Source organism: Pseudoclavibacter chungangensis, from assembly GCF_013410545.1.
In the GTDB taxonomy this organism is placed as follows: Bacteria; Actinomycetota; Actinomycetes; order Actinomycetales; family Microbacteriaceae; genus Pseudoclavibacter; species Pseudoclavibacter chungangensis.
Map to the genome: position 1 here is coordinate 173015 of NZ_JACCFV010000001.1, position 115343 is coordinate 288357.

The 115343-nt window shown below is 72.1% G+C and carries 97 protein-coding genes (2 of these 97 running past the window's edge); 53 read left to right on the top strand and 44 right to left on the bottom strand.

The genetic code is table 11. The features are described from left to right. On the bottom strand, positions 1-994 hold the 5' portion of the coding sequence (locus HNR16_RS00730; protein ID WP_179558346.1) for a primary-amine oxidase. It extends 989 nt beyond the left edge of the window; 994 of the gene's 1983 nt are visible here — the first part of the coding sequence; its start codon is at positions 992-994; the stop codon falls past the left edge of the window. Positions 995-1349: 355 nt separating this feature from the next. On the opposite strand from HNR16_RS00730, the gene HNR16_RS00735 reads away from it, so the two are divergent. The 7 genes from HNR16_RS00735 to HNR16_RS00765 all read left to right on the top strand — a co-directional run bounded on the left by HNR16_RS00735 (position 1350) and on the right by HNR16_RS00765 (position 8803). After that, positions 1350-2837, top strand: coding sequence for an APC family permease (locus tag HNR16_RS00735; RefSeq protein ID WP_158039102.1), 1488 nt, complete (start codon positions 1350-1352; stop codon positions 2835-2837). 199 nt (positions 2838-3036) lie between these two features. Then, positions 3037-4569 (top strand): GMC family oxidoreductase, encoded by a 1533-nt coding sequence (locus tag HNR16_RS00740; protein WP_158039103.1) that lies wholly within the window; start codon positions 3037-3039, stop codon positions 4567-4569. A gap of 556 nt (positions 4570-5125) precedes the next feature. Further along, positions 5126-5575, top strand: a complete 450-nt coding sequence (locus HNR16_RS00745; protein ID WP_158039104.1) for a DUF4870 domain-containing protein — start codon at positions 5126-5128, stop codon at positions 5573-5575. 163 nt (positions 5576-5738) lie between these two features. Then, on the top strand, positions 5739-6389 hold the full coding sequence (locus tag HNR16_RS00750) for a magnetosome magnetite crystal formation protein family (RefSeq protein ID WP_158039106.1): 651 nt from the start codon (positions 5739-5741) through the stop codon (positions 6387-6389). 124 nt (positions 6390-6513) lie between these two features. Next, positions 6514-7017, top strand: a complete 504-nt coding sequence (locus HNR16_RS00755) for a magnetosome magnetite crystal formation protein family (protein ID WP_158039108.1) — start codon at positions 6514-6516, stop codon at positions 7015-7017. Positions 7018-7099: 82 nt separating this feature from the next. Further along, positions 7100-8140 carry an LLM class flavin-dependent oxidoreductase gene (locus HNR16_RS00760; RefSeq protein WP_158039109.1) on the top strand — a complete coding sequence of 347 codons (1041 nt, stop codon included), beginning with the start codon at positions 7100-7102 and terminating at the stop codon, positions 8138-8140. Positions 8141-8212: 72 nt separating this feature from the next. Continuing rightward, the gene (locus HNR16_RS00765) at positions 8213-8803 is read left to right on the top strand and encodes a TetR/AcrR family transcriptional regulator (protein ID WP_158039111.1); all 591 of its coding nucleotides are present in this window, start codon (positions 8213-8215) and stop codon (positions 8801-8803) included. A gap of 10 nt (positions 8804-8813) precedes the next feature. Here the strand turns inward: HNR16_RS00765 and HNR16_RS00770 are convergent, their stop codons facing one another. The 3 genes from HNR16_RS00770 to HNR16_RS00780 all read right to left on the bottom strand — a co-directional run bounded on the left by HNR16_RS00770 (position 8814) and on the right by HNR16_RS00780 (position 11679). Next, a complete protein-coding gene (locus HNR16_RS00770; RefSeq protein WP_158039113.1) occupies positions 8814-9563 on the bottom strand; it encodes an IclR family transcriptional regulator in 750 nt (249 codons plus the stop codon). A 109-nt stretch (positions 9564-9672) separates the two neighbouring features. Then, the gene (locus tag HNR16_RS00775; protein ID WP_179558033.1) at positions 9673-10173 is read right to left on the bottom strand and encodes a septum formation family protein; all 501 of its coding nucleotides are present in this window, start codon (positions 10171-10173) and stop codon (positions 9673-9675) included. Between the two features lie 267 nt (positions 10174-10440). Continuing rightward, a complete protein-coding gene (locus HNR16_RS00780; protein WP_179558034.1) occupies positions 10441-11679 on the bottom strand; it encodes an exonuclease domain-containing protein in 1239 nt (412 codons plus the stop codon). Positions 11680-12056: 377 nt separating this feature from the next. On the opposite strand from HNR16_RS00780, the gene HNR16_RS00785 reads away from it, so the two are divergent. Next, positions 12057-13526 (top strand): NAD-dependent succinate-semialdehyde dehydrogenase, encoded by a 1470-nt coding sequence (locus tag HNR16_RS00785; protein WP_158039117.1) that lies wholly within the window; start codon positions 12057-12059, stop codon positions 13524-13526. A 167-nt stretch (positions 13527-13693) separates the two neighbouring features. Here the strand turns inward: HNR16_RS00785 and HNR16_RS00790 are convergent, their stop codons facing one another. Next, positions 13694-14110 carry a MarR family winged helix-turn-helix transcriptional regulator gene (locus tag HNR16_RS00790; RefSeq protein WP_158039118.1) on the bottom strand — a complete coding sequence of 139 codons (417 nt, stop codon included), beginning with the start codon at positions 14108-14110 and terminating at the stop codon, positions 13694-13696. A gap of 72 nt (positions 14111-14182) precedes the next feature. On the opposite strand from HNR16_RS00790, the gene HNR16_RS00795 reads away from it, so the two are divergent. Continuing rightward, positions 14183-15118 (top strand): quinone oxidoreductase family protein, encoded by a 936-nt coding sequence (locus HNR16_RS00795; protein WP_158039119.1) that lies wholly within the window; start codon positions 14183-14185, stop codon positions 15116-15118. 44 nt (positions 15119-15162) lie between these two features. On the opposite strand, the gene HNR16_RS00800 is transcribed toward HNR16_RS00795, so the two are convergent. Beyond that, entirely contained in the window at positions 15163-15990 is an 828-nt protein-coding gene (locus HNR16_RS00800; RefSeq protein ID WP_158039121.1) for a DNA-formamidopyrimidine glycosylase family protein, read from the bottom strand. A 127-nt stretch (positions 15991-16117) separates the two neighbouring features. Here HNR16_RS00800 and HNR16_RS00805 point away from each other — a divergent pair, with 127 nt between their 5' ends. Next, positions 16118-17326 (top strand): MFS transporter, encoded by a 1209-nt coding sequence (locus tag HNR16_RS00805; RefSeq protein ID WP_158039122.1) that lies wholly within the window; start codon positions 16118-16120, stop codon positions 17324-17326. Here the strand turns inward: HNR16_RS00805 and HNR16_RS00810 are convergent. After that, positions 17319-22547: an Lhr family ATP-dependent helicase gene (locus HNR16_RS00810; RefSeq protein ID WP_225737728.1), complete on the bottom strand. Its 5229-nt coding sequence runs from the start codon at positions 22545-22547 to the stop codon at positions 17319-17321. The genes HNR16_RS00805 and HNR16_RS00810 overlap by 8 nt on opposite strands. Before the next feature lie 528 nt (positions 22548-23075). Between HNR16_RS00810 and HNR16_RS00815 the strand changes: the two genes are divergently transcribed. Then, positions 23076-23261 carry a PspC domain-containing protein gene (locus HNR16_RS00815; RefSeq protein ID WP_158039123.1) on the top strand — a complete coding sequence of 62 codons (186 nt, stop codon included), beginning with the start codon at positions 23076-23078 and terminating at the stop codon, positions 23259-23261. A gap of 597 nt (positions 23262-23858) precedes the next feature. Here the strand turns inward: HNR16_RS00815 and nikE are convergent. Genes nikE through HNR16_RS00835 form a run of 4 tightly spaced genes read right to left on the bottom strand, consistent with a single transcriptional unit; the run spans position 23859 to position 29611 of the window. Continuing rightward, positions 23859-25979 carry an ABC transporter ATP-binding protein gene (nikE, locus tag HNR16_RS19100; protein ID WP_158039125.1) on the bottom strand — a complete coding sequence of 707 codons (2121 nt, stop codon included), beginning with the start codon at positions 25977-25979 and terminating at the stop codon, positions 23859-23861. After that, positions 25976-26836, bottom strand: coding sequence for an ABC transporter permease (locus HNR16_RS00825; RefSeq protein ID WP_158039126.1), 861 nt, complete (start codon positions 26834-26836; stop codon positions 25976-25978). Before HNR16_RS00825 ends, nikE begins: the two co-directional genes overlap by 4 nt. Beyond that, the gene (locus tag HNR16_RS00830; protein WP_179558035.1) at positions 26833-27954 is read right to left on the bottom strand and encodes an ABC transporter permease; all 1122 of its coding nucleotides are present in this window, start codon (positions 27952-27954) and stop codon (positions 26833-26835) included. The genes HNR16_RS00825 and HNR16_RS00830 overlap by 4 nt, the downstream gene beginning before the upstream one ends. Position 27955: 1 nt before the next feature. Continuing rightward, positions 27956-29611 (bottom strand): ABC transporter substrate-binding protein, encoded by a 1656-nt coding sequence (locus HNR16_RS00835; protein ID WP_158039127.1) that lies wholly within the window; start codon positions 29609-29611, stop codon positions 27956-27958. Between the two features lie 257 nt (positions 29612-29868). Between HNR16_RS00835 and HNR16_RS00840 the strand changes: the two genes are divergently transcribed. Then, positions 29869-31101: a dipeptidase gene (locus HNR16_RS00840; protein WP_158039129.1), complete on the top strand. Its 1233-nt coding sequence runs from the start codon at positions 29869-29871 to the stop codon at positions 31099-31101. A 300-nt stretch (positions 31102-31401) separates the two neighbouring features. On the opposite strand, the gene HNR16_RS00845 is transcribed toward HNR16_RS00840, so the two are convergent. The 6 genes from HNR16_RS00845 to HNR16_RS00860 all read right to left on the bottom strand — a co-directional run bounded on the left by HNR16_RS00845 (position 31402) and on the right by HNR16_RS00860 (position 36864). Continuing rightward, positions 31402-32247, bottom strand: coding sequence for an SDR family NAD(P)-dependent oxidoreductase (locus HNR16_RS00845; protein WP_218868353.1), 846 nt, complete (start codon positions 32245-32247; stop codon positions 31402-31404). A gap of 426 nt (positions 32248-32673) precedes the next feature. Further along, positions 32674-33069, bottom strand: a complete 396-nt coding sequence (locus tag HNR16_RS17740; RefSeq protein ID WP_218868354.1) for an MFS transporter — start codon at positions 33067-33069, stop codon at positions 32674-32676. Beyond that, the gene (locus tag HNR16_RS00850; RefSeq protein WP_218868355.1) at positions 33033-34106 is read right to left on the bottom strand and encodes an MFS transporter; all 1074 of its coding nucleotides are present in this window, start codon (positions 34104-34106) and stop codon (positions 33033-33035) included. The genes HNR16_RS17740 and HNR16_RS00850 overlap by 37 nt, the downstream gene beginning before the upstream one ends. Continuing rightward, positions 34103-35266: a M20 family metallopeptidase gene (locus tag HNR16_RS17945; protein ID WP_225737729.1), complete on the bottom strand. Its 1164-nt coding sequence runs from the start codon at positions 35264-35266 to the stop codon at positions 34103-34105. The genes HNR16_RS00850 and HNR16_RS17945 overlap by 4 nt, the downstream gene beginning before the upstream one ends. Positions 35267-35293: 27 nt before the next feature. Beyond that, a complete protein-coding gene (locus HNR16_RS17950) occupies positions 35294-35638 on the bottom strand; it encodes a hypothetical protein (RefSeq protein WP_225737730.1) in 345 nt (114 codons plus the stop codon). Beyond that, positions 35635-36864: an aminotransferase-like domain-containing protein gene (locus tag HNR16_RS00860; protein ID WP_225737731.1), complete on the bottom strand. Its 1230-nt coding sequence runs from the start codon at positions 36862-36864 to the stop codon at positions 35635-35637. Before HNR16_RS00860 ends, HNR16_RS17950 begins: the two co-directional genes overlap by 4 nt. Positions 36865-37155: 291 nt before the next feature. On the opposite strand from HNR16_RS00860, the gene HNR16_RS00865 reads away from it, so the two are divergent. Next, on the top strand, positions 37156-38055 hold the full coding sequence (locus tag HNR16_RS00865; protein WP_158039131.1) for a LysR family transcriptional regulator: 900 nt from the start codon (positions 37156-37158) through the stop codon (positions 38053-38055). 94 nt (positions 38056-38149) lie between these two features. On the opposite strand, the gene HNR16_RS00870 is transcribed toward HNR16_RS00865, so the two are convergent. After that, positions 38150-38854: an alpha/beta hydrolase gene (locus HNR16_RS00870; RefSeq protein WP_158039133.1), complete on the bottom strand. Its 705-nt coding sequence runs from the start codon at positions 38852-38854 to the stop codon at positions 38150-38152. A 72-nt stretch (positions 38855-38926) separates the two neighbouring features. Here HNR16_RS00870 and HNR16_RS00875 point away from each other — a divergent pair, with 72 nt between their 5' ends. Further along, entirely contained in the window at positions 38927-39469 is a 543-nt protein-coding gene (locus HNR16_RS00875; RefSeq protein WP_158039135.1) for a DUF4916 domain-containing protein, read from the top strand. Positions 39470-39866: 397 nt separating this feature from the next. On the opposite strand, the gene ald is transcribed toward HNR16_RS00875, so the two are convergent. The 4 genes from ald to HNR16_RS00900 all read right to left on the bottom strand — a co-directional run bounded on the left by ald (position 39867) and on the right by HNR16_RS00900 (position 44829). Next, positions 39867-40964, bottom strand: a complete 1098-nt coding sequence (gene ald / locus HNR16_RS00885) for an alanine dehydrogenase (RefSeq protein WP_158039137.1) — start codon at positions 40962-40964, stop codon at positions 39867-39869. Between the two features lie 42 nt (positions 40965-41006). Further along, positions 41007-42485: an NAD-dependent succinate-semialdehyde dehydrogenase gene (locus HNR16_RS00890; RefSeq protein WP_158039139.1), complete on the bottom strand. Its 1479-nt coding sequence runs from the start codon at positions 42483-42485 to the stop codon at positions 41007-41009. After that, on the bottom strand, positions 42482-43777 hold the full coding sequence (locus HNR16_RS00895; protein WP_158039140.1) for an aminotransferase family protein: 1296 nt from the start codon (positions 43775-43777) through the stop codon (positions 42482-42484). The genes HNR16_RS00890 and HNR16_RS00895 overlap by 4 nt, the downstream gene beginning before the upstream one ends. 167 nt (positions 43778-43944) lie before the next feature. Further along, positions 43945-44829 carry a LysR family transcriptional regulator gene (locus HNR16_RS00900; RefSeq protein ID WP_158039141.1) on the bottom strand — a complete coding sequence of 295 codons (885 nt, stop codon included), beginning with the start codon at positions 44827-44829 and terminating at the stop codon, positions 43945-43947. Between the two features lie 65 nt (positions 44830-44894). On the opposite strand from HNR16_RS00900, the gene HNR16_RS00905 reads away from it, so the two are divergent. The 3 genes from HNR16_RS00905 to HNR16_RS00915 all read left to right on the top strand — a co-directional run bounded on the left by HNR16_RS00905 (position 44895) and on the right by HNR16_RS00915 (position 49649). Further along, a complete protein-coding gene (locus tag HNR16_RS00905; RefSeq protein WP_218868356.1) occupies positions 44895-46109 on the top strand; it encodes a pirin family protein in 1215 nt (404 codons plus the stop codon). Between the two features lie 48 nt (positions 46110-46157). Then, positions 46158-47483, top strand: coding sequence for a uracil-xanthine permease family protein (locus HNR16_RS00910; protein WP_158039143.1), 1326 nt, complete (start codon positions 46158-46160; stop codon positions 47481-47483). A 114-nt stretch (positions 47484-47597) separates the two neighbouring features. After that, on the top strand, positions 47598-49649 hold the full coding sequence (locus tag HNR16_RS00915) for a thioredoxin domain-containing protein (protein WP_158039145.1): 2052 nt from the start codon (positions 47598-47600) through the stop codon (positions 49647-49649). A gap of 260 nt (positions 49650-49909) precedes the next feature. Here HNR16_RS00915 and HNR16_RS00920 read toward each other — a convergent pair whose 3' ends face one another. Next, positions 49910-50500 carry an HdeD family acid-resistance protein gene (locus tag HNR16_RS00920; protein ID WP_158039146.1) on the bottom strand — a complete coding sequence of 197 codons (591 nt, stop codon included), beginning with the start codon at positions 50498-50500 and terminating at the stop codon, positions 49910-49912. A 415-nt stretch (positions 50501-50915) separates the two neighbouring features. Between HNR16_RS00920 and HNR16_RS00925 the strand changes: the two genes are divergently transcribed. The 3 genes from HNR16_RS00925 to HNR16_RS00935 all read left to right on the top strand — a co-directional run bounded on the left by HNR16_RS00925 (position 50916) and on the right by HNR16_RS00935 (position 53293). Then, the gene (locus tag HNR16_RS00925) at positions 50916-51446 is read left to right on the top strand and encodes an EVE domain-containing protein (protein WP_158039147.1); all 531 of its coding nucleotides are present in this window, start codon (positions 50916-50918) and stop codon (positions 51444-51446) included. Positions 51447-51711: 265 nt separating this feature from the next. After that, complete coding sequence (locus tag HNR16_RS00930; RefSeq protein WP_225737732.1) at positions 51712-52359, top strand: phosphoribosylanthranilate isomerase; 648 nt, start codon at positions 51712-51714, stop codon at positions 52357-52359. A 466-nt stretch (positions 52360-52825) separates the two neighbouring features. Continuing rightward, positions 52826-53293, top strand: a complete 468-nt coding sequence (locus HNR16_RS00935; protein ID WP_158039148.1) for a GNAT family N-acetyltransferase — start codon at positions 52826-52828, stop codon at positions 53291-53293. A 302-nt stretch (positions 53294-53595) separates the two neighbouring features. Here HNR16_RS00935 and HNR16_RS00940 read toward each other — a convergent pair whose 3' ends face one another. Both HNR16_RS00940 and HNR16_RS00945 read right to left on the bottom strand, forming a co-directional pair. After that, positions 53596-54600 carry an ornithine cyclodeaminase family protein gene (locus HNR16_RS00940; protein WP_158039149.1) on the bottom strand — a complete coding sequence of 335 codons (1005 nt, stop codon included), beginning with the start codon at positions 54598-54600 and terminating at the stop codon, positions 53596-53598. Further along, positions 54597-55643, bottom strand: coding sequence for a proline racemase family protein (locus HNR16_RS00945; RefSeq protein WP_158039150.1), 1047 nt, complete (start codon positions 55641-55643; stop codon positions 54597-54599). The genes HNR16_RS00940 and HNR16_RS00945 overlap by 4 nt, the downstream gene beginning before the upstream one ends. 182 nt (positions 55644-55825) lie before the next feature. Here HNR16_RS00945 and HNR16_RS00950 point away from each other — a divergent pair, with 182 nt between their 5' ends. From HNR16_RS00950 to HNR16_RS01005, 13 genes are all read left to right on the top strand, one after another. Continuing rightward, positions 55826-56500: a GntR family transcriptional regulator gene (locus HNR16_RS00950; RefSeq protein WP_158039151.1), complete on the top strand. Its 675-nt coding sequence runs from the start codon at positions 55826-55828 to the stop codon at positions 56498-56500. 145 nt (positions 56501-56645) lie between these two features. Next, positions 56646-57176: an SRPBCC domain-containing protein gene (locus HNR16_RS00955; protein ID WP_158039152.1), complete on the top strand. Its 531-nt coding sequence runs from the start codon at positions 56646-56648 to the stop codon at positions 57174-57176. A 265-nt stretch (positions 57177-57441) separates the two neighbouring features. Then, positions 57442-58629, top strand: coding sequence for a branched-chain amino acid ABC transporter substrate-binding protein (locus HNR16_RS00960; RefSeq protein ID WP_158039153.1), 1188 nt, complete (start codon positions 57442-57444; stop codon positions 58627-58629). 68 nt (positions 58630-58697) lie between these two features. Then, positions 58698-59588 carry a branched-chain amino acid ABC transporter permease gene (locus HNR16_RS00965; RefSeq protein WP_158039154.1) on the top strand — a complete coding sequence of 297 codons (891 nt, stop codon included), beginning with the start codon at positions 58698-58700 and terminating at the stop codon, positions 59586-59588. Between the two features lie 4 nt (positions 59589-59592). Beyond that, complete coding sequence (locus tag HNR16_RS00970) at positions 59593-60750, top strand: branched-chain amino acid ABC transporter permease (RefSeq protein WP_158039155.1); 1158 nt, start codon at positions 59593-59595, stop codon at positions 60748-60750. Beyond that, complete coding sequence (locus tag HNR16_RS00975) at positions 60747-61898, top strand: ABC transporter ATP-binding protein (RefSeq protein ID WP_225737733.1); 1152 nt, start codon at positions 60747-60749, stop codon at positions 61896-61898. Before HNR16_RS00970 ends, HNR16_RS00975 begins: the two co-directional genes overlap by 4 nt. Beyond that, positions 61895-62605: an ABC transporter ATP-binding protein gene (locus HNR16_RS00980; RefSeq protein ID WP_158039156.1), complete on the top strand. Its 711-nt coding sequence runs from the start codon at positions 61895-61897 to the stop codon at positions 62603-62605. Before HNR16_RS00975 ends, HNR16_RS00980 begins: the two co-directional genes overlap by 4 nt. A gap of 250 nt (positions 62606-62855) precedes the next feature. After that, on the top strand, positions 62856-64163 hold the full coding sequence (locus tag HNR16_RS00985; protein WP_225737734.1) for an NAD(P)/FAD-dependent oxidoreductase: 1308 nt from the start codon (positions 62856-62858) through the stop codon (positions 64161-64163). Then, positions 64160-64612, top strand: a complete 453-nt coding sequence (locus tag HNR16_RS18690) for a 2Fe-2S iron-sulfur cluster-binding protein (protein WP_192498231.1) — start codon at positions 64160-64162, stop codon at positions 64610-64612. The genes HNR16_RS00985 and HNR16_RS18690 overlap by 4 nt, the downstream gene beginning before the upstream one ends. Next, positions 64609-66186 (top strand): FAD/NAD(P)-dependent oxidoreductase, encoded by a 1578-nt coding sequence (locus tag HNR16_RS18525; protein WP_192498232.1) that lies wholly within the window; start codon positions 64609-64611, stop codon positions 66184-66186. The genes HNR16_RS18690 and HNR16_RS18525 overlap by 4 nt, the downstream gene beginning before the upstream one ends. A gap of 76 nt (positions 66187-66262) precedes the next feature. Next, positions 66263-67204, top strand: coding sequence for a dihydrodipicolinate synthase family protein (locus HNR16_RS00995; RefSeq protein ID WP_158039158.1), 942 nt, complete (start codon positions 66263-66265; stop codon positions 67202-67204). Between the two features lie 10 nt (positions 67205-67214). Continuing rightward, entirely contained in the window at positions 67215-68216 is a 1002-nt protein-coding gene (locus HNR16_RS01000; protein WP_158039159.1) for a proline racemase family protein, read from the top strand. 127 nt (positions 68217-68343) lie between these two features. Continuing rightward, on the top strand, positions 68344-69867 hold the full coding sequence (locus HNR16_RS01005; RefSeq protein ID WP_158039160.1) for an aldehyde dehydrogenase family protein: 1524 nt from the start codon (positions 68344-68346) through the stop codon (positions 69865-69867). 87 nt (positions 69868-69954) lie between these two features. On the opposite strand, the gene HNR16_RS01010 is transcribed toward HNR16_RS01005, so the two are convergent. Further along, positions 69955-70731, bottom strand: a complete 777-nt coding sequence (locus tag HNR16_RS01010; RefSeq protein ID WP_179558036.1) for an alpha/beta fold hydrolase — start codon at positions 70729-70731, stop codon at positions 69955-69957. A gap of 170 nt (positions 70732-70901) precedes the next feature. Here HNR16_RS01010 and HNR16_RS01015 point away from each other — a divergent pair, with 170 nt between their 5' ends. Beyond that, complete coding sequence (locus HNR16_RS01015) at positions 70902-73892, top strand: PEP/pyruvate-binding domain-containing protein (RefSeq protein WP_158039162.1); 2991 nt, start codon at positions 70902-70904, stop codon at positions 73890-73892. A 26-nt stretch (positions 73893-73918) separates the two neighbouring features. On the opposite strand, the gene HNR16_RS01020 is transcribed toward HNR16_RS01015, so the two are convergent. Continuing rightward, positions 73919-75139 carry a helix-turn-helix domain-containing protein gene (locus HNR16_RS01020; RefSeq protein WP_158039163.1) on the bottom strand — a complete coding sequence of 407 codons (1221 nt, stop codon included), beginning with the start codon at positions 75137-75139 and terminating at the stop codon, positions 73919-73921. A gap of 242 nt (positions 75140-75381) precedes the next feature. On the opposite strand from HNR16_RS01020, the gene HNR16_RS01025 reads away from it, so the two are divergent. Then, complete coding sequence (locus HNR16_RS01025) at positions 75382-76164, top strand: acetoin reductase (protein ID WP_158039164.1); 783 nt, start codon at positions 75382-75384, stop codon at positions 76162-76164. An 87-nt stretch (positions 76165-76251) separates the two neighbouring features. Here HNR16_RS01025 and HNR16_RS01030 read toward each other — a convergent pair whose 3' ends face one another. The 3 genes from HNR16_RS01030 to HNR16_RS18530 are packed head-to-tail and all read right to left on the bottom strand — an operon-like array spanning position 76252 to position 78426. Then, positions 76252-77310, bottom strand: coding sequence for a threonine aldolase family protein (locus HNR16_RS01030; RefSeq protein WP_179558037.1), 1059 nt, complete (start codon positions 77308-77310; stop codon positions 76252-76254). A gap of 42 nt (positions 77311-77352) precedes the next feature. Continuing rightward, positions 77353-77826, bottom strand: coding sequence for a SprT-like domain-containing protein (locus HNR16_RS01035; RefSeq protein WP_158039165.1), 474 nt, complete (start codon positions 77824-77826; stop codon positions 77353-77355). Between the two features lie 9 nt (positions 77827-77835). Beyond that, positions 77836-78426: a tetratricopeptide repeat protein gene (locus HNR16_RS18530; RefSeq protein WP_158039166.1), complete on the bottom strand. Its 591-nt coding sequence runs from the start codon at positions 78424-78426 to the stop codon at positions 77836-77838. Positions 78427-78696: 270 nt separating this feature from the next. Between HNR16_RS18530 and HNR16_RS01045 the strand changes: the two genes are divergently transcribed. Then, complete coding sequence (locus tag HNR16_RS01045; protein WP_225737735.1) at positions 78697-79296, top strand: pentapeptide repeat-containing protein; 600 nt, start codon at positions 78697-78699, stop codon at positions 79294-79296. 129 nt (positions 79297-79425) lie between these two features. Here HNR16_RS01045 and HNR16_RS01050 read toward each other — a convergent pair whose 3' ends face one another. Continuing rightward, positions 79426-80334, bottom strand: coding sequence for a spermidine synthase (locus HNR16_RS01050; protein ID WP_179558038.1), 909 nt, complete (start codon positions 80332-80334; stop codon positions 79426-79428). 195 nt (positions 80335-80529) lie between these two features. Between HNR16_RS01050 and HNR16_RS01055 the strand changes: the two genes are divergently transcribed. The 4 genes from HNR16_RS01055 to HNR16_RS01070 all read left to right on the top strand — a co-directional run bounded on the left by HNR16_RS01055 (position 80530) and on the right by HNR16_RS01070 (position 85883). Continuing rightward, a complete protein-coding gene (locus tag HNR16_RS01055; protein ID WP_158039168.1) occupies positions 80530-81006 on the top strand; it encodes a Fur family transcriptional regulator in 477 nt (158 codons plus the stop codon). Between the two features lie 216 nt (positions 81007-81222). Beyond that, a complete protein-coding gene (locus HNR16_RS01060; protein WP_158039169.1) occupies positions 81223-82734 on the top strand; it encodes a catalase in 1512 nt (503 codons plus the stop codon). A 245-nt stretch (positions 82735-82979) separates the two neighbouring features. Further along, complete coding sequence (locus tag HNR16_RS01065) at positions 82980-84029, top strand: asparaginase domain-containing protein (protein WP_158039170.1); 1050 nt, start codon at positions 82980-82982, stop codon at positions 84027-84029. Between the two features lie 393 nt (positions 84030-84422). Next, a complete protein-coding gene (locus HNR16_RS01070; RefSeq protein ID WP_158039171.1) occupies positions 84423-85883 on the top strand; it encodes a GntP family permease in 1461 nt (486 codons plus the stop codon). Positions 85884-85949: 66 nt separating this feature from the next. On the opposite strand, the gene HNR16_RS01075 is transcribed toward HNR16_RS01070, so the two are convergent. Then, positions 85950-87533 carry an AMP-binding protein gene (locus HNR16_RS01075; protein ID WP_158039172.1) on the bottom strand — a complete coding sequence of 528 codons (1584 nt, stop codon included), beginning with the start codon at positions 87531-87533 and terminating at the stop codon, positions 85950-85952. Positions 87534-87805: 272 nt separating this feature from the next. Between HNR16_RS01075 and HNR16_RS01080 the strand changes: the two genes are divergently transcribed. Both HNR16_RS01080 and HNR16_RS01085 read left to right on the top strand, forming a co-directional pair. Next, positions 87806-88420: a ClpP family protease gene (locus tag HNR16_RS01080; RefSeq protein ID WP_158039173.1), complete on the top strand. Its 615-nt coding sequence runs from the start codon at positions 87806-87808 to the stop codon at positions 88418-88420. A gap of 1 nt (position 88421) precedes the next feature. After that, complete coding sequence (locus HNR16_RS01085; protein WP_158039174.1) at positions 88422-89027, top strand: ClpP family protease; 606 nt, start codon at positions 88422-88424, stop codon at positions 89025-89027. 77 nt (positions 89028-89104) lie between these two features. Here the strand turns inward: HNR16_RS01085 and HNR16_RS01090 are convergent, their stop codons facing one another. From HNR16_RS01090 to HNR16_RS01115, 6 genes are all read right to left on the bottom strand, one after another. Beyond that, positions 89105-89659 carry a helix-turn-helix domain-containing protein gene (locus HNR16_RS01090; protein WP_158039175.1) on the bottom strand — a complete coding sequence of 185 codons (555 nt, stop codon included), beginning with the start codon at positions 89657-89659 and terminating at the stop codon, positions 89105-89107. Between the two features lie 86 nt (positions 89660-89745). Next, the gene (locus HNR16_RS01095; protein WP_218868357.1) at positions 89746-91107 is read right to left on the bottom strand and encodes an AI-2E family transporter; all 1362 of its coding nucleotides are present in this window, start codon (positions 91105-91107) and stop codon (positions 89746-89748) included. A gap of 193 nt (positions 91108-91300) precedes the next feature. Then, positions 91301-92296, bottom strand: a complete 996-nt coding sequence (locus HNR16_RS01100) for an SDR family oxidoreductase (protein WP_225737736.1) — start codon at positions 92294-92296, stop codon at positions 91301-91303. Then, positions 92293-92967, bottom strand: a complete 675-nt coding sequence (locus HNR16_RS01105) for an MBL fold metallo-hydrolase (RefSeq protein WP_158039176.1) — start codon at positions 92965-92967, stop codon at positions 92293-92295. The genes HNR16_RS01100 and HNR16_RS01105 overlap by 4 nt, the downstream gene beginning before the upstream one ends. Positions 92968-93011: 44 nt before the next feature. After that, a complete protein-coding gene (locus tag HNR16_RS01110) occupies positions 93012-94328 on the bottom strand; it encodes a hypothetical protein (protein ID WP_158039177.1) in 1317 nt (438 codons plus the stop codon). Continuing rightward, entirely contained in the window at positions 94325-95950 is a 1626-nt protein-coding gene (locus HNR16_RS01115; protein WP_179558039.1) for a serine/threonine-protein kinase, read from the bottom strand. Before HNR16_RS01115 ends, HNR16_RS01110 begins: the two co-directional genes overlap by 4 nt. 357 nt (positions 95951-96307) lie before the next feature. Here HNR16_RS01115 and HNR16_RS01120 point away from each other — a divergent pair, with 357 nt between their 5' ends. From HNR16_RS01120 to HNR16_RS01160, 9 genes are read left to right on the top strand one after another with little or no spacing between them, the layout of a single operon-like run. Further along, positions 96308-97255, top strand: a complete 948-nt coding sequence (locus tag HNR16_RS01120) for an aldo/keto reductase (protein WP_179558040.1) — start codon at positions 96308-96310, stop codon at positions 97253-97255. Next, a complete protein-coding gene (locus tag HNR16_RS01125; protein WP_158039180.1) occupies positions 97252-98604 on the top strand; it encodes a M20 family metallopeptidase in 1353 nt (450 codons plus the stop codon). The genes HNR16_RS01120 and HNR16_RS01125 overlap by 4 nt, the downstream gene beginning before the upstream one ends. Beyond that, positions 98601-99671, top strand: a complete 1071-nt coding sequence (locus tag HNR16_RS01130; RefSeq protein WP_158039181.1) for an ABC transporter permease — start codon at positions 98601-98603, stop codon at positions 99669-99671. Before HNR16_RS01125 ends, HNR16_RS01130 begins: the two co-directional genes overlap by 4 nt. Next, positions 99668-100564 carry an ABC transporter permease gene (locus tag HNR16_RS01135; RefSeq protein WP_158039182.1) on the top strand — a complete coding sequence of 299 codons (897 nt, stop codon included), beginning with the start codon at positions 99668-99670 and terminating at the stop codon, positions 100562-100564. Before HNR16_RS01130 ends, HNR16_RS01135 begins: the two co-directional genes overlap by 4 nt. After that, positions 100561-102252 (top strand): dipeptide ABC transporter ATP-binding protein, encoded by a 1692-nt coding sequence (locus tag HNR16_RS01140; RefSeq protein ID WP_158039183.1) that lies wholly within the window; start codon positions 100561-100563, stop codon positions 102250-102252. Before HNR16_RS01135 ends, HNR16_RS01140 begins: the two co-directional genes overlap by 4 nt. Next, positions 102249-103895 (top strand): ABC transporter substrate-binding protein, encoded by a 1647-nt coding sequence (locus tag HNR16_RS01145; RefSeq protein ID WP_158039184.1) that lies wholly within the window; start codon positions 102249-102251, stop codon positions 103893-103895. The genes HNR16_RS01140 and HNR16_RS01145 overlap by 4 nt, the downstream gene beginning before the upstream one ends. A 20-nt stretch (positions 103896-103915) precedes the next feature. Continuing rightward, entirely contained in the window at positions 103916-105001 is a 1086-nt protein-coding gene (locus HNR16_RS01150; protein WP_158039185.1) for an LLM class flavin-dependent oxidoreductase, read from the top strand. Further along, on the top strand, positions 104998-106119 hold the full coding sequence (locus HNR16_RS01155) for an LLM class flavin-dependent oxidoreductase (RefSeq protein ID WP_158039186.1): 1122 nt from the start codon (positions 104998-105000) through the stop codon (positions 106117-106119). Before HNR16_RS01150 ends, HNR16_RS01155 begins: the two co-directional genes overlap by 4 nt. Beyond that, positions 106116-106913 (top strand): DUF1684 domain-containing protein, encoded by a 798-nt coding sequence (locus HNR16_RS01160; RefSeq protein ID WP_158039187.1) that lies wholly within the window; start codon positions 106116-106118, stop codon positions 106911-106913. Before HNR16_RS01155 ends, HNR16_RS01160 begins: the two co-directional genes overlap by 4 nt. Before the next feature lie 94 nt (positions 106914-107007). Here the strand turns inward: HNR16_RS01160 and HNR16_RS01165 are convergent, their stop codons facing one another. The 5 genes from HNR16_RS01165 to HNR16_RS01185 form a co-directional block, all read right to left on the bottom strand. After that, complete coding sequence (locus tag HNR16_RS01165; RefSeq protein ID WP_158039188.1) at positions 107008-108159, bottom strand: hypothetical protein; 1152 nt, start codon at positions 108157-108159, stop codon at positions 107008-107010. 140 nt (positions 108160-108299) lie between these two features. After that, a complete protein-coding gene (locus tag HNR16_RS01170) occupies positions 108300-108842 on the bottom strand; it encodes a hypothetical protein (protein ID WP_158039189.1) in 543 nt (180 codons plus the stop codon). Between the two features lie 159 nt (positions 108843-109001). Continuing rightward, positions 109002-110306: a hypothetical protein gene (locus tag HNR16_RS01175; protein ID WP_158039190.1), complete on the bottom strand. Its 1305-nt coding sequence runs from the start codon at positions 110304-110306 to the stop codon at positions 109002-109004. Continuing rightward, positions 110282-110821 carry a hypothetical protein gene (locus tag HNR16_RS01180; protein WP_158039191.1) on the bottom strand — a complete coding sequence of 180 codons (540 nt, stop codon included), beginning with the start codon at positions 110819-110821 and terminating at the stop codon, positions 110282-110284. The genes HNR16_RS01175 and HNR16_RS01180 overlap by 25 nt, the downstream gene beginning before the upstream one ends. 266 nt (positions 110822-111087) lie before the next feature. Further along, on the bottom strand, positions 111088-111549 hold the full coding sequence (locus tag HNR16_RS01185) for a DoxX family protein (RefSeq protein ID WP_158039192.1): 462 nt from the start codon (positions 111547-111549) through the stop codon (positions 111088-111090). Between the two features lie 477 nt (positions 111550-112026). Here HNR16_RS01185 and HNR16_RS01190 point away from each other — a divergent pair, with 477 nt between their 5' ends. Continuing rightward, positions 112027-112881: a DUF1444 domain-containing protein gene (locus HNR16_RS01190; RefSeq protein WP_158039193.1), complete on the top strand. Its 855-nt coding sequence runs from the start codon at positions 112027-112029 to the stop codon at positions 112879-112881. A gap of 35 nt (positions 112882-112916) precedes the next feature. On the opposite strand, the gene HNR16_RS01195 is transcribed toward HNR16_RS01190, so the two are convergent. Continuing rightward, the gene (locus tag HNR16_RS01195) at positions 112917-114311 is read right to left on the bottom strand and encodes a pyridoxal phosphate-dependent decarboxylase family protein (protein WP_179558041.1); all 1395 of its coding nucleotides are present in this window, start codon (positions 114309-114311) and stop codon (positions 112917-112919) included. A gap of 462 nt (positions 114312-114773) precedes the next feature. On the opposite strand from HNR16_RS01195, the gene HNR16_RS01200 reads away from it, so the two are divergent. After that, a protein-coding gene (locus HNR16_RS01200) for a TetR/AcrR family transcriptional regulator (RefSeq protein ID WP_158039194.1) crosses the window boundary here: on the top strand, positions 114774-115343 show its 5' portion. The gene runs 27 nt beyond the window's last position; 570 of the gene's 597 nt are visible here — the first part of the coding sequence; the start codon lies at positions 114774-114776; its stop codon lies off the right edge, out of view.

Sequence of the window (115343 nt, forward strand, 5' to 3'; positions counted from 1 at the left end):
AGTAGTGGATGACCCCGAGGCAGTCGCACCCGAGCGCGAGCGAGTTCGCGTTCTTGCCGAGGTTGTACTCGCCCGCATCGAAGTAGCTGATCCAGTAGCGGTTGCGCGAGTTGTCGCCGTACGGCACGACCATCTCGGGGATACTCGCCCGATACAGCACGGGGCGGTCCTCGTCACCGTCGCGGTACGTCACCTGGTTGAGCACGAGCCCCTCGCGGGAGCTGAAGCCGACGCGGAACCGCCACCCCTGCCAGGAGACCTCGCCGCCGTCGACCGAGAAGCTCGGCCCCTCGGGCTGCGTGATCTCGATCGGCTTCAGATCGGTGCGCGCGGGGCCGACCGCCTCGGTGTCGTAGCGGCCCGAGATCTCGGCCGTCGCGACGTCGCCCTCGTCGAAGATCGAGACGACCTTCCCGCTCGTGAGATCGAGCGTCACGAGCAGCCCCTCGACCGGATGGCTCCACGCGACGTCGCCGGGCGACTCGCGCAGGAACGTGAGCGAGCGCACCATGCGTCGACCGATCTCGTCCTCGTAGCCGAAGTAGCCGGGCGCGAGCGGCCCGCAGAACGCGTGCTCCATGCGGTCCTCGAGCCCGCGGCGCCGCATCGCGGCCTGCCACTCCGGGCTCGCCTTCACGAGTCTCTCGACGGCATCGAACTCTTCCCACGCGTACGGCGGCTGGCCGTAGGGGAACTCGCCGGAGGGGACGGTCGTCGTGCGCTCGATCGCGTCGTCGGCGAGCGAGACGACCGTCTCGGTCGAGACGCCCGTGTCCCGCTCGAGACTCACGAACAGGATCTTGCGGTCGAGCGCATCGCCCGGCCTGAACGCGCGAACCGCGTCCTTGTCGGGCTCGACGAGCAGGACGTTCGGGAAGAGCGTGTGCTCGGTGATGCGCCCCTCGCGGGCCAGGATCGCGCGCCCTCGCGCGATCTCGTCGGCCGTGAGCATGTCGAGCGGGTGGGTCGGCTCGGTGATGGTCGACACGCGCATTCCGTGCGTGTGGGTGGTGTCTGCCACGGTGGCTGCCTTTCGTCGGACGAGTCGCTGCGCCGTTCGGCGCTTCGCTTCGCTTCGCTGCGCTTCGGTGCGGTGCGGGCGACGCGGTCGGCCGAGTCTGACACGGAATCCCGTCATTTTTCTACAAGCGTCGGTAAACACTGTGTTTCGATGCATCGAGGTCCACCGAGGGGCGTCCGCGACCCGCGGGGGACTGATCCTCTCCATCGGTCGAAGAATGCGGTGCACGACAACACGGCTGCGTCGACGTCCAAGTGCGCCGACGACCCGCGGCACAGGATTGGCCATGGCGCGCGAACGGACCCGCGCCCCCGAGGTTTGGAGAAACATGACCGAATCGTCAGCGGAACCCGGAACAGCGACCGGCGGCGCACTCGACCGCCGCCGCCTCGGCGTGTCGTCCATCACGCTCATGATCATCGCGGCATCGGCGCCGCTGACGGTCATCGCGGGTGGCGTGCCCACGAGCCTCGCGGTGAGCGGATCGCTCGGTGTGCCCTTCGGTTACATCGTGCTCGCCGTGATCCTGCTCGTGTTCGCGGTCGGCTACGCCGCCATGAGCCGCTTCGTCACCAATGCGGGCGCGTTCTACGCCTACATCGCGCAGGGCATCTCCCGCATCGCGGGTGTCGGCTCCTCGCTCGTCGCCCTCGTCTGTTACAACGCCATGCAGGTCGGCATCTTCGCGCTCTTCGGCTTCACGATCAGCGATTGGCTCGGTACGCGATTCGGCATCACGACGCCCTGGTGGCTGTGGGTCGGGCTCGGGATCATCGCCGTCGGCATCCTCGGTGTGAACCGGGTCGACCTCTCCGCGAAGGTGCTCGGCGTGCTCGTCGCGCTCGAGTTCGTCGCCGTGATCGTGTTCGACGTCGTGAGCTTCGTCGCCCAGCCCGAGGGGGTCACGATCGCGCCGCTCGCCCCGAGCTCGTTGTTCGCGCCCGGCATCGGCGTCGTGCTCGCGTTCGGCGTCGCCGCCTTCATGGGCTTCGAGTCCGCCGCCATCTACGCCGAGGAGGCGAAGGATCCGGCGCGGACGATCCCGCGAGCCACCTATCTCGCGGTCGTGGTCGCGGGGGTCTTCTACGCGCTCAGCTCGTGGGCCATGATCGTCGGGGTCGGGCCGAGCGCCGCGGTCGCGCAGAGCCAGGAGCTCGGTCCGGGCCTGCTGTTCGCGTTCCTCGGCGAGCACGTCGGCGTCGTCGTGACGGACATCGTGCACATCCTGTTCATCACGAGCCTCTTCGCGGCCCTCCAGTCGTTCCACAACGCGGTCGCGCGCTACTTCTTCTCGCTCGGTCGCGAGGGCGTGCTGCCCCGCTGGCTCGGTTCGGTTCGCGCCTCCTCGCATGCGCCGTGGGCCGGTTCGGTGACGCAGACGGTCATCGCGATCGTCGTCACCCTCGGCTTCGTGATCGCCGGAGCGTCGAGCGACGACCCGCTGTTCCCCGTCCTCACGATGTTCACCTGGCTCACGAACACGGGCGCGATGGGACTCGTCCTGCTCATGGCGATCGTCGGGATCGCGGTCATCGGGTTCTTCCGTCGCGATGCCCGTGGCGTCTCGGTGTGGGTGCGGCTCGTCGCCCCCGTCGTGGGGACGGTGCTCCTGACGGTGCTCCTCGTCCTGATCCTCGCGAACTTCGACATGATGCTCGGCCAGGAGGAATCGAACCTGCTCACATGGGTGCTGCCGGCGATCGTCGTCCTCCCCGGCGTGGCGGGCATGATCTGGGCCGTGGTCCTGCGCCGACGGGATCCGGCGACGTACGCGCGCATCGGCCACAGCGTGGAGGATCCCGACCGGGTCGCGTGATCGCCGACGTCCGGACGGCGGGGCCGCGGCGCCGCCCGGACGTCGGCACGCATCGGCACGTGCCGTGCACGCATCGTCAAGTGACCGATCGGTCAGTCGGATGTGATGAGCGTGCGTGATGCGACGACGTGGTCGAACCGCCCCGAGGAAGGTCGACGACGACCGCGCGCGCTCCATGTGCTCCGAGGAAGGAACAGACATGACCGATGTCATCGTGATCGATGCGGGCTCCGCCGGCTCCGTCATCACCCGCAGGCTGCTCGACGCGGGAGCGGAGGTGACACTCCTCGAGGCCGGCGGCAGCGACGTCGACCCGAGCATCCAGGACCTCGGTCGCCTCGGCGAACTCTGGGGTGGTCCGAACGACTGGAACTACTTCACGACGCCGCAGCGCAACGCGTTCGACCGCCGCATCCACTGGCCGCGCGGCCGCGTCCTCGGCGGATCGCACTCGCTCAACGCATCGATCTACGTGCGTGGCGCGCACGGCGACTACGACCGGTGGGTGCGCGAGGGGGCGACGGGATGGTCCTGGGACGAGGTCCTGCCGGTCTTCCGGCGCATCGAGCACTTCGACGGCGGCGCGTCCGAGTACCGCGGCGAGGCTGGGCTCCTCGACGTCACGACCGACTACCCGCACAATCCCGTGTTCGAGGCGCTCCACGACGCCGCGGTAGCGGCCGGTGTCCCCGCGAATCCCGACTACAACGGGGCGACGATCGAGGGCGTCTCGTGGATGCAGCTCAATCTGCGCGACGGCGAGCGGTTCTCGTCGTATCGCGCCTACCTCCGCCCCGTGCAGGACGACCCGCGGCTCACGCTCCGGACGGGAGCCTGGGTGCACCGTCTGCTGTTCGACGGGGGCCGGGTCACGGGCGTCGAGGTCGAGATCGACGGCACGCTCGAGCGCCTCCACGCCGACGAGGTCGTCCTCGCGGCGGGCGCGCTCGACAGTCCGCGCGTCCTGCTGCATTCCGGGATCGGGCCCGCGGGTCACCTGCGCGACGTCGGGATCGACGTCGTCGTGGACCGCAGCGGTGTCGGCGAGAACCTGCACGATCACCTGCTCGTCCCGTTCCTCGTGCAGCTCGACCGGGCGTGGCCCGAGCGGCAGGTCAACGAGCCGGTCGCACAGGTGCACAGCTTCACGACGTTCCGCGAGGGCAGCGACGTGCCCGACACGCAGCCGATCTACTTCGACGTGCCCATGATCGCGCCCGACGGAGTCGACCTCGCGAACGTCCTCACGCTGCAGGCCGGCCTCGTGCGCCCCGAGAGCCGGGGCACGTTCCGGCTCGCGAGCGCCGACCCCCGCGAACGGCCGCTCATGGACCCGAACATCCTCGACGAGCAGGCCGACGTCGAGAGTCTGCGACGCTCCATGGCGCAGATCATCGACATCGCCGGGCAGTCGCCGCTCGCGGAGGCGTGGGGCGCGCGCATCGTGTTCCCGACGCCGGACGCCCTCGACGACGCGTCGCTCGATCGACACATGCGCGAGTGGGTGACGACGTACCACCACCAGGTCGGCACGTGCCGGATGGGCACGGACGACGGTGCCGTCGTCGACCCGACCACGTTCCGCGTGCACGGTGTCGACGGACTGCGCGTGGCGGACGCGTCGATCATGCCGAGCGTCCCCTCGGGCAACACGAACGCGCCGTCGATCCTCATCGGCGAGCGCGCGTCCGACGCGATCATCGCCGACGGCGCATTCGGTCGCGATGCCTGATCGGAGCCCGGCCCGCGGGGTGGGACGGTCGTCGGATCGAGACGTTCTGTCACGTTCGTTGGTGGAGTTCGCCCACGGCGCTTGTGGGGAGCGTGCTATCGGCTATCGCTGGAGGCCCTGACGGTGTGATACTGAGACATCCCGGTCCTGCGGAGTCCGCCAGGGCCGTCCGATCGCCAACGAGTCGTCGACGACGAGGGGGTGGTCGGAGAACGGAGTGAGTTTTCCGAGCCGCGCCGCCCCGGGGATGCCGTGTTCCCCCGGGGCGGCGCTTTTTCCCGTCCGATCGTGCGTCCGCGGGAAGAGGCCGAAATGTCCGATTCTCGGCCGGAACGGGTGAATCGGTTCAGGCGTGTGTGGGGGAGATGGGGCTCTCGGAGCGCAGTCACCCATTCCCGCCGATATCCCGTCGTCGCGCCACAACCACCAGACGGACCACCCGAGAACGTCGAGGGGATGATTTCGAACGGGAGCTCGCGCCCACCCCTAGGGTTCGAGGATCCGATGCGATAACGTCCCAGAGTACTACTGGTGCTCGACGCGACAGGAGCCGCATATGACCTCGTACGACCAGCCCCAGGGTGGGGTTCCCGCAACTCAGTCAACCGGCGCGTTCAGCTGGTGGTCCTACTTCTTCTCGTTCGTCCCGTTCGTCGGGGGACTCGCGTACATCATCATCGTGATCGTGCTGTTCTCGCAGAGCCGTGAGCGGGGCGAGCTCGCGCGCGGCAACGCACGCAACGCGCTGAACTGGATGCTCACGTTCGTTCTCGGTGGGATCGTCATCAGCGTCATCGCGATCATCATCGTCTTCGCGACCGCATCCACCACCACGACGTCGACCGGCGTCTCCGCGGACTCGACGTCGCCGCTGCTGTTCATCCCGTGGCTCCTCGGGGCGATCTGGGGCATCGTGGCCATCGTGTTCGCGATCATGGGCGGCCTCGCTGCAGGTAGGGGCCAGGTCTACCGCGCCCCCGCGGCGATCAACTTCATCAAGGGCTGACCCGGGCCCCGACGCCCCCGTTCGACCCGCTCCTCGGGTCGAACGGGGGCGTTCGTGCGTCCGCGCGGACACGTGTCGACGAATCACGGGGCCTCCGAGCGGCAGCGGCGCACCGTAGGCTCGCACGGACGGGACGCGCACGGTGACCGCGGAGGGGGAACACATGGGGACCGAACACGACGGCATCGACGATTCCGCCGGGCAGACGGACGGTTCGGGGACGAGCACGTGGGTGACGGGCGAACCCGCATCGACGTCGCTCGACAAAGCGTTGCCGGACCCCGCTGGGCCGGCGGCGGTGCAGACACCTGCGCCGGCAGCCGCGCCGACACCGGGCGGTGCCGGGGCCACGTCCGCCTGGCCGCATTCGGGAGCATCCGGTGTGGCGCCGGGCGGCGGGGTTCCCGCGCCGATGCCCGTCACCTCGACCGGTGCGATGGCCTGGTGGTGCATGTTCTTCAGCTACATCCCCTTCGTCGGCGGACTCGCGTGGCTCGTCGTCGCGCTCGTCACCTATCTCCGCGAACGCAGCAACCCCTTCGAGCCCGCGCGCCTCAATGCGCGCAACGGGCTGAACTGGATGCTGACCTACACGGCCGTGCAGGTGGTGATCTTCGTACTCATCGCACTCGTCGTGGTGTTCGCGAGCGCGAACGGCAGCGACGAGGGGACCGTGGGGCTGTTCGTGATTCCGCTGTACCTGCTCGCCTGCATCTGGGGCATCACGGCGATCGTGACGGCGATCAAGGGTGGCATCGCGGCCGGGCGCGGCGAAGTCCACGCGCCGTCCTACCTGATCACGTTCGTCCGATAGGCAGGATCGCCGACGCACCGGTCCGGGGCGCGAGCCCGCGGATCTCGGGGCGGGCGGGGGCACATCGCGACGCATACGCTCGTGCGGTCGGGTCGCAGGGGCGACCGTCATGGAGGGGGAGCACATGGACGACGCGCGCGCGACCACGCCCGGGAGCTATGTCACGTCGCAGGGGCCGGGTCGGTCGCGAACGAGTGAGGACGGGACGACGTCGCACGCCGACGCCGCTCCCGTGACGGGCGCGCTCGCGTGGTGGTCGGCGTTCTACCTCTTCATTCCCGTGCTCGGGTTCCTGGTCTGGGTGCTCGTCGTGATCTCCACGTATCGGGAGGAGCGGAAGAACCCGGTCGAGGCCGTCCGGGTCAACGTGCGCAACGGCCTGAACTGGATGCTCACGTACATCGCCGTGCAGCTCGTCCTGTTCGCGCTCGTCGTGGCCCTCGTCGCCGTGGGCGTGGAGAGCCGCGACGGCGGGGCCTGGGCGGGGCTCGCCGCATCCGCGGTGCTCCTCGGGGTCGCGAGCTGGGGCACGCTCGCCCTCATCACCGCGATCATGGGCGGCCAGGCCGCCGATCGGGGCGTCGGGTTCCGGACCGTGTTCGCGATCCCGTTCGTCCGGTCCTCGTGACATGCGCGCATGGTCGGGAATACTCGATGATCCAGGACGTTCACATTCATGTAAACGCATGAATCTCTGATCGGAGCGCAGCATGGGCAGCACCGTCGAACTCGGCCTCGACACCTTCGGCGACGTCACCGTGGGACTCGACGGCGAACGGCTCGAGGACGCGCAGGTCATCCGCGACGTGGTGGCGCAGGGCGTCCTCGCCGATCGCGTCGGTGTCGACTTCTTCGGCGTCGGTGAACACCACCGCGACGACTTCGCCGTCTCGTCGCCCGAGACCGTGCTCGCGGCGATCGCGGCGAGCACGGAGCGGATCCGACTCGGCAGCGCCGTGACCGTGCTCTCCTCGGACGACCCCGTGCGCGCCTTCCAGCGGTTCTCGACCGTCGACGCGATCTCGAACGGTCGCGCCGAGGCCATCGTCGGGCGCGGCTCGTTCACGGAATCGTTCCCGCTGTTCGGCTTCGACCTCGCCGACTACGAGGTCCTGTTCGACGAGAAGCTCGACCTGTTCGCGAAGCTCGCGAGCGGCCAGGCCGTCACGTGGTCCGGCACGAAGCGCTCGGCGCTCCACGGCGCCGTCGTGCACCCCCGCCTCGAGCGGGCGCCGCTCACCACCTGGGTGGCCGTCGGCGGCAGTCCCGAATCGGTCATCCGCGCCGCGCACCACGGCCTGCCGCTCATGCTCGCCATCATCGGCGGCGAGCCCGCGCGCTTCGAGCCGTTCGTGCGCCTCTATCGCCAGGCGCTCGAGAAGTTCGGCAAGCCGCTCGACACGCCCGTCGGAGTGCACTCGCCCGGCCACATCGCCGACACCGACGAGGATGCCGTCGAACAGTACTGGCCGCACTACCGTGCGATGAGCGACCGCATCGGCCGCGATCGGGGCTGGCCGCCCCTCACGCGCGAGGCGTTCGAGGACGGCGTGGCACACGGGGCACTCCACGTCGGCTCGCCCGAGACCGTGGCGCGCAAGATCGCCGACACCGTCCGCGCGGTCGGTGCCGACCGCTTCGACCTGAAGTACTCGGCCGGCACGCTGCCGCACGATCGGTCGATGCGTGCGATCCAGCTCTACGGAACCGTCGTCGTTCCCCGAGTGCGGGAACTCCTCGCCGACGGCTGAGGATAGGCTCGAGCGTGCCCGATGTCGCAACGGGCCGAATGCACCCACGCGACGCCGACGAGGGGAGGGGCGATGCCACGCATCACCGCCTCGACCGTGCTGGAACACCGCGCCCAACAGGAACGGGCCATTCTGGACGCCGCCCGTTCGCTTCTCGCCGAGGGAGCGACCGAGGCGCCGACGCTCGCGGCGGTCGCCGCGCGCACCGGGCTCGCGCGCTCGAGCGTGTACCAGTACTTCGACTCCAAGGAGGACCTCCTCCGCGCCGTGATCCAGGATGCCGTTCCGCGCTGGTCGGCCCACGTCGACGCACGCATGCGCGCCGCGGGCACACCGGCGGCACGCATCCTGGCCTACGTCGAAGCGAACGTCGAACTCGTGGCGAGCGGCGAGCATGCCGTGTTCCGGGGCATCGCCGCGGCTACGGCCGGTGACATCGCGGTGATCACGCCGTCGGAGATGCACCGTGAGCAGCAGCGCCCGCTCGTCGCCGCCCTCGTCGACCTCGGGGACCCCGAGGCCGAAGCGACGGCCGACCTCGTGCAGGCCGTTCTCTACCGCGCCTCGCGCGACGTCGAGGGCGGCGGGGACGCGGAAACGGCGCTCGGGCCGGTGCGTCGCCTGCTCTCGCCCTACCTCGAATCGTTCGACGGAGCCCGCTGAGTCCGCGCGGTCAGCGAAGTCGCTCGGTGATCGTCTCGGCGGCGCGGACGAGTCGGGCGGGTACCGCGCTCGCGTCGGTCGAGGCCGTGACGTAGACGGCAGCGAGGGTCGCGAGGGTCGGATCGTCGGGAAGTCGCAGCGGGACGGCGACGGCGGACAGGCCCGGGATGACCTCGTCGGTGCTCGTCGCGTAGCCGACCTCGAGGGCCGCCGCGAGATCGGCGGCCTCGCCCGGGTCCGCCGACTCCGCCGCGTGCGACTCCGCCGCCCGCGATGTGCGAGTCGCGCCGAGCTGCATGCGGATCGCCGTCCCGGGGGCGCCACGCTCGAGCGGGTGTCGCGTGCCCGGCCGCTGGCTCACCGAGGTGCGCGCGTGATGCGGTTCGACGCTCACGAGCGTCACGACCTCGTCGCGGTCGAGCAGGGCGACGAGTGCGGTGACGCCGAGGTCGTTCGCGAGGGCGCTGAGCTCGGGCAGTGCGACCGATTGCAGATCACGTGACACACCGCGAGCCAGCGCGGCCATGCGCGTCCCGAGTCGCACGCGGCCCGCGAGATCGCGATCCACGAGACCGTGATCCTCGAGCGTGCGCAGGATCCGGTAGGCGACGGAACGGTGCACCGCCAGCTGCGACGCGAGCTCCGCGATCGTGAGCGGTTCGCTCGCCTCCGCGAGCACCTCGAGCGCGCGGATCCCACGGCTGAGCGTCTGTGAGCGGGAGGAACTCGTCTCACGTCCCGAGGTCGATTCATCAGACACGGGGTCAAGTGTGCCAGAGGCGTCCCCGCTTCCCGGAACGACGACGCGGCCCCGACCCGCACGCGTGTGCACGTCGGGGCCGCACCGTCGAGCGGGGTGCGTCCGCTGGTCAGCGAGCGGCGCCCGCGAGGCTTCCCGTCGTCTGCCCGGCCGGGTCGAGCACGATGCACGTGATGAGCTTGTCACCCGACGACCAGCTCTGCTCGGACGGCACGAACCACGTGACCTCGAGCGCCGAGGAGTTGTAGTCGAGCCCGACGAACGACTCGAACTGGGGAACGCAGTAGTTCTCCGCCTGCGTGTCGATGTCGGCGGGCAGCTCCGAGCCCTCGACCTCCGTCTCGGCGTACACCTCCCAGTCGTGCGGCTCCCCGCACGGGACGAACTCGACGTCCGAGATCATCGATCCCGAGGCTTCGTTCAGGCAGTCGCCGACCTTGAGCGAGAAGACGTCGGCCTCCTCCGTCGCGGCGACGGCGCCGTCCTCGTCGCGGTCCGGGCCGCCGCCCGAGGTCAGGTCGGACAGGATCGAGCAGCCGCTCAGCGAGAGCGCGAGCACCACCGCAGAGAGGCCGGCAAGGGCGGCGCGGGCCGGGGTGAGCGTTGACATGTGGGTCCTCCGTGGTGTCGTGCCGATGGCCGCGGGACATCGTCCTCCCGCGCGCCGTCCCGACATCGCCCGGCAGCTCCTGACGGATCGAGTCGAACAGGCGGCACTCGGACCCTATTGGGTGCGTGCGACTCCACTCATACGCCTTGAGGTGTATCTCCGGACGATTCATTGCGACCGTTCGCAACGTTCGACCGACATCACGCCCTCGTCGTGTCGCAGGGGCGCTGTGCTCAGGCCCCCGTGCGGCTCAGGCCCCCATGCGGCTCAGGCCCCCATGCGCAGTTCGGCGGGCAGGCCGTGGTCGCGGAGGAGGCGCTCGAACGTCGCCTCGGAGACGATCGGTACACCGAACTCCCGAGCCTTCATGCACTTGCCCGAGCGGGAGTCGGGATCGGTCGTCACCACGAACCGTGTGGTCTTCGTGACACCGCCCGTCGTGAGGCCGAGGGCCGCGATCCGCCGGGCCCACACGTCGCGATCCGTGTCCAGCTCACCGGAGAACACGATCCGGTCGCCCGGGCGCAGCGCGATCACGGTGGGACGCGTCGCCGTCGGCGCCTCGGCCGCCCGATCGAGGGCGCCGCGGACCGAACTCTCGCCGAGCCCGAGCGCGATCGCCGCGCGTTCGAGGCGACGGCGACTGCGCCGCGATCCGAACCCGTGCTCCAGCTCCTCGCCCGCGAGGGCCACGAGGTGGTCGGCGTGGACGGCGAGGACCACCCGACGGGCGAGACCGTGTTCCGTCGCGGTCGCGACGAGCGCGTTCGTGTCGTGTACTGCGAGCGAACCGTCGACGAGCGTGCGGTCGAGCAGTGCGAGGTACGCGGTGGTCGCGTCCTCGTGAGCGACTTCGTCGTGGTCGGGGATGCGAGAAACCCAATCGCCGGGCGAGATCGCGACCGCGAGCTCGCGCGGATGGGGGGCGGCGCCGGGCACGGTCACGTCCGGCCAGGGGTAGTCGGCCGAGCGGCGCAGCGTCTCCCGCCACGGGACCTCGTCGCTCGACGCGATGTAGTGCGCGAGCAGGTGCGCGGTCGCGACCGCGTCGCCGAGGGCGGAGTGCGCGTCCTGCAGCTCGATCCCGGCAGCGGCACAGCAGTCGGCGAGCTTGCGGGACGGCGCCGTCAGGAATCGGTTCGCCCACTGCATCGTGCAGACCGCCGGGAGCGCGTGTCCCGCCTCGACGAGTCCCGCGCGCTCGAGTTCGGCCACGAGGAAGCCGGTGTCGAATCCGGCGTTGTGGGCGACGAGCGTCCGGCCGCGCACGCGCTCCAGCACGGCCGGGGCGAGCGCCTCGAAGGTCGGCGCCTCCTCGACGTCGCGCGGTGAGATGCGATGCACCCCGACCGGGCCGAGATCGCGGAGCGGGTTCACGAGCGACGACCAGGTGTCTTCGACTCGACCGTCGGCGCTGACGTGGACAAGTGCGATCTCGACGATCCGGTCGTTGCGGTGTGGCGCGACGCCGGTGGTTTCGAGGTCGATGACGGTGTAGCCGGTCATGTTCGCCTTTCCGGGGGGAGGTCTGCTGCGAACTGCTCCGACCATCATGTCGCGGCGTGTCGCGCCGTGGGTCCACTTCGAGGCCCTAGGGTGCCCCGAGGTTCAGGGGCATCCGGGCTGTGGCGACGAGGTGGTCGGTGGTCGCCCGGGACCCGGTGGTGTTGTGCACGTGCCCGAATCGATCGGCAACAACTGTTCTTCTCGCCAGGCGGTCATCCGGTCCGGTGGGTGTAGATTGAGGACCGGCGACCTCACGGCGCATCGTGCGACATCATCCGTCGCGCGCCCGTGGCGCACCGCGTCGTCGCGGGACACCGCGACGGTCGGCATCGGCACGGTCGCCGGACGCATCCGGCCCATTCCACGAGGAGTTCCGCATGACCTATCCCTCCGAAGCCGACCTTCTCGCGCAGGTCCCGACGCAGCTGTTCATCGGCGGCGAGTGGGTCGACGGCGACGGTGAGCCGTTCGCCGTCAACGACCCCTCGACGAACACCGAGCTCGTGCGCATCGCGAACGCCTCGCCCGAACAGGGCATCGCGGCGCTCGACGCCGCGGTCGCCGTGCAGGCCGAGTGGGCCGCGACCGCGCCGCGAGAGCGCGGCGAGATCCTCCGTCGCACCTTCGACCTCATGATGGAGCGCCGCGACGAGCTCGCCCTCATCATGACGCTCGAGATGGGCAAGCCGCTCGCCGAGGCGCAGGGCGAGGTCACCTACGGCAGCGAGTTCGTCCGCTGGTTCAGCGAGGAGGCCGTGCGCATCCACGGCCGCTACGGCACGCAGCCCGAGGGCACCGGGCGCATGATCGTCACGAAGCACCCCGTCGGGCCGGCGTTCCTCATCACCCCGTGGAACTTCCCGCTGGCCATGGCGACCCGCAAGATCGCGCCCGCGATCGCCGCCGGCTGCACGTCCATCGTGAAGCCCGCGTCGCTCACGCCCCTCACGACGCTCTACTTCGTCAAGCTGCTCGAGGAGGCGGGCCTCCCGAAGGGCGTCGTCAACGTCATCACGACGCGCAACACCGGCGGCGTCTCGTCGCCCATCATCGCCGACCCGCGCCTGCGCAAGCTCTCGTTCACGGGCTCGACGCCCGTCGGCATCCAGCTCATGAACGAGGCGAACCAGCACGTGCTGCGCACCTCGATGGAGCTCGGCGGCAACGCGCCGTTCGTCGTCTTCGAGGACGCCGACCTCGACGCGGCCGTCGAGGGCGTCATCGCCGCGAAGTTCCGCAACATCGGCCAGGCCTGCACGGCCGCGAACCGCATCCTCGTCCACCAGGACGTCGCCGAGGAGTTCGGCCGGCGCGTCGCCGACCGCGTGAACGGCTTCACGATCGGCCGCGGCACCGAGGAGGGCGTCACGATCGGCCCGCTCGTCGAGGACAAGGCGGTCGACAAGGTCGCCGAGCTCGTCGACGACGCCGTCGCGAACGGTGCGACGCTCGTGACCGGCGGCAAGCGCGTCGAAGGACCGGGCTCGTTCTTCGAGGCCACCGTGCTCTCGAATGTCACCGACGCGACGAAGATCTTCAGCGAGGAGATCTTCGGCCCCGTGCTGCCCATCATCACGTTCGCCGACGAGGACGAGGCGGTGCGGCTCGCGAACGAGACCGAATACGGCCTCGTGTCGTACGTCTTCACGCAGGACTTCAAGCGCGGTCAGCGCATGATCGACCGCCTCGAGACCGGCATGATGGGCCTCAACGTCGGCGTCCTCTCGAACGCCGCCGCCCCGTTCGGCGGCGTCAAGATGTCGGGCATCGGCCGCGAGGGCGGCTTCGAGGGCATCGAGGAGTACCTCTACACGAAGTACACGCTCACCCCGAACCCCTACGCGTGACCCGCGCCGCCGCATGACGCGGCGAGCCCACGAGTGCCCCGGACGAATCGTCCGGGGCACTCGTCGTCGCGGCACGCGTCCGCGCGGCGCGGCTCGACTCGGCTTGGTTCGGCGCGGCGCGGCTCGGCTCGATCGGGCCCGCGGCCCGGCCGCCTCGAGCGATCCGGTCACGGGAGCATGCGGACGAGCAGCTCGGCGAGCGTGCGCCGGTCACCGGGCGGTAGGGTCTCGATGACCGGTCGGAGCGTCTCGTGGAGGGACGCCTCGAGTTTCGCGGCGAGCTCGTGCCCCTGCGGCGTGAGCAGCACGTCGATCGCGCGCGCGTCGTCCTCGTTGGGTGTGCGCCGCAGCAGCCCGCGCCGTTCCCCGCGCGTCACGAGCCCCGACATGGTCGAGCGCTGCAGGCCGAGATAGCGGGCGAGATCGCTCATGCGCAGGCGTCGGTCGCGGAGGATCGCGACGACGCGGAGCTGGGTGAGCGAGATGCCCGCCTCGGCGGCCAGATCGCTCAGCGTGCCCATCGTCGTGAACGCCGCCTGGCCGAGCGCGTCGACGAGTCGTTCGTCGTCGCTCGTGCTGGGCATACGCCGACAGTACGGCGGAGTGGGACGGCGCGCGAGCTAAAGTGATTCGTAATACGAACTAATGGAGGCGTCATGCAGGCAATCGTGGTCACGGCGTTCGATCGGCCCCCCGAGTGGCAGGACATCGAGGACCCCCGGCCGAATGAGGGGGAGGTCGTCGTCCGGATGATCGCCGCCGCGCTCCATCCGCGCGTCCGGTCCCAGGCGAGCGGCTCGCACTACACGAGCGAGGGCGTCCTGCCGCTCGTCCCGGGCGTCGACGGCGTCGCCCGGTTCCCCGACGGCACGACGAGGTACGTCGCCATCGGCTCGGACGTCCGCGGCTCGTTCGCCGAGCGGGTGGCCGTCGACCCGCGCGCGAGCGTCGTCCTGCCCGACGGTGCCGATCCCGCCGAGGTCGCCGCCGCCGTCAATCCCGTCATGTCGTCCTGGGTCGCGCTCCGTCGGCGCATCACGATGCCGGCGGATGCGACCGTCCTCGTCCTCGGGGCGACCGGCATCGCCGGCGGCAGCGCGGTGCGCGTCGCGAAGCGGCTCGGCGCCGCGCACGTCGTCGCGAGCGGCCGGAACCCGGAACGCCTCGCGGCACTCGCCGGGTACGGCGCGGACGAGACGATCCCGCTCGCGGACACGGCCCGGATCGGCGAGACGGCCGCCGAGGCGGACGTCGTGCTCGACTACCTCTGGGGCGTGCCCGCGGCCGACACGATGCGCGCGATCGTCACCGCTCGACGCGACCGCGCCGCGCGCCTCGACTGGGTCTCGATCGGCTCGAGCGCCGGAGCCGAGTCACCGATCCCCTCCGCAGCCCTGCGCGCCTCCGGACTCACGGTCGTCGGCAGCGGCCAGGGCTCGGTGGGACGCTCGGCGTTCGTCGCCGAACTGCCCTCGATCGTCGAGGCGATCGCGGACGGGCTCACGGTGCCGGTGCGCACCGTCGGCGCCGAGGACGTCGCGAGCGCGTGGACCGACGCCGATGCGGCGACGCGTACCGTGTTCACGTTCTGAGGTCGCGTCCTGCGTGACGGGCCGGCCCTGCGTGGTCGGCCGGATCACGGCCCCGGTGGCGGCTGGCACACGGGACAGCGGTAGCTCACTCGTGACTCGTCCGAGCCACGGCTCGTCGATCCGGCTCCCAGGCCGGACCCGACGCCCCCGTGCCGGTCCCGCACGATGCGGGTCCCGCAGCGCAGGCACGCGAGCCCCTCGCGGTCGTACACGAACGAGCGCCGCCCACGGCGCAGATCGCCGGTCGTCGTCCGCTCCACCCGATCGCGGTTCGCGACGATGAGCCGGTGCGCGAGATCGACGAGCGCCGCCAGATCTCCCGAGCGCGCGACCGGCGTACGCGGATCGAGGCCACGCAGGAAGCACAGCTCGTTGACGTACTCGTTGCCGAGCCCCGCGAGGGTGCGCTGATCGAGCAGCGCATCGGCGATCTCCCGCTCGGGCGCGGCCGCGAGCCGACGAACGGCCTCGTCGGCGTTCCACGAGGGCCCGAGCAGATCCGGGCCGAGATACCCGACGAGTTCCCCCTCGCGCTCCCGCGGCACGAGCTCGACGACGGGTAGGTCGAACCCCACGGTCTCGACCCGCTCGTTCGCGAGCACGACCCGCGCCCGGTGCGCCGGGCTCGGCCAGCGCGCCCCGGGGCGCAGCACCTGCCACTCGCCGTCCATACCGAGGTGGGTGTGCAGCGTGAACGGTCCGATGCGGTGCAGCAGGTGCTTGCCGACCGCGACCACTTCGTCCACCCGCTCGCCCGCGAGCTGCACCGCGGCGAGCTTCGGCACACGCAGGTCCGCGCGCGTCAGCACGCGGCCCGCGAGCGCACGATGCAGGTGCGCCGCGACGCGGTGGACGGTGTCGCCCTCGGGCATCGATCGTGTTCCCTTCCTGGGACGGGGAGCTACCTGGTGCGCGCGGGTCCGCGCCCGGCGGGCGGCGACGCGCCACGGCCATTGTGCACGCCGTCCGGAGCCCCGAGCCGGACGTAGGCTGGCGGTCGTGTCCCGATCGAAGCGCCACGACGTCGCGCTCCTCACGCTCATCACGAGCGCGATGGGCGCCGGACCGCTCTTCAACTTCGGGCTCGCCGCGACGAGCGCCCTCGTCATCACGACCTTCGGCATCTCCTCGGCCGCGTTCGGCGCGATCCTCACGGTCGTGTTCGCCTCTGCCGCCGTCGCGAGCATCGCGTTCGGCTGGCTCGCCGACCGGCTCTCCCTGCGGGTGCAGTTCGTGATCCTCTTCGGCGGCGCGGCGCTCGCGCTCGTCGTATCGGGGTTCGCTCCCGACTACACCTTCCTCCTCGCGACCGCCGTGCTCGCGGGACTCTCGCAGGCCATGTCGAACCCGACGACGAACCGCACGATCCGCACCCTCGCGACCCCCGAGCAGCGCACCGGCTGGATCGGCGTCAAGCAGTCCGGCGTGCAGGCGAGCCAGCTCGTCGCGGGCATCCTCTTCCCGCCGCTCGCGCTCGTGTTCGGATGGCACGGCGCCGCGCTGTGCGTCTCGCTGCTGTGCGTCGGGCTGCTCGTCGCCACGTTCCTCGTCATCCCGGCGGCGAAGGACGAGCCGCCGACGATCGTGCCGCTGCGGACGGGCGAGGTGCGCGTCGGCGAACTCGAACGGGCACCGTGGGGCGTCATCGTGCTCCTCAGTGCGGTGTCGTTCCTCTCCGGTTTCGGCGTGCAGGCGACGAACGCCTACCTCGCGCTGTTCGCCGTGCACGACTTCGGGTACGGCCTCGTGCTCGGCGGGGCGCTCGTCGCGACGAGCGGTCTCATCGGCGTCGCGAGCCGCGTGTGGTGGGGGCGACGGCTCGCGCGCGGTGCGCGAGCGGGTGCCCTGCTCATGCTGCTCTCGACGGGAGCGATCTGTGCCGCCGCGCTCCTCCTCCTCGCGGGGCTCCTGCACGCCTCCGTCCTGTTGTGGATCGCCGTCGCGCTCCACGGCATCTCGGTGCTCGGCGCGAACGTCGTCGTCAACGCGACCGTCATGGCGCTCGTCGGTCCCGGCCGACTCGGACGCGCCACCGGTGTGACGGCGAGCGGCATGTACGCGGGGTTCGCGACGGGCCCGTTCGTCGTCGGGGCGCTCGTCGACTCCACGGCGGGATTCACGGGCGGCTGGCTCGCCGTCGGCGCCGCCTACGTCCTGTGCCTCGCGGCCTCCGCGATCGTGCTGCGGGCGACGCGGGACCTCACCTGACGCGCAGGCGCAGGCCACGCGGCGTCGCCGAGAATCCCGCCTCCTGCAGCCACGTCCCGAGGTCGTGGCCCAGCACGAACTCGCCGTCGGCCTTCTCGATCACGAAGTTCGGGATGCGCGCCCGCCCGACCGTCTCGGCGAGCGACGCCGCGGCGGCGCGGAGCACGTCGTCGTCCCGCTCGAACGTCAGCAGTGTCTTCCCGCCGCGTTCCACGTAGAGCACGAGCGCGCCGTCGACGATCGTCACGAGCCCGCCCGCGCGTCGCGCCGGCCGATGGCGCGTGCCGTCGCTCTCGGGTGGTTCGGGCCACGCGAGCGCCGCGCCGAACGGGGTCGCCGGGTCGGTCGATGCGAGCGTCACGGCCTCCAGCGCGCGCCGCTCGTCGCCGGGCTCGCGCGTGAACGTGCGCAGCCGGTCGACCGCGCCGGCCGTCGAGAACTGGGCCGCGCCGAGGCGCTCGACGAAATACCCGCGTCGCGCGCGTCCGGACTCCTCGAAGCGCGAGAGCACGCGATAGGCGAGCGCGAACCCGCCCGGCAGCTCCTCGGCCATGACCGCGCCGCGCGTGACGACCCCGTACCGGTCGAGCAGCAGATCGCCCGCCGCGTGGGCGCGGGCGGTCGCGTCGTGCTCGCCCGTGGGGACGAGCGACCAGCGGCCCGACACGCGCGGTGGCCCCAGGCGGGACGGGGCCTGCTGCGCGGGTGTCCCGACGCGGCCCCGGTACAGGCGCCCGCGGGCGGCGCGGCTCGCGGTCCGGTGGGCCGACTTCGACGCCGTCCCGGCACCACCGCTCAGGAGCGCGCGCAACGGTGCGAGCGTGTCGTTCGTCAGGCGCCCCTGCCACACGAGCTCCCAGATCGCGTCGGCGAGCACGCCGTCGTCGCTGTGACCGAGCGCATCGGCGAGCTGCCGGAAGAACATCGCACCACCGCCCGCGAGGAGTTCGACGATGCGCTCACCCAGGGCGTCCGGCTCGCCCTCCGGCTCGGCGGGGAGCGTGAGCGGCGCCGTGTCGGACAGGTGCAGGCTCACCCATCCGTCGCCGCCCGCGATCGAGCCGTGCCCGCGCCACACGAGCTCGCCCGAGGCGGTCAACTCGTCGAGCAGGACGGGCGAGTAGTCCGTGACCCGCGCGGGCAGCACGAGGCTCTCCCACGCCGATGCCGGGACGGGTACACCGGCAAGCTGGTCGACGACCGTCACGACGCCGTCGACGCCCCGCAGCGTGCCGCCGACGTGCTGCCAGGTGGGAAGGAAGCGCGCGTAGGCGGACTGTTCGACGGGCTCGATCTCACTGCGCAGTGCCGCGAGCGAGCGGGCGCGGATGCGGCGCAGCACCTCGGCGTCGACCCACTCGGTGCCCGTCCCGTCGGGACGGAACTCGCCCTGCACGACGCGGCGCGCGAGTTCGAGCCGCGTGAGGGTCTCGCGCACGACCGCACGGCCGAGCGCGAGGCGATCGGCCGCGGCATCGATCGTGAAGGGCCCGTGCGTGCGCGCATAGCGGGAGACGAGATCGCCGACGGGGTCGGCGACGGGCTCGACGAAGGCGACGGGCACGCCGATCGGCAGCGCGACGCCGACCGCGTCGCGCAGCCGGGACGCGTCCTCGATCGCGGCGAACCGCCACTCGCCCCCGATGCGCACCCGCAGGGCGCGGCGCGCCGACACGAGGTCCTGCGCGATCGACTCGGCGCGCGCCAGGTGCTCGGCCGACGGGGGCTGCGGTGTCGCTGCAGCGGAGCGTGCCGAGGCGGGTTCCGGTCCGGCATCGTCCGCGAGAACGGTGTGGTCCGCATCGATCGTGTCGGTGTCGGTGTCGGTGTGCGTGTCGGTGTCGGGCTCGTGGGACTCCGCGTGCGGGCACTCCGCCGCCGCGTTCTCGGTGCTGGGGGCCTCCGCGTCCGGGTCCTCGAGCCGTGCCGCGATCTCGTTCGCGGAGAGTGGGCCGATGACGCGCAGCAGGTCGGCGACCCCCTCGAGGTCGCGCGCCTGACGACCCGGTGCGAGTCGCTGGAGTTCGAGCTCGACGCGCGCGATGACGTCCGCATCGAGCAGCTCGCGCAGCTCGACGCGTCCGAGCAGATCCGCGAGCAGCGCCGGGTCGAGCGCGAGGGCCGCGGCCCGCCGCTCCGCGAGCGGCGAGTCGCCCTCGTACATGAACGCGCCGACGTACCCGAACAGGATCGTGCGCGCGAACGGCGAGGCCTGCTCGGTCTGCACGTCGACGATGCGCACCTCGCGCCGCGCGATGCGGCTGGTGAGGCGCTGCAGCGCGTCGAGGTCGTACACGTCGTGCAACACCTCGCGCACCGTCTCGAGGATGATCGGGAACGTCGGGTGCGTGCGCGCGACGTCGAGCAATTGCGCCGCCTTCTGCCGCTGCTGCCACAGCGGTGAACGCTTGCCCGGGTGGAGTCGGGGCAGGAGCAGGGCCCGCGCCGCGGCCTCGCGAAAACGCGAGGCGAACAGCGCCGAGCCGCCGACCTCGCGCGACACGATCGCCTCGACCTCGTCGGGCTCGAACACGAACAGCTCCGCGCCGGGCGGCTCCGCATCGCCCTCGGGAATGCGCACGACGATGCCGTCGTCGTTCGCGACCGCGGCACCGTCGAGCCCGAAGCGCTCGTTCACGCGTGCCGAGACCATGAGCGCCCACGGCGCGTGCACGGGCGTGCCGTACGGCGAGTGCAGCACGAGCCGCCAATCGCCGAGTTCGTCGCGGAACCGCTCGACGACGAGGGTCGTGTCGCTCGGCACCTGGCCCGTCGCGTCGCGCTGCTCGCGGACGTATTCGACGAGGTTCCCGGCGGCCCGGTCGTCCGTGATCGCGGCGAGGTCGTCCGGAAGGAAGCCGACCCGTGGATCGCGTCCGTCGTCGCGCGACGGCGGGCCGCCCTGCCCGGCGGCCTGGATCGCGCGATCGATGCCGCGCGTGATCGCGCCGATCGCCTCACCGAGCTCGGCGGGCCGGCCGAGCGCGTCGCCCACCCAGAACGGCAGCCGGCCGGGCTCGCCGAACGCGGGTGTCACGAGCACGCGATCGTGCGTGATCTCGGCGATGCGCCAGCTCGTCGTCCCGAGCGCGAACACGTCGCCCACACGCGACTCGTAGACCATCTCCTCGTCGAGCTCGCCCACGCGCATGCCACCGCGGCGTGCCGCGGGCGTCGAGGCGCCCTCGTCGGTGACGCCCGGCGCGTCGCCGTCGCTCGAGGCGAGCAGGAAGACGCCGAACAGGCCACGATCGGGGATCGTGCCCCCCGAGGTCACGGCGAGGCGCTGCGCGCCCTGCCGCCCCTGGAGCACGCCGCGGTCGCGGTCCCACACGATGCGCGGCCGCAGCTCCGAGAACTGGTCGGACGGGTAGCGGCCGGCGAGCAGGTCGAGGGTCGCGTCGAACACGGGCCGCGAGAGCGAGGCGAACGGCGCCGAGCGGCGCACGAGATCGAACCACTCCTCGACGTCGAGTTCATCCACCGAGGCCGCCGCGACCGTCTGCTGCGCGAGCACGTCGAGCGGATTCGCGATGATCGACATGCGCTCGATGCGGCCCGCGACCATGCGGGCCGCGGCGACCGAGGAGTGCAGGACGTCGGCGCGGTGCTTGGGGTAGAACACGCCCTCCGACACGACGCCGACCTGGTGGCCGGCGCGCCCGACGCGCTGCAGCCCGGACGACACCGACGGCGGCGACTCGACCTGGATGACGAGCTCGACGTCACCCATGTCGATGCCGAGCTCGAGGCTCGACGTCGCGACGACACAGCGCAGGCGGCCCGACTTGAGCGCCTCCTCCACCTCGGCGCGCGCCTCCTTCGAGACCGAGCCGTGGTGGGCCCGGGCGAGCACGGGGTCGGCGCCGCCGGACTGCCCGGAGCCGCCGATGAGCATCGCCGGGGGGTGCCGGGGCGTCGGACGGTCGGGGTCGCGCGGCGCGGGGCGCCCGGGCCCGAACCCCGCGGACCAGTTGACGGGGCCGCCGAGCGGTGCGTCCCCGGCGTCGTCGATCGTGATCGGCGGGTCGGCAGTCGGGACGTCGGTCGTGAACGGGGCGGCGGCGGGGTCGCTCGTCCCGTGCTCGCCGCGTCCAGCCCGCGCGTTCTCGTCCTCGACCTCGTCCTCGACGACGGTGAGGTCGCCGAGGTCCTCGGCAGCTTGCAGCCGTTCCTCGTAGATCTCGTTCAGCCGTGCCGTGAGGCGTTCGGCGAGCCGGCGGGAGTTGACGAACACGATCGTCGAGCGGTGGTCGAGCACGCGGTCGACGATCGATTCCTCGATGTGCGGCCAGATCGACCCGGCGGGGGTGTCGTCCGGGTCGCGAAGCGATTGCGCCGCCGAACCGAAGACGGGATCGTCGTCGTCGCTCGGGCCGCCGCGCCTCGGCGTCGCCGAGCCGATGTCGCTCAGGTCGTCGACCGGCACCTCGACGAGCAGGTCGAATCGCTTCTCGCTCCCGGGCGCGACGATCTCGACGGGCGCATCACCCGCGAGGAAGCGGGCGATCTCGTCGAGCGGCCGCACCGTCGCCGAGAGGCCGATGCGCTGCGCTGGACGCTCGAGCAGCGCGTCGAGCCGTTCGAGCGTCAACGCGAGGTGCGAGCCGCGTTTCGTCGACGCGACCGCGTGTACCTCGTCGAGGATGACGGTCGCGACCTCGCTGAGCGTCGAGCGCGCCTGCGAGGTGAGCATGAGGTAGAGCGACTCGGGGGTGGTGATGAGGATGTCGGGCGGCTCGCGCAACAGCGCCCGGCGGTCGCTCGCCGACGTGTCGCCGGAGCGGACACCGACCGTCACGGCCGGCGCGTCGACGCCCATGCGGCGGGCCGTCTGCGTGATGCCGACGAGGGGGGAGCGGAGGTTGCGTTCGACGTCGACGCCGAGCGCCTTGAGTGGGGAGAGGTAGACGACGCTCGTCGCGCGGTGTCGCTTCGAGGGCCCCACGTCACGGGGGATGGGCGGGATGAGTGCGCCGTCGTCCTCGGCGGCGGCGAGCCGGTCGATGGCCCAGAGGAACGCCGCGAGGGTCTTGCCCGAGCCGGTCGGCGCGACGACGAGGGTGTGGTTGCCGGCCGAGATCGCGTTCCACGCACCGCGCTGCACCGCCGTCGGGCGGTCGAACGCACCGCGGAACCACTCGCGGGTCGCGGGCGCGAACCGCTCGAGGCCGTCGCCCTCGGGGCTCACGCCGCTCGTCGTCTCGTCGGATTCGTGCACCGTCTCAGCCAACCACAGCCCACCGACACGGAGCCGACGTCGCCGTGACCCGTGTGCCTGCGCCCGCGGATGCCGGGCCCGTGACCGTGTATCCGGCAGCGTGGGACGTGGCCCGCCTCGTGCTCCGGCCGCGGGACGCGGGTGATCGGCCGCGGGGGCCACGGCCGTGATTGTCGTCGGCGTCGCGGGGTGGTCGTTCGAGGGCTGGGGGCGTTGGCGTCGCGGGCGTCGGCCTCGCGGTCGATCGTGTGGAGCGGCCGTCGACGGTGTCGCCGGATGCTCGTTCGAGGCGACTGGGGGCGTGGTGATTCGGGGGCCGGAGCAGTGAGCGGGGCAGCGGTCGTCGGCGTCGCGGGGTGGGCGTTCGAGGGCCGGAGCAGTGAGCAGAACGTCCGTCGTCGGCGTCGTGGGGCGAGCCACGGGGCGCGCCCAGCACCGCTCCAGCGGGGGACGGCAGCATGGAGGCGACGTCCGGCCCCGGCACCCGGCCGCAGGGGTCTGGTGCCGGAGTCCATCGAAGGAGCACGCATGTCGAACAACCGCCTCGTCCGCCCCCGCCACGGCCGCATCATCGCGGGTGTCTGCCTCGGTATCGCGGAGCGCTTCAACCTGTCGCCGGGGCTCGTGCGGGTGCTCGCGGTGCTGTCGTTCCTGCTGCCCGGCCCGCAGATCCTCGTCTACATCGTGCTCTGGTTCCTGATGCCCTCGGAGTAGCCCCCTTGGTTCCGATCCCCTCACGGGGATGACTGCCCCCGCTCCTGCCCGGCTCTCGAAGTAGCAGCCCTCGTTCCTGCCCGCCTCTCGGGGTGGCTGCTGCGGATCTCGGCTCCCTCCGAAACCCCGAACCTCTTCCGCGTCCTCGTCGCGCCGAAAAAGCCGGGTTGTTGCTACCGGGCCCGGGGCCCGGTAGCAACAACCCGGCTTTTTCGAGCCGCCTCGCAGCCCGTCGAGCAGGCGACGCTTTCGCCTCGGTCGGCCGGGCGGATCCGGCTCCCCGCGGTGTTGAATCCAGCCGGGTGGATCCGGCTCGGTGCGGTGTTGAATGCGGCCGGGTGGATCCGGCTCGGTGCGGTGTTGAATGCGGCCGGGTGGATCCGGCTCGGTGCGGTGTTGAATGCGGCCGGGCGGATCCGGCTCGGTGCGGCGTTGAATGCGGCCGGGCGGATCCGGCTCGGTGCGGCGTCGAATCCAGCCGGGTTGTTGCTTCTCGGCCCGGGGCCCGGTAGCAACAACCCGGCTGGATTCGAGTTGCGATCGTGTCGGCGGCCGATGGCGGTGCCGGCTCGGAGTCCGCGCCGGACTCCGCGGCGCTCAGGTCGCCGGGCTCGGGCGGGTGCCGATGCGGGGGACCGCGTCGAACAGCTCGACCGTGTAGGGGTGTCGCGGCCGATCGAAGACCTCGTCGACCGGCCCCGTCTCGACGATCCGCCCGTCCTTCATGACCGCGATGCGATGGGTCAGGTGCTGCACGACACCCAGGTCGTGGGAGATGAACAGCATCGCGAGTCCCACCCGGGCCTGCAGCTCGACCAGCAGATCGAGCACCTGCGCCTGCGTCAGCACGTCGAGCGCCGAGACCGGTTCGTCGGCGACGAGGAGCTCGGGATCGCTCGCGAGCGCCTGCGCGATCGACACGCGCTGGCGCTGCCCACCCGACAGTCGACCCGGCCGCTCGCCGAGCAGATCCCCGTCGAGGTCGACGAGCCCGAGCAGGCGCACGGCCTCCGCGCGTCGTTCGGCCGCCGCACGTCGCGGCCCGAGCCGAAGCGGCTGATCGATCAACTGCCCGACGGTCAGGCGCGGATCGAAGCTGCCGAGCGGGTCCTGCGAGATGACCTGCACGCGTCGGCGCAACGGCCGTCGACGTCGCTCCGGGAGCGCGCTCCACGGGGCACCGAACAGCTCGACGGAGCCGGCATCGAGTCGCTGGAGGCCGAGGACGGCACGCCCGAGCGTGCTCTTTCCCGAACCGGATTCGCCCACGACCCCGAGCGTCTCGCCCGGCGCGATCCGGATGCTCACCCCGTCGAGCGCGCGGCGCCGCGAGCCGCGCGGGCCAGGGAAGACGACGGTGGCGTCGTCGACGACGAGGAGCGGCGCGAGATCGCCAGTCGTGCCGGACGGCTTCGCGAGCGCCGCGGGAGCGGTGGTGTCGCCGCCCGAAGCGTCGGCCGCGCCATCTGAAGATCCGGCGTTCGCGCGCGCCGATGCGACTGAGCCCTTCCGAGTGTCCGACGCCTCCGGCGCACCCGCCGTTGCCGGTGCCTCCGCAGGCGCATCCGCCGTGGCCGGTGCGACCGACCCCTCTCCTCCGGTCGACCTCGTCGGTGTCTGCGCGGAAGCCGGCGCGCCCGACTCGCCGGGTACGTCCGTCGGCCGGGGGACGTTCGGCCCCTCCGCCGCGTCGATCTCCGCCGCGTCGATCTCCGCCGCGTCGATCTCCGCCGCGTCGATCTCTGCCGAGTCGATCTCCGCAGCGTCGATCTCATCCGGCGCGACCGACAACCGCCGGCCGCGATTGTGCTCGGACGGGATCGCCGCGAGCAGCCGACGCGTGTAGGCGTCGCTCGGATTCGCGAGCACGTCCTCGACGGTGCCGGACTCCCCGACCCGTCCGTTCTGCATCACGAGCACGCGTGACGCGAACTGCGCGACGACCGCGAGGTCGTGGGTGATGAGCAGTACGCCGCGCCCCTCGGCCGCGAGCCCGCGGAGCAGTTCGAGCACGTGGCGCTGCACCGTGACGTCGAGCGCCGTCGTCGGCTCGTCGGCGACGAGCAGGCGCGGGTCGTTCACGATCGCCGAGGCGATGAGTGCGCGCTGGCGCAGACCACCCGACAGCTGGTGCGCGTACTGCCGTGAACGGACCTCCGGATCGACGATGCCCGCGCGGCGCAGTGCCGCCTCGACGCGGTCGCGGCGGTCGTTCGCGGGGAGTCGTCCGAGTGCCTCGCCGACCTCGTCACCGATGCGGCGGAGCGGGTCGAGGGACGTGAGCGCGTCCTGCAGCACGAACCCCACCCGCCGTCCGCGGACGGACCGCCACGCGCCCTCGTCGAGAGCGAGGACGTGTTCGCCCTCGAGGTCGAGGCGGTCCGCGGTCACGACGGCGCCGCTCCCCGCGAGCCCGATGAGCGAGCGGGCCGTGACCGACTTGCCGGAGCCCGAGCGCCCGACGATCGCGACGATCTCACCGGGGTGCACGTCGAACGAGACGTCGTCGACGACCAGCCGGTCGCTGCGCTCGGGGAACGTGACGGTCAGGCCGCGCACCGACACGACGGGTGCCTGCTCGTGCGCCTCGGCGCTCGTGCGCTCGTCGGCGGGAACAGCGGTCGGGTCGGCCTGCCGGTGCCCGTCCGTCACCTTCGTCGCGGCGGCCTCGGCCGTCGCTGCCGTCGCTGTCGTCGAGCTCGTCGTTCGCGTGCTCATGCGCCCGTTCCCTTCGTGAGTCGTGCCTGGAGCGAGCGTCCGAGCACGGTGATCGAGACGACCGACAGCGCGATCGCCGTCGCGGGGAACACACTCGCCCACGGCGCCGTGCTCAGGTAACTGCGGCCCTCGGAGAGGAGCGCGCCCCACTCGGGCGTCGGCGGTGCGACGCCGAGCCCGAGGAAGCTGAGGCCCGAGGCGGACAGGATCGACGTGCCGACGCCGATCGTCGCGAGCACGACGATCGGCCGCGCGATGTTCGGGAGCACGCGGCTCGCGACGACCCGCAGCGGGGACTCGCCGAGCACCTTCGCCTGCTCCGCGTACCCGGAGAGCCGCGCGCTCAGCACCTGGGAGCGTACGAGACGGGCATAGCCCGCGGCCCCCGCGAGGCCGACGGCGATGAGCGTGTTGACGGGGCCGCGCCCCAGCACGGCGATGATGAGCAGCGCGAGCAGCAGTTCGGGGAACGCGAGCAGGATGTCCACGCCGCGCTGCACGAGCCGGTCGAGCCCGAACGGCAGGTACACGGACAGCAGTCCGAGGAGCGTGCCGATCAGGAGCGACAGCAGTGCCGCGCCGACGCCGATGAGCAGCGAGTAGCGTGCGCCGTGGACGACGCGCGAGGCGACGTCGCGCCCGAGGTGGTCGGTGCCGAACGGGTGTGCCGCGCTCGGCGGCTGGAACACGGAGCCGAGGACCGCCTCCTCCGGGTCGAGGTGCGTGAACAGTCCGGGCACGAGTGCCGCGGCGATGACGGCCGCGACGACGATCCCGGCGAGGATCGTCCCGACGGGGACGTTCCCGCGCAGACGCTTCGCGCGCGGAACGGCGAGCAGCGTGTCGGCGGCGCTCATGCGGGCACCCCGTCCCGGATGCGCGGATCGATGAGCGCGTAGCCGAGGTCGATCACGAGGTTGATGAGGGAGTAGAGCAGCGCCGAGAGGACGACGAGCCCGAGGATGAGCGGCATGTCGCGCGAGGAGATGCCGAGCAGCGTGATCTGCCCGATGCCGGGCCGCCCGAACACCGTCTCCGTGAGGATCGATCCCGTGAGGACGCCGCCGAGCATCGTGCCCGCGATCGTCGACACCGCGAGTAGCGAGTGGCGCAGCGCGTGCCGCACGCGCAGGCCGATCTCGCCGACGCCGCGCGAGCGCACGGTGAGCGCGAACGGCTGGTCGAGCGCGTGCTCGATGCCGTCGCGCATGACCTGCGAGATGATCGCCGCGAGCGGGAGCGAGAGGGCGAGCGCGGGCAGCACGAGCGACCCCGGCCCGTCCGCACCGACGACGGGGAACCAGCCCAGCCAGAAGCTGAACACGAGCAGCAGGATGATGCCGATCCAGTAGACGGGCGTGCTGAGCAGCACGAGCTCGGTGCCGGACGCGAGGAACCGGACGCCGGGCCGTGCCCCCGAAGTGAGGAGCGCCGTCACGGTCGCGATGAGGATCGCGAGCACGAAGCCCGTGAGCGCGAGCTGCAGGGTCGGCACGATCGCCTCCCCGATCACCTCGACCACGGGGGAGCGGAACGCGTAGCTCTCGCCGATGTCGCCCGTGAACGCGCGCCCGAGATAGCGCAGGTACTGCACGATGAGCGGCTGGTCGAGCCCGTACGCGGCCGTCACGACCGCACGCTGCTCCGCGTCGACGATGTTCTCGCCGCCCGAGATGATCGCGACGGGGTCGCCCGGGATCGACTTCACGGCGATGAACGTGATCGTCGCGGCGCCCCACAGCACGAGCACGAGCTCGAGCAGTCGGCGACCGACCTGGCGCAGCACGACACCGGCGGGGGACCGGCGGCGCGCGTCGTCGGACGACGCCGTCGCCTTCCCCGTCCCCGCGGTCGGCCCGTCGGGTGACGGTCCCGGGGCCGCGGCCGTCCGTCGGGGGTCACCCGTCGTGGCGCCCGCGGCGCTCGCGGTGGGATCACCCGCCCTGGCGTCCGCACCGATATCGTGCTGCGTCATATCAGCTCCCGTTCGTCAGCCAGGCGTTGTAGAACAGCGGCTTGGCGTTCGTCGCCCACGCGAGCCCCTGCAGCTCGGACGTGTGCGCGACCTGGTAGTTCGGCACGTACAGCGGCACCGAGTACGCCTGGTCGATGACCTCGCGCTGCACCTGCGTGTACAGCTCGGCGCGGCGCTCCGGCGTCGCACCGACGGCCTCGTCGAGGAGCGGGTCGAGCGTCGTGACGCGCGAACCGTTGCCCGTGCCGACGCTCGCCGAGCCGTACACGGTGCGCAGGATGTCGGCCTCGGCACGCACGAAGAAGTACGCGATCGCGTCGTAGTCACCGGCCTCCGTGCGGGCCGACTGCGTGCCCGCGTCGACCGAGTCGAGCACGAGGTCGATGCCGATCTTGCGGTACTCCGACTGCAGCGCCTGCAGCAGGTTCGCGTTCGTTTGCCCCGTGTAGCCCTCGTCGTAGCTGAGGGTCACGGTGAGCGGCGAGCCGTTCTTCGTGCGGATGCCGTCCGCGTTGCGCTCGGTCCAGCCGGCCTCGTCGAGCAGCGTGTTCGCGCGGTCGGGCTGGTTCTTCCACGAACCGTCGGCGTCGGCGTCCGCGAACTCGGTGTGCGAGCTGAGCGGGCCGGTCGCGGTCTCGACCGTGCCGAAGAGCGTGGCCTCGATGGCCGCGTCGATGTCGACGCCCGTCTGGAACGCCTGGCGCACCTTCACGTCGTCGAACGGTGCCCGCGTCGTGTTGAGCTGCAGCGAGTAGGGCACGCCGGGGTTCTGGTACACGTCGACCGTGATCTTCTCGTTCGAGCCGAGCGTCGCGGCGTCGGCGGGCGGCACGGAGTCGATCGCCTGCACCTGGCCGCTCTGGAGCGCGCCGAGGCGCGTCGACGACTCGGGCAGGTAGCGGTACTCGATGCCGTCGAGGTGCGCCGGGCCCGTGTGGGCGAGGTGACCGGGGCCCCAGTTGTAGTCGTCACGCTTCGTGAGCTTCGAGCCCTGTCCCGGCGCGAACGATTCGAGCGTGAAGGGGCCGGAGCCGACCGCGTTCGTGCTGAGGTCGCCGCCGCTCGTGAGGAACGCGGGCGACTGGATGCCGAGGTAGGAGAGGCTGAGCCCCTGCAGGAGCGGGGCGAACGACTCGTCGTAGCGGATGACGACCGTCGTCGCGTCGGGCGCCTCGACGGCGGCGACGGGGCCGAGGAGCGAGCGCGCGTACGTCGAGTTGTTGGCGGGGTCGAGGACGAAGTCGAAGTTCTGCTTGACCGCGGCCGCGTCGAGCTTCTCGCCGTCCGAGAAGGTGACGTCGTCGCGCAGCGTGAACGTGTACTCGGTGTTCGCCTCGTTCACGTCCCACTCGGTCGCGAGCCACGGGTGGATCGAATTGTCGACGTCCTGCGACACGAGCGAGTCGACGACGTCGCGCGTGATCGTCGCGGTCACCGAGCTGCCGGTCAGGTGCGGGTTGATGATGTTCGTGTCGTTGCCGAGGGCGACCTGCAGGACGCCTCCCTCGACGGGCTGGCCGGCGGCCGCGTCCTCGCCTGTGGCCGTGCCGCTCGCGCAACCGGTGAGGGCGACGAGTGCGGCGAGCGCGAGCGCGGAGAACGCGACGGGGCGGGGCGGACGGTGTGATCGCCGGGCGCGATCGTGGAGCGAGGTCACCGGGACTGGCCTTTCGTTGGACGGACATCGGCGGCGACGGTCCGCGTCCCGGATCACGCCGTGCGGCTGTCGACCGGAGCGGGCGGCCCGCCGGGTCCCGCAACGATAGGGACGGGCGGGGACGCGACGGTGGCGTGCGTCGCCCCCTGAAGGCCGGTGACGGTGGCGGTCACCCGATGACGTCGCGTGACGCGGGACGCGCGCGGGCGTCCGGTGCCGCACGGCGGCGCCCGCGAGCGACGTCCTAGGCTCCCGGCATGACGCAAGCGGACGAACACGACAGGATCGCGGCCGAGGTACTCGCGCGCTCACCCGTCGTCGACGGGCACAACGACCTGCCGCTCGGCCTCCGTGCGCTCGCGCGCGGGCGGGTCGACGGGCTCGACGGTCCGCGACCCGAGTTCCAGACCGACCTCCCGCGGCTCCGGGCCGGCGGGGTCGGGGCGCAGTTCTGGTCGGCCTACGTGTCGTCGTCGCTCCCGGAACCCGAGGCGGTCGTCGCGACGCTCGAGGAGCTCGACCTCATCGCGCGGCTCGTCGCCGCCTACCCTGACAGGCTCGCGCCGGCGTGGACGGCGGCGCAGGCACACGCGGCGATCGCGTCGGGTCGCATCGCCTCGCTCATCGGCGTCGAGGGCGGGCACAGCATCGCCGGGTCCACGGGCGTTCTCCGATCGTTCGCGCGCCTCGGGGTGCGGTACCTGACGCTCACGCACGTCACGAACACGGCGTGGGCCGATGCTGGGACGGACGAGCCCGCGCACGGCGGCCTGACCGACGACGGTCGCGCGCTCGTCCGCGAGCTCGGGCGCATCGGGGTCCTCGCCGATCTCTCGCACACGTCCCGCGACACGCAGCTCGCGGCGCTCGACGTCGCGACGGCGCCCGTCCTGTTCAGTCATTCGTCGTCCTTCGCCGTGACGCCGCACCCGCGGAACGTCGACGACGAGGTCGCGGCCCGCGCTGCCGCGGCCAGTGGCGTCATCCAGGTGACGTTCGTGCCCGCGTTCGTCTCGACGGCGCTGTGGCGCTGGCAGCGGGATCGCGACGCGTTCCTCGCCGAGCGCGGTGCCTCGCCGTCGTTCGACTGGCCCGCCGCACCGACGCCCGCGGAGGAGGAACGAGAGCGCACGGAGCCGCGCGCTGCCGCCGCGCGACCGGAACCGCCCGCCGCGCTCGCCGAGTGGGAAGAACGGCACCCGCGGCCGGAGGTGACGGTCGCGGATGTCGCCGATCACGTCGACCACCTGCGCGAGGTCGCAGGCGTCCGCGGCGTGGGCCTCGGCGGCGACTACGACGGGATCGACCGCCTGCCGCGCGGCCTCGAGGACGTCTCGGGCTATCCGCGACTGATCGCCGAACTCTCGCGGCGCGGCTGGAGCGCGGGTGACCTCGAACTCCTGACGGGGAAGAACGTGCTGCGCCTGCTCGGCGACGCGGAGGACGCGGCGAGCGAACCGCTGTGGCCGACACCCCCGGCGACGCGCTGATCGGAGAGCGTCTGCCCGGGGAGCGTTCGCGAGAGGAGCGTCTGCGCGACGGCGAATTTGCGAGAGGGAGCGTCTGCGTGAGCGTCGAATCCCAATCCATCCGAGTTGTTGCTACTCGGCCCGCGGCTCGGTAGCAACAACCCGGCTTTCTGTGCGCGTCGGGGCATCGGAACGGCAGCGCAGGGGGTGCTCGTGCGTGACCCTGAGTTCCGGAGCGACGCCGATTCATCCGGGTTGTTGCTACCGGGCCCGCGGCCCGGTAGCAACAACCCGGCTTTTTCAGGGCGGGTGGTGTGAGGGCTACTTCGCGAGGTAGCCGCCGTCGACCGGGATCGACACCCCGGTGAGATAGGTCGCCGCGGGACTCGCGAGGTACGAGACCGCCCCCGCGACGTCCTGCGGCGTCGCGATGCGGCCGAGCGGGATCGCGCCCGCGACATGCGCCTCGGTCGCGGCCGGATCGGGCTGCGCGGCGACCCACTCCTCGTAGAGCGGCGTGCGGGTCATCCCCGGCGCGACCGCGTTGACACGGATGTCGTGCGGCGCGAGCTCCACCGCCATCGCTCGCGTGAACGCCAGCATGGCACCCTTCGAGGCGCTGTACACGCCCATGGTCACGACCCCGATCTCGGCGAGACGTGAGGTGACGTTGATGATCGCCCCACCCTGTCCGCGAGCGTGCATCGCGCGGGCGGCGGCCTGGAGGCAGAGCATCGCGGCGAAGGTGTTGAGCTCGAACGTCTCGCGGATCTCGTGCTCGGGCACCTCGAGGAACGGAACCGTGTGGTCGATACCCGCGTTGTTGACGAGCACATCGAGGTGACCGTGCCGACGGACGACCTCCTCGACGAGCTCCTGCGGACCGCCCTTCGCGGCGAGATCGGCTCGGACGAACTCGACCGCCGGCCCGAGCGCCTCGGCGACGGCCGCGCCGCGGGCCTCGCTCCGTCCCGACACGACGACCGTGAATCCGTCGTCGCGCAATCGGCGGGCGATCTCGACGCCGATGCCGGACGTCGCCCCGGTGACGAGCGCGATCCGCTGCGTGGACGCGACCGAGGCGGCAGGAACGCCGACCGGCTCGGCGCCCGGTTGTTCCGGAGCCCCGTTCGTCGCGGTGTCGAGTGCGTCGTCGTTTCGGTTCACGGTTGGTCCTCGATCGTCGTGGTGCGTGGTGCGTGGTGCGTGGTGCGTGGTGCGTGGTGCGTGGTGCCTTGTGCGTGGTGCGTGGTGCGTGGTGCGTGGTGCGTGGGGAGTGGTGGTGCGTGGTCGCGAGTTGTGGTGCCGGGCGTCGCGGTCCGTCCCCTGTGATTCGACCTTACGGATCGTCCGGGCCCGCCGCTCTCGACCGATTCGTCGGGGCACCGCTCGCGTCGGCCGGTATCGCCGCGCGAAGACCCCTCGACCTCTCGTGCCGGGGCAGCTGATCCGGCCGGGTTGTTGCTACCGGGCCCGGGGCTCGGTAGCAACAACCCGGCTTTTTGCGCAGTCGGAGCCGCAGTCGGAGCCGGAGCCGGAGCCGGAGCCGCAGCCGCAGCCTCGTCGGCGTCCGGTCGGCCCCGCGTCGGCCGGTCAGGGCTTGTTGGGCTTGCCGATCAGGGTTTCGCCGTTCGCGATGCGCAGGTGGTCGTCGCTGCCCGGGATCACGTTGCCGCGCAACGAACGGCCCGCCGTCTCCTTGAACGTGAGCACCGAGACGAGCCCGAGCACGCCAGCGACCATGAGATAGAAACCGGGGACGAGCACGTTGCCCGTCGCGTCGATGAGCCACTCGTTCACCATGCCCGAGGTACCACCGAATACCGCCGTCGAGATGTTGTAGCCGATCGCGAAGCCCGAGTAGCGCACGGCCGTCGGGAACAGCGCAGGCAGCGTCGACGAGATCGTCGCGAGCACCATGACGAGGAAGATGCCGAGGATCCCGATGCCGATCACCTGCGACCAGAGGGCGTCGATCTGGATGAGCATGACCGCGGCAGTGACAGCACGATGAACCCGATGCTCGCGACGATGAGCTGCGGCTTCCGGCCGATCCGGTCGCTCAACACGCCGAACGGCACGATCACCGCCATCATGAGCAGCTGGATGATGACGAGCGAGAAGTTCGCCTCGGCGGCCCCGTGCCCGAGCGTCGACGAGAGGTACGTCGGCATGTACGTGAGCACGATGTAGAACGCCACGTTGACGAGGATCACGAAGCCGATGAGCTTGAGTACCTGGAACGGGTACGTGACGATGAGTGTGCCGAGCGCCTTGAACGCGGACTCGTTCGTCGTGGTGTGCGCCGAGTCCTCGGTGAAGGTCTCGGATTCGGTGAGGTGGCGGCGCATCCACAGCGCGACGCCGCCGAGCAGGAGCGTGAGGAGGAACGGCGCGCGCCACCAGCCGGCGAGCATGCCGTCCTCGCCGAGGACGAGCGTCATGGTCGTGCACAGGATCGCGGCGGCGCTGAAACCTGCGAGCGTGCCGAACTCGAGGAACGAGCCGTACTGGCCGCGCTTGTTGTCGGGCGCGTGCTCCGACATGAACACCGCGGCGCCCGCGTACTCGCCGCCCGCCGAGAAACCCTGCACCATGCGCAGGAACACGAGCAGGATCGGCGCGAGGTAGCCGACCTGGTCGAATGTCGGGAGCACGCCGATGAGTGCCGTCGAGAGGCTGATGACGACGATCGTGAACACGAGCACCTTGCGGCGTCCGATGCGGTCGCCGAGCGGCCCGAGGATGATCTCGCCGAAGGGCCGGACGAGGAACGAGATCGCGAAGCCGCCGAGCGCGAGGATCGTGGGCAGCGCGCCCGACTCGTCGCCGAACGTGAAGATCAGTTGCGCGATGTAGACGACGCGGTAGCCGTACACGCCGTAGTCGAACCACTCGATCGCGTTCCCGATCGCCGAGCCGGCGACCGACTTGCGTGCGGTGCGTCGCTGCACCGGTGAGAGGTCGATGTCGCGCGTGATGGGCGGCGGCTCGTACGTGCCGGCCGAGATGTCCTTCTGACTCATGGTGTTGCTCCTGTCAGGGTGGCGGTCGACGCGCGCATCGGTGCGGCCGCGTCGTCGTGATGGTGGTGGGCGCTTCGGAGCGCGATGAGGGCGTAGGCGCGGGCGGCGGTGAGGAGGTCGCTCACGGCCACACGCTCGTCGGGTTGGTGTGCCTGTCCGATGACGTCGCCCGGACCCAGCACGAGGGTCGGCACCTCGTGGTGGGCGGCGAGGAATCCGCCCTCGCACGCCGCCGTCCAGACGCCGACGTCGCCCGTCCCGCCGACCGATCGGACGACGTCGCGGACGGTCGTCACGAGGGCGGAGTCGGGGTCGGTGACGAAGCCGGGCATCGTCATCTCGACGGCGCCGGCGAGCGCGATGCGGTCCGTGCCGGGGCGGGCTCGCTCGCCGATGCGCGCCCTCGCGTCGGCGAGGAGGTCGGCGAGGATCGTCCCGGGCTCCTCACCGGGAAGATTTCGGCGGTCGACCGACAGGGTGCAGCGATCGGGCACGATCGACGTGCCGTGGCCGCCCTCGATCGTTCCGACGCTCCACGTCGCCGCACCGAGCACCTCGTGGGGTGTTCCCGCGAGGCGGGCGTGATCGGCCTCGATCGCGGCGACGACGTCGGTCGCGGCGAGGATCGCGCTCGCGCCGGACGCGGGACGCCCCGCGTGCGCGCTCGCTCCCGCGACGTCGATGCGGAGGTTCGTGGCGCCGCGACAGCCCGTGATCGTGACGAGCCCCGTGGGTTCGGCGACGAGGCACGCGCTGAAGCGGTGGCGTGGCGCGTGCGCGATGTGGTGGAGCGCGCCGGTCGCGTCGACCTCCTCGTCGACGGTGCACACGAGCGTCATGGCGAGCTCGGGGGCACAGGCGTGCACGGCCCGCATCGCGTGCACGACAGCGGCGAGGCCGCCGCGCATGTCGGTCGTGCCGCGCCCGATGATGGTGTCGCCGTCCCGTCGCGGCTCGAACGGGTCGCCGGTCCAGCCCGGCCCGGCGGGCACGACGTCGCTGTGGCCGAGGAAGAGGACCCCGCCTGGCTCGGCGCGCGCGTCCGGCGGTTCGTCCGGGCGGGGCGCACGGCCGAAGCGCGCGACGAGGTTGGGGCGGCCGGGTGCGACCTCGTCGCGTTCGACGTCGGCGCCGGCCGCGAGGAGCGCCTCGGCGAGCACGTCGACGCACGCCGCCTCGGTGCCGCCCTAGTTCTCGCCGCCCGTGCGCACGAGCCGTTCGGTGAGTTCGGTGACGGACTCGGCGTCGATCAGGCCGAGCACGCGCGCTTCGAGCGCCTCGTCGACGACGACGGGATCGGCGGGGCGAGGCAGGTCGTCGGCCGAGGCGGGAGCGACCGCGGTCGTCGCGACGCGCGTCGCGGGCGAGGCGATGAGCGCACGCACGGCCGCACCCGCGATCTGGCGCTGCTTGGCGGGCGCCGCGTCGGGCAGCCAGACGGCGCCCGTGACCGGCGGCGTCGCCCGTGGCCGATCGCGCTCGGCGTCGGCGGACGTCCTCGGGTCGGGCGCGGGGCGCTCGGCGGTCGTCATCGGACACCCCCGCGGGCGCGCTGCTCGTCGAGCGCCGTCCGCAGCCGGCGCACGCCCTCCACGATCCGCTCCGGCGTCGAGGTCGCGAACGACACACGGAGCGCGTCGCGGAACGCACCCGAGTTCGAGAAGGCGGGGCCGGGGATGAACGCGACACCGTGCCGCAGCGCGGTCGGGAACAGCTCCTCGGTGTCGATCACCGCGTCCTCGCCGAGCAGTGTGAGCCACAGGAAGAACCCGTCCTGCGGGTCGGTCGTCGTCACGCGGTCGCCGAGCAGTTCGCGGACGGCGCGGACGAGCGCCTCCTTGCGTTCGCGGTACACGCGGCGGAGGCGTTCGACGTGCGCGTCGAGGTCGCCCTCGGCGAGGTAGTCGGCGACGACGTGCTGCATGGGCACGCTCGTGCACGTGTCCATGGCCTGTTTCGCGTTGATCGCGAGGCGGCGCAGTTCGGGCGCGAGCTGCATCCAACCGATCCGCAGCCCGGGGGCGAGGACCTTCGAGAACGTGCGCACCCGGATGATCCGCGCGTCGTCGGGGCGCAGCTCGGCGAATCCGGGCACGTGCTCGCCGTCGAAGCGGAGCGCGCCGTAGGGATCGTCGTCGATGATGACGGCGTTCCACTCGTCCGCGAGTTCGAGCAGGCGACGACGGCGTGCCTCGCTCAGCGTCGTCCCCGACGGGTTCTGGAAGTTCGGGATCGTGTAGATCGCCTTCGGCACCTGTCCCGTGCGGGCGACGAGCTCGGGGAGGGCCTCGACGACGAGCCCGTCGGCGTCGATCGGCGCCTCGAGCACGCGTGCCTGGTAGCTGAGCGCCGTCCCGATGCCGTTCGTGTAGGTCGGCGACTCGACGACGACGAGGTCGCCCGGATCGACGACGAGCTTGAACGCGATGTCGAGCCCCTGCATGCCGCCGGTCGTGATGAGCAGGCGATCCGGGTCGGCGTGCTCGCCGTGCCGTTCGAGGTAGGCGGCGAGCTGGGCGAGCAGTTCGGGTTCGCCCTCGGTCGCGCCGTAGTCGAATCGACCTGCGGCGGGTGCCTGGAACAGGCGCGCGAAGTCGGCCTCGGGGATGAGTTCGGCGTTCGGAGCGCCCATCGCGAAGCGCACGATGTCGTGCCGCTGGCTCGCGAGGAGCGAGGTCGACGAATCGATGACGGAGCCGTTCAGCTGCGTCGTGCGGTCGGCGAGGCGGGCGCGCTGCCCGGAAGCGGCGGTGAGCACGGTGGACCTCCTGGGGTCGAGGGCGATCGGATCGCGGCGTCGGGGCGTGCACGGACGACCGTGTCCGCGCACACCCGTGCGCCTCCCGTCGATGCGCGGCGCGGAGGCCGGATCGGACTCGAACCCGGTCGACATGTCACTCCCTCGTGATGTCCCGCCGGGCGACCCGGCGTGTGATCAGGCTACGAAGACATACTCTTTCGACCAACGGGGTGCGACTGATCTGTATTCATTAGCCCAACTTCACGGTCGGATCGATCCCGATCCGATCGGACTCGAGGGGAGCGGCGCATGCTCGACGTCAGGCGACTCGCGCTGCTGCGCGAACTTGACGCCCGTGGCAGCCTCGCCGAGGTGTCCCGCGCACTCGGCATCTCGTCGTCCGCGATCACGCAGCAGCTCGGGAAGCCCGAGGCCGAGGCGGGCCTGCAACTGCTCGAGCCCGTCGGGAGGACGGTGCAGCTCACGCCCGCCGCGAAGCTCCTTGCGCGCCGCGCGGACGAGATCGCCGAGGTACTCGAACGCGCCGAGGCCGAGCTCGAGCACCGCCGCAGCCGCGTCCAGGGCGTCGTGCGATTCGCCGCGTTCAGCACCTTCGCGCTGCGCTACCTTCCCGAGGTGCTGCGCCGCACGGCCGCATCGCACCCCGACGTCGTCGTCGAGTTCACGCAGGTCGAGCCGTTCGAGGAGCTCGCGGCGGTCGCGGGACGGCGCGCGGACATCGCGGTGACCGACGAGTATCCGCGCATCCCGCGACGCGTCGAGGGTGGGATGACGCGGATCCGCCTGCTCGAGGACCCGCTGGCCGTCTACACGCCGGGTCCCGTCGACTCGATCGAGGCACTGCAGGAGCTGCAGTGGGTGCTCGAGCCCGAGGGGAGCGACGCGTGCACGTGGGCGCACCGCGTGTGCCGTGAGGCGGGCTTCGAGCCGCGGCTCCGATTCGAGTCGCCCGACCTGCGCGTGCACCACGCGCTCGTCGCGGCGGGCGAGGCGGCCGCGTTCCTGCCCTCGATGGTGTTCAGCGGACCGTGGGCATCGCTCGCGGAGCCCGCCCATCGATTCGCGTGGCCGATCGAGGACGACGGCGAACTGCATCGCGACGTCTACGCCGTCACGCGTCGGGGTGGCGAGTTGCGTCCCGCGGTCGGCGCCGTGCTGCAGCACCTGCGTGACGTCACGGGCGACTGATCACGGCCAGGTGTCGCACGCCCCGTGCGACATGTTCCGTGACCTGTCGTCGAGACGCGCCGCTCGGCCGGGCGTCGAGATGCGCGCGGCGCGATCAGACGCAGACGGCGTCGAGCAGCTCGGCGGCGGCCGCGAGCTCGGCGTTCGTCAGCTCGTGACCGATCGCGGGCTCGACGATCACCTCGGGCGTCGTGTGGGCCTCGAGCCACTGCTCCGTGAATTCGACGGCCGCGGCCGGGATGACGGGGTCGAGCGCGCCGCGCCCCCACAGGATGCGCGGACGCCGCTCCGCGAGCACGGCATCACCCGGCAGCGGCGCGGGCACGACGAGGCCCGAGAAGAGGACGGTGGTCGCCACCCGCTCGGGTGCGAGTCGGAGGGCCTGCATCGCCACGATGCCGCCCTGCGAGAAGCCGACGAACGCGAGGCTCGACGGCGTGACGCCCTCGGCCGCGAGGATCCCGTCGATGCGCGCGAGCACGTCGGTCGCGGCCTGTGTCGCTCCTTCGTCGACGTCGGCGCGGGCCGCGTCGTGCTCGGCGCCCGCACCGGCCCCGAGCACCGTTCCGTCGCTCGCGAAGCGCAGCGGGAACCACGCGGCACCCGGGATCGGCTCCGGTGCGGCCAGCGGCGCCCGCAGCGACAGGAACACGGGGCGCGTCCCGAGCCGGTCGGTGATCGCGTGCACATCGGCGTCGTCCGAGCCGAATCCGTGCAGGACGACGACGAGCGGTCGACCGTCGACGGCGGAAAGGGGCTCGGAGCTCCGCTGCAGCGCGGTCGCGGGCGTGTCAGGCATTGCGCCACTGTATCGGGCGCAGCTTGCCCGGTTCCCGCCCCGTGTTCATGCGGGGTACGACAGAATGAGCGCATGACGGTGCGTACCCCCGATCCGGATTCCAGTTGGCTCGGCGACGACGAGCTCGAACTCATCCGTCGGCGTGTGCCGATGCTCTACGTGGAGGCGGTGCCGCTGCGCGTCGACGGCGAGGGCCGCGTCGAGCACATCGGCACGCTGCTGCGCGCCGATCCGACGGGCGTGCTCACGCGCACGTTCGTGACGGGGCGCGTCAACTACGGCGAGGGGGTGCGCGATGCACTCATGCGCCACCTCGAGAAGGACCTCGGCGCGATGGTGTTCCCGCAGCTCCCGCCGTCGCTCACGCCGTTCACGATCGCGGAGTACTCGCCGTTTCCCGGCTCCCCGCTCCACGACGACCGGCAGCACGCGGTGGCGCTCGTGTACGCGGTGCCCGTGTCGGGGGACTGCAATCCGCGTCAGGACGCGCTCGAGGTGTCGTGGCTGACGCCGAAGGAGGCGCTCGACCCCGACCTGCTCGACGAGATGGAGGGCGGCCGCGGGGCGCTCATGCGTGCCGCGATCAGCCACCTGGGTGCCTACCCGCGCACGTGAGGCACGTCCGCCGCGCGTGAGGCCCACCGGACGCGAGGGCCGGGCCCCGAAGCGACGCGCGGCTCCGGCGTCGAGGAGACGCATGGCTCCGGCGTCGAGGAGACGCACGGCTCGGCGTCGACGAGACGCATGGCTCCGGCGTCGAGGAGACGCATGGCTTCGGCGTCGAGGAGACGCATGGCTCCGGCGTCGACGAGACGCACGGCTCGGCGTCGAGCATTACCTGAGCCCGGTGCATCCAGCCGGGTTGTTGCTACCCGGCCCGGGGCCCGGTAGCAACAACCCGGCTGAATGCGGCTCGGCTCCGCGCAAGACCGGCGTCAGACCGGCTTCGGGCCGGCGTCAGACCGGCTTCGGGCCGGGTCCGGACCGGCTCCGGACCGGTTCCGGACCGGCGTCAGACCGGCGTCGACGCGAGGTCGTCGAACGCCGCCGCGACACCCGCGTGCACGATCCGGCCGTCGCGCACGTTGACGCCCTGCGCGATCGCCCCGTCCGCGTCGATCGCCGCCTCGGGCCCGAGATCGGCGAGCCGCAGCACGTACGGCAGCGTCGCGTTCGTGAGCGCCCGCGTCGACGTCTGCGGCACGGCGCCGGGCATGTTCGCGACGCAGTAGTGCCGGATGCCGTCGACCTCGAACGTCGGCTCCTCGTAGGTCGTCGGGTGCGAGGTCTCGAACGCCCCACCCTGATCGATCGCGACGTCGATGAGCAGCGCATCGGGCTTGAGGAGTCCGAGCTGCGCGCGGCGCACGACCTTCGGGGCCGCGCGACCAGGCACGAGCACGGCGCCGACGATGACGTCCGCCTGGCGCATTTCCGATTCGAGCGTGAGCGCATCGGAGACGAGCACGCGCGCACGTCCCTCGAAGATGCCGTCGAGCTGACGGATGCGCTGCGCGGAGGTGTCGAGGATCGTCACCTCGGCCTGCATGCCGAGCGCGAGGAGCGCGGCCTGCGTCCCCACCGCGCCGCCACCGATGACGAGTACGCGGCTCGGCGCGACACCCGGCGCGCCGCCGATGAGCACGCCCTGCCCGCCCGCGGGCCGCATGAGGTGGGCGGCCGCCGCGTGCGCCGCGAGACGGCCGGCGATCTCGCTCATGGGGGTGAGGAGTGGGAGTCCGGTCTGGTCCTGCACGGTCTCGTAGGCGATCGCGAGCGTGCCCGCCGCGAGCAGCGCCTCGGTGAGCGGCCGGTCCGCCGCGAGGTGCAGGTAGGTGAACAGCGTGAGGTCGTCGCGCAGGAACCCGTACTCCGACTCGATCGGCTCCTTCACCTTCACGAGCAGCTCGGCGCGCGCCCACGCCGTGGCCTGGTCGGCGAGTTCGGCGCCCGCATCGACGTACCTGTCGTCGGTGAAACCGGCGCCGTCGCCGGCTCCGGCCTCGACGAACACGGTGTGGCCGTGGGCCACGAGCTCGTGGACGCCGGCGGGGGTGAGGCCCACGCGGGCCTCCTGGGGTTTGATCTCCTTGACGACGGAGATGCGCATGGTCGTGCCTTTCGTGTGCGTGGGGTGGGTGGTCGGACGGGATCAGGCCGATGGTCTGCGGGCGATGTTGTAGAAGCGGATCGACTCGTACTCCTCGACCCCCTCGGCGCCGCCCTCGCGGCCGAGGCCCGATTGCTTGACGCCGCCGAACGGCGCGGCCGCGTTGGAGGGGACGCCCTGGTTGATGCCGACGAGTCCGGTCTCGAGGCGGTCGGCGACGTCGAGTGCGCGGTCGAGGGACTCGGTGAACACGTAGCCCGCGAGGCCGAACTCGGTCGCGTTCGCGCGTTCGATCGCCTCCTGCTCGCTCGTGAACTTCTGGATCGCGGCGACGGGACCGAAGATCTCCTCGTTCGCGACGTCGGCGTCCGCGGGCACGCCCTCGATGAGCGTCGGGGCGAAGAAGTGCCCGGGCCCGTCGACCGCCACGCCGCCCGTCCGGAGGCGCGCACCGCGCTCGACGGCGTCCGCGGTGAGGGCCGTCATGTGTTCGACCGCGCGCGCGTCGATGAGCGGACCGAGGCCGATGCCCTCGGCGAGCCCCGCGCCGACGGCGACGCCCGCGAGGCGTTCGGTGAGTGCATCGGTGAAGTCGCGCGCGATGCCCGACTGCACGTAGATGCGGTTCGCGGCGATGCAGGACTGGCCGCCGTTGCGCATCTTCGCGGCGAACGCGCCGTCGACGGCACGTTCGAGGTCGGCGTCGTCGAACACGATGAGGGGCGCGTTGCCACCGAGCTCCATCGAGGTGCGCAGGACGCGGTCGGCGGCGATGCCGAGGAGCGTGCGGCCGACGGGCGTCGATCCCGTGAACGACACCTTCCGGACGCGCTCGTCGCGCAGCACGGCCTCGCTGAACGCGCTCGACGAGGACGTCGTGACGACCTGCACGAGCTCGGCAGGGACGCCCGCGCGGCGTGCGAGGTCGACGGCGAGGTACGTCGTGAGCGGGGTCGCGGTCGCGGGCTTCACGAGCGCGGCGCAGCCCGCCGCGATCGCGGGCGCGATCTTGCGCGTCGCCATCGCGAGCGGGAAGTTCCAGGGCGTGATGAGCACGGCGAGCCCGACCGGGGCGCGGCGGGTGAGGATGCGCGCATCGCCCTTGGGGGCGTCGCGGTAGCCGCCGCCGGGGCGGACGGCCTCCTCCGCGTACCAGCGCACGAAGTCGCTGCCGTACGCCACCTCGGCGCGCGCCTCCGCGAGCGGCTTACCCATCTCGCGGGTGATGAGGTGCGCGAGGTCCTCGCCGTACGCGACGAGCAGCTCGTACCAGGCGTGCAGCACGTCGGCGCGCTCGCGGGGGGAGGTGCGCGCCCACGCGGTGCCGGCGCGATCGGCGGTGCCGAGCACGTCGAGCGTCGCGGGCACGTCGAGGTCGGGGACGGTCGCGATGCGCTCGCCCGTCGCGGGGTCGTCGACGGGGATGCCGTCGGCACCGAGCCCGAGGTCGGCGACGACACGGTCGGCGCGCGCGAGGCTCCCGGCGTCGTGCGCGGTGGGCGTGGTCGTCGTCGAGCTCATCGCTGCTCCTCCGACGCGACGACCTCGTCGATGGCGCGGACGAAGGCGCGCACCTCGTCGTCGCTCGTGACGAACGGCGGGCTGATCTGCAGGGTGTTGCCGCGCAGGGGGCGCGTGATGTAGCCGAGGTCGACGAGCGCGTCGGTCACGCGGTCGTTCGCGATCTCGGGGACGAGCTGGACGCCGCCGAGGAACCCCGCGACGCGGACCTCGGCGACCCCGGGTCGACGTGCGGCGAGCGTGTCGAGCTCGTCGCGCAGCAGCGCCTCGAGTTCGACGACGCGCGGCAGCAGGCGTTCCTCGTCGAGCAGGTCGAGGTGCCGGAGGGCGACCGCGGCGGCCGTCGCGTGCCCCGCGTAGGTGGAGCCGAAGCGCAGCACGGGCGTGTCTGGGGAGTCGACGTAGAACGGCTGCCAGATGCGCGGGTGCACGAAGACGCCCCCGAGGGGCAGGTAGCCGGACGTGACGCCCTTCGCGAAGGTCACGAGATCCGGCTCGAGGCCGTAGCGCTCGGAGGCGAACATCGTCCCGGTGCGCCCGAAACCGGTGATGACCTCGTCGACGATCAGGAGGATGTCGTTCTCGCGGCAGATGGTCGAGATCGCCTCGAGGTAGCCGGGGGCCGGCGGATTCATGCCGCCCGTGCCCTGGATCGGCTCGGTGACGATCGCGGCGATCCGCTCGGGGCCGATCTCCGCGATCTGCCTGGCGAGGAGCTCGGGGTCGTCGGCGCTGACGAGCGCCGTCTCGGGCACGAGCGACTCGGTGCCGAGCCCCTCGCGGTTGAACGGGAGGCCCGCGATCGACGTCCCGAAGGCGTGCAGCCCGTGGTAGGCGTGCTCGCGGCTCACGATGATCGTCTTCTCGGGGCGTCCCTCGCGCTGCCAGTGGCGGCGCGCGAGCTTGCAGGCGACGTCGATCGCGTCCGATCCGCCCGAGCCGAAGATGACCTTCGGGTCGTCGATCGGGGCGATGTCGGCGAGCCGTTCGGCGAGGGCGAGTGCCTTGTCGTTCGCGAAGCGCGCGAACACGTGGTACTGCTCGAGGCGGTTCATCTGCTCGAACGCGGCCTGCGCGAGTGCGGGGTGCGCGTGTCCGACGTTCGCGTGCCAGAGGCCCGCCGTTCCGTCGTAGAGGCGCTGCCCGTCGACGGTCGTGACGAACGAGCCATCGCCGCGGTCGATCACGATCTGGCGGCCGAGGACGCTCGGCACGTGGGCCTGGGCGGGCCAGAGCGCGGGACCCGTGAGGATCTCGGGCTGCGCGGTCGCGGTGGAGAGGGGAGACGTCATCGGCTTGCTCCTTCCGGGCGGTCCGGTCGCGGTGCGGCCGGGGGCGTGCGTCGGTGCACGGCCAGCACCCTCACGCTACGACGCATCCATGCGTGAGGAGAAGTGACACTTCCTGACCATGATCTGTCACTCGAACTGACGTGTCGTTGGTGCCTCGCGCGCGCCGGTCAGCGAGCGAGCTGCGCCGCGATCGCCTCCCGCACGGCGACGAGGCCCGGCGCGTGCTCGGCGCCGGAACGCGCGAGGAACAGGATGCTGCGGTGCTGATCGCGCGGCAGCAACCTGCTCGGGCGGAGCTCGGCGGCCGCCTCGCGGAGCACCATCTCCGGCAGGAAGGCGGCGGCGAGCCCACGCTGCACGAGCCGGAGGTGGAAGAGCATGTCGCTCGACTCGTAGGCGACGATCGGCTCGAAGCCGAGCCCGCGGCACGTCCGGATCGCCCACTCGGCGGACCCCGTCGTCCGCGGCTCGAGCACCCAGCGGACGTCGCGGAGCCGTTCGACGTCGCCGTCGAGATCCGGGTCGGGAAGGTAGCCGCGCACCGGGTCGCGTCCGATGACGGTCGTGTGCAGTCCGAGCGCGGTCGCGCTCGGCGAGCCGGGGTACGCGTCCGCGACGACCGCGTCGACCTGCCGCGCGAGGAGCTGCGTCGGGCTGTCGTCGGGCTCGACGAGGCGCACGCGCACGTCGAGGTCGGGGTAGTCGATCGCGAGCGCGGCGAGCGCCTCGGGCAGGACGCTGCGGCTGACCGACGCGAACGCCCCGAGCTGGACGCGTCCGCGTGCCCGCTCGTGCGACGAGACGAGATCGGCCTCGGCGCGTTCGACGGCGGCGAGGATCGTCTCGGTGTTGCGCACGAGCTCCTCGCCCGCGGCCGTGAGTCGGACGCCGCGCCCGACGCGTTCGAAGAGCGTCACGCCGGTCTCGCGTTCGAGTTGCGCGAGCTGCTGGGACACGGCGGAGTGCGTGTAGTTGCGCTCGCGCGCGGCGGCCGACATGCTCCCGCGCAGCTTCAGCTCGCGCAGGAGCATGAGCCGGTGGAGGTCGAGCACGTCCGCAGCCTATCCGGGGCGGTCCGGCGCAGGATGCGCGCGGGCCTGGGCCCTACGCTTGCGACATGAGCGACCTCGACGTGCACCCCGTCGAGCAGGTCATCGATCCTGCCGACGCTCGGCCGTGCGAGGGGCCCGAACTGCTCGCGCCCCGCGAGGTGCCGCTCGGCGGGCCGCGCGCGATGCCCGTGCTGCGGGCGCTGCCGAATCGGCCGCGGCACCTCATCGGTGCGTGGTGCTTCGTCGACGTGTACGGGCCGGTCGACGTCGGCGCGGGGCCAGGCATGGTCGTGCCACCGCACCCGCACACCGGCCTGCAGACCGTGTCGTGGATCGTGCGCGGCGAGGTCGAGCACCGCGATTCCATCGGCTCGCACGCGACGGTGCGGCCGGGCGGGGTCGGGCTCATGACGGCGGGTCGCGGCATCGCGCACTCGGAGTCGACACCCGACGAGCACGGGCCGGTGCTCCACGGGGCCCAATTGTGGATCGCGCTCCCGCGCCACGTGTGGCGCGGGGCACCCGACTTCGAGGCACCGCACCCGCTGCCGCGCGCGACGTTCGCGGCGTCGTCCGCACCGAGGGCGGACGACTCGGCGACGGTGAGCGCGGCGTCCATGGCGAGCGACGAACCGGGCGTGCGCGCCGTCGCGGGCGAGGACGGTGTCTCGCTCGTCGCGACGGTTCTCGTCGGACGGTTCGCCGGGGTCGTGGCCCCCACGACCGTCCATTCGCCGCTCGTCGGGGTCGGCCTGCACGCGGACGGTTGCCTCGACGCCGAGCTGCGCCTCGACACGGCGTTCGAGCACGGCGTCGTCGCGCTCGGCGAGGGGGTCCGCGTCGACAACCTCGACGTGCCCGTCGGCGGTATCGCGTACCTGCCGGCCGGCACCGGCTCGGTGCTGCTGACGACGCGGGGAGCCGCCGACGCGATGCTCATCGGCGGCGAACCCTTCGACGAACGCGTCGTCATGTTCTGGAACTTCGTCGCACCCTCGCACGATGACGTCCTCGAGGCGCGCCGCCCGGGAGCACGAGCGTTCCGCGCAGCGCAGCGCCGACGCGCGCCCGCGATTCGGCGTCGTCGACGACGAACGCGCCGCGTTGCCCGCGCCCGCCCTCCCCATCGTGCGGCTGCGCCCGCGCGGCCGACTCGCCGACGACCACGGCCCGTCGACCGGCTGAACGCGGCACACGGTGCCGCACCGCTCCGGGACATTCCGGAATCCGATGCCGCTCGTCGTCCGCGCCCGCGACGGGCCCCGCGCTCGGTACGCTGATCGGCGGTCCTCCGCGCGGGCGGTCGACCTTCGAGCGCGGAGGAACGCATGCCCATCTGGACCCTGCACGGCGACGGTCGCACCGTCGCACCCGGCGCCGTCGTCGCACCCGGTGAGCGGCTCTCGTGGCCCGCGACCATCGCGATGGGCGTGCAGCACGTCGTCGCGATGTTCGGCGCCACGTTCCTCGTGCCCGTCCTCACCGGGTTCCCCGTCGCGACGACGCTGCTGTTCTCGGGCGTCGGCACGCTCCTGTTCCTCCTCATCACGCGCAACCGCCTGCCCAGCTATCTCGGCTCGAGCTTCGCGTTCATCGCGCCCATCACGGCGGCGACGGCGCAGGCGGGCACCGGTTCCGCCCTCCTCGGTGTCGTCGCGGTCGGTGTGCTGCTCGCGATCGTCGGCTTCGTCGTCCAGTTCGCGGGCCTGCGCTGGGTCGACGCGCTCATGCCGCCCGTCGTGGCGGGTGCGATCGTCGCGCTCATCGGCTTCAACCTCGCCCCCACGGCCTGGACGAACTTCCAGCGGGCACCCGTCACGGCGACGGTCACGCTCGCGTCGATCATCCTCGCGAGCGTCGTGTTCCGCGGCTTCCTCGGCCGCATCTCGATCTTCGTCGGCGTCGTCATCGGCTACGTCGTCGCGCTCCTGCGCGGTGAGATCGACTACTCGAGCGTCGCGGACGCCGCGTGGTTCGGGCTGCCGCAGTTCCACCTGCCGGATGTCACGACGCCCGGCACGTGGGGTGCGGTCGCGATGTTCCTGCCCGTCGTGCTCGTGCTCGTCGCCGAGAACGTCGGACACGTGCGGGGCGTCGCGACGATGACGGATCCGAAGGTCAACGAGACGACGGGGCGTGCGCTCATCGCCGACGGCGCGGCGACGACGCTCGCGGGCATGTTCGGTGGTTCGGGCACGACGACGTACGGCGAGAACATCGGCGTCATGGCCGCGACGCGCGTGTACTCGACCGCGGTGTATTGGGTCGCGGGTATCGCGGCGATCCTCCTCAGCCTCTCGCCGAAGATCGGTGCGATCTTCAACTCGATCCCGCTCGGCGTGCTGGGTGGCGCGACCACCGCGCTGTACGGGCTCATCGGCATCATCGGCATCAAGATCTGGGTCGACAACCGAGTGGACTTCTCGCGCCCCGTGAACCAGTACACGGGGGCCGTGGCGCTCGTCATCGGTATCGCTGGCTTCTCGATGCAGCTCCCCGGTTTCGAGCTCGGCGGCATCGTCCTCGGCTCGGCCGCGGCCCTGCTCATCTACCACCTCGGCAACCTCATCGCGCGCGCCCGCCGCACGGGTGCCGACGACGGCGGCGAGATCGCGCCGGTCGGCCAGCTCGGCGGCGACCACCAGGAGGACTGAGTCGAGGGCCGCGACGGGGATCGGTCCCGCGTCCGGTCCCGCGCCGAGGGGATCGGTCTCGCGACGCGGAAACGGATTCAGGCGCAGCGCGGCCGCGCGGGCGAGACTGCGGGCATGAGCAACCGTCTCGCGAACGCGACCTCGCCGTACCTGCGTCAGCACGCCGACAATCCGGTCGACTGGCTGCCGTGGGGTGAGGAGGCGTTCGAGCGGGCGCGTGAACGCGATGTGCCGCTGTTCGTGAGCATCGGCTACTCGGCCTGTCACTGGTGCCACGTCATGGCGCATGAGTCGTTCGAGGATCCGGGGGTCGCCGCCTATCTGAACGAGCACTTCGTCCCCGTGAAGGTCGACCGCGAGGAGCGCCCCGACGTCGACGCCGTCTACCTCCAGGCGACGCAGGCGCTCACGGGGCAGGCGGGCTGGCCGATGAGCGTCTTCACGACGCCCGACGGCGCACCGATCTTCGCGGGCACCTACTTCCCGCCGAGGCGCCAGGGGCGCGTCCCCTCGTTCGGCGAGGTGTGCACGGCGATCGCCGGCGCCTGGCGGAACGATCGTGGCGACACCGCACGGCGGGCCGAGGCGATCGCGCAGGCGCTCGCGGCCGCGACGGGGCCGCTCCCGCCCGCCGAGATCGACGCCGCGGCGGCGATCGCCGAGATCCGCACGAACACCGACCCCGTCCACGGCGGATTCGGCGGCGCACCCAAGTTCCCGCAGGCCACCGCCCTCGACGCGCTCCTCGCGGCGGGCGACGCGGCCTCGGTCGAGCTCGCGTTCGAGGCGCTCGGCGCGATGGCGCGCGGCGGGATCCACGACCAGCTCGGTGGCGGTTTCGCGCGCTACGCGGTCGACGACGCGTGGATCGTGCCCCACTTCGAGAAGATGCTCGTCGACAACGCGCTCCTGCTCGCGAGCGCCACGCGCGCGTGGGCGCTCGCCCGAGCGGGCGGGGACCCGCGCGCACACGTCTTCGAACGGGCCGCCCGCGGCATCGTCACCTGGCTCGAGACCGTCGCGCGCACCGCCGAGGGCGCGTTCGCGGCGAGCACCGATGCCGACTCGCGCGACGCCGACGGTGCGCTCCGCGAGGGCGCGTTCTTCGTGTGGCGCAGGGTGCAACTCGACGATGTGCTCGGCGAGGATGCCGCGGACGCGGCCGCCGTCTTCGGCGTGACCGACGCGGGCACCTTCGAACGCGGTGCCTCGACCCTGCGCCGACTCGACCCCGCCGACGATCCCGTCGACCCGGCCTGGTTCGAGTCCGTGCGCGCGAGGCTCGCGGCGTCACGCGCGGAGCGCACACCGCCCGCCCGCGACGACAAGGTCGTCACGGCCTGGAACGGCCACACCATCGACGCGCTCGTGCAGGCCGGCCTCGCGTTCGGCGAGCCGACGTGGATCGACGCGGCCGCGACCGCCGCGCGATTCCTGCGTGACGTGCACCTCGTCGACGGCCTCCCGCGCCGCGTCTCGATCGACGGCGTCGTGGGCGACGCCCCCGGGGTCGCGGAGGACGCCGGAGCCCTCGCGGCCGGATTCGCACGGCTCGGCGCCGCGACGGGCGATGCCGCGTGGCTCGAGCTCGCCCGCGAGCTGCTCGCCCGAGCCGACGGGGCGTTCGGCCTCGAGGACGGCGGCTACGCCGACGCGCGAGCGGATGCCTCGCCCATCGCCGCGCGCGCACGCGAGCTGAGCGACGATCCCGCTCCGAGCGGCACGTCGACCCTCATCGATGCCGCCCGACTCGTCGCGGCGCTCACCGACGACCGCGCCCTCGCGGATCGCGCCGCGCTCGCCGCCGAGACGCGCAGCGGCCTCGTCGCGCGTGCGCCGATGGCCGTCGGCCGCGCGGTTCGAGACGCACTCGAGGACGCCCGCGAGGAGGGCGCGCTGCCCGGCCCGCCGCCCGCCCAGCTCGTCGTCGTCCACTCGCCGGGCGACCGCGCCGCCGCGCTCGCGCTCGCCGCGGTCGGTGCGCGCAGTGCGCCTCCGGGCTCCGCCGTCGTCGTCGCGAGCGACGGGACGACCCGGTTCGGCACCCTCCTGGCAGGCAGACACCCGCTCGACGGGCGTCCGACGGCGTTCGTGTGCCGGGGGACGACGTGCTCGCTCCCCGTCACGAGCGAGGTCGAGCTCGCGGCACTGCTCGCGGCGGAGTGATGCGCCTCGCGGAGTCAGCGGCGGAATCGGACGTGGCGGTGTCGAGTCGGGTTCCGGCCTCGGTTCCCGCGTCCGCGTCCGCGTCGAGGAAGCACGGGCCACGCGACTCTGGCGACCGGCGCGCTGTGAGGGATCGAGCGATCCGTTCCCGGAGCGCGATCCACGAGCCGGTGTCGACCGGCACGGACGCCGAGGGGCCGACCACGGTGGTGGGTGGTCGGCCCCTCGGGTGCGATGTCGCCTCGCGGCGTGCGGTGACGTCAGCTCGCGGTGCGGATGCGGATCGCGCGCACGACGTTCAGCACACCGAGGACGATGAGTGCGATCGCGAAGAACCACCAGAGCGCGACCGCGCCCCACAGCGGGCTGCTGACGAGCGAGAACCCGGCGAGGATCGACACGATCGCGTAGACGACCGTGAACACCTTGGACGGGGACTCGCCGATCGAGAAGAGCGTGACGAATCCCTCGACGAGCCAGAGCACGCCGACGAGGATCGCCACGAACACCGTGAGGAACGCCGCCGTCTGCTGCAGGGACGTGAACGCGTAGATGCCGGCGACGAGGAACAGCACGCCCAGCAGCACCGTCGCGACGCGGCCGCCCGTGCCGAGATGCTTCGAGATGAGGCCGAGGACGATGTAGACGATTCCGGCGACCACGGCGTACGCCGCGATGATCGCGGTGACCGCGACGATCGCTTTCTCGGGCCATGCGAGCAGCACGATGCCGCCGATGATCGCGACGATGCCGGAGATCAGCAGTGTGTTGCGGACGCCCTTCGCGAGCGCCTCGAGCGGTCGTGCGAACGGTGAGGTTTCGGAGGTGGTGGGAAGTTCGGTGTCGGACATGATGCGGCCCTTCGTCGTGTCGATGGTCCTTGGGGGAGTGCCGATTCGAGCGTATTCAGCACGTGGGCCGGACGGTGACGAGGTTGCGTCGCGTATCCGGGCGTGACGTCCCCTAGGGTACCGCTCGGACGGTTTTGGTGGCTCGGGGTGGGCTCCGAATCCGCGGGGCCACGGTGATCGTCGAGGCGCGTGCGGCCCGTCCGGCGACGCCGTTCTGTGCGTCGAGTGCGTCGGGTCCAGTTCCGGTCGCGTGTGCGTCGCGCGCATCGGTTCCGTCCTGGCCGCCCCGTTCATCCCGTGCGTCGTGTTCGTGCTGGCCGTCCGGTGCTTCGATTCAGGCCGAATCGCGTCCGCACCGGCCGTGTCCGTCCGGTGGGTGGCGCACGATGTCGCGGCGTGGGGGCACAATCGACGCATGGCCATCCGGTACTGGCTCGTCGTGCAGCCGCTCGATCGTGCCCGCGAGCTCGTCGCGGGCGGATTCGTGCAGGTGCCGTGGGGGCTCCGCGAGGGGGTCGCCGACATGGGCGAGTCCGACGGTGTCGTGCTCTACAGCCCGCGCGAGCACAATCCCGACGGTGAGCCGCTGCGCGCGTTCGTACAGGCCGGGCGGGTTCTCGACACCGAGCCGGTGCAGTGGGGCGGGCGCGGGAGCTCGCCGTGGCGCCGTCGCGTCGAATGGATGCGCGATGCCCGCGTCGCACCCGTGCGGCCGCTGCGCGAGCTGCTCGACCTCACGCGCGACGACCGATACTGGGGCGAGCGACTGCGCAACGGGTGGCTCGAGATCACGCGACGCGACTTCATCGTCGTCGAGGACGCCGTGCGACGCCCGGCCCCCGAGCCCAGCGCGCTCGGCATGGGGTTCCTGCGCGAGACGGGATTCGGGTCCACGGCGCTCGAGTACGGCGACCTCGACGCGCTGGACGGCGACGAGTTCCGTTGACGGGTGGTCCTGCCGACGTGGTCCGGAGGTGGTTCCGGCGAGGCGCCGTCGCGGCGGAAGGTGGGGCCTGAGACGGACGGTGGTCGTGCCTCGGACAGACGAGCGGCCGGGGCGGGCGAAAGCCGGGCCGGGCGAGGGCACAGGCCGGACGAGGGGCATGCCTTGGGCGGATGAGGGCGTGCCGGGGTGCGGGTACGCTCGGCGTGCCGGAGCACGGACCGCGCTCCCGCACGAGGACGCGCGGCGACCAACGATCCGCGCGCGCGTGACCCATGCGATCGGGAGGACAGCGACGATGTACGTCAAGGTGTGCGGGCTCGACACGGTCGAGAACGCGCGCGTCGCGATCGAGGCCGGGGCGGACGCGATCGGGGTCGTCATGAACACGGGCAGCCCCCGGGCGCGCACGTACGACGAGGCGCTCGCGATCGTCGACAAGGCACGGGGGCGAGCGGAGACGGTGCTCGTCGTGAACGACCTGCCCGCGGACGAGGCGGCCGCGATCGCGACGCGTCTCGGGGTCGACATCCTCCAGTTGCACGGGCCCGCGTACGGGCCCGCCGAGTTCGCTGCCGCGCGCGGGATCGCGCCGCGCGTGTGGCGCGCGACGTCGCTTGCGGACGAGCCCGACCTCCACGTCGGCGCGCTGGGGGAGGAGGCGATCCTGCTGGATGCCCCGAGCCCGGGTTCGGGTGCACGCTGGGACGTCGCGGCGCTCGACGCAAACCGTCCCGACGGCCGTTGGCTTCTTGCGGGCGGGCTCGACCCCGACACCGTCGGCGACGCGATCGCGGCGGCGGCGCCGTGGGGCGTGGACGTCTCGAGCGGCGTCGAGTCGGCGAAGGGCGTGAAGGACCCGCACCGGATCCGCGTATTCGTCGAAGCGGCACGAGCCGCCGCGAACCCCAAGTAGATCGACCCCGCCCCCACATCGATGGGCCGGACGTGCACCGACGGCCCCTGCGCCGACGGCCCCTGCGCCGACGGCCCCTGCGCCGACGGTCTCCACGCCGACGGCCCGGCACCGACGGTCCCCACACCGACGGCCCCCGCACCGCGCGGTGTCCTCCCGGTGATGTCGCACTGGGGTGCCGGCCGCAGCCATCACCTCCCGCTCGAGAGCACCTTGCGGCGCCGCCGGTCGCGCGCGACCGGTGCGGCCCGATCGAGCGCTCCCTGGCCGACAAAAAGCCGGGTTGTTGCTACCGGGCCGCGGGCCCGGTAGCAACAACCCGGCTTTCTTCGGACGTCCCGTTCGCCTCCGGCCGGACGGCCGTCGTCACCACTCGATGTCCGCTCGATGTCTGCTGGTACGGGAAAGCGGACCGGGGACGATGGAGGTGGGTAGGACGATGGCGGCGGGAAGGGATGATGGAGGCATGATCGAACTTCGCGCCGTTCGTCCCGCCGATGCCCAGGACCTGGTCGACGTGCAGAACGCGATCCATCGCGCGGGACTCCGTCCGAGCCCGGTCGACCTGTCGCTCGTCCACGAGCGGTACCTCGATGGGGAGCACGCGATCGCCTGCACCGTCGCAGTTCGTGACGGGCGGGTCATCGGGTTCCAGTCGCTCAAGCGCGCCTGGTCCGGCAATCCGCACGGCGCACCCGAGGGCTGGGGCATCATCGGGACGCACATCCGTCCCGAATCCGGCCGGACGGGCATCGGTCGGCGGCTCTTCGCCGTCACGAGGGCGGCCGCGGAATCCGCCGGGCTGGCGCACATCGAGGCGGCCATCGGTGCCGACAACGAGCCCGCCCTCGCCTACTACGCGGCCATGGGATTCGTTCCCGACCGACACGACGACCTCAGCCGCTATCGCCTCGATCTCCGGGGTCGCCGCTGAGAGTTTCGGCCCGGCATCGGCGACGCGCACCGAAAAAGCCGGGTTGTTGCTACCGGGCCCCGGGCCCGGTAGCAACAACCCGGCTTTTTCGCGGTGTCGCGTGCCGCGCAGCACGCGTGCAACCGTGCCGCGTGCGGAACCCTGCCGCGTTCGTCGCGTGCGCCGCCTTCAGCGCTTGCGCCGCTTTCGTCGCGTGCGCCGTCTTCGTCGCGTGTGTTGCCTTCAGCGCGTGCGCCGTCTTCGTCGCGTGCGCCGCTTTCGTCGGGTGGGCTGCGTTCAGCGCCTTCGCCGCGCTGTGGCCGTCAGCGGTCCGCGGCGAAGGCTCGACGGCCCGAGCGGCCGATCCCGCCCGTCGACGCGACACGTGCACGGTCGCCGGGGCGCTGGAACGCCTCGACCGCGATCACGAGGTCCTCCCACGCCATGCCGACCGACTTGAACACGATCGGTCGGTCCGCTGCGGGCGTCACCTCGCCGCGCACGAGCTCGCGAAGACCGATGAGCGCGTCCGGATCGAGCGAGCCCTCCGCGACCGCCTGCACGACGTCGCCCGCCTCCCGAAGCGCCGCCTCGCGCTCCTCGACGATCACCGTCGATCGGCCGAGCAGGGTGCCGTCGAGTTCGCGGACATCCGGCTCGTGCGAGCCGATCGCGAGTACGAGCGCGCCCGGGCGGACGAGCGAGCCGTCGAAGAGCGGCTCGTCGGCGCTCGTCGCGGTGACGACGATGTCGGCTTCGGGCAGCGCCGAGCCGATCGCCATCGCCTGGCTGATGCGCGCCTGCATGCCCTGCTCGACGACCCACGCCGCGAGGCCCTCGGACTTGTACGGATCACGTGCCGCGACGACGACGTGCTCGATCGGTCGCAGTGCGCGGATCGTCTCGATGTGGGCCTTCGCCTGCGGGCCCGAGCCGAACACGAGGAGGCGCGCCGCGTGGCGTGGTGCGAGCGCGTCGACGGCGGCACCGGATACGGCGGCCGTGCGCCTCGTCGTGAGCGCCGAACCGTCGAGCAGTGCGACGGGCGCGAGCGTCGCCGCGTCCATGAGCAGGTAGCTCGCCTGGATGCGTGGCAGGCTGCGAGTCGGGTTGTTCGGCGCGACGGACGCGATCTTCGTCCCCACGAAGCCGAGGCCCTCCGAGGGCATGATGAGCAGGTGTCCGTGTTCGACGGGCACGACGCCGCGGGGTGCGTCGCCGGCGGGGTCGAGGCCGTCGCGCAGGGCGCGCTGGATCGCCTCCACCGCGATGGCCGGCGTGATCGCGCGGAAGATCTGTTCGCTCGTGATGTAGGGCAGAGTGGTCATCGCAGTGTGAATCCTGTTCCGAGTTCGTCGTTGGTGCGGAGGAGGAAGAGGTGCTCGCCGGTCCGGTGCGCGGTGCCGCGCACGATCGGGAGCACGGTGCCCGGTTCCGGGCCATCCGCGGCGGTCGCCGTGAACGTCGAACCGACGATGGAGTCGTGCCGCAGCACGCCTCCGGGCGCGAGGACACCGCGTTCACGCAGGACGGCCGTGCGGGCCGCGGTGCCGGAGCCGCACGGGGAGCGGTCGGCCTGCCCGTCGGCGAACACCACGAGATTGCGCTGGTGCGGGTTGCCCGGCGTGCCGCCGAGGTCGTCGACGAGGATCGTGCCGTACACGCCCGACAGACGGTCGTCGCTCGCGAAGCGCGCCGCCGGGTGCGAGTCGAGTGCCCACTTGATCTCGCGCCCGATCGCGACGAGATCGGCGTAGTGCTCGGGGGTGACCGCGAGGCCGAGGTCGCCCGCCGAGACCTGCGCGTAGATCGCGCCGCCGTACGACAGGTCGGCGAGCACGCGTCCGCGCGACGTCTCGACGGGGACGTCGAGCGCGAGCACCGAGGAGGCGACGTTGACGAAGCCGATGCCGACCGTCTCGCCCCCGCGACGCTCGACGCGGGCGACCACGCGCCCGGAGGGCACATCGATCGTCACGTCGAACTCGCCGTCGTCGGGCGCCGCGACGACGCCCTCCTCGACCGCCCACGCGCCGAGCGCGATCGTGCCGTGCCCGCACGCGGTCGAGTAGCCGTCCTTGTGCCAGAACACGACACCGAAGTCGGCCCCGTCGTCGTCGGGGGGGACGAGGAACCCGCCGTACATGTCGGCGTGGCCGCGGGGCTCCTGCACGAGCAGGCGACGGAAGCGGTCGATGCCGTGGCCGCCCGCCTCGAGGTCGGCGATCGCGGTCATGCGCCGGTCGGCGACGCTCGTCCCGTCGATGGCCGGGACGCCCGAGCCCTCGCCCGTCCGGACGATCCGGAACGGTTCACCGCCCGTGTGGAAGTCCACGGTGCTCACGCGAACGGCGTCCTCGGGCTGCGTCACGTCGACTCCTCGTGGTCGGTGGGTGCCCCAACCGTACCGTCGAGTGCTGCGACGCGTCTCACCGGCGTCGCGCCGTGACCCGCGGCGGATCCGCAGCTTCCCGCGCACGGGCGGGCCGATAAGATGTGGCACGCTTCTCGGCGGCCCCCGGCGCCGAGCCGATCGCGACCCGCGGAGGAGACATGTCGAGTGATCCGGCGTTCGGCCCGGCAGCTCCGGCGATGAGCCTCCGGGAATCCATCGAGCGCTCCGTCTCCGCCGCGATCGTCGCGGGCACCGTCCCGCCGGGCGAGCTGTTGAGCGTGCCCACGCTCGCGGTCCAGTTCCAGGTGTCCGCGACGCCCGTGCGCGAGGCCATGCTCAACCTGCAGAAGCTCGGCTTCGTCGAGCCGGTGCGCAACAAGGGCTTCCGGGTCACTGCGGTCTCGATGCCCGAACTCGCGGACATCGTCGAGGTGCGTCGCATGCTCGAGGTACCCGTCGTCGGGGAGCTCGCCGACGACTATCCGATCGAGGACGACGCGCGCCTGCGCGAGCTCGCCGACCGCATCGTGGACGCGGCCGAGCGCGCCGACCTCCCGGCGTACCTCGAGGCGGACATCGAGTTCCACACCCTGCTGCTGAGTCGGCACGGGAACGCGCGGCTCGTCGCGATCGTCGTGGGGCTGCGTCGGCAGACGCGCCTCACGGGGCTCAGCGGCATGCAGGGATCGGCCGAGCTGCAGGAGTCGGCGGAGGAGCACGGCCGCCTGCTCGACCTGCTCGCGGCGGGTGATCGCGCGGGTGCCGAGGCGCTCGTGCACCGGCACATCGGGCACGTGCTCGGCTGGTGGGCGGGGAATCCCGAGGTGCACTGAGCCCGGATGGTGTGGTCGGAACGGTGGGCGCGAATGCGGCCGCCCGGTGCCCTCGCGGGCGCTCGAAGTCCGACCCGCTTCTCGTACACGCATCCCACAGGACCGTGGGGCATGCTCTGCGCGACCATGCTCGACGGAGGTGCTCATGCACGCAACGACCGGTCGCCCGCTCCTCCCCGGTGAGCCGGGCGCCCCGGGACCGGGTCGCCGCGCGATCGTCCTCACGCGGACGCTGCCGCTCGGCCCCGGCCGACTCTGGACGTATCTCGCGACGCCCGACGGGCTCGAGGAGTGGATCGGCACGTACGAGGGGGACCCCACGAGCGGGCAGGTCCGCTTCCGCATGACGGCGGAGGGCCCCGAGGCCGACTGGACCCCGCTGCACATCAACGTGTGCCGGCCCGAGGCGCTGCTCGACGTCGCGTTCGCGATCGGTGACGACCGGTGGGACATCGGCCTCGCGCTCGACGGCGACGACGACGGCACCGAGCTGCACTTCTCGCACTGCAGCGACGACGTCGCGGGCCTCGCCGAGGTCGGTGCGGGGTGGGAGTTCTACCTCGACCGGCTCGATGCGGTGACGAGCGGCGCACCGGTCGAGGACCTCGATTTCGGCGACTACGACGTGCTCGTCGCCGCCTACGATCGCCTCCTCGACGGCATGACCGTGCGGTAGTCCGCGGGTCGACATCCGGCCGAGCGGGTGCGTCATCGCAGTGGGTCGTCGGCCGCTGCGCCGCGTCGGGCCGCGGAGACGGCCCGCGTCGGCTTCGCTCGATTCGATTCGATTCGATTCGACACGCACGGTTGCCGCCGCCACGGGTTACGAACGTGTTGCGGCTCGCCGACGGTCTTCCCCGAGCACCCGACGATCAGTAATGTGTGACACCTCAACGCTGACGACGATGTCGGCACCAACCTCATCGTTGGAGGAATGGCACATGTCCACACGTTCCACGCGCCGCTCGAGCTGGCGCACCGTCTTCGCCCCGATCGCCCTCGCGGCGACCGCGGTCCTCACGCTCGCGGGGTGCTCCGGCGGCCTCGCGGGAGGCGGCGACGCCGCGTCCGAGGACGGCCCGATCAAGCTCGGCATGGCCGCGCCGTTCTCGGGCTCCGAGTCGGCGTTCGGCCCGTACATGCAGAACGGCGCGCAGCTCGCGATCGACGAGATCAACGCGGCCGGCGGTGTGCTCGGTCGGCAGCTCGAACTCGTCACGGCGGACGACGCGTGCGACGCGACGAGCGCCACGGCCGCTGCGAACAAGCTCGTGACCGACGGCATCGTCGCCTCGGTCGGCGGCTACTGCTCCGGCGCGACGCTCCCGACGCTCCCGATCTTCGAGGCAGCGAACATCCCCATGGTCATCCCCGCCGCGAACTCGAACGAGCTCGTCAAGGCCGGCCTGAACAACGTGTTCCTCATCAACGGCACGGGCACGCAGCAGGCCGAGGCGGCCATCAAGTACGCCGCGAAGGAGGGCCTGACCAACATCGCCCTCCTCGACGACAACACCGACTACGCGAAGGACCTCGCGAACTCGGTCGCCTCGCAGGCCGCCGACGGCGGTGTCACGGTGGTCCTGCAGGACTCCGTCAACGCGGGTGAGTCGGACTACGCCGCGGCCGTCAACAAGATCGTCTCCTCGGGAGCGCAGCTCCTCTACTGGACGGGCTACTACCAGGAGGGCGGCCTCATCGTCTCGCAGCTCAAGGCGGCGGGCTACACCGGCCAGATCATGGTCGGCGACGGCTCGGTCGACGCGAAGTTCGCCGAGATCGCGGGCCCGGCTGCCGACGGCGTGCTCGGCACGTTCACCCAGACGCCCGACATGCTCGAGGGCGCCGAGACGTGGATCAGCGACTACACGGAGAAGTTCGGTGCCGCGCCCGGCCCGTACTCGACCCAGAGCTACGACGCCGTGCGCGTCGTCGCCGAGGCCATCACGAACGCCGGGACGACCGACGGTGAGGCGGTCATCACCGCGCTCGAGGGGCTGAAGGACTTCCCGATCTTCTCCGGCTCGCTCACGTTCTCGCCCGAGCACACGCTCACCGAGGGCGGCTTCGCGATCGTGACGGTCGGCCCCGACGGCACGTTCGTGCTCAAGGACGACCTCAAGAGCTAGCGGCGCAGGGGCGGGCGGCACACGCCTCCCGCCCCTCGCACGCGGCACGGCGCCCCGAAGGGAAGCGGATGCTCCAACTCGTCATCGACGGCCTGTTCGTCGGATCGTTCTACGCACTCGTCGCGCTCGGCTACAGCATGGTGTACGGCATCATCAAGCTGCTCAACTTCGCGCACGGCGACATCTACATGGTCGGTGCGTTCACCGGCCTCGTGGTCTTCTCGACCGTCTCCGGACTCGCGGGCGGCGGCATCCTGTCGATCCTGCTCGTCATGCTCATCGCGATGATCTTCACGGGTCTGCTCGGGGTCGGCATCGAACGCATCGCCTACCGGCCGCTGCGGAAGTCGCCGCGGCTCGCGGTGCTCATCACGGCGGTCGGCATGTCGTTCATCCTCGAATACGGCGTGCGCCAGATCTTCGGCCCCAACCCGCAGGTCTACGGCGCGCGGCTCGAGGGCGCGACGCTCTCGTTCCTCGACGCCCGCATCACGCTGCCGCAGATCGTGCTCATGGTCGTCGCGGCGGCGCTCATGGTCGTCCTCAACCTCTACATCATGCGCTCGCGGGACGGACGCGCCATGCGCGCGATCGCCCTCGACCCACAGGGTGCGCAGCTCATGGGCGTCAACGTCGACAAGGTCATCTCGCGCACCTTCTTCATCGGCTCCGCGCTCGCGGGCGCGGCCGGCGTCATGGCGGGCGCCTACTACGGCTCGATCGACTTCCTCATGGGCTTCGTGATCGGCCTGAAGGCGTTCACCGCGGCCGTCATCGGCGGCATCGGCAACCTCTACGGTGCGATGCTCGGCGGCATCGTGCTCGGCCTGCTCGAGGCGTTCGGTACGCACTGGCTCGGTGGCCAGTGGCGCGACGTGTTCTCGTTCGCGTGCCTCATCCTGTTCCTGTCCTTCCGGCCCACCGGCATCCTCGGTGCGCGCGTCGTCGAGCGGATGTGATCGCATGACCAGCACAACGGGCGACCGCATCCAGGCGCCGCGTCCCATCCACCCACGGCCCGAGCCGCGCTCGGGGCTCCTCTACCCACCGCGCTTCATGGCGCTGCTCGGGCTCGTCGTGTTCCTCGTCGCGCTCGTGCTGCCGTTCGTGAACGCATCGCAGTACATGATGTCGATCGGCACGCAGGCACTCATCTACATCATGCTCGCGATGGGCCTCAACATCGTCGTCGGCTACGCCGGCCTGCTCGACCTCGGGTACTACGCGTTCTTCGCCGTCGGTGCGTACACGGCGGGCGTGTTCAACACGGCCCTGCACGTGCCACTCATCTGGACCGTCCCGATGGTGATCATCGCGTGCATCGCGGCGGGGCTCATCATCGGCGGCCCGACGCTGCGATTGCGCAGCGACTACCTCGCGATCGTGACGCTCGGGTTCGGCGAGATCATCCGCCTCACGGCGAACAACCTCGAGGTCACGGGCGGCCCGTCGGGGATCTCCGGCATCTCGACGTTCGAGTTCTTCGGGTGGTCGTTCCGCGACGGGCTGGAGATCGCGGGCATCGAGTTCCCCGGCTACGTGCTCCTCTACTACTTCTGCCTCGTCGTCGGTGGTGTGCTCGCGGTCGTGGCGGCCTCGCGCCTCGGTCGCGGCAAGCTCGGCCGTGCGTGGCGGGCGATCAAGGACGACGAGGACGCCGCCGAGGCGATGGGCATCAACACCTATACGACGAAGCTCAAGGCGTACGTGCTTGGTGCCGTGTTCGGTGGCCTCGCGGGCATCCTCATGGGGGCGCACCAGACGGCCGTCAGCCCGACGTCGTTCGTGTTCCTCAACTCGGCGCTCCTGCTCATGGCGGTCGTGCTCGGCGGGATGGGGTCGATCCCCGGCGTCATCATCGGCGCGCTCGTCATCTCGCTCCTGCCGGAGCTCCTGCGCGAGGTCGCCGAGTGGCGGTTCCTCGTGTTCGGTGTGCTGCTCGTCGTCATGATGATCTTCCGCCCGGCGGGCGTGTGGCCCTCGACCGCGGTCCTGCCGTTCCTGAAGTTCCGCGCGCCCGGCCAGAAGCCGTCGCCGCGTGACGGGTTCGGTGACCACGACGAGGATCCGGCGACCGCGCCGGCCGACGAGAACATCGACAAGTCGAAGGAGCAGGCATGAGCGACACGACGTCCGCCACCCCGGGCGCCCCGCTTTCGGGCACCTCGCCGATCGACGTCCCGGGCACCGAGACGATCGCGATCAACGCGGCCCGGTTCCGGGAGGGGCGCGGTGGGCAGCTGCCGCTGCTGTCGGTCAAGGACCTCCGCCTGCACTTCGGCGGCGTGAAGGCCGTCGACGGGCTCACCTTCGATGCGTACGCGGGCGAGATCATCTCGGTCATCGGCCCGAACGGCGCGGGCAAGACGAGCGCCTTCAACTGCATCACCGGGTTCTACCGTCCGACCTCGGGCAGCATCGAGTTCGACGGCGAGAGCATCATGCGCAAGCTGCCGTCCACGATCACGCGTCGTGGCCTCGCGCGCACGTTCCAGAACGTGCGCATGTTCAAGGAGATGACGGTCATCGACAACGTGAAGACCGGCATGCACGGGCACGTCGGGCAGAACGTGTTCGACGCGATGCTCCACACGCCGAGGTACCGGCGCGCCGAGCGTCAGTGCCTCGACGACGCGCGCGGCTGGCTCGACTTCACGGGGTACTCGCTCGACGACGATCTGCTCGCCTCGCAATTGCCCTACGGCGAGCAGCGTCGCGTCGAGATCGCCCGCGCGCTCGCGAGCCGGCCGAAGCTCCTGCTGCTCGACGAGCCGGCGGCGGGCCTCAACCACAACGAGAAGCAGGACCTCATCGCGCTCATCCGGCGCATCCGCGATCTCGGCGTGGGGGTCGTGCTCATCGAGCACGACATGGGCCTCGTCATGGACATCTCGGAGCGCATCGTCGTGCTCAACTTCGGTCGCGAGATCGCGGACGGCACGCCCGAGGAGGTGCGCGACGACCCGCGGGTCATCGAGGCCTATCTCGGCGCCGAGGACGACGAGGACGACGAGGCGGTGGACGGGACGGCCGGTTCGGCGGCGCCGGCGGTCGAGGAGGTCGTGGTCATCGAGAAGGCGGTCGTGCCCGTGGTCGACGCGGACGGGACGCCCGTGGACGTCGTCGTCGAGGAGGTCGTCGTCGAGGACGTCGTCGTGACGGACGAGAAGCTGCCGGGCGACGACCCGGGGGCCGTGCCCCCGACCGTCGACGGCGCGGACACCGTCGACGAGGTCGACGGGAACGGGAACGGGGAGGCGCGCGCATGAGCATCGAACTGGAACTCACGGACGTCGACCTGTTCTACGGTCGCGTGCACGCGCTCCAGGGGCTGTCGTTCAGCGTCGGTGAGGGCGAGGTCGTCTCGCTCCTCGGCAACAACGGTGCGGGCAAGACGTCGACGCTGTCGATGCTGTCGGGCCTGTACCGCGCGAAGTCGGGCTCGATCACGTGGCGCGGGGCCGACATCACGCAGGCGAAACCGTGGGATCTCGTCGAGAAGGGGCTCATCCACGTGCCCGAGGGACGGCGCATCTTCTCGACCATGACGGTGCACGAGAACCTGCAGCTCGGCGGCTACCAGGTGAAGGACAAGGCGCTCATCGCGAAGCGCATCGAGGAGTCGTACGAGCTCATGCCTCGGCTCTTCGAGCGGCGCAATCAGCAGGGCGGCACCCTCTCGGGTGGTGAGCAGCAGATGGTCGCGATCGCTCGTGCCTACGTCGGGGGGCCGCAGCTCCTGTTGCTCGACGAACCGTCGATGGGGCTCGCGCCGCTCGTCGTGAAGCAGGTGATGGAGCTCATCTCGTCGATCAGCGCGCAGGGCACGACGATCCTGCTCGTCGAGCAGAACGCGCGGGCCGCGCTCAAGGTCGCGGACCGTGCGTACGTGATCGAGTCGGGCAAGGTGACGATCTCGGGGACGGCGGCCGAGCTGTCGAAGGACCGAGCGATCATCGAGGCCTACCTCGGCTGAGCTCGAGCCGAGGTGCGGTCCGGACCTGCCCGTCCGGGCCGAGCTCGATCCCCGGCCGGGTTGACCGGCGACGGTCAGCGGCCACGAAAAAGCCGGGTTGTTGCTACCGGGCCCGCGGCCCGGTAGCAACAACCCGGCTTTTTGTGCGGAGGGCCCGCGAGGGTTGAGGCGTGCGGGGCCCGATTGATAGTGTGTGACATATTACTTGGCTCGAGGGTTGGGACGGAGGTCGATCGTGGACGTTGCGGGCATGAATCCGGCGTCGGTGAACGCAGCCTCGGCGAACGCGGTCTCGGTGGGTGCGGCATCGGCGAGTGATGCCTCGGTGGGCGCGGCGTCGGTGAACGCGGCCTCGATGCATGGCGCATCGATGGACGGCGCCGACGTGATCGTCGTCGGTGCCGGCATCGTCGGTGCCGCGTGCGCGCTCGCACTTGCCGATCGCGGCGTCCGCGTCACCCTCCTCGACCGCGGCACCGCGGGCGGTGGCACCACGTCGCACGGCGAGGGCAACCTCCTCGTGTCCGACAAGGGGCCCGGCGCCGAGCTCGTCCTCGCCCAGCGCTCCGCCGAGCTGTGGCCGGACCTCGGGGCACGCGCGGCCGACGAACTCGGCCCCGACTTCCCGAGCATCGAGTACGACCCGAAGGGCGGCCTCGTCGTCGCGACGACGCGGGCCGGGCACGAGGCACTCGAGCGCTTCGCGGCGGGACAGCGCGGCGCGGGCGTCGACGCGAGGCCCGTCGACCACGCCCGCATCCGCGCGCTCGAACCGTGGCTCACCCCCGAGGTGACGGGCGCGGTCTGGTACCCCGAGGACGCACAGGTGCAGCCGGCGATCGCGACCGACGCCCTCGTCGCGCTCGCCCGCCGCGCGGGCGTCCGACTCGTCGAGGGATGCGAGGTGCAGGGCGCGATCGTCCGCACGGACGGCCGCCTCGGCGGCGTCCGCACCTCGCGCGGTGGATTCCGCGCCGATGCCGTCGTCGTCGCGGCCGGACCCTGGTCGGGCACCGTCGCCGCATCGCTCGGCGCGCCGATCCCCGTCGCACCGCGGCGCGGGGTCGTGCTCGTCACCGCGCGCATGCCGAAGCGCGTGCACCACAAGGTCTACGACGCCGACTACGTCGGCGCGGTCGGTTCGGGCGACGCCACGCTGCAGACGTCGAGCGTCGTCGAATCGACCGAGTCGGGCACCGTGCTCATCGGCTCGAGCCGCGAGCAGATCGGCTTCGACGACCGCATGCGCCCCGCCGTCCTCAGCCAGGTCGCCGCGAAGGCACTTCGCCTGTTCCCGTTCCTCGCCACGACGGCCGTCATGCGCAGCTACTCGGGGTTCCGCCCGTTCATGCCCGATCACCTGCCCGTCATCGGGCCGGATCCGCGCCTCGACGGGCTGTGGCACGCGACCGGCCACGAGGGCGCCGGCATCGGCCTGTGCCTCGCCACGGGCGAACTGCTCGCGGAACGCATGACCGGGACGACGCCCACGACGGACCCCGCGCCGTTCGATCTCGACCGCCCGACACTCGCGGACCGCCTCGGGATCGCGGCATGACCGCCCGCATGCTCCCCGCGGAGGCCGACGGCATCGGCCGTGGCCACGAGCGGCCCGTGCGCATCGTCGTCGACGGCGAGGAGGTCGTGGGCACGCTCGGCCAGTCGGTCGCGGGCGTCCTGCTCGCGAACGACCGCATCGCGTGGCGCACGACCGCGCGCGACGGCTCTCCGCGCGGGCTCTTCTGCGGCATCGGCGTGTGTTTCGACTGCCTCGTCGAGGTCGACGGTGTCCCCGACGTGCGCGCCTGCCAGCGTCGGGCGCGCGAGGGGGCCCGGGTGCGGACGACCCCCGCGGACGCCGAGCCGCCCGGGGACGCCGAGCTGCCCGCGGACGCCGAGCCGCTCGCGGACGCCGAGCCGCTCGCGGCCGCGGCGAGCGAGTGCCCGAACGTCCCCGACGCGCCCGCCGGCGCAACCGAGGAGTCCGGAACGGAGGCGAGCTCGTGACCGGCGCCGAACGCACGACGGGCCGCAGGGTCGCCGTCGTCGGGGGCGGCCCGGCCGGACTCGCGGCGGCCGTCGCCGCGGCGAACGCCGGGGCGCACGTCACGCTCGTCGAGTCGAGCGACGTCCTCGGCGGCCAGTACTGGCGCCATCTGCCGGCTGAGCGCCCGAGCGCGAGCGAGGGCCGCCTGCACCACGACTTCGACACGTTCCGCGCGCTCGAACGGCGCGTGCGCGGCGACGAGCGCATCCGCGTGCTCGACGAGGCGAGCGTCTGGACCGTCGAGCCGGGTGATGCGGCACCCGTCCTGCACGTCGTCCGGGGCCCCGTCGACGGCGCCGATCGACCGCGGCTCGTGATCGGCGCCGATGCCGTCGTCGTCGCGACCGGCGCACACGATCGCACCCTTCCCTTCCCCGGCTGGGAGCTGCCGGGCGTCACGACGGGGGGTGCCGCGCAGGCCTTCGCGAAGGGCGAGCGCCTCGCGCTCGGCGACCGCGTCGTCGTCGCTGGGGCGGGGCCGTTCCTGCTCGCCGTCGCCTCCTCGCTCGCCGCCGTCGGATCGACCGTGCTCGGCGTGCACGAGGCGAGTCGCGTGCCGAGGCTCGCGGCGGGCTGGCTCCCGGAGCCGTGGCAGCTCGTCGGCGCCCCGACGAAGCTCCTCGAGCTCGTCGGCTACGTCGCCGGGCAGGTGCGCCACCGGATCCCCTACGAAACCGGCAGCGCCGTCGTCGCCGCCCACGGCGAGGGCCGCGTCGAACGGGTGACGATCGCGAAGGTCGACGCGCGCTGGCGGCCCGTCCCAGGCACGGAACGCGACGTCGCGTGCGACGCCGTGTGCGTCTCGCACGGATTCACCCCGCGGCTCGAGGTGGCCCTCGCGGCGGGCTGTCGCGTCGGCTCCGCGGGCGGCATCGACGCCGACGCGCGCCAGGCCGCCGCGCCCGGCGTGTTCGTCGCGGGCGAGGCGACGGGCGTCGGCGGTGTCGACCTCGCGCTCGCCGAGGGCCGCATCGCGGGGCACTGCGCCGCGGGCGGCGGCATCGACGACGACGCGCTCGCCCGCGCGGTCGCGGCACGTGCGACCTTCGGCCGCTTCGCCCGCCGCATCGAGGCCGCCCACGGCATCCCCGCCCTCCGTCCGGAGGATGCGGCCGCCACCGCACGATCCGATGCCGCCCCCGCTGCCGCACGATCCGAGGACGGGGCCGCCACCGCACGATCCGGGGCCGCCGACGATGCGCGCGAGAACACGTGCGCCGGGACGGCGCCCGACGGCTGGGCACAGTGGCTGCACGACGACACGATCGTGTGCCGATGCGAGGAGGTCCGCTACGGCGAACTGCGCAGGACGGCCCGCGCGAGCGGCGCGAGCGGCCTGCGCGCCCTCAAGCTCTCGACGCGCGCCGGGCTGGGCATCTGCCAGGGCCGCATCTGCGGTCGAAGCGTCGAACAACTGCTCGACGCATCCGTCCCGGGCGGACTCCGCGACGGCGTCACGACCGACCGGCGCCCGCTGCAGACCCCGATCCGGCTCGGCGAACTCGCAGAGCCACCCGTCACCGACCCCGGCTGAGGACACGGACCGTCCGCGGCCCCGACCACCCACGACACAACCCACCGCGCCATGCGCACCCACCGGAAGGACCACCATGACCGAGCACCTCGACCTCGGCGGCGTCGTCGTCGCCACCGCCCTGCCCTACCGTGAGGACTCCGGCGCCCCCGCGGGCCTCGCGGTCGACTACGAGCGCTACGCCGAGCACTGCCGCTGGCTCATCGACAACGGCTGCCGTGGCGTCGGCCCCAACGGCTCGCTCGGCGAGTACTCGTCGCTCACGGACGAGGAGCGCCGCCGCGTCGTGCAGGTCGCGGTCGAGGCGGTCGGCGACCGCGGCATCGTCATCGCGGGCGTCCACGCGCCCGGGTGGCACCAGGCCCAGCACTGGGCGCGGCTCGCGAAGGAGGACGGCGCCGACGGCGTGCTCTGCCTTCCCCCGACGATGTACCGCTCGGCACCGGACGACATCGTGACGCACTACGAGAAGGTCGCCGAGATCGGCCTCCCGATCATGATCTACAACAACCCCTTCGACACGAAGGTCGATCTGACGCCGGACCTCGTCGCGCGGATCGCCCGGATCCCCAAGGTCGTCGCGGTCAAGGAGTTCTCCGGCGACGTGCGCCGTGCGTTCGAGATCGAGGAGCAGTGCGCCGCGGCCGGGACGACGATCGACGTCATCGCGGGCGCCGACGACGTCCTGTTCGAGCTCATGGTGGACGGCGCGACCGGCTGGTTCGCGGGCTACCCGAACGTGTTCCCGCGCGAGGCCGTCGCGATCTACGACGCGATGGTCGAGGGTCGCTACGACGAGGCGCGCGACATCTACCGTCGCCTCATCGGTGCGTTCCGCTGGGATTCGCGCCCCGAGTTCGTGCAGGCCATCAAGCTCGGTATGGACATGGCGGGACGCTACGGCGGCCCGTGCCGTCCGCCGCGCGCCGCGCTGTCGGAGCCCATGGCTGCGCAGATCCGCGAGGAGACGCAGCGCGCGCTCGACGCGGTCGCCGAGCTGTCCGTCCGCAGCGTCTGACGCTCCCACCATGCAGTCCAGCAGGGCGATCCACGCGTTCGACTCGCACACCGAGGGGATGCCGACGCGCGTCGTGACCGGCGGCGTCGGCGTCGTCCCCGGCGCGACGATGAACGAGCGACGCCTGTACGCGATCGAGCACCTCGACGAGCTGCGGCGCTTCCTCGTGACCGAACCGCGCGGCCACGCCGCGATGTCGGGCACGATCCTGCAACCGCCGACGCGTCCCGACGCCGATTGGGGCGTGCTCTACATCGAGGTGTCCGGATTCCTGCCGATGTGCGGCCACGGCACGATCGGCACGGCGACGGTGCTCGTCGAGACGGGCATGGTCGAGGTGCACGAGCCCGAGACCGTGATCCGGCTCGACACGCCCGCGGGGCTCGTCGTCGCGCGCGTCGCGGTCGAGGGCGGCCGTGCGACGAGCGTGACGATCGAGAACGTGCCCTCGTTCTGCGAGCGACTCGACGCGGTCGTCGAGGTGCCCGGCCTCGGCACCGTGCCCTACGCGCTCGCGTTCGGCGGCAACTACTACGCGATGGTCGAGCTCGACGACGTGGGGTTGCCGTTCGACCGGGCCCGCAAGGACGACATCCTCGCCGCGGGGCTCGCGATCATGGCCGCGATCAACGAGCAGGACCCGCCGCACCACCCCGTCATCGACGGCGTCGACCACGTGCACCACGTCGAGTTCATCGCACCGGGCTCGACGGCACGCCACTCGAGGCACGCGATGGCGATCCACCCGGGCTGGTTCGACCGCTCGCCGTGCGGGACGGGCACCTCGGCGCGCATGGCCGAACTGCACGCGCGCGGCAAGCTGCCGCTCGACACCGACTTCGTGAACGAGTCGTTCATCGGCACCTCGTTCACGGGTCGGCTCGTCGCCGAGACCACTGTCGGCGACATCGCGGCGGTGCTCCCCACCATCACGGGGCGTGCCTGGATCACCGCGGACGCGACGTACCTGCTCGACCCGAGCGATCCGTTCCCGGCGGGGTTCGAGTTCTAGGCCGGGCCACGGCGCGGCCTGGCAGGCTGGTCGGGAGGCGCATCGCGCGTCCCGACCGCCACCGGCCCCGCACACCGAACCGGGCCCGGACACCGGCCCGCCAAGACCACCGAAGGAGACACATCACGTGACCGACACCGCACCGGCCCCCGAGCGCACGAGCCCCGAGGAGGTCGAGCGCATCCTCGCGGCCGCAGCGGCCGCCGCCCCGGCATGGGGCGCGACCTCGCCCACCGAACGCGCCGAGGCGCTCATCCGCATCGCCGACCGACTCGACGAGCACGCCGGTGAACTCGTCCCGATCGCCCAGCTCGAGACGGGGCTCTCCGAGGCGCGCCTCACGGGCGAGCTCAAGCGCACGAGCGTGCAATTGCGGTTGTTCGCCGAGGTCGTTCGCGACGGCGCCTACCTCGACGCGCGGCTCGACGCGGCCGACCCCGACTTCGTGCTCGGGCCGCGGCCCGACGTGCGTCGCGTGCTCGAGCCGGTCGGTGTCGCCGTGAACTTCGCCGCCTCGAACTTCCCGTTCGCGTTCTCCGTCGCGGGCGGCGACTCGGCCGCGGCACTCGCGGCCGGGTGCCCCGTGATCCTCAAGGGCCACTCCGGACACCCGCGGCTCTCGGTCGCGACGACGCGCGTCGTGCGCGAGGCGCTCGCCGAGGTCGGTGCGCCCGACGGCGTGTTCGAGCTCGTGCTCGGGCAGGAGGCCGGGACGACGGTGCTCGACGACGACCGCGTCGACGTCGGCACGTTCACCGGCTCGATCCACGTCGGCCGCCTGCTCGCCGATCGAGCCGCCGCCCGCCCGCGGCCGATCAACTTCTTCGGCGAGCTCGGCAGCGTCAACCCCGTGTTCGTGACCGCCGCGGCGATCGAGGAGCGCGCGGAGGCGCTGGCGGAGGGCTTCGTGACCTCCGTCTCGGGCTCGGCGGGGCAGCTCTGCACGAAGCCCGGCTTCCTCTGGGTGCCCGCGGGCGCGCCCGCCGAGGAGCTGCTCGGTCGCGTCGCGGCCGCGGCCGCGGGCGTCGACGAGCACCGGCTGCTCAACCCGTCGATCGGACGCTCGTACCGGCAGCGTCGCCTCGACGTGATCGGCGACGAGGGCGTGCGGATCGTGTTCGAGGGCGAGGTCCGCGTCGACGACGACGAGCAGACATGGGCGACCCCGACGATCGTGCGCACGACGCCCGAGGCACTCGAACGCGCGGGGGAGCGACTGCTCGACGAGGTGTTCGGGCCGCTCTCGATCGTCGTCGAGTACGAGCCGGGGACGGACCTCGCGGCCCGACTCGAGGCGCTCTACGTGGGCAACCTGACGGGCACGATCCAGGCCGCGGACGGTGAGGAGACGCCCGAGCTCGCGGCGCTCGTCACCGCCCTCGCGCGCAAGACGGGGCGCGTGCTGTTCGGTGGCTGGCCGACGGGCGTGGCCGTGACGCCCGCGATGCAGCACGGTGGCCCCTACCCGGCGACCTCGAACGACTCGTCGACCTCGGTCGGCACGTCGTCGATCGCGCGCTTCCTGCGCGGTGTCGCCTACCAGAACGCCCCGCAGTGGGCGCTGCCCGCACCGCTCCAGGACGCGAACCCGTGGGGCGTGCCGCAGCACGTCGCGCCCGCGGGCGAGTCGGCGGGCTGGGGGCGCGACTGATCGAAGCCGCCTCGGTGGGTGTTCGGGTGACGGGCTGGGCGGCGGATGCCGCCCCGCCCGTCGCGTCGTCGAGCGGTCGTCCCGGCGTCAGCCAGGATTCCCGAGGCGCTCGCTCGCGAACGACTCGATCGCCTGCGCGATCGCCGCGGGGTGCGTCACGTGGCCCGTGTGGGCAGCGCCCTCGATGACGGTGCCGGTCGCGTCGGGCAGCACCTCGAGCCACCGCGGCGCGCCGAGCCGGTGGCGCCCCGCGGTCTCCGAGCCGTGCAGCACGAGGACGGGGACGGTCACATCTGCGGGATCGAACGGCCACCGCAGCGCGGGGTCGTCCGGCCGGAACGTCAGCTCGCCGAGTTCGCGTTCGAGTGCCGCGCTCCAGTCGTGGAAGCGCTCGCGCTGCGATGCGCTCAGCCGTTCCCAGGCGCCCTCACCCATCGCGTGGCGGACGAAGCGTTCGCCCGCCGCGCGCACGAGCGCGGGGTCGTCGCTGCGCGCGAGGGGCGCATCGGGCCACTCCTCGAGCCACGGCAGCGGTGCCTCGTAGACGACGACGGCACGCACGAGCTCGGGGTCGAGCGCCGTCGCCATGAGCGCGAGCACACCGCCCATGCTGTGGCCGAGGAGGACGGTGGGTCCGTCGAGGAGCGACCGCAGATCGGCCACGTGCTCGCCGATCGAGGCGGGCGCCTCCGCGGGGTCGAACGAGCGGCCGTAACCGCGCCGGTCGTAGGCGACCGTCCGCCAGTTCGGCAGCGCGTCGCGCAGACGACGGAAGCTGCGCCCAGTGTCCATCGAGCCGTGGGCGATGAGGATCGTGCCGCGCGCGGGCGATGCGCTCGGGTCGCGGACATCGGCGTCGGGCACGGGTCCCTCCGTTCGTGGTGTGGGTCGGCGTCGAGGATATCGCCGACCCGCCGGAACACTCATCGATCGGTCGGCTCCCACTCGTGCGGACGACCGGAAGCGGGTCTATCGTGGTGCGGCATCGGGCGAGCCGCGCGCGGAGCCACGCGGTCCGTCGGTGAGGAGGAACGATGCACGAGGAGTCGGCGACACCCGGGCGGGCGACGGCGAGCGGACCCACGGACGTGGCTGGCTCGGTGCCCCCGAGACCAGGGTTCGTTCGAGATCTGCGCACCTGTCGGACCTGGGACCTCGCCGAGGTCGGTGGCAAGGCCGTCGGCCTTGGCGAACTCGCCGCCGCGGGGGCACCGGTCGCGGAGGGGGTCGTCGTGACGACCGCGGCCTACCGAGCGGCGATCGAGCCCGTTCGGTCTCGGCTCGAGGCCCTCCTGTCCGAACTCGAGCGGACCGAGGCGCAGACGCCCGGCCCGGCGCGGCCCGAGGCGAAGCGGCCCGAGCCGGAAACGCCCGAACCGGCGCGGCCCGAGGCGAACCGGCCCGACTGCGATGCACACGGGGGCGGCCCGCCCGCAGATCGCACGCGACGAACGACCGGACCGACGGTCGGGGCGACGAGCCCCGCGTCCGCGACAGCGGATCGCATCCGACACCTCGTCCTCGACGCCGCCGTCCCACCCGCGCTGACCGCCGAGCTCTCGGTCGCGGTGGAGCGGCTCGGCGGCCCCTTCGCCGTCCGCTCCTCGGCCACGGCCGAGGACCTCGCCGACGCGAGCTTCGCCGGGCAGCAGGACACGTTCCTGGGCGTGGACGCGGCCGACGTGCCGAACGCGGTCCGGCGCTGCTGGGCGTCCCTGTGGACCGACCGGGCGATCGACTACCGGCGCCGACACGGCATCGACCCGAACGACGTGTCGCTCGCCGTGGTCGTCCAACGCCTCGTGCCCGCGGTGGCCGCCGGCGTCGTGTTCACCGCCGATCCGTCGACGGGACGACGCGACCGCAGTGTCGTCTCGGCGGCGTGGGGGCTCGGGGAGGCCGTCGTCTCGGCACAGGTGCAGACCGACGACCTCGTGGTCGGTGACGGCCGCGTCCTCGACCGCCGGACGGGCGACAAGGTCGTCCGGACGGTTCGCACCGGCGACGGCACGGCGCTCGAACCGGTGCCGGACGACCGGCGACGGGCTCCGGTGCTGAGCGATGCCCGGGCACTCGAACTGGTGGCCCTGGCCGAGCGCGTCGCCCGCGACCGCGGCCGACCCCAGGACATCGAATGGGCACTCGACGGCTCGGGCCGCATCGTGCTCGTGCAGGCACGCCCCATCACCGCGCTCCCACCCGCACCCGGCCCCGTCCCGACGACGTGGCCCGTGCACGAGCGTGGCACGATGTACGTTCGCGCATCGATCGTCGAGCAGATGCCCACGCCCCTGAGCCCGCTCTTCGCCGACCTCGTCGCGACGGCCGTCCCCGAGGGCCTGCGACGCATGATCGCCGATTCCACGGGACGCCTCGACGTCATCGAACCCGACGGGATGACGTTCCCCACCGTGAACGGCTACGCCTACTACGCCTACACGGCCGCCCAGCTGTGGCGCATGATGGCGCTGCTCCCCGCCGTGCTGCGAACCACACGATCCGCGCGGACGACGCCCGACCCGCCGGGTGTCGAGCGCTGGCGGACGGTCGCGCACCCCGCCTATGCGGCCGTCGCCGCGCGCGCGAACGAGACCGATCCCGCGACGCAGGACGCCCGCGCGCTCGTGGCGCTCGTCGACGAGCTCGTGCTCGCCTGCTGCGAGTACTACGCCTCGGTGCAGGAGGTGCTGCCCTCGGTCGCCATGGCCGAGAACCTGTTCACGTGGTTCGTGCGGGCGGTCGGGAGGCCCGGTGACCCCGCGCCCGACGTCTTCCTGCTCGGCGGGGACTCGGCACCGATCCGGGCGGAGCGCGACCTCTTCGAACTCGCCCGCTGGGTGCGCGGCCACGACGACCTCCGCCGGGTCGTCGCGGCGGGCGACGCGCTCCCGCCTGACGGCGCCCGACCCGAGGGGGTGAGCGCCGAGGACTGGGCGGCCTTCACGGAACGCTTCCGGGCCCACCTCGCGCGCTACGGGCACGCGGTGTTCGACCTCGACCTCATGAACCCGGTCGCGGCGGACGATCCCGCGCCCGTCCTCGACTCGCTCCGGTACTCCGTGCGCGGTGGGGGACAGGACCCACGCGAGCGTCGCGAACACCTGCGATCCGTCGCCGACGAGGCCGCCGAGACCGTCCGACGGCGGTTGCGGCCGATGCTGCGGCGACCCTTCGATCGGTACCTCGAACGCGCGCGACGACTCGGCCCGGTGCGTGAGGACGCACTGGCCGACGTCGGACTCGCCTGGCTCGCCGCCCGCCGCGCGCTGCGGACCCTCGGGCAGCGACTCACCGAGGCGGGAGCGATCGTGGAGCCCGACGACGTGTACTGGCTCCGCCGCGACGAACTCGCGCGGGCGGCGGCCGATCTCGATGCGGGCCGCACCCCACCCGAACGGCACGCACTCGTCGCGGAGCGTCGGACCGTCTGGCGCGGCCAGGCGCTCGCGACGCCGCCGGGGATCCTGCCCGACCACTCGATCTGGCACGTGTTCGATCGCGTGATGCCCACGGTCGGTACCGATGACGGCGCGACACTGCGCGGCACGGCGTCGAGCGGTGGTATCGTGACCGCGACCGCCCGGGTCGTGCACGGTCCCGCCGACTTCGCCGCGCTCCTGCCCGGAGAGGTGCTCGTCGCCGCCATCACGACACCCGCCTGGACGCCGCTGTTCGCGCGCGCGGCGGGCGTCGTGACCGATGTCGGCGGGCCGCTCAGCCACTCCTCGATCGTCGCTCGCGAGTACGGTGTCCCCGCCGTCCTCGGGACGGGAACGGCCACCTCACGGATCCGGACGGGGGACCGCATCACCGTCGACGGGCGGAGCGGGTCGGTGTCGTGGGCGTCGGACGAGGAGTCCGTTCCGGCATCGTCCGAGGAACGTGTCGGTGACGCGGCGGCGACGTCCGTCGATCCGACCACGCGACGTCGACGTGCGGTGCTCGTGGTCGCCGGTGGCGTGCTCGCGGCGGGGGCCCTCATCGGGATCGTCGCCGCCGTGCGTTCCGCGTCGCGGCCGCGCTGACGGAAGCGCGGCCGAACCGCGCACGGTCATCGGCCGAGCAGGTCCTCGTCGCTCGTGCGCACGTCGACACCCGGCGCGAACCGGTACGGCGCCGCGACGATGAGCTCACCGAGGTGACGCCGCAGGCGGCTGATCTCGGCCCGCACCGTGACGTCGTGCTCCGGTGTGCCGTACATGATCGCGCTCAACTCCGGCGCCGTGAGGCCCGCCGGGTGCTGCGCGAGCAGCACGAGGATCTCGCCCTGCCGCGGCGTCACGAACGCGCGACGCCGGTGCCCCGCCGAATCGAGCACGATCGTCGTGCCCTGCGGTCCCGGGCGCAGGGCCACGCTCGCGAGGCCGGGCGTCCCGAGCCCCGCCGTACCGGACACCGCGACCGCGAGCCAGCCGTCGCCGAGCCGCTCGACCTCGACGTCGCCGAGCGGGGGAAGCCACGTCGGCCCGGGCGTGAGACCGTCGGGCAGGGTGATGCGTGCGCGGACGTCGACCTCGTTCGCCTCGGCGACCCAACCGGCCTCGTCGACGACGGCCCAGGGACCCGCGACACCGCGGGTCGCCGCGAAGGCGGCCGCCCGCAGCGCACCCAGGTGGGTCCGGTGCGCGAGGCCGAGTTCGAGCCCGGCCGTACGCGCGAGGGAGGACACGAGCGACAGGAGCGCCGGGTGGCCGTGGTCGAGTTCGGCCGACAGGTCGATCGCCCCGAGCACCGCGCCCGTGCGCGGATCCCGGACAGGCGCGGCCGCACAGCTCCACCCGTGCTGTTCGACGAGGAAGTGCTCGGCACCGTGCACCTGCACGGGGCGACGCGTCGCGAGCGCCGTGCCGATCGCGTTCGTCCCCATGTGCGTCTCGTTCCACAGCGCACCGGAGCGGAAGCCGATACCGTCCGCGAGCGTGCGCAGGCGACCCGCCGACTCCCGCGCGAGCACGCGACCCTCCGCGTCGCTCACGACGACGAGCGCGTCGAAGCCCTCGACGAGCGGCTCGACGTGCGGCATGAGGCGGGGCAGCAGCTCGACGAGCTCGGACGGGTCGGACTTCCGCACGCGCGATTGTGCGACGGGGCCGCGGCGGTCGGGCCGCAGGCCGCGCGTGCGAAGGCGCTGCCACGACTCGGCGATGATCGGTCGCGGATGCGCGGGCGCCTGCCGACCCGCGAACGTCGCCTCGTGGATCCGCTCGAGGAGCGACTCGTACGCCGAACGCCCGTCGCCCACGACGAGCGCGGGCTCGACGTCATCGCTCACGTGCAACCTCCGGAGTGCGTTCGGTTCGCCGACACCAGTCAAGCACTGCGCGGCCCCGCCCGCGAGTCCCGCGTGCAAGACGTTGCGGAGGGTTGCTCGCGCCGCGCGCCCCGCCGTTCCGGGCCGCGTCCGGGCCGTCGGGTCACGTCGCCGCCACGGGCCCCGGATCGGACTACCGTCGGCAACGTCCGGCGCTCCACGAGGGCGCCGTGAACACGACAGCAACGAAGCAAGGAGCAGGAATGTCGGACACACGCGTCGCACTCGTCACCGGATCGGGTCAGGGTATCGGCCGGGGCATCGCCCTCAAGCTGGCGTCGGACGGATTCGACATCGCCGTCGCCGACCTCCCCTTCCAGGAGGAGAAGGCCGCGGGCGTCGTGAAGGAGATCGAGGCGCTCGGCCGCAAGGCGTTCTTCACGCCCGTCGACGTGAGCGACAAGACCCAGATCGAGGCAGCCGTCGCGGCGACCGTCGACACGCTCGGTGGCTTCGACGTCATCGTCAACAACGCCGGCATCGCGCAGATCAAGCCGTTCCTCGACATCACCGAGGAGGACCTCGACAAGATCTTCAAGATCAACGTCAACTCGGTCGTCTTCGGCACGCAGGCCGCCGCGAAGTCGTTCATCGAGCGTGGCGTCAAGGGCCGCATCATCTCGGCCGCGTCGATCGCGTCCATCAAGGGCTTCCCCATCCTCGGCGCCTACTCGGCCTCGAAGTTCGCGGTGCGCGGCTTCACGCAGGTCGCGGCGCAGGAGCTCGCGCCCAAGGGCATCACGGTCAACGCCTACGCCCCCGGCATCGTCGGTACGGGCATGTGGGACCTCATCGACAAGGAGCTCTCGAAGATCAACGGCAAGCCCGTCGGTCAGAACCTCAAGGAGAACGTGGACTCGATCGCGCTCGGTCGCATCGAGACGCCGGACGACGTCGCGGGTGTCGTGTCGTTCTTCGCGAGCGAGAACGCCGACTACGTCACGGGCCAGGTGCTGCTCGTCGACGGCGGCATGCTTTACAACTGATCGTCGCGCCCGGCACGACCCGGGCACGCACACGACGGCGGCCCACCCGAAGCTGAGCGGGTGGCCCGCCGTCGTCGTGTCGAAGGCTCAGGCGGGCTGCGATGCCGCGTCGCGGGCGGCCGCCACGAGTTCGTCGACGAACGCGGGCGTCGTGTCCCACGCGCACAGGAACCGGGCCATGCCCTCGGCCCCCGGCCAGTCGTGGAACGCGAAGCGCTCGTGCAGCGCGAGCCGGACGGCGTCGGGCAGCACGGGGAAGACGCCGTTCGCCTGCACCGCGAGCGGGAGCGCCACGCCGGGGATCGTCGCGAGGCCCGCAGCGAGCCGCTGCGCCATCGCGTTCGCGTCACCCGCGCAGCGCAGCCAGAGGTCGTCGTCGAGGAGCGCGAGCAACTGGGCCGAGAGGTAGCGGGCCTTCGAGGCGAGCTGCAGGTCGATCTTCTGCAGGTACTCGATCCCGGGTGCCGCATCCGGATCGAGCACGACGATCGCCTCCGCGCCGAGCGCACCGTTCTTCGTGCCACCGAGGCTCAGGACGTCGACGCCGACGTCGCGCGTGAGTGCCGCGAGCGGCACGTCGAAGAACGCGGCCGCGTTCGCGAGCCGTGAGCCGTCGACGTGCACGCGCAGCCCGTGCTCGTGCGCGATGCCGGTGAGGGCGGCGAGCTCGTCGGGGGAGTATGCGGTGCCGAGCTCGGTCGATTCCGTGAGGCTCACGACGGCGGGCAGCGCCGTGTGCACGTCGTGGCGGCCGCGGAGCACCGCGAGGACGTCGTCGGGCCGCAGCTTGCCGTCCGCCGTCGGGACGTCGATGAGCTTGAGGCCCGCGATGCGCTCCGGTGCGGCGTTCTCGTCCGTCGCGATGTGCGCGTCGCTCGTGCACACGACCCCGCCCCAGCGCGGCGACATCGCCTGCAGCGAGACGACGTTCGCGCCCGTGCCGTTGAACACGGGGAACACGCGGGCCCGCTCACCGAACTCCGCCCGCACGACCTCCCGCAGGCGCTCCGTGTACGGATCGGTGCCGTACGGGCCGACGTGACCGCCGTTCGCCGTCACGACGGCCGCGAGCACATCGGGGTGCGCACCGGCGCCGTTGTCGCTCTCGAACGAGAGCCGAGTGGGGTCGTGGAGCTGCGGGATCATCCGTTCATCGTGCCACGACCCGGTGACGGCAGCCGCCCCGGGTCAGCTCGCGAGGCGCTCCGCCTCGGTGCGCTCGCGCCACGTGATGAGGTAGCGCCGATCGAAGCGCCGCGAACAGCGGGCGCACGACGCGGTGCGCGACGAGGGCCGGCGGAAGCGGAGGAACTCGTGGCCGTTCGGGCACGACCCGACCCAGCGCGCGAACTCCGCCGCGACCTCGCCGTGATGCGTCGCACCACCCACGTAGCCGATCTCACGCGCGATGCGCCGCCACTCGGGGCCGTGCCCCTCGGCATGACCCGCCATCGCGTGCGCGACCTCGTGGAGGAGGGTCTGGTGCACCTCGTGGTCGGAGTGCCGCTGGGCGAGATACCGCGACACGGTGATGCGACGCTCGGTGTAGTTGCACAGCCCCGCGCGCTTCTTCGCATGATCGAAGTCGAAACTCCACGACGCGTCGAGGTGGACTCGGATGAGCTCGTGCGCGACCCCGCGCACCCAATCCAAATCGGACATGTTCCGAGCCTACGCGTCGAGCGGCGAGACCCCGCGCCCAGCTCCCGACGACGCCTCCTCGGGCGTCTCCGCGGGCGCTTCGGCGCCGAGTCGCTCGCGGGCGACACGGATCGCGTACTTCGTCGACTCGAGCTGGTTCGGCGGCACGCCGTCGTGCTGGCGCTCCTCGAGTGCCGTCTCGAAGTCGGCGAGCGCCTCGGTGATCTCGCCGAGCTCGAAGTGCACCTTGCCGCGGTGCTGCAGCGCGAAGCCCGCGAGCTCGTGCCAGTCGTGGGTCACGGCCTCGTCCACGCAGCCGTTGAGTTCGGTCAGGGCGACGTCGTACTTGCCCTGGAACTGCTGCACCTGCGCGCGCCGGATGCGCGCCGCGATCGCGTCCTCGCGCGCGCCCGTGAAGCGCGACTGCCGGTAGGCGGCCTGCGCGATGTCGAACGCCTCGTCGAGGCGACCGAGCATGCGCAGCAGCGCGACCTGCTCGTTGAGGGCGGTGAGCGAGCGGAATGGCTTGATCTCCGCGAGACGTGCCTCCGCGGCGGTCACATCGATGCGCTCGCGGAGGGTCTTCGGGTCGTAGCCGAGGATGATGGGCGCGTCTGACACCCCACGAGGGTAACCGGGCGGGTTCGGGCGGAGCCGACGAAATGCCCTGGGATCCGAAAGCGGCGTGGACTCGCGGCGGCTCGTCCGTGGCGTCCGGCATGCTGGGGGCAGGTGCCGCGGGCGGTCGGGGCGCCGAGCGGCTGAGCGGGCGGCGTCGTGCGGCGCCCGGGACGGGGGAGCGGCATGGCGGACGGTCGTCGACGGGGATCACGGGGGCGCGCGGCGGACGGACCCGCCGCGCCGAGCCGGCCGGGGCCCGATCTGCCGCGCGTGTTCGATCCCCACGAGGGGCTCGAGCCCGGCATGAGCGTCGAGGCGGTGCGCGTCGAGGGGCTCGACGGGGACGTCGCTGCGGCCGGCGCCGAGCTCGAGGCGTGTCTCGTGGCGGATGCGTCCGTGTCGCGTCTCGACCTGACGGGCGCGACGCTCGTCGACGTCGAGGTGCGCGAGTTGCGTGCGATCGAGGTCGTCGCGCCCGGCTCGCGATGGCGTCGGGTGCGCATCGCGGGCGGGCGGCTCGGCACGCTCGATCTGCAGGGCGCGGATCTCGACGAGGTCGAACTCGTCGACGTGCGCGTCGACTACCTGGCGCTCGGTGGCGCGCGGGTCGCCGATCTCGTGGTCGCGGGGTGCGCGATCCGGGCGCTCGACCTGCCGAACGCGACGCTCGAGCGCGTCGCGTTCACCGACAGTCGCAGCGACGAGCTCGATACGAACGGCCTGCGGGCGCGCGACGTCGATCTGCGCGGTCTCGAGGTGGGCGACGTCTCGTCGCTCGACGGGCTGCGCGGCACGACCCTCACGACACTCCAGGTCGAACGCCTCGCGACGACGTTCGCTCGCCGAGCGGGCATCGACGTCCGCGACTGACCCAGCCCCGCCCGGCTCTGAGCCTGCGAGCCCCCGAGCCCGGATCCGCCACAAAAAGCCGGGTTGTTGCTACCGGGCCCCGGGCCCGGTAGCAACAACCCGGCTTTTTTCGTGCGGATCCGGGGCCGGTCACCAGCCGCCGGAGCGGCGTTGCGTGAACGTCTGGCGGCCGGGCAGCGGGGAGGGCGTCGCGTCCGCATCGTGCACCGGCGGTGTGCCGCGCAACCACTCGCGGGTCGCGCGCGTCGGGAGCACGGTCGCGGGCGGGAAGCCCGAGGCGACGCGCCGCTCGATGCCGGGCAGCTCGACGCCGTGCGCACCCGCGACCGCCGTGATGTTCCCGAAGCGTCGCCCCTTGAGCGTCGCGGGGTCCGCGATGAGCGTCACCTCGCCGAACACCTCCACGAGCGTCGCGACCTCGCCGCGCGCGAACACGAGCTCGTGCCCGTCCGCGATGTTCACGAGCACGAGCCCGTCCGGCACGAGCAGCTCGCGCACCTCGGTGAAGAACTCGACGCTCGTCACGTGCGCGGGCGTCCGCGCACCCGCGAAGACGTCGACGATCGCGATGTCGACCCGGCCGCGGATGCCGGCGGGGAGGCGGCCGAGCTGTTCGCGCGCATCGCCGTAGCGGATGCGGATCGCGGCCGACGGGTCGAGCGGCAGCGTCCGCCGCACGAACGCCATGAGCTCGGGTTCGAGCTCGACGACCTGCTGCCGGGAGCGCGGCCGCGTCGCGTCGATGTAGCGCGGCAGCGTGAGCGCGCCACCCCCGAGGTGCAGCACGGTGAGGGCCTCGTGCTCGGGGTAGGCGAGGTCAATGACGTGCCCCATGTGCCGGATGTAGCCGAAGGAGAGTTGCGTCGGGTCGTCGGGGTTGACGGCCGATTGCGGCGTGCCGTCGACGACGAGCACGAACTCGTCGTCGTCGCGGACGAACGCCGCCGTCGCGCCGGAGGGCAGGGTGATCGTGCTCGTGATCTCGTCGTCGGCCCGTCGCCGCCGCGAGCCCCCGCGTCCTCGTGAACCGTCGCTCATGCGACCAGTCAAGCACGGTGCGGGCACGCGACCGAACCGCCCGGACGCGCGCCCACGGATGCGGCGTCGGAACCGGGAGACACGCCCGACGGCCTCCGGGAGGGTTCGGAGAAATCCAGATCGCGGCGTGATTCGGTGAGCGACTTAGGGTTCCCTTTCTTCTTTTGAACCATTCAAATGTGCGATCATCGGGGCATGCCGACGACCGAGACCGCCCCCACGGGGCACGACTGGGCACCGCTCCTGCGCGCCCACGGTCTCCGCGTCACGAAGCAGCGGCTCGCCGTGCTCGGCGCGCTCGACGGGACGCCGCACGCCTCGGCCGAGGCCGTGCACGCCGCCGCGCAATCGGCGGGGCTCGCCGGACTCACGCTCCAGGCCGTCTACCTCATCCTCGCCGACCTCACGCGCGCCGGGCTCGCCCGCCGCGTCGACGCGCCCCGCCAGTCGGCGCGCTACGAGACGCGCGTGGGCGACAACCACCACCACATCGTGTGCGAGGTGTGCGGTCGTATCGAGGACGTCGATTGCGTCGTCGGCGAGGCGCCCTGCCTCGAACCCGCCGATGCCCGCGGCTTCGTGGTGCACCGTGCCGAGATCACGTTCTCGGGCGTGTGTGCTGAGTGCCTCGCGCGCCCCGAACCCGAACCCCCAACACCTCCGGCCGCCTGACCACGGCCGGATCGCCGGATCGCCGCCAGGTCGACCCGGTGCACCACCGCTCCACACGCACCACCGCTCCACCCCCGGACCGACCGGGCGGCCGTTTCGGCGACCTCCGATCCGACCGACCGCATCGGCGACCGCGTTCCCCGCAGGGGCGCACGGACCGTCGGTGCCGGAGTGACCGCTCCACCAGCAGTGACCGAAACGAGAGAAGGAGAACTCGTGACCGACACGATCGATCCCAACATCCACTCGACGGGCGACTTCGGCGCCCCGACGGACTCCGACCGCAACTCGCTCAGCATCGGGCCGAACGGACCGCTGCTGCTGCACGACGTGCGGCTCGTCGAGACGCTCGCGCACTTCAACCGCGAGCGGGTGCCGGAGCGCAACCCGCACGCCAAGGGCGCGGGCGCGTTCGGCACGTTCGAGACGACCGAGGACGTCTCGAAGTACACGAAGGCCGCGATCTTCCAGCAGGGCCAGAAGGTCGACATGCTCGCGCGCTTCTCGACCGTCGCCGGCGAGCAGGGCTCGCCCGATACGTGGCGCGACGTGCGCGGCTTCTCGCTCAAGTTCTACACGCCCGAGGGCAACCTCGACATCGTCGGCAACAACACGCCCGTGTTCTTCGTGCGCGACCCCATGAAGTTCCCGCACTTCATCCGTTCGCAGAAGCGCCTGCCCGACTCGGGCCTCCGCGACAACACGATGCAGTGGGACTTCTGGACGCAGAACCCCGAGTCGGCCCACCAGGTGACCTACCTCATGGGTGACCGCGGCCTGCCCCGTTCGTGGCGCGAGATGAACGGCTACTCGTCGCACACCTACGCGTGGATCAACGCCGAGGGCGAGCGCTTCTGGGTGAAGTACCACTTCATCTCGAAGCAGGGCGTGCACACGCTCACGAACGAGGAGGCCGACGAGCTCGCGGGCACGGACGCCGACTTCCACCGTCGCGACCTGTTCGAGGCGATCGGTCGCGGCGAGTTCCCGCAGTGGGAGCTCAAGGTGCAGGTCATGCCGTACGAGGACGCGAAGACGTACCGCATCAACCCGTTCGACCTCACGAAGGTCTGGTCGCACGCGGACTACCCGCTCATCCCCGTCGGCACGATGACGCTCGACCGCAACCCGAAGAACTTCTTCGCGGAGATCGAGCAGGCCGCGTTCGCACCGTCGAACACGGTGCCCGGCACGGGCATCTCGCCCGACAAGATGCTGCTCGGACGCGTGTTCGCGTACGCCGATGCGCAGCGCGCCCGCATCGGCACCAACTACGCGCAGTTGCCCGTCAACCGGCCCGTCGTCGAGACGAACAGTTACACGTTCGACGGTCACATGAGCTACCTCAACTCGGGTGACGCGCCCGTGTACGCGCCGAACTCGTTCGGTCGGCCGTGGGCGGACGAGGTCGGCGAGGTCGACAACTCGTGGGAGTCGGACGGCGAGCTCGTGCGCGCCGCGTACACGCTGCGCCCGGACGACGACGACTTCTCGCAGCCGGGACACCTCGTACGCGACGTGTTCGACGACGCGGCACGCGAGCGCTTCGTCGAGACCGTCGCGGGCGCTCTCGAGCCGGTCATCGAGCCCGTGCTGTCGAACGCGTTCCAGTACTGGAAGAACGTCGACGCCGAGATCGGTGCGCGCATCGAGGCCGCCGTGCGAGAGCGCCACGGCGACCAGCAGCCGGGCGGCACGCCGCTCAAGGAGGCGACGCCGGTCGGCTGACGACCCGGCGGTTCCGCGACGGGCAGGACGGGAGCATCGGCTCCCGTCCTGCCCGTCGTCGTTCCGCCCGTCGTCGTCCCGCCAGTCGTCGTTCCACGCGATGTCGTTCCGGGCGGCGGCGGTTCGCCGTGCGACACCGGGTCGATTCGGGAATCATCGAGAGCGGGCCGACCGTGTCGGACCGCGCCGGTCGGCGCGGGTGCATCCCGCGAGCACCGGCCGTGAGCGATCCCTGGAGGAGCATCGTGAGCACGAACATCGATCCGAGGCACGACGGACCGGACGAGCAGAACGTTGACCGCGTGGCCGACGCGATCCTCGTCGTGTACGCGGGCGGCACGTTCGGCATGCGCGATCTCGGGCGTGGGCTCGAGGCCGTGCCCGACATCACCCCGATCGTGGCCGGGCTCATGGACCGCCGCGAGCGCGAGACCGGCGAGCCGCTCGCGTGGGACCTCGTGTCCGTGACGCCCGCGATCGACAGCGCCGAGGCCGACGCGTCCACCGCGCCGTCCCTCGCCCGACTCGTGCGTCGACACGTCGAGGCCGGCGCATACCGGGGCGTCGTGATCGTCCACGGCACCGACACGCTCGCGCACACCGCCGCACGCCTCGCGTTCGACCTCGCCGACCTCGACCTCGTCGTCGCGTGCACCGGATCGCAGATCCCGCACGGCGCGCCCGATAGCGACGCCGACGCGAACTTCACCGACGCCGTCCGCGTGGCCGCGGGCGACGCGGCACCCGGCGTCCGCATCGTGTTCGGCGGTCGCTGCCTCCTCGGGGTGCGTGCGACGAAACGCTCGAGCGAGGACCTCGACGGGTTCACGGCACACCGGGCGCCGGGTGGCTCGCCCGTCGGCGTCCCGCGGGACGTCACGCGCGCACTCGCCGAGCGCCGTGACGCGCCGAGTACACCCATCGGGCTGCTGCACGTGTCGCCCGGTCTCGTCCCGGCCGTGGCCGACGCCGTCGCCCGCGCGTACCCCGCCGGGTTCGTGCTCGCGTGCTACGGCGCCGGGACGGCGCCCGGGTTCGTCGCAGCCACCGTGCGCGCCGTGGCCGCGGCGGGCGCGGTCGTCGTCGCGATCACGCAGTGCGAGGACGGGGGCGTCCACCTCGACCGTTACGCGGTCGGGGCGGCACTCGCCGACGCGGGCGCGGTCGACGGGGGCGATCTGACCGCCGAGGCCGCGGTCGCGAAGCTCGGCGCACTCGTCGACGCGGGCCTCGCGCGCGCCGACGTCGTGCGGCTGCTCGGCGCGAACCTCGTCGGGGAGCGCAGCCCCGCCTGAGCCTCCCCGCGGGTGCGGCCCCGCCCGCTCCGTCGGCCGCGAGCCCGGCCCCGACCGCCCCGCCGCGAGCGCCGACGGGACGTCCGCCACGCGCCGGGCGCGTGCTGCCCGCCGCGACATCCTGCGACGCGCGAGGTCCCGGGGCTTCCGCGACGGCCCGCGGCCCTGTAGAACGGCTCTCGCACCGTATGCGGATCGTCCGTCGCGGTGCGACGACGAGGAGCGGCAGCGACGCCGCGGGAGGGGCGAGGATGCCGGGACCCGTCGGGACCGCGCCCCGAGCGCGCACGACGCCACACCGTGCCCCGTCGCCGACTCGTTCCGGCGCACCGACGCGCCGACCGCGGCCGCCTCGGCGCTGCCGCGGGTCCCACGACCGAGAAAGGCACCCACATGCACCTCCTCTCGCTCACCCTCGCGCAGGCGGCCGCGGACCCACCCGACGGATTCCTCGGCTGGCTCCGAACGAGCACCGCCGGGCTCATCATCCTCTGCGTCGTCGCGATCGGTGTCCTGCTCGCGCTCATCATCGCGCTCAAGATCGAGCCGTTCATCGCGCTGCTCATCACGGGCCTCGCACTCGCCCTCGTCGCGGGGCTCAGCGTCTACGAGCTCGTCGGCGTCGCCGTCCCCGATCCGTTCGACGCGGAACAGATCAAACCTGGCGACTCGATCCTCGAGAAGGGCTTCGGCGGGATCCTCGGGCACATCACGATCATCATCGGGCTCGGGACGGTGCTCGGCGCGATCCTCGAACGCTCCGGTGGCGCCGACGTGCTCGTCTCGAAACTCCTCGAACGCATGGGTGACCGCTTCGCGCCCATCGCCCTCGGCATCGCGGGGCTCATCTTCGGCATCCCCGTGTTCTTCGACGTCGGCATCTTCGTGCTCGCGCCGCTCGTCTACATCGCCGCGCGCCGCGGCGGGAAATCGCTCGCGCTGTACGCCCTGCCGATGCTCGCGGGCCTCTCGATGACCCACGCGTTCCTGCCGCCGCACCCCGGCCCGACCGCGCTCGCGGGATCGTTCGGCGTCTCGCTCGGCTGGATCATCGTCATGGGCTTCGCGTGCGGTATCCCCGCCTTCATCGCCTCGGGTATCGCGTGGCCGCTGTGGATCGGGAAGCGCATCCACGTCGCGCTCCCCGAGGACTCCCTCATCGAGCCCGAGGACGACGGGCGCCCGCCCGTGTCGATCTGGTCGGTCGCGCTCGTGATCCTCATCCCGCTCGTGCTCATCCTCGCCTCGACCGTCGGCTCGCTCGTCATCACCGATCCGGGGTGGCTCGAGTTCGTGACGTTCGTCGGGAACCCGTCGGTCGCCCTCACGATCGCGGTGCTCGTGGCGATGTACCTGCTCGGCATCCGGCGCGGGACGACGCTCGCGGAGCTCGGTCACGTGACGGGCGAGTCGCTCAAACCGATCGGCATGATCCTGCTCGTCGTCGGTGCGGGTGCGTTCTTCGGCGCCGTCATCACGAAGACGGGCATCGGGACGGTGCTCTCCGACGTCTTCAGCGGCCTCGGCCTGCCCGTGTTCGTGACGGCGTACATCATCGCGTGCGTGCTGCGGCTCGCGCAGGGCTCCGCGACGGCCGCGATCGTCATCACGGCCGGCATCCTGCAGCCCGTCGTCGCGGGCGGCGACTACTCGCAGCCGCAGCTCGCCCTCATCGGCATCGCGATCGCCGCGGGCTCGATCATCGCGTCGCACGTCAACGACGGCGGATTCTGGATCATCCAGCGCTACTTCAACATGACGGTGCCGCAGACGCTCGCGACCTGGACGGTGCTGGAGACGATCCTCTCGCTCGTCGGCTTCGCCATGGTGTGTCTGCTCTGGCTCGTCGTCTGACTCGGATCGCGCGCCGACGCGGCTCGCGCTGCCGCCCGCACGTGCGGGCGGCAGCGCGATCGTCGCTCACGCGGTCGCGGCCGGAGCGCGCAGGTCCTTGCGCAGGATCTTGCCCGAGGCGGACTTCGGGATCGCGTCGACCCACTCGACGACGCGCACCTTCTTGTAGGGCGCGACGCGCTCCGCGACGAACGCGAGCACCTCGTCGTCGCTCGTCGACGTGCCCGGCTGCGCGACGACGAACGCCTTCGGCACCTCCTCGCCCTCGTCGTCGAGCACCCCGACGACGGCGGCGTCCGCGATGCCCGGGTGCTCGAGCAGGAGCGACTCGAGCTCGGAGGGCGCGACCTGGTAGCCCTTGTACTTGATGAGCTCCTTGAGGCGGTCGACGATGTGGACGACGCCGTCCGCGTCGACGGTCGCGACATCACCCGTCTTGAGCCAGCCGTCGTCGGTGAGCGTCTCGGCCGTCGCCTCGGGGTTGTTGAGGTAGCCGGTCATGACCATCGGCCCACGGCACCAGAGCTCGCCCGGCGCCGACACGCCGTCGGTCACCTCGACGTCCTCACCCGTCGCGGGGTCGACGAGGCGGAACTCGACGTTCGGGATCGCGAGGCCGACCGAGCCGGGGGAGATGTCGTCCCGGTCGAACGGCGTGACGTGCGAGACGGGGCTCATCTCGGTCATCCCGTAGCCCTGCAGCATGCGGGCCCCGAGTCGCGCCTCGATCGCGCGGCCGAGGTGCTCGTCGAGCGGTGCGGCGCCCGAGAGCACGTGGCGGACGGTCGACGTGTCGACCGTGTCGACGAGCGGGTGCTTCGCGAGCGCGACGCCGATGGGCGGCGCGATGAACAGGTACGTCACGCCGTGGTCCTCGATGAGGCGCAGGAACTCGGCGAGGTCGAACCGCGGCATCGTGACGAGCGTCGCGCGCTCGCGCAGGCCGAGGTTGAGCAGGGCCGTCATGCCGTAGATGTGGAAGAACGGCAGGACGGCGAGCAGGACGTCGTCCCGCCCGACGCCGAGCATCGCGCGGGCCTGCTCGACGTTCGCGACGAGATTGCGGTGCGTGAGCATGACGCCCTTCGGCAACCCCGTCGTCCCCGACGAGTACGGCAGCACCGCGAGGTGCTCCGCCGGCTCGAACGACACGTCCGGTGCGGGCGCACCCGCCGCGAGCAGATCGCGTAGCGACTCGTGCCCCTCGGCGCCGTCGAGCACGATGACCGCCGAGTCGGGCAGCCCGACGTTGCGTGCGGCCGTCGTCGCGGCCTCGAGCAGTGGGCTCGCCGTCAGGAGCAGCTCGGCCCCCGAGGCGCGCAACTGCGACTCGAGGTCCTTCACGGTCGCGAGGCTGTTGACGGTCGTGGCGGTCGCGCCCGCGCGCAGGATGCCGTGGAACGCGATCACGAAGCCGCTCGAGTTCGGGCAGTGGAGGGCGACGACGTCGCCGACGCCGATGCCGCGCGCCGCGAGCGCACCGGCGACGGCCTCGATCCGGGCGGCGAGGTCGCCGTAGCTCGTCTCGGCGCCGCTCGGCCCGTCGACGAGGGCGGTCTTCTCGCGATCCTCGTCGGTGAGCGAGCCGAACAGGGAATCGAACACGGAGACGTCGGGGACGACGACATCGGGGAGGGTGCTGCGGTACATCTCACTCCTTCGTGGGATCGTGCGCTGCGCGCCTCGACGATGAGGGCACGCGCGAGCGGGCGTCGTACCGACGCCGTCCGGTGAGCGTAGCGGGCGACGACGAGCGCACCGTGAACGGCGTGGGGTTCCCACAACGACGGTCCCTCGGCTCCCCAGTCGGGTTCGTCCCTCACCGTCGGTCGTCGCGGTCGTCCAGGGGCGCGCTGCCGAGGGGCGATCCGCTCGTAGCCGCGTTCGCTGACGTCCGACGCGAATCCGGCTGGACTCGGGGCATGAACGAATCCGACGGTGACCAGCGGTCCGCGATCGCGGCCGATCTCCATCTGCGCCTCGGCGCACAGCGCATCGTGCTCCTCGGTGGCGAGCTCGACGAGGAGGCGACGAACCGGCTCTGCGCACAGATCCTGCTGCTGAGCGCCGAGGATCCGCGGCGCGACATCGCGCTGTGGATCAACTCGCCGGGCGGCTCGGTGCCCGGCATGCTCGCGATCCGCGACGTCATGCGGCTCGTGCCGAACGACGTGTCGACGCTCGGCCTCGGCATGGCGTACAGCGCCGGGCAGTTCCTGCTCAGCTCGGGGACTCCCGGCAAGCGGTACCTGCTGCCGCACGCGCGTGTGCTCCTGCACCAGGGGTCGGCCGGCATCGGTGGCAACGCGGCCGACATCGAGATCCAGGCCGACGAACTGCGCAACACGCGCGACACGGTCATCGGGCTCATCGCGGCCGACACGGGGCGCACGTTCGACGAGGTCGAGCGGGACGCACGCCGCGACCGGTGGTTCTCGGCCGAGCAGGCGGTCGCGTACGGCTTCGTCGACCGGATCCTGGAGCACGCCGCGGACGTGCGCCCCGCCGGGCCCGGACGCGCCGGGATCGGGGCCTGACATGGGTGAGTACCTGGTGCCCAACGTCACGACGATCACGTCGCGCGGCGAACGTACCGTCGACGTCTACAGCCGATTGCTCGCCGATCGCATCGTGTACCTCGGCACGGCGATCGACGACGGTGTCGCGAACGTGCTCATCGCGCAGCTGCTGCACCTGGAGGCCGACGAGCCGGATTCGCCCATCAACCTCTACATCAATTCGCCCGGCGGCTCCGTGACCGCCATGCTCGGCCTGTACGACGCGATGCAGTACGTTCGGCCGGCCGTGCACACGACGTGCATCGGACAGGCCGCGTCGTCCGCGGCCGTGCTCCTCGGTGGCGGCGAGCGGGGATTCCGGTCGATCCTGCCGCGTGGGCGCGTGCTGCTGCACCAGCCCTCGTCACAGGGCGGCCGCGGGGCGATCCCCGATCTCGTCGTCGAGGCGGAGGAGATGGCGCGCGTGCGCGACGAACTCGACGGGATCGTGGCCGCCGACACGGGGCGTACGCCCGCGCAGGTGCGCGTCGACACGGAGCGCGACCTCGTGCTCACGGCACAGGCCGCACGGGAGTACGGGATCGTCGATCACGTGCTCGCGCGCCGCGAGCTCGCCTCGGTGTGAGTGTCTGGGCGCCGCGCGGCGCCGGGGTGGTCGGCGCCGCGCGCGTGCCCGCGTTCGAGTCGGGTCGCGGCGCCGGGTCAGGCGGCGAGCGCGACGAGCGCACCCACGGGCGCGTTCGCCCGGATCACCGGGTCGGTCCCCGTTCCCGTCTCGTCGACGGGTACGGAGCCCGTCGCCGAGCGCAGATCGAGGGGCGCGAGCGGGACGGCCGATCGCGCACCGACCGTGGCGCCGGGGCCGATCGGCCACGCCTCCTCCGTGACGAGCGTCGCCGGTGCGCCGAACCCGGCGCGGACACGGACGCCGCGGCCCGGCCGCGCGCGCCGGGCGGTGAGCGTCACGCGCTGACGGTCCGCGGCACGCGCGTCGGCCATGCGCCGAGCGGCGCGCTCGACGAGGTCGAGGGGGTCGAGGCCGAGCGCCTGGGCGAGCTCGCGCAGCACCTCGCTCGATGGGTCCTTACGACCGCGTTCGATCTCCGAGAGGTACTGCGGGGAGAGCGCGGCCGCGTGCGCGACGTCGACGAGCCGCTCACCGCGGCGCACGCGCTCGTCGTGCGCCTCGCGCCCGAGTGCCTCGCGGAACAGGAGCCTGCGGGGAACGGGGTGCGTGCCCCATGGGTCGTCGCTCATGGCGACAGGCTACGACCCGCGGCGGCGAACCCGGCGGGCGATCTGCTGTGAGCAGAACGACTCGGAGCAGAACGACGTGGGGCGCGTCAGGCGCGCGCGGGTGACGGACCCTCGCCGCTCGGCCCGGGGGCGGGAGTGGTTCCGGCGTCGGCGCTCGCGGGCGCGCCCTCCGCCGCCGTGCCGGAATCGGGCACCGCGTCGGCGTCCGGCGTCGCGTCTCTCTCCCCCGTCGCGTCGGAATCCCGTGTCGCGTCGGAATCGGGCGTCGTGTCGGAATCCGGTGTCGTGTCGGAATCGGGCGTCGTGTCGGAATCCGGTGTCGTGTCGGAATCGGGCGTCGCGTCGGAATCCGGTGTTGTGTCGGAATCGGGCGTCGCGTCGAGATCCGGCTTCGCGTCGATGACGAGGTTCATCCACCGGGACCGAGGATCGGCGTCGATGAGGATCGACTTCGCGAGGAGCGTCGCCGGCAGCGCGAGCAGCGCCCCGACGGGGCCGAGCGCGAACGTCCACACGAGCACGGAGAGGAAGGAGACGGTGGGCGTGACGCCCACGGCGTCCCCCGCGACCTTCGGCTGGATGAGCGATTGGGCGACGAAGTTGATGACGCACCACACGACGAGCACGACGAGCGCGTTCACCCAGTCGTTCGCGAGCAGCGCCATGAGCACGGGCGGCACCATGCCGATGACGAAACCGATGTTCGGGATGTAGTTCGTGAGGAACGAGAACACGCCCCACACGATCGCGAACGGCACGTGCAGGATCTCGAGCGCGACGACGTCGAGCACCGCGACGATGAGGCCGAACACGGTCGTGACGATCCAGTAGCGACCCACGCCGCGGACGAAGCCGTCGAGCGCGGCGCCGAGCGCGGGACGCACCTCACGGAGCCGCGCCATGCGCCCCTCGAAGCCGATCGCGTCGAAGAACAGGAAGAACGCCGTGATGACGAGCGTGCCGAGGAACGCGAGCACGACGCCGATGTTGCTCAGCACGGCCTGCAGCGTCGAGGTGATCGCGGTCGGCGAGAGCACGCCCGACACCTGTGCGAGCAGCGTGTCCTCGGTGACGCCGAGGTCGGCGAGGAGCGTGAGGATCTCGCGGTAGAGCGCCGTGAACTCGCCCGCGTAGTGCGGCAGCTCCTGCACGAGCACCGCGACGGACCACACGAGCAGCCCGACGAACCCGATGAGCACGGCGTACAGCACGAGCAGCGTGAGCGTCGCGGCGATGATGCGATGCACCCCGTGTCGAATGAGCAACCGCATGAACGGCGAGACCGCGATGACGAGGTTGAGGCTCAGGAACACGGGCGCGACGATCGCCGACACCTGGGGGAGGGCGATGAGCACGACGAGAACGAGGGTGATCGTGCCGAGGATCGCGAGCGGGCGTCCCCACCCGGGTCGGAGCTCGGCGCTCGGTGCGGGTGATGCGATCGGCATCGGCTTCTCCTCGTTCCACTCCGCCACCGCCTGTGGCCGAGGGCCGGGCGAGGCGCGTCCAGGCTAGACGAGCCGTTCGAACGGTCGCGTCGGCCGCGAGACAGGTTCGGTGCACCCCGCGCGGGGGATCCGTCGACGGGATGGGCGGGGCTCGGCCGCCGGGGCTCGGCCGTGGGTGCTCGGCCGTGTGTACTCAGCCGTCGGCCGCGAGGACGAGCGGCCAGACGTCGGGCACGCGGCCGTCGACGTCGACGACGCCGTAGGCGCGGGCGAGGTCGGTCGCGGTCGCGGACCGGCCCGTCCAGCGCTGTCGATCGGGATCGGCGGCGAGCGCCGCGATGCCGCGTCCGACGAAGCGCGGCGACTCGGACTGCTCGAAGTCGGCGGGCGCGGCCGGTTCGGCGCCGTCGCGCCCCTCGAGGGCGTCGCGCCAATTCGCCTCGCGGACGCCGAAGTGCTCGAGCATGAGCTCGGAGCGCAACCACCCGGGCGTCACCGAGAGCGCCGTGCCGCCGACGGACCGCAGATCGTGCGCCTGCGAGAAGCCGAGTCGGCCGACGGCCGTCTTCGCGAGATCGTAGAAGACGGAGATGCGGTAGTGATCGCGGTTGTACTCGACCGTGCCGTCGGTCATCTCGACCACGAGCCCGCCCTCGCGGGACGCGAGGAGCGGGAGCAGGGCGTGGGAGGTGACGAGGTGCGTCTCGACCGCGAGGCGCAGCATGCGCAGCCCCGCGTCGAGGTCGAGCTCCCACATCGGGCGATCCCAGCCCGACGGGTCGCCCACGAGGCCCTCGCCGCCCCAGATGTCGTTCACGAGCACGTCGAGCCGGCCGTGCTCGCGCTCGATCCGCGCGGCGAGCGCGCGCACGGCGTCGTGATCGAGGTGATCGACCTGGATCGCGACGCCCGTGCCGCCCGCGGCGGTCACGAGCTCGGCCGTCTCCTCGATCGTCTCGGGCCGCGTGCCGTAGTCGGAGCGGATCGTGCGATCGCCCGCGCGACTCGATCTGCCCGTGCACACGACTGTCGCGCCCGCCTCGCCGAGCGCGATCGCGATGCCTCGCCCCGCGCCGCGCGTCGCGCCCGCGACGACGGCGACCCGGCCGCGCAGCGAGTCGGGATCGAGCCCGCCGTGCGCGGGCACCGACTCGCCGGCGCCGTCGCCCGGTGCCGAGCCGGTGGTCACCAGCCGCGTTCCCGCCACTCGGCGAGGTGGGGCCGTTCGGCACCGAGCGTCGTCGCGGCGCCGTGGCCCGGGTACACGACGGTCTCGTCGTCGTACACGCCGAACAGGCGCGACTCGACATCGGCGAGCAGGCTCGTGAAGCGCTCGTGGTCGCCGTCGGTGTTGCCGACACCGCCGGGGAACAGCGAGTCGCCGGTGAAGAGGCGCACCGCCTCGCCGGGCACGGCGAGCGCGAGCGCGACGGAACCGGGCGTGTGGCCGCGCAGCGCGATGACGCGCAGCTCGGTCGAGCCGAGCCCGATCGTGTCGCCGTCGTGCAGGCGCCGGTCGACCGTGACGGGCAGTGCATCGGCATCGGCGTCGCCCGCGAGCACGGCCGCGCGGGTCTCGTCGGCGAGCGCGGCGAGGGCACGGTGATGATCCCAGTGCTTGTGGGTCGTGACGACCGATTCGAGGTGCGGCGCGGGCTCACCGCGCTCGGCCGCACGCGCGGCCGCATCGGCCAGCATCGCGCGCAGCGCGTCCGGCCGGTCGGCCGCGTCGACGAGCAGCGCCGCGCCGCTCGCGCGCTCGACGAGCAGATAGGCCATGTTGTCCTGGTCCGAGACGCTCGCCGCGGAGACGTCGATCGGACCGACGGCGTCGTGACTGATATCGGGTGGGGTGCTCATGCCCGAACGGTAGCGCGTCCCACCGACACGGCCCGGGGAGCTGCTCAGCGCGCCGGGCGGCGCCGCACGAGGAGGACGACGAGCGAGGTCGCGCCGCCGAGGACGAGGACCGCGCCCGCGATCGCGAGGCCGACCGCGATCCCCGGCGGCCCGACGGGGTCGACGGGCCACGGCACGAGCGGCCCGCCGGACTCGTACTCGGGCGCGCCGACGCCGGCCTCGCCGCTCACCTGGAACGTGAGCGTGTAGGTGTACTGCTCGGCGGCATCCCCCCACGGGGGCGTCCCGAGCGCGAGGGCGATCGTGTAGGGGCCCGCGGTCGATGCGTCGGCCTCGCTCGTGTTCCCCGAACGTCCCGCGCCGAAGTCGAGACCGCGGCTCAGATACGACACGTCGAACGACACGGCCGTGAACGAGGTCGTCTCGTCGGACGAGAGCGCACCGTTCGGCCCGTTCCCGTCGGCGTCACGGACCTGGCTCGGCGAGACGACGCCGCGATACGGGTTGCGGATCGCGAGGGCGGCGTTCGGCCTCGCCGTCGTGGCGACGTCGTCGACGGCATCGAAGCGGACGTTGACGGTGAGGCGTTGGCCGTAGTCGAGGGGCACCGTCACGTACTGCGTCGCGCCGGGGGCGATGGAGCCGGCGTACGAGCCGGACGCGGCGATCGGTGCGCTCGCGTAGTCGGTGCCGGGCGAGATCGTGCCCGCGCTCCCGTCGGCGGCCGGAAGGGGTGCCGGCGCGGGGACCGTCGGATCGGGCGCCGGGAGCGCCGCGAGGTTCGCCGCGGGTGGTTCCTCGCCCACGAGGAGCTCGAGGTCGACCGGCTCGCCCTGACCCGGTCCGGTCCCGGTTCGCGTCAGGTCGACGGCGAGCACGACGGAGTCGGCCGATCCGCACACGCCCGTGTCGGGGCGAAGTGCCGATGCCGTGAGCGAGACGCTCGCGTCACCGAACACGTCGAAGCCCGTCACGGGGCTCGCCGTCTCCTCCGCGCACGATTCGCCGTCGAGCGTCTCGAGGGTCGCCTCGATGCGGACGCGCTCATCGGCCGGATCGAACGCCGCGGAGACGCCCACGTCGATCGTCGAGCCCGGGATCGTGCGGTCGACGCGGTAGTAGCGGGTCCGGCTGTCGTCGATGGTCGTGTCGAGCGAGCGGAGGCCACCGGTGATCGGAGTCGCGGTCGTCCGCTCGGTCGACCCGACGGTCGTGGCGGCGGGCGTCGATGACGGAGTCGTCCCGCCGTCGGCCGCCGCCGGGGTGGCGCCGAGCCCGAGGAGGACGGCGACCGCGAGGACGACGTGCAGGAGCACGTGCCGGGGTCGTCGCGTGGTCCGGGTGTTCGCGACGCTCGTCACAGGCCCCCTCCCGTCCACAGCACCGCGGCCGTCACGAGACAGCCGACACCGACGACGATGCTGGACGAGGCGAGCACGATGCCGATCGTGGGGCGACGACGGCCCCGCGCCGGCGCGAGGCCGTTGCCCGTGCCGTTCGGCGTACCGCGGGTGGACGGGTCGGTCGCGTTCGGCCCGTAGCGGACGGTCGGGTCGGTCGCACGGGGGCCGGAACCGGCGAGCGGGTGCTGGGACGGACCCGACGGATTGACGTACGGGTTCGGTGCGCCGAACCCCGCGCCCACGGATCCGGGGTACGGGATTCCCTGCAGCGGCGGGACCCCGGGCCGGGAGGGCGTCGTCGACGGGGTCGTCGCGCCGTCCGGCCGGGACGGCTCGGCCCCGGCATACGGCGGTGTCCGGAAGGGGTCACCGTGGAACGGGGCACCGTTCGCGGCGGGCGGCCGGTCCGTGGGCGCGTCCCGCGGGGCCTCGGGGCGGGGCGGGGCGGACGCGAAGGCGGAGAATACGTGAGCCCCGGGCGATCCTGCCGCGCCGGGCGAACCTGCCGCCCCGGGCGATCCTGCCGCGCCGGGCGAGCCGGGTGTCGCAGGGGTCGCGCCGGGCCACGTGCCACCGGGCGGCACCATGCCGACGGTGGGCTCGAGGCCGTCCTCGTCGAGGTGCGCCGCACGGTCCTCGAGCGGGGTGCGTGTGCCCGGCGTCGCGGTCGCCGTGGGGTGGCCGGGCGAGGCGTTCGTCGGGAACGGGGCGAGGACCGTGTGCACACCCGTGTGCGGGCCGTCGTCGGTCCACCCCTCCGGAAGCTCGGGGAGGCGCGGACGGATGTCGACGCCCTCACCGAGCGGCCGTGTCGCGAGCCCCGACGCGTCGAGGAGGAGGAGCGCCGCGGTCGCGTCGCCGGGACGCCGCGCCGCGTCGATGTCGACCATCGGCTCGATGACGGCACGGAACTCGGGGTCGATGTCGGCGAGCGATTCGAGCACCGCGCCCGCATCGCGCAGGCGCGTGCCCGCGGCCATCTCGAGCGCGGCGACGCCCGCGGAGTACACGTCGACGGCCGGCGTGTCGGCCGCCGCCGAGAGCAGACGCTCGGGTGCGAGGTAGCCGGGCGTCCCGAGCACGATGTTCGTGCTCGTGAGCCGTGCGTCGTCGGCGTGCACCGCGAGACCGAAGTCGCTCAGGCGCGACACGGGCTCACCCCGTCCCGTCGCCTCGAGGAGGATGTTCGCGGGCTTGACGTCGCGGTGCACGACACCCGCGCCGTGGACGGACGCGAGGGCGAGCAGGAGCTGTTCGAGGACGCGCGCCGCCCACGGCGTCGGGAGGACGCCGCGCTCGCCGATGAGCGTGTGCAGCGAACCACCGTCGACGAGCGGCATGACGAGGAGCACGTGTTCGTCGTCGCCGTACCAGCCGGTCGGGGCGAGGATGTTCGGGTGGTCGAAGCGTGCCGACTGTTCGCGCACGAAGCGCACGAGCGAGGCGGCATCGACGTGCTTGAGCATCTTCACGGCCACGAAGCGCTCGTCGCGGGAGTCCCACGCGCGCCACACCGCGCCCGAGCCACCCTCCGCGAGGGGGTCGACGAGTGCGTAGCGACCCGTTCCGACGATCCCCATGGCGGAGAGTCTAGGCGGGCTCCTCGTCGGTGGTGACTTCCGATGCGTTCGGGCGGGTGCGACAGACGGAACGCAAGTCGAGTTGACGCCCCGTGACGCCGAGTGTGACGTCCCGTTTCGCTCGGTGACGCCGGGCGGCATCGGGCGTCGGACTGTGTCGGATCGGCGCGGGGGCACGCGGGAATAGCCCGAGACTGGGCGCACATCGACGACGAGCGGCGGGCGGTTCGCGCCCGGCGCGGCCATCCGGATGGGCCGGACGGATCGCGTCGAGGCGGTCGGACCGACCGGGGGACCGCGCTCGCGACCCCGCGTTCGTCCGGTCGTCGGAGGCATCGAACGAGGAGAGGGGCCGCCGTGCCGATTCGAGGCGGAACGAGCGACGTCGCACCGGACCCGACGGGCGTGCGCGCCGCGCTCGCCGGCCACGAGGTGCGACGGGTGGGCTTCGGCGCCGCCCGGCTCACGGCCGGGGACGGCTGGGGACGCCTCGCCGATCCGGAGCCCGCGCGGCGACTGCTCCGGGACGCACTCGACGCGGGCTACGACCTCGTCGACACGGCCGACTCCCTCGGCCCCGGGGTCAGCGAGCAGATCGTGGGTGAGGTCGTCGGCGACCGCGACGACGTGCTCGTCGCGACGAAGGTGGGGATGCTCCGCCCCGCGCCCGGTCGCTGGGGGATCCTCGGCCACCCCGACTACCTGCGTCAGCAGGTGCACACGAGCCTGCTCCGCCTGCGTCGCGAACGGATCGACCTCCTCTACCTGCACCGCATCGATCCCGCCCATCCCGTCGCCGATCAGCTCGGCGCCCTGCAGGAACTGTGCGATGCGGGCCACATCGGTGCGATCGGCGTGAGCGAGCCGAGCGCGGAGCAACTCGACGAGGTGCTCGCGATCGAGCGGGTCGCGGCGGTGCAGAGCCTCTTCAACGTCGCCGCGACGGGCAATGCCCCGATCGTGCGTCGGCTCGCGGCCGAGGGGATCCCGTTCGTCGCCTACTGGCCGCTCATCGGTCGCGGCCTGCCGCGCGATGTGTACGAGCGCGTCTTCGCGGTGCTGGCCCGGGCGGGCGACGAGCTCGACGCGAGCCCCGCACGCGTCGGGCTCGCCTGGATCCTCGCGCAGGCGCCCACGACCTTCGCCGTCGCCGGATCGCGCGACCCGGCGCACCTGGCCGACAACCTCCGCGCCGACGAGCTCGTGCTCGATCCGGCGCGCGCCGATCGCCTCGCGGCCGATGTCGCGAACGCGCTCGACGGATTCACCTTCGACCCACGCTACGACCGGGAGCACGAGAGATGACCACGATCGACCGGCCCGACATCGACCGCGAGACCGCCGCGAGCGACCCGCTCGAGGTGTACCTCGCGCACGACCGGCGTCCGCAGCGGGCACCCGCCGACGCCGACCCCGCATCGCCGTTCGCGGGCGCCGGCGCCGACGTGCACGATCGCATCCGCGAGCGCGTGCGGGCACTGCGCCCGACCCTCGAGGCGCTCGCGACCGAGATCCACGGCTACGCCGAGATCGGCTTCGATGAGCACCGCAGTGCGGCCGCGATCGCACGCGTCCTCGACGAACACGGGACGCCCGCCGAGACGGGCGTGTTCGGGCTCGACACCGCACTGCGGGCGAGCGCGGGGCCCGCGGACGGGCCCACCTTCGCCGTCCTCGCCGAGTACGACGCACTGCCCGAGATCGGCCACGCGTGCGGACACAACATCATCGCGGCGCTCGCGGTCGGGGCGTTCCTCGCGGCCGCCCCGGAGGTCGGCGAGCTCGGCGCACGACTCGTCCTGCTCGGGACCCCGGCGGAGGAGAACGGCGGCGGCAAGGCCCACCTCATCCGCGCCGGAGCGTTCGAGGACATCGACGCGGCCGGCATGGTGCACCCCTCGGGCGGCGACAGCGCATCGCCCGTGTTCGGTGGCGGCACGACTGGTGTGCGTCGCATCCGCGTGACGTACCACGGCCGCGCGTCGCACGCCGCGATGAGCCCGTACCTCGGCCTCAACGCGCTCGACGCGGTCGTCACGGCCTACCAGAGCATCGCCCAGCTGCGGCAGCACATCCTGCCGATCGACCGCGTCCACGCGATCATCACCGACGGTGGCGTCGCGGCGAACATCGTGCCCGAGCGCGCCTCGGCCGAGATCTTCATCCGCTCGACCGAGATCGACACGCTGCAGGCCCTCACCCGGCGCGTGCTCGACATCGTCGACGCCGCCGCGCTCGCGACGGGCACACGCGCGGAGGTCGACGCCGACTACGAGCCGCCCTACCTGCCGCTGCGGAACAACGTGTCGCTCACGAAGCACTGGGCACGCCACCTCGGCGCGCTCGGCCGGAACGTGCCGACCGTCCCGGCGACGATCCGCCAGGGCGGTCCGTCCACCGACATGGGCAACGTGACCCAGATCCTGCCCGGATTCCACCCGTCGCTCGGCCTCGGCGGCGACGGCACCGTGCTGCCGCACAACGCCTCGTTCGCGGCGCTCGCCGTGACGCCCTCGGCGTTCGACGCGCTCGAGGACGCGGCCGTCGCGCTCGCGGGTGCGGCGGTCGACTATCTCGCCGACCCCGAGCTGCGGGATGCGGCGCGGGCCGAGTTCGAGGCGTCCGGCGGGGTCGTCGAGTGGGAGGACGAATGAGCGCCCCCGCACCCGTGCGCCCCGGCGACACCGGGATCGACGCACCCACGACCGTCCCCGCACCCGCGACGACGCCGGCGTCCGACACGGATACCGCCGCCGAGAAGCGCCGCGCGCGCCTGCGCGCGACCGGTCGCCTCGCGCTCGCGATCGGCAACCGGCTGCTCGACATCGTGCTCGTCCTGTGGGCAGCGGCGACCCTCGCGTTCATCGCGCTGCAGCTCATCCCCGGTGACCCGCTCGACCGGCTCATGGCCGGCATCCAGGACGCGACGCCCGAGATGCGCGCCGCGATCTCGGCGCACTACGGGCTCGACCAGCCCGTGTTCGTGCAGTACCTGCAGTTCCTCGCCCACGCGGCCGTCTTCGACTTCGGCACGAGCTACCAGCGGGCCGCGCCCGTCACCGAGGTGCTGCTGTCCGAACTCCCCGCGACGCTCGAACTCACGTTCTGGGCGATGACCCTCGCGGTCGTCGTCGCGATCCTGCTCGCGCTCGCGACGAGCGGCCGCGGCCGCATCGGCCGGGCGATCGCGGTCGGCCTCGAACTCGTCTCGGTCTCGGTGCCGTCGTTCTGGCTCGGCATCGTGCTCATGACCGTGCTGTCGTTCCAGCTGCGCCTGCTGCCCGCGTTCGGCGCGAACGGCCCCGCGAGCCTCGTGCTGCCGGTCATCACGCTCGCGGTCCCGCTCGCCGGCGTCCTCTCGCAGGTGCTGCGGGAGCGGATGGAACACGCGCTGCACGAACCGTTCGTGACGACCCTCCGGGCCCGCGGACTCACGGAGAGCGGCATCCGGTCGGGGCACGTGCTGCGCCACGCGGCGCTGCCCGCGCTGACCCTCACGAGCGTCATCTTCGGATCGCTCCTGAGCGGAACCGTCATCATCGAGACGCTCTTCTCCCGGCCCGGCCTCGGCCGCGTGGCGGTCGCCGCGGTCCAGGACCGCGACATCCCGCTCGTCCTCGGGTTCGTCGTGTTCGCGGCGTTCGTCTTCATCGTGCTCAACACGATCGTCGACCTCGTCGCGCCCCTGCTCGACCCGCGATCGCGAGGGAGTCGCGCATGAGCGTCCTCGATCGGGGCACGTCCCGGAAGGGGCCGGCCCTCTCCACCGTCCGACCGCCACGAGGCGGGACGGGCACGAAGCGTCGTCGTCCGCCCGTGGGCATCCTCCTCGCGTTCGCCGTCTTCGCGGTGCTCGTCGTCGTGTCGCTCGTCCCCGACCTCGTCTCGGGCGACCCGCTCGACGGGAACCCGGCTCAGGCGTTCCAGCCGCCGAGTGGGGAGCACCTGCTCGGCACCGATCAACTCGGTCGCGACCTGTACTCGCGACTCGTGCACGGTGCCTTCGCGTCGCTCTCGCTCGGCATCGGCGCGACCCTCATCGGCCTCTTCGGTGGCGCGCTGCTCGGCGTCGCCGCGGGCTATGCGCGCGGCACGGTCGACCGCATCATCACGCGTCTGCTCGACGTCCTGCTCGCGTTCCCCGAGGTGCTCGTCGCGCTCCTCGCGATCACGGTGCTCGGGCCCGGCCAGTGGAGCCTCGTGCTCGCCGTCGGCCTCGGCCGCATCCCCGGCGCCGCGCGACTCGTGCGCGCCCAGGTGCAGCAGGTGCGCTCGGCACCGTTCGTCGCGCAGAGCATCGGGCTCGGCCTCACCCCGGCGCAGATCCTGCAGCGCCACATCGTGCCGAACAGCCTCGGGCCCGTTCTCGTGCACACCGTGCTCGGCGTCGGCGTCTGCATCATCTTCGGGGCCGGACTCAGCTTCCTCGGCCTCGGCGCCGTGCCGCCCTCACCCGAATGGGGCCTCATGCTCTCGGAGGCGCGGCAGTACCTCTCGGTCGCGCCGTGGCTCGCGATCTGGCCGGGCCTCGCGATCACCGCCGCCGTCGTGAGCGTCACGCTCAGCGGCCGGTGGCTGCAGCAGGAGTACCTCACGAGACGGAGCGCGACATGACCGCGGTCGAGACCCCGGCACCCGACACGACGACGGGCGCACCGTCCGCGGCCGCGACGACGGGCATCCGCGTGCGCGACCTCGGCGTCGCGTTCGACGGGCGGAGCGCCGTGCAGGGCGTGACGTTCGATCTCGCCCCGGGGCGCTGCGTCGCGCTCGTCGGCGAATCGGGCTCGGGCAAGAGCGTGAGCGCGCGGAGTCTGCTCGGGCTCTCGGGCGCGAACGCGACCGTGACGGCGAGCGAGCTCTCGCTCGACGGCGAGGACCTGCTCGCGGCGACGCCCGCGCAGTGGCGCGCGATCCGCGGCGGCCGGATCGGGCTCGTGCACCAGGACGCGCTCGTCTCGCTCGATCCGCTCCGGCCCGTCGGTGCGGAGATCGCCGAGACCCTCCGCCTGCACACCGATCTCGCCCGGCGGGATCGCCGCGCCGAAGTCGTCCGGCTGCTCGCGTCCGTGGGCGTGCCCGAACCGGAGCAGCGCGCGAAGCAGCGCCCCGACGAACTCTCCGGCGGTCTGCGCCAGCGCGCGCTCATCGCGAGCGCGATCGCGGGCAGGCCCGACTACATCGTCGCCGACGAGCCGACGACCGCGCTCGACGTGACCGTGCAGGCCCAGGTCCTGCGCCTGCTCGCCGAGCTGCGCGACGCCGGGACGGGCCTCCTGCTCGTGAGCCACGACCTCGCGGTCGTCGGTGAACTCGCCGACGAGATCCTCGTGCTGCGCGGCGGCGAGGTCGTCGAACGCGGCACGCCCGACGAGGTGCTCGGCTCGCCACGCACCGACTACACGCGGCGCCTCCTCGACGCCGTGCCGTCGTCGCACACGCGCGGTGAGCGACTGAGCGACGTGCCGCCCGTCGAGATCGACACGGCGCTCGTGCAGCCCGTCCGCGATCTCGGCGTGCCGCTGCTCGAGGCGAGCGGCCTCACGAAGCGCTACCGGCGGGGGCGGGAGACCGTGACGGTCGTCGACGCGGTCGACGTGCGGCTCGAACGCGGCCGCACGCTCGGCGTCGTCGGCGAGTCCGGCTCCGGAAAATCGACGCTCGCGGGCATGCTGCTCGGGCTCGTCGAGCCCGACGGCGGCACCGTGTCGTTCGAGGGCGAGGCGTGGGTGCCGCTCCCGGAGCCCGCCCGCCGCGCCCGCCGGCACCGCATCCAGTCGATCTCGCAGGACCCGCTGAGCTCGTTCGACCCGCGCTACCGGGTGCACGAGGTACTCGGCGAGGTGCTCGCCGCGATCGGCGTCCGGCGCGACGCGCGCCGCGAGCGTGCGGCGGCCCTGCTCGACCAGGTCGGGCTCGCTCCCGAGCTGCTCGATCGAGCGCCGCTCACGCTCTCCGGCGGCCAGCGCCAGCGCGTCGCGATCGCGGCGGCGATCGCGGTCGGCCCCGACGTGCTCGTGTGCGACGAGCCCGTCGCCGCGCTCGACGTATCGGTGCAGGCGCAGGTGCTCGACCTCCTCGGCGACCTACAGCGGCGGCTCGGGCTCGGCATCGTGTTCATCTCCCACGATCTCGGCGTCGTCCACCACCTCGCCGACGAGGTGCTCGTCATGCACCACGGCGAGGTCGTCGAACGCGGCGACGTCGACGCGGTGCTCACCGCGCCGCAGCAGCCCTACACGCGTGAACTCCTCGGCGCCGTCCCCCGGCTCCGATCCACCCTCGAAAGGAACACCCCATGACCCACCGACGTCTTCCGGTGGCCCTCGCGCTCGTCGCGGGCCTCGGACTCGCCGGATGCTCCGGTACCGCCGGAGCCGACGTGCCGAGCGAGCCCGTCTCGGGCGGCACGCTCACCTACCTCGCGAACACCGAACCGCCCGTGTGGGACGGCCAGCGCATCCCGAGCCTCAACCTGAACTCGATCAACTCGTCGATCTTCGACACCGTCACGACGCAGCTCCCCGAGGCCTCGGGCTACGGTCCCGGGCTGGCCACGGCGTGGACCGTGAGCGACGACGGACTCGTCTACACGTTCGACCTGCGCGACGACGTGACGTTCCACGACGGCAGCCCCTTCAATGCCGAGGTGCTCAAGCAGAACCTCGACCGGCCGCTGTCGGAGCCCGACCTCGCGACCGTCGGCAACGGCATCGCCGAGAACGTCGTCGTCGACGACGACACGCTCGAGGTGCACCTCTCGAAGCCGAACGGTGCGTTCATCCACGCACTCTCGACGCCGCACTGGCCCATCTACTCGGGCGAGATCCTCTCGAACCACTCGAGCCAGGAGCTCTCGGCCGACCCGACGCTCTCGATCGGCACCGGCCCGTTCAAGGTCGAGTCGTACACGAAGGGCTCGAGCCTCACGCTCGTGCGCAACGACGACTACAACTGGGCGCCCGAGACCGCGTCGCACCAGGGGCCGGCCTACCTCGACCAGGTCGTCGTGAACTTCGTCCCCGAGACGCAGGCGCGCATCGGCGCGCTGAACTCGCAGCAGGCGCAGGCGATCGACCAGGTGCCGCCGCTGAACTTCGCCGAGGTCGAGGCGGGCGGCAACGCGATCCTCGAGCAGGACAACACGGGCACGCCGTACCAGCTGCACCTCAACCCCAACGTCGCGCCGTTCGACGACCTGAACGTGCGTCGCGGCTTCCAGGCCGCGATCGACGTGAACGCCGCACTGCAGAGCGTATACCAGGGCGCCTACGAACTCGCGTGGGGACCGACGCTCCCCGGCACGGCACCCGCGGGCTCGGCCGACGAGTCGATCAAGGGCACATGGGGCTTCGACGCCGACAAGGCGGCCCAGTACTTCGCGGAGGCCGGCTACACCGAGAAGGACGCCGAGGGGTACCTCGTGAAGGACGGCCAGCGCCTCCACCTCGACTGGTACGTCGACAGCCTCTACGCGCAGACCGACCAGCGTCAGCAGCTCGGTGAGGCGATCGTGCTGCTCGCGAAGGACGCGGGCATCGAGATCGTGCGCACGCCGTTCGACACGGCGACGTTCACGGCGAAGATCGCGGAGGGGAAGCACCAGCTCGCCGACTCGTCGCGCGGCTACGCCGACGTCGCGACGAGCATCCAGCCGTTCACGACCGCCGCGATCCCCACCTCGAACGGCGGCTCGGGCATCAACTACGGCCTCGTGAGCGACCCCGAGATCGACGCGCAGGCGGCGATCCTCCGCGCCTCCAACGACGACGCCGAGCGCGTGGCCGCGGCGCACGTCGCACAGCAGCGCATCATCGACCAGGCCTACTCGCTGCCGCTCTACGTGCCCAAGAAGACGGTGGGCGTGACGCCCGCCGTGCAGGGCTGGGCGTTCGACCAGGTCGGCTACACGGACACCTTCCACGGTGTCTGGCTCGCGCAGTAGGCGCGGGGAAGGAGCACAGGATGCCTCGAATCGATCTCTTCTACTACGGTGACGTCACCACCGGGCAGTCGCCCGCGCAGTGGTATCGCGACGTCGAACAGCAGGTCGTCGCCGGCGACCGCCTCGGGTACAACGGCGTGTGGGTGACGGAGCACCACTTCCACATGCGCGGCGAGGTGCCCGATCCGCTGCTCTTCCTCGCGCGGCTCAGCGGTCGCACCGAGCGGATCCGCCTCGGCACCTCGATCGTGTGCGCGCCGTTCTACGACCCGTTGCGGCTCGCCGAATCGGCGAACCTCCTCGACGCGATCTCCGGCGGCCGATTGAATCTCGGCGTCGGTTCGGGGATCGGCGACGAGCCGTCGCTCGCCGCATGGGGACTGCAGCGGGACGAGCTCTCGGCACGTTCGGCGGAGATCCACGAGATCCTGCGCCTCGCGTTCGACGAGGGCACGGTGACCTTCGACGGCGAGTACTACCAGTACGACGGCGTCGAGATCTCGCCGCCCGCGGGCCGGGCCGCGCGCGACGTGATCTGGACGGGTGCCGGCCGCAACGCGGTCGAGCTCGCGAGGGCGCACGGCTACCGGCTCATGATCCCGCGGCCGTTGCCCCTCGAGGAGCGTCTGCGGTTCAACCGCGAGTACCGCGCCGCGGTGCCCGACGGTGAGGTCATCCACCTGCGCTCGGGCCTCGTCGCCCCGACGCGGGCGCTCGCTCGCGAGCGAGCGGTCGAGTTCCTCCGCAACTACGCCGCGATCTACCTGCGCAAGAAGTGGACGGGTGGCCCCGACAGTCAGGCGTTCGACGAGATCGCGGAGCGGTTGAGCTTCGCGGTCGGCACGGCGGGTGAGGTCGCGGATCGCATCCGAGCCTGGACCGACGACTTCCGCGGCACGGAGGAGACGGCGATCCAGTTCCAGGGGCCCGGCGTCGCGCACGAGCACGCGCTCGAGTCGATCGAGCTGTTCGCCGCCGAGCTCCCCGGCCTGCAGGACGACGCACCGCGCACCGCGACCGAGTACGTCGACCGTGACATCCCCGCGCGCGGCGTGAACGCGTCGCTCACCCCGTATCCGACCGACACGCAGGAGGTACTCGTATGAGTGGCACCGGCATCCCCGACACGCGTTCGCCGCGGACGGGCGAGATCCCCGAGCTCCGGATCGGGTTCATCACGCACCTCGATCAGCACGACGACCTCGGCAGCATCTACCGCGACAACCTGCGGCTCGTGCAGGCGCTCGAGACGCTCGGCTACGACAGCGCGTGGATCGCGACCCGGCACTTCAAGGCGGGCTGGGCGACGCTCCCGAGCCCGTTCGCGTTCTACGGTGCGGCGGCCGTGTCGACCGAGCGCATCGCGCTCGGGACGGCCGTCCTGCCGCTGCTGCTCGACGACCCGGTGCGGGCCGCGGAGGAGGTGTCGGTCGTCGACCACCTGTCGAACGGTCGACTCGTGCTCGGGCTCGGCAAGGGTGTTCCGTCGGACTCGTTCCACGTGTTCGACTCGTGGAACAAGAATCGCGACGCGGGGTTCGTAGCGAAGGCCGAACGGCTGCAGTGGGCGCTCGAGGGGTCGCAGGTCGAGGGCGGCAGCGAGTCGCTGCACCCGCCGAACCGTTCGCTCTCGGGGCGCGTGCTGTACGGCTCGTCGAACCTCGAGACGATCCGGCGTGCGGCCGAGAACGGCGAGGGGTTCATCCTCGAACGGTTCGGGAACGGCCCGGAGCGGACGGCCGCGGCGCGGCGCGGGTTCCAGGAGCGGCAGGCGGAGTCGATCCGCATCTACCGGCAGGTGTTCGAGGAGACGTGGGGTGACATGCGCACGCCGTACGTCGTGCTGTCCCGGAGCGCGTATCCGGGCCCGACGGTCGAGTCGGCGCTCGCGGAGGCGGGGACGCGCGTGCGGCGTTGGAACGACTTCGCGGCGAGGATCGGTCGTGTCGATCCGACGTGGTCGGTACCCGATCAACTGCTGAGCGACAACGTGCCGTGGGGCACGCCGGAGGTGCTCGCGGCGGATCTGCTCGCCGACCCGAGCGTCGCGCTGAGCGACGAGATCGTGCTCGGCGTGCACCCCGCGCACCACACGATCGACGAGACGATCGAGAAGGCACGGATCCTGCTCGAGGAGCTCGTGCCGCTCGTGCGGAGCGGGTGGCGGGCGCAGCGGGAGGAGCTCGGGATCGACGAGCTGCGGACGGATCGGGTGACGGCATGACGAGCGGCGGCGAGCGCGCACTGGTTTCGGCGCGGACCTTCGTGGCCGACTGGGATCGCTGGCACGCGAAGCGGCGGGCGGAGGTGCTGGCGCCGACGGGGCCGGCGAGCCTCGCGCACACCGCGTGGCTGGACGACGAGTTCGCCGCCGTTCCGGATGCGCCGGGTGAGTGGGCGCGCGACGGCGGGGCGGTGCTCGGGCGCGAGATCGGCTGGAGCGGGTACCGCTCGGGCGACGGCGACATCGTGACGGGCGAGACGCGGCTCGAACCGGGCGAGGAGTTGAGCGACGGGACGCGCACGCTGCGTGCGCACGCGCGTCGCGACGAGCGGGCGTTGCGCGTGTTCGATGCGGGCAGGCCGGCGCGGGAGGGGATCGTCGGTATCGACGCGTATCCGCCGGAGTCGCGCTGGGTCGTGTCGGCCGATTTCCGGCCGGTGCCGGGGCGTGTGGTCGTGGACCATGTGGACGGTTCGACGTCGGAGCACGCGGAGGCGGGTATCGCGGTGTTCCTGCTCGACGGGCACGAGATCGCGCTCGAGGTGCGTGTGGGGGAGCGGGGGCTGAGCGCGGTGTTCGCCGACTCGGGGAGCGGTGGCGCGCACAACGCCTTCCGGTTCCTGTCGCTCCCGTCGCCGGATCGCACGGGCCGCACGCTCGTCGATTTCAACCGTGCGACGCTGCCGCCGTGCGCGTTCAGTGATCAGTTCGCGTGCCCGTTGCCGTCGGCGGCGAACCGGCTGCCGGTGAATGTCGCCGCGGGTGAGCGGGCGCCGCGTCGCAAGCGCGACTGATCGCGCCCGTTCGCGAGGTGGCCCACGGCCCGCACCGTCCGGTGCGGGCCGTCGGTGTTGAGGCCGGTGTCGGTGTCGGCGCCCGATGCGGGCGTCAGCGACCGATCCCGGTGTTGCCGCGCCTCGGTGCGCCGGAGGTTCGGGGGCGCGTCGCGCGTTCGACGGCCCGGCGGGCCGCGTCAGTGCGTGGTGTGGGCGTCGTGTTCTGGTCGCCCGGGGTGCTACAGCTGGCGGGCGACGCCGTGCGCGAGGCATGCCGAGGGTCCGAGGCCTCCGTCGGAGTGGCGTCGCCGAGGCGTGTTCCGGCTGGTGCCCCGGCGGGCGCTCGGCCCGGCCCGCCGGGGTCGGGCCCTGTGTTCGTCCATCGTGCCCGGAAGTGCTCGTGGGCGGTGCTCGGACGCGCGGGTGCGCTCTCGTCTCGGGAGTACCGGAGGGGTCGGAGGATGCCCGGTGTGGGTGGGCGGGTGGAGGTGTCGAGGTAGTGGAGTGGTTCGGCGTCGGGTCCGAGGTCGATGCCGTTCTTCTCGAGGAGGTCGGGCGTGAGGCCGTGTGTGGCGAGGTCGATGCGGATGGGTGGTTCGGCGGGCCGGGGGAGTACACGTCGGGCGTGGTCGCTGGCGATCTCGGCGTGGTGTTCGCGGTGGACCTGGCCGATGAAGCTCAGTGCCGCGGCGGTGTAGTAGTTCGCGTAGTCGGATTCACCGGTGCGGCCGATGTTGGTCATGTCGGGCGCGGCACCGGTGTAGTAGCGCCGCATGGCGGCGAGATTCTGCTCCGAGGACTCGAGGCTGCCGTCCGGGTTGGGCGCGAAGCCGATGCCGAATCGCACGTGTCTGCGGTCGACAGAATCCGCCACGGTTCGCGCCCGCACCGTCTGGGCGACCGCCATTGGAAGCGGGACCTTGCTGCTGGCTGCGAACTCGACAAAGGTGTTCCAGCCTTCGAGGTCGGCACGATCCTCGTCCGCGCGGCAGGCGTCGAGGTACTGGTTCAGCGCCGTCGCGTAGTCGGTTTCTCCCGCTCGAGTGCTCGCGACGATCTCAGTCGAGAACAGGTGCGTGCTGTGGTCGATGTCGCTGGAATTGTGGGCGTGTTGGATTTCGTGCCCGAGGAGGTAAATGGTGTCGGCCGCGTCCGCCCAGCGTTCCGGGCGCACGCACTCGAGTGGGAGCGTGATCGCCTTGCTGGCGGGGTCGTATTGCGCGCCGGCGTGCGTTCCCTCCGGCTGCAGCACGAAGCTGGTCAAGGTTCGGTTCCCGACGGCTTCGTTGAGATTGGCGACCAAGCGGGGAGATGCGGCGATCATGTCGCGTAGTCGTGCCGCGTCGGATCGAGTGACGCGCGGGGCCTCGATGAATCGCTCGAGCGCGGCGTGTGCATCGGGCGTCAGGTCGTGTACGGGTCGCTCCACCTCATCACGACCTTGGTCACGTAGCTCACGTCATTACCGAGTCGGCCGCTGCCGGCAAGTCCGTAGTTTCCACTGATCCTGCCTCGGGCGAACCGCATCGCGATCGGTTTGCCTTCGTGGGCGGGATAGATGGGATGCAGCGTGAACCCGGCCCGGCTGAGCTCCGTTTCGACCCACGCGGCATCGGGGTCGCGGACCAATGCCCGCACGTCGCGGCGCGACCTGTCGGAGCGGTCCAGCGTGAGGTCGGCTCCCGCGAATCGGTCGGGATCCGGCGCGACGTTCGCCCAGCAGTCGTAGTTCGAATTGCTCTCGTCCCGGAGGTGCCACAGGTCATTCTCGGTGGGAAGGAAGGTGATGCCGAGTGTGCGTTCGAAGCGGTCGGGTGTGGTGTCGGGATCGTCGGTGCTCTCGATGATGAATCGGATCATGCCGCGGAGCCAGGAGCTGGCCTTCTGTTCGAGTTCGGGACTCGGGACGACGTCCCAGTGGGGTGTTCCGGTCCGGTCTTCGTTCATGCTGTTCCTCGCCGTGTCGTGTGTTCGTGTCGTGACGTGCGTGGGTCGTCTCGTTGCGGTGCCGCGTCGCCGTGTGGGCGTTCAGGTTACGGTCCTGGGGCCCGTGGGTGGGGTCGGTTCGTCGCACTGTGGACAACGGGGCGGGCAGCGGCTGGCGGCTCAGCGGCCGATCCCGGTGTTGCCGCGCCTCGGTGCGCCGGAGGTTCGGGGGCGCGTCGCGCGTTCGACGGCCCGGCGGGCCGCGTCGGCGCGTGGTGTGGGCATCGTGTTCTGGCCGCCGGGGGTGCTGTGGCCGCTGGATGACGGCGTGCGCGGGGCGCGCCGAGGGTCCGAGGCCTCCGTCGGAGTGGTGTCGCCGAGGCGTGTTCCGGCTGGTGCCCTGGTGGGCCCTCGGGCCTCGGCGCGTGTGCTCGTCGATCGTGCCCGGAGGTGTTCGTGGACGGTGCTCGGACGCGAGGGTTCGTTCTCGTCGCGGGAGTACCGGAGTGGCTGGAGGATGCCCGGCGTCGGTGGGTGGGTGGAGGTGTCGAGGTAGTGGAGTGGGGCGGCGTCGGGGCCGAGGTCGATGCCGTTCTTCTGGAGGAGGTCCGGGGTGAGTCCGTGTGTGGCGAGGTCGATGCGGATGGGTGGTTCGGCGGGCCGGGGGAGTCCGCGTCGGGCGTGGTCGTCGGCGATCGTGGTGTGGTGTTCGCGGTGGATCTGGCCGATGAAGCTCAGTGCGGGGGCGGCGTAGTAGTTCGCGTAGTCGGATTCACCGGTGTGGCCGATGTTGGTCATGTCGGGCGCGGCGCCGGTGTAGTAGCGACGCATGGTCGCCAGGTTGCAGTCCGAAGGAGTGAGAGTCCCATCGGGTTCCGGCTGGAACCCTTCCTTGAACACCAGCCCATCGGCCTCGCTGACACGTGCGACCGTCCACGCACGCTCGGTCCAGGCGACGGCATCGGGGACGTCCACCCCACTCGTCGCGGCGAACTCGACGAACGCGTTCCAGCCCGCGAGATCGGCGCGATCCTCGTCGGCTCTGGACACGTCGAGGAACGCATTCAGTGCGTGCGCGTAGTCGACCCCTCCGAACCCGGCGATTGTCATTACACGCGCTGTGAAGCTCGCTTCACCACGCTCGACGTCGTTCGTGTGGTTCGCATGATGGAGCTCGTGTCCGAGGAGATACACCGTATCGGCCGCGTCATACCAATCCTGCGGACGTGTGCTGTCCAGTTCGAGTGTGATCGTGCGATGCGCCGGATCGTACTGGGCACCGGCATGAGTGTCCTCGGGCTGCACCTGGAACCCGACCAGGTTTCCCGTGCCGACGGCATTGTTCACGCTCACGATCAGGCGAAGGGACGAGGCGATCAGGCGCCGCAGCGAGTCGGCGTCCGCTCGGGCGACGTGCGGGGCGCTCGCGAAGCGGTCTATCGCCTCGTGCGACGCCTCGCTCAGGACTCGTAGGGATCGCGCCACGACATCACGACCCTGTTGGCGTACCCGCCGCTCGGATCCCGCTCGCGCCCGCCGCGGAGTCCGATGGTGCCTCCGACCCGTCCACGTGCGAATCTGATCGCGACGAGTCGGTCACCGTGGTTCGGGAAGACCGGGCGAAGTCCGAATCCGGCATCGGCGAGTTCAGTCCGAACCCACGTGGCGTCGGGAACCCTGACGAGGGGGCTCGTGTCGGCGGAGGCGGTGTTGACGCGGTCGATGGTGAGGCTTGCGCCGGTTCTCGGCGCAGGCGGGAGAGTGATGCCGACTTCGCAGATGTACGTCGGGTCACGTCGGTCATCGCTGTAGTGCCCCCGTACACCGGGCTCGGTGGTGATGCCGAGTGTGCGTTCGAAGCGGTCGGGTGTGGTGTCGGGCTCGTCGGTGCTCTCGATGATGAATCGGATCATGCCGCGTAGCCAGGAGCTGGCCTTCTGTTCGAGTTCGGGACTCGGGACGACGTCCCAGTGGGGCGTTTCGGACCGGCCCTCGTTCATGCTGCTCCTCCTCGTCGTCCGTGTCGCGTCGCGTCGTGACGGAGACGGGTTCGCCTCGGCCCGGTGACGCGCCGCTGCGTGGGGGCTCAGACTATGGTGCGGAACGGGCGCGGCACCAAGGTCATGACACCCCTGTGGACAACCCGTGGTGTGAGTGGCGGTGACTTCCTGAGAGTGGGTCCACACGAGCCGATGCCCGGTCCGCAGCGAACGGCGGCCCGAATCGATCGATTCGGGCCGCCGCCCCGCGTCGTGGGCAGATCGGCTCAAGCAGCTGCCGTCGCGCTCCCGCTCGCGCGAGCCGTGCGCGTCGCCAGGCGTGCGCCGTCGATGCCGTACCGGCCGCCGCCGAGGACGGCGAGCGCGGCGGAACCGACGGCGTAGAGCGCGACGAGTTCCCATCCGCCGTCGGTTGCGAACGGGCCGAACGGGGCGTGTGCGAGCACGAGCACGCCCGCCATGTACACGGCGACGACGAGTCCGCTGACCGGCAGCCAGAGGCCGAGGACGAGGAAGAGGCCGCCGATCACCTCGACGGCGATCGCGATGCCGGCGGCGACCGGCGCCGCGGGAACACCCATGCCGTCGAACGCTCCGACGGTGCCGTGGTAGCCGAACGCGACGAGCTTCTGCAGGCCGTGGGCGAGGAGCAATCCGCCGAGGACGATGCGAAGGACGAGGAGCGTCCAGTCGCGGAGGGCGGGGGTCGTGAGGTCGAGCTGTCGCATGCGTATTCGATCCGTTCGTGTTCGTTCGTGTTCACTCGGCTGTCGAGTCTCATCAGTTGTAGTCGCAAGTATTGCAACCGGAAATAATGTAGGTGATCCGAGCTGAGCGCGGGACCCGAGTTTTCGGGGCACCGGGCCCCGGGACGTGAGTGAATCGTCGAGGTGATCAGGCACGGTCCCGCGGATCCGTGTGATGGCCGCGTCCTGCCTCGCGCCGCAGTGGACACGCTGGTGTGGACATCACCCGCCTGCCCTCGCTGGTCGATCGGGTGGGGTGGCGGTCGAGCCGCTCGACGGCAATACGCTTGGTGCCGGGGGATTTCGTGGCAGCCGGTCACTTTACGAAGATCGGCGGGCCTGGTTCAGTTGACGGGCCGTGTCCGACCGGGCAGGGGTGAAGGTCGGTTCGCCGGCCAGGGGGGCCGAGCCCGCGCCGCATCCGTGCGACGCGACTCGGGAGGGGGTACGAACAGAGGCATGAGCATGGAGACCACGGGGAACGCGTTCCCCGGCACCGCACTCATGGTGGCCGCGAGCCTGCAGAAGCGGGGAATCGGGGTCGTCGAGCTCGAGCCGTTCACGGTCGTCGACGATCGCGGGCGCCGATACCACGTCAGGCGCCTTGCGGAGACGCTCGCCACGACGCAGGACATGTGGCGCACTCTCGAGGTGGAGCGCTACCTCGACGAGCTGCTCGGGGCCTCGGGCATCGACGGCGCCGAGCGCGATCGCCTGCTCGTGCGGGTCGTACCGGCGCCGGAACACGCGCACGATGCGCTTCCCTACGACGGCTCGCTCGTGCTGTTGCCGGCCTACGATCTGCCCGACGTGGTCCGGACGGTCACCGCGCCCGAACGCCTCGGTGGGTGGGATGCGATCTGGCCCGTCGCGCTCGAGAACCTGCGTCGCCTGCCCGCGCCGCACCACACGCTCCTCGCGCCGAAGTCGCGGCCGGGCGTGCGAGGGCACGTGTTCGAGTCCGGCGATTGGTTCGGCGCCTCGCGGGTGCTCATCGTCGACGAACTCCTCGCGCGCGTGCCCGACACGCCCCCGGCGGTCGACGGACTGCTCGTCGCGACCCCCAATCGCTCGACCGTCCTCGTCCACGGCATCGAGGGGCCGGGCGTCGCCGCCGCGCTCGAGTACCTGGCGTTCGTCGCCGATCAGCTCTGTGCGCCCGAGGCGGGGCCGCTTTCGCCCGTCGTGTCCTACCGAGACGGGTTCGGCCCGGTTCAGCCGGTGGCGTGGTTCGACGAGCGACGCGAGCTTCGGACGGACACGGTGAACGGCCCCTTCGGCGCGAAACTCGCGGAGCTCGCGGCGCGGGGGTGAGCGGCCCGGGTCGCCACCGGGCTCGCCCCGTCATGTCACTCGAGCGTGTCGAGGATCTCCGTCAGCCGCTCGAACGTCGTGAGCGGGCTCACGATCGCGAAGCGCAGCACCGTCTCGCCCTCGTGCGAACTCGGCACGACGAACGCGAGTTGTTCGTCGAGCAGGCGGTCCGACCATGCGCGGTAGTCGGCGGGTGACCAGCCCTCGCGCTGGAACACGACGACCGAGAGCTGCGGATCGCGCACGAGATGCACCCCGTCGCGCCGTTCGATCTCGTCGGCGATGCGACGCGCGAGCTCGATGCCCGACGCGATGGCCTCCCGATAGTGCTCGGTGCCGTGCGTCGCGAGGGAGAACCATAGCGGCAGGCCGCGTGCGCGTCGGGTGAGCTGCACGGCGAAGTCGGCCGGGTTCCAGTCGTCGGCCTCGGTGAGCGTGTCGAGGTACTCGGCGTGCTGCGTGTGGGCGCGCTTGCCGTGGCCCGGGTCCCGGTAGATGAGCGCGCACGCGTCGAACGGCGCGAACAGCCACTTGTGCGGATCCACGATGAGCGAGTCGGCGAACTCGACGCCCGCGAACAGCGGCCTCGTCTCGGGGACGAGCGCGGCGGCGAGACCGTACGCGCCGTCGACGTGCAGCCACACCTCACGTTCGCGTGTCACCGCCGCGATCGACGCGAGATCGTCGACGATGCCGAAGTTCGTCGTCCCGGCGGTCGCGACCACGGCGAACGCGGCACGATCCTCGTCCGCGAGGGAATCGAGTGCGGCCGCGACGGCCGCGCCGTGGAGGAGGCCGTCGTCGCCCGTCGCGACGGGGAGCACGTCGACGTCCATGACGCCCGCCGCCGATGCGATCGAGGAGTGTGCCTCCGCACTCCCGACGACGACCCAGCGACGCGGTGCAGGCAGTCCCTCGGCCTCGCGGCGTTCGCGCGCCGCCTGTCGCGCCGCGACGAGCGCCGAGAGATTCCCGATCGTGCCACCCTGCACGAACACGCCGCCCGCGCCCTCGGGCAGCCCGAACTCGGCGGCGAGCCAGTGCAGCACCTCGTTCTCGGCGTACACCGCACCGGCGCCCTCGGCCCACGAGCCACCGTAGATCGCCGAGGCCGAGACGACGACGTCGAACGCGATCGCCGCCTTCGTCGGCGCGGACGGGATGAAGGAGAGGTAGCCGGGGTGGTCGATCGAGAGGCACGCGGGCGCGAGGACGTCCTCGAAGCGAGCGATCGCCCGCCGGGCTCCGATGCCCTCCGGCGTGATCGAGCCGGGTGCGAGCCGGCGCAGCTCCCGCTCCGTCATGGGCTTGTCGAGCGGGACGTCGCGGTACAGCGCGCGTCGCCGCGCGTAGTCGAGCACCGAGTCGACGATCTCGGTGGTCTCGTCGGAGACGGCGTGCATGCGAGCGGGGCGGGGGATCGAGTCCATGTGGTGCTCCTGATTCGTGTTCGCGTGCCGCGTGCCGTGATGGTCGGGGTCCGGGACGTCGGGGTCGGCCCGGTGCCGGGGTCGCTGGTTCGACGGTAGAGCCGCGGCGGGTGCGGGGCAATGACGGCGCGCGGCGACGACGACGGTGCGGCACGGTCGTCCGGTGGGAGAGTTCGGCGCGGCGGCGTGGCTTGATCGTTCGGTGCGGCGCGGCGGCGCGGCGTGGTCGTCCGGTGCGGTCGTTCGGCGCGGCAGCGCGGCGAGGTCGTCCGGTGCGTTCGTCCGGGTGCGCTCGTCCGGCGCGGCGGCACGGTGTGTCGCGGGGCCTCGCGGTCGCGATCGCGATCGCGATCGCGTGCGGGCACCCGGGCGCCGTGTCGTTCGACGGGAATCCTGTCGGACCGACGGCGATCCCGTGACCGGGTCTCGACGCAGGCGAGGTCATCCGATATCGTTCTGAACATGTTCACTGAACACGTTCAGTCACGCGCGGCGAAGCGAGCCTCGTCCAGCGCGCGGGTGTTGGAGGCGGCGGCGACGCTGTTCGCGGAGCGCGGGTTCGCCGCGTCGACCGTGCGGGACATCGCCGCGCACGCGGGCGTGAGTGTCGGAACGGTCATGGCGGTGGGCGACAAGGACCGCCTGCTGCTCGACGTCATGGAACAGCGCATCGAGGGGCTGCAACGTGGCGCCGTGCCCGAGCGAGGGAGCCTGCCTGAGCGCGTCCTCGCCCTGCTCGTGCCGTTCGTCGAGCTGTTCGTGGCCGACACGGAGCTCGCACGGGCGTTCGCGGGGGTGCTCGTGGCGGGACGACACCGCTCGGCGGTGTTCGGAGCCCTCGGGACGGAGCTGCGGGAGCGGGTCGCCACCGTCGCGCGCTCGACGGCCGCGATCGGCGAGAACGAGGCATCCGCGTTCGCGGCACTCGTCCACGATGCCTACCTCGGTGTTCTCTTCGCCGGTGCCGCGGCGGGGCCGGACGTCACGGGGCCCGAGATCGCCCGGCGACTCGACGCGGCCGTCACGACGGCG

What these genes read in the sequence shown, in the direction of transcription:
- HNR16_RS00735 (WP_158039102.1), top strand. Translation starts at nt 1,350, where the DNA reads ATGACCGAATCGTCAGCGGAACCCGGAACAGCGACCGGCGGCGCACTC.
- HNR16_RS00740 (WP_158039103.1), top strand. Translation starts at nt 3,037, where the DNA reads ATGACCGATGTCATCGTGATCGATGCGGGCTCCGCCGGCTCCGTCATC.
- HNR16_RS00745 (WP_158039104.1), top strand. Translation starts at nt 5,126, where the DNA reads ATGACCTCGTACGACCAGCCCCAGGGTGGGGTTCCCGCAACTCAGTCA.
- HNR16_RS00750 (WP_158039106.1), top strand. Translation starts at nt 5,739, where the DNA reads ATGGGGACCGAACACGACGGCATCGACGATTCCGCCGGGCAGACGGAC.
- HNR16_RS00755 (WP_158039108.1), top strand. Translation starts at nt 6,514, where the DNA reads ATGGACGACGCGCGCGCGACCACGCCCGGGAGCTATGTCACGTCGCAG.
- HNR16_RS00760 (WP_158039109.1), top strand. Translation starts at nt 7,100, where the DNA reads ATGGGCAGCACCGTCGAACTCGGCCTCGACACCTTCGGCGACGTCACC.
- HNR16_RS00765 (WP_158039111.1), top strand. Translation starts at nt 8,213, where the DNA reads ATGCCACGCATCACCGCCTCGACCGTGCTGGAACACCGCGCCCAACAG.
- HNR16_RS00775 (WP_179558033.1), bottom strand. Translation starts at nt 10,173, where the DNA reads ATGTCAACGCTCACCCCGGCCCGCGCCGCCCTTGCCGGCCTCTCTGCG.
- HNR16_RS00780 (WP_179558034.1), bottom strand. Translation starts at nt 11,679, where the DNA reads ATGACCGGCTACACCGTCATCGACCTCGAAACCACCGGCGTCGCGCCA.
- HNR16_RS00785 (WP_158039117.1), top strand. Translation starts at nt 12,057, where the DNA reads ATGACCTATCCCTCCGAAGCCGACCTTCTCGCGCAGGTCCCGACGCAG.
- HNR16_RS00790 (WP_158039118.1), bottom strand. Translation starts at nt 14,110, where the DNA reads ATGCCCAGCACGAGCGACGACGAACGACTCGTCGACGCGCTCGGCCAG.
- HNR16_RS00795 (WP_158039119.1), top strand. Translation starts at nt 14,183, where the DNA reads ATGCAGGCAATCGTGGTCACGGCGTTCGATCGGCCCCCCGAGTGGCAG.
- HNR16_RS00800 (WP_158039121.1), bottom strand. Translation starts at nt 15,990, where the DNA reads ATGCCCGAGGGCGACACCGTCCACCGCGTCGCGGCGCACCTGCATCGT.
- HNR16_RS00815 (WP_158039123.1), top strand. Translation starts at nt 23,076, where the DNA reads ATGTCGAACAACCGCCTCGTCCGCCCCCGCCACGGCCGCATCATCGCG.
- nikE (WP_158039125.1), bottom strand. Translation starts at nt 25,979, where the DNA reads ATGAGCACGCGAACGACGAGCTCGACGACAGCGACGGCAGCGACGGCC.
- HNR16_RS00825 (WP_158039126.1), bottom strand. Translation starts at nt 26,836, where the DNA reads ATGAGCGCCGCCGACACGCTGCTCGCCGTTCCGCGCGCGAAGCGTCTG.
- HNR16_RS00830 (WP_179558035.1), bottom strand. Translation starts at nt 27,954, where the DNA reads ATGACGCAGCACGATATCGGTGCGGACGCCAGGGCGGGTGATCCCACC.
- HNR16_RS00840 (WP_158039129.1), top strand. Translation starts at nt 29,869, where the DNA reads ATGACGCAAGCGGACGAACACGACAGGATCGCGGCCGAGGTACTCGCG.
- HNR16_RS17740 (WP_218868354.1), bottom strand. Translation starts at nt 33,069, where the DNA reads ATGCTCATCCAGATCGACGCCCTCTGGTCGCAGGTGATCGGCATCGGG.
- HNR16_RS00850 (WP_218868355.1), bottom strand. Translation starts at nt 34,106, where the DNA reads ATGAGTCAGAAGGACATCTCGGCCGGCACGTACGAGCCGCCGCCCATC.
- HNR16_RS17950 (WP_225737730.1), bottom strand. Translation starts at nt 35,638, where the DNA reads ATGACGACCGCCGAGCGCCCCGCGCCCGACCCGAGGACGTCCGCCGAC.
- HNR16_RS00865 (WP_158039131.1), top strand. Translation starts at nt 37,156, where the DNA reads ATGCTCGACGTCAGGCGACTCGCGCTGCTGCGCGAACTTGACGCCCGT.
- HNR16_RS00870 (WP_158039133.1), bottom strand. Translation starts at nt 38,854, where the DNA reads ATGCCTGACACGCCCGCGACCGCGCTGCAGCGGAGCTCCGAGCCCCTT.
- HNR16_RS00875 (WP_158039135.1), top strand. Translation starts at nt 38,927, where the DNA reads ATGACGGTGCGTACCCCCGATCCGGATTCCAGTTGGCTCGGCGACGAC.
- ald (WP_158039137.1), bottom strand. Translation starts at nt 40,964, where the DNA reads ATGCGCATCTCCGTCGTCAAGGAGATCAAACCCCAGGAGGCCCGCGTG.
- HNR16_RS00890 (WP_158039139.1), bottom strand. Translation starts at nt 42,485, where the DNA reads ATGAGCTCGACGACGACCACGCCCACCGCGCACGACGCCGGGAGCCTC.
- HNR16_RS00895 (WP_158039140.1), bottom strand. Translation starts at nt 43,777, where the DNA reads ATGACGTCTCCCCTCTCCACCGCGACCGCGCAGCCCGAGATCCTCACG.
- HNR16_RS00905 (WP_218868356.1), top strand. Translation starts at nt 44,895, where the DNA reads ATGAGCGACCTCGACGTGCACCCCGTCGAGCAGGTCATCGATCCTGCC.
- HNR16_RS00910 (WP_158039143.1), top strand. Translation starts at nt 46,158, where the DNA reads ATGCCCATCTGGACCCTGCACGGCGACGGTCGCACCGTCGCACCCGGC.
- HNR16_RS00915 (WP_158039145.1), top strand. Translation starts at nt 47,598, where the DNA reads ATGAGCAACCGTCTCGCGAACGCGACCTCGCCGTACCTGCGTCAGCAC.
- HNR16_RS00920 (WP_158039146.1), bottom strand. Translation starts at nt 50,500, where the DNA reads ATGTCCGACACCGAACTTCCCACCACCTCCGAAACCTCACCGTTCGCA.
- HNR16_RS00925 (WP_158039147.1), top strand. Translation starts at nt 50,916, where the DNA reads ATGGCCATCCGGTACTGGCTCGTCGTGCAGCCGCTCGATCGTGCCCGC.
- HNR16_RS00935 (WP_158039148.1), top strand. Translation starts at nt 52,826, where the DNA reads ATGATCGAACTTCGCGCCGTTCGTCCCGCCGATGCCCAGGACCTGGTC.
- HNR16_RS00940 (WP_158039149.1), bottom strand. Translation starts at nt 54,600, where the DNA reads ATGACCACTCTGCCCTACATCACGAGCGAACAGATCTTCCGCGCGATC.
- HNR16_RS00950 (WP_158039151.1), top strand. Translation starts at nt 55,826, where the DNA reads ATGTCGAGTGATCCGGCGTTCGGCCCGGCAGCTCCGGCGATGAGCCTC.
- HNR16_RS00955 (WP_158039152.1), top strand. Translation starts at nt 56,646, where the DNA reads ATGCACGCAACGACCGGTCGCCCGCTCCTCCCCGGTGAGCCGGGCGCC.
- HNR16_RS00960 (WP_158039153.1), top strand. Translation starts at nt 57,442, where the DNA reads ATGTCCACACGTTCCACGCGCCGCTCGAGCTGGCGCACCGTCTTCGCC.
- HNR16_RS00965 (WP_158039154.1), top strand. Translation starts at nt 58,698, where the DNA reads ATGCTCCAACTCGTCATCGACGGCCTGTTCGTCGGATCGTTCTACGCA.
- HNR16_RS00970 (WP_158039155.1), top strand. Translation starts at nt 59,593, where the DNA reads ATGACCAGCACAACGGGCGACCGCATCCAGGCGCCGCGTCCCATCCAC.
- HNR16_RS00975 (WP_225737733.1), top strand. Translation starts at nt 60,747, where the DNA reads ATGAGCGACACGACGTCCGCCACCCCGGGCGCCCCGCTTTCGGGCACC.
- HNR16_RS00980 (WP_158039156.1), top strand. Translation starts at nt 61,895, where the DNA reads ATGAGCATCGAACTGGAACTCACGGACGTCGACCTGTTCTACGGTCGC.
- HNR16_RS00985 (WP_225737734.1), top strand. Translation starts at nt 62,856, where the DNA reads ATGAATCCGGCGTCGGTGAACGCAGCCTCGGCGAACGCGGTCTCGGTG.
- HNR16_RS18690 (WP_192498231.1), top strand. Translation starts at nt 64,160, where the DNA reads ATGACCGCCCGCATGCTCCCCGCGGAGGCCGACGGCATCGGCCGTGGC.
- HNR16_RS00995 (WP_158039158.1), top strand. Translation starts at nt 66,263, where the DNA reads ATGACCGAGCACCTCGACCTCGGCGGCGTCGTCGTCGCCACCGCCCTG.
- HNR16_RS01000 (WP_158039159.1), top strand. Translation starts at nt 67,215, where the DNA reads ATGCAGTCCAGCAGGGCGATCCACGCGTTCGACTCGCACACCGAGGGG.
- HNR16_RS01015 (WP_158039162.1), top strand. Translation starts at nt 70,902, where the DNA reads ATGCACGAGGAGTCGGCGACACCCGGGCGGGCGACGGCGAGCGGACCC.
- HNR16_RS01025 (WP_158039164.1), top strand. Translation starts at nt 75,382, where the DNA reads ATGTCGGACACACGCGTCGCACTCGTCACCGGATCGGGTCAGGGTATC.
- HNR16_RS01030 (WP_179558037.1), bottom strand. Translation starts at nt 77,310, where the DNA reads ATGATCCCGCAGCTCCACGACCCCACTCGGCTCTCGTTCGAGAGCGAC.
- HNR16_RS01035 (WP_158039165.1), bottom strand. Translation starts at nt 77,826, where the DNA reads ATGTCCGATTTGGATTGGGTGCGCGGGGTCGCGCACGAGCTCATCCGA.
- HNR16_RS01050 (WP_179558038.1), bottom strand. Translation starts at nt 80,334, where the DNA reads ATGAGCGACGGTTCACGAGGACGCGGGGGCTCGCGGCGGCGACGGGCC.
- HNR16_RS01055 (WP_158039168.1), top strand. Translation starts at nt 80,530, where the DNA reads ATGCCGACGACCGAGACCGCCCCCACGGGGCACGACTGGGCACCGCTC.
- HNR16_RS01070 (WP_158039171.1), top strand. Translation starts at nt 84,423, where the DNA reads ATGCACCTCCTCTCGCTCACCCTCGCGCAGGCGGCCGCGGACCCACCC.
- HNR16_RS01075 (WP_158039172.1), bottom strand. Translation starts at nt 87,533, where the DNA reads ATGTACCGCAGCACCCTCCCCGATGTCGTCGTCCCCGACGTCTCCGTG.
- HNR16_RS01080 (WP_158039173.1), top strand. Translation starts at nt 87,806, where the DNA reads ATGAACGAATCCGACGGTGACCAGCGGTCCGCGATCGCGGCCGATCTC.
- HNR16_RS01085 (WP_158039174.1), top strand. Translation starts at nt 88,422, where the DNA reads ATGGGTGAGTACCTGGTGCCCAACGTCACGACGATCACGTCGCGCGGC.
- HNR16_RS01090 (WP_158039175.1), bottom strand. Translation starts at nt 89,659, where the DNA reads ATGAGCGACGACCCATGGGGCACGCACCCCGTTCCCCGCAGGCTCCTG.
- HNR16_RS01095 (WP_218868357.1), bottom strand. Translation starts at nt 91,107, where the DNA reads ATGCCGATCGCATCACCCGCACCGAGCGCCGAGCTCCGACCCGGGTGG.
- HNR16_RS01105 (WP_158039176.1), bottom strand. Translation starts at nt 92,967, where the DNA reads ATGAGCACCCCACCCGATATCAGTCACGACGCCGTCGGTCCGATCGAC.
- HNR16_RS01115 (WP_179558039.1), bottom strand. Translation starts at nt 95,950, where the DNA reads ATGGGGATCGTCGGAACGGGTCGCTACGCACTCGTCGACCCCCTCGCG.
- HNR16_RS01125 (WP_158039180.1), top strand. Translation starts at nt 97,252, where the DNA reads ATGACCACGATCGACCGGCCCGACATCGACCGCGAGACCGCCGCGAGC.
- HNR16_RS01130 (WP_158039181.1), top strand. Translation starts at nt 98,601, where the DNA reads ATGAGCGCCCCCGCACCCGTGCGCCCCGGCGACACCGGGATCGACGCA.
- HNR16_RS01135 (WP_158039182.1), top strand. Translation starts at nt 99,668, where the DNA reads ATGAGCGTCCTCGATCGGGGCACGTCCCGGAAGGGGCCGGCCCTCTCC.
- HNR16_RS01140 (WP_158039183.1), top strand. Translation starts at nt 100,561, where the DNA reads ATGACCGCGGTCGAGACCCCGGCACCCGACACGACGACGGGCGCACCG.
- HNR16_RS01145 (WP_158039184.1), top strand. Translation starts at nt 102,249, where the DNA reads ATGACCCACCGACGTCTTCCGGTGGCCCTCGCGCTCGTCGCGGGCCTC.
- HNR16_RS01150 (WP_158039185.1), top strand. Translation starts at nt 103,916, where the DNA reads ATGCCTCGAATCGATCTCTTCTACTACGGTGACGTCACCACCGGGCAG.
- HNR16_RS01155 (WP_158039186.1), top strand. Translation starts at nt 104,998, where the DNA reads ATGAGTGGCACCGGCATCCCCGACACGCGTTCGCCGCGGACGGGCGAG.
- HNR16_RS01160 (WP_158039187.1), top strand. Translation starts at nt 106,116, where the DNA reads ATGACGAGCGGCGGCGAGCGCGCACTGGTTTCGGCGCGGACCTTCGTG.
- HNR16_RS01170 (WP_158039189.1), bottom strand. Translation starts at nt 108,842, where the DNA reads ATGAACGAAGACCGGACCGGAACACCCCACTGGGACGTCGTCCCGAGT.
- HNR16_RS01180 (WP_158039191.1), bottom strand. Translation starts at nt 110,821, where the DNA reads ATGAACGAGGGCCGGTCCGAAACGCCCCACTGGGACGTCGTCCCGAGT.
- HNR16_RS01185 (WP_158039192.1), bottom strand. Translation starts at nt 111,549, where the DNA reads ATGCGACAGCTCGACCTCACGACCCCCGCCCTCCGCGACTGGACGCTC.
- HNR16_RS01190 (WP_158039193.1), top strand. Translation starts at nt 112,027, where the DNA reads ATGAGCATGGAGACCACGGGGAACGCGTTCCCCGGCACCGCACTCATG.
- HNR16_RS01195 (WP_179558041.1), bottom strand. Translation starts at nt 114,311, where the DNA reads ATGGACTCGATCCCCCGCCCCGCTCGCATGCACGCCGTCTCCGACGAG.